Here is a 115,343-nt window from a genome sequence, read left to right on the forward strand (position 1 = left end):
CCAGCGCAATACCGGGGTCATTTACTAGCAGCATAGGTCCTTTTTTATAAACTGTCCATTATTAGGGGCGCAGTTCAGATTGGAAGGACCTTTTTATTTAAATCAGTCTTTATCATTTTCCTTTAATTCCTGCACTTTCGTCGGCTGCCATCCTTTTCCGTCGACCCATTGCAGATACACACGGTAAGGAGTTTGGGTGTCTTTTGCCGTCACGGTCGCCATGGACTTCTGAGGACCGCCATTCCCTTCCATCCACCAGACGGTCATGTTGCCTTCAGGGATGCCTGTAGCGTAAGAAGTAGCCTTGATTTTCTCCTGCCAGTCGACCGATCCTTCATCATAGACAGATACATGTTCACCTGTCTGCTCGGTGCCGATCGGCTTCCAGTCGGGATGCACCATGGTTTTCACTACATTCGGTTCGGTACCTTCCTCGACTTTCATCTTACTTTGGTCTTCCCCATCTAATGCGACAGAATCTTGATCATCATCAGAGGACTCGTCTTTCTTTTGTTCATCCTCTTTTTTCTTATCTTCGTCTTTTTGTTCATCGTCCGCTTTATCCTTGGAATCGTCTTTCTCATCCATGGAAACGGAGTTGTCTTTTTCTTTCCCCTTGTCGCTGTTGTCAGCATCCTTGGTTTCTGAATTTTTCGGAGCGTCTGTTGTTGCCTTTTCGTCTCCGCCCCCTCCCAAAACGATGGTGCCTCCTACCACGACAATTAATAGAAGTACGATTGCAATCATTATGTTTAACAGTTTATTTGTATTCTTTTTAGATCGTTTATCTAATCGAGATTGGTATTTCGCCATTTTATTCCCTCCCTATTATCCTAAACATTTTAACATGATAAGAGGAAAAGAATAAAGCGAAACATTATCCATACCGGGATGATTCAGCTATAAAGGGAAAAAGGTCACAGGACTCATGGGACTTCCCTTCTACTCTTGATCAAGCCGGTAGACAGCATCCACGCTGTCCTTGAAGATCGGGTAAATCCCTCCTTCGCCTATGGTCACGTCCATGTTGACGGCAACGAGGGCGTATTTGGGGTCTTCGAAGGGAAAGTAGCCTGCGAACCATTTATTATATAATTCGTTTTCCTTCACGGTTTCTCCCCGGTAATTCCCTGTCTGTGCCGTTCCAGTCTTTCCGGCGATGGTGTAGGCGGCGTTTTGCAAATATGGAGCCGTACCTTCCGGTGAGTTCACCACACCTCTCAGGTACTGCTGAAGCTTCATGGCCGTGAATGGGGTGATCGTCTCCCCCTCTACCTTCTGTTTAGGAAAGGAAAACATATTGGTCCCATTTTGATACTGCACGGAAGAGACGGCACTCACCTGAAATTTCTCTCCTCCCCTGGCAATCGTGGCCATCATATTGGCGATTCCGAGTGGGGTTACCCGGACTTCCTGTTGTCCGATACCTGTTTGAGAAACAAGTTTAGGCTCGCCCCTGTCCCCATCTGACGCGAAGATCCTTCCTTCACTCACTTGAAGCTGTGGAAAACTTTCGTAATGAAAGACATCGCCCCGCCAGGCAATATCTCCAAGCAGTCCGATCTTCTCGGCATACTCATCCAGGAGGTGATCATCTTTCTCTGTGAGCTCTTTGGCAAGGTCCGCAAACGTTCGGTTACAGCTGACGGCTATGCTCGTCTTTATATTAATGTTCCCGTGAGGCTTTTCGGCGGCCTCGCCACGGATGTCTTCATCACAAGGGAAAAGCCTGCGTTCATCCACGATTCCTTCATCCATGGCTGCAGCTGCGACAACGGTCTTGAATACAGAACCAGGGATCAGCGCTTTCAGCATGTAATTCGTGGCCCCTCCACTGAATGGGTCACGGCTCTTCATGGCTGGTCTTGAAACACTGGCGAGTATTTCACTACTTTCGATATCAAGGAGCAACAGCCCCCCTTTTTGAATGTTATACGTATCTGCCACTTCTTCCAGTGCCTGCTGCATCCTTCTATCGATGGTCGTTTTCACATTCAGCGGGTAAAAGGGGTTGGCCGGGGCCAGATACTTTACATCCACCCCGAATAATGGTCCTCCCCTCGCATCGACATGATAAATCAATTTCGCTTCCTCTTCTGCCACCAGCCATTCATCAAAGCTTTCCTGAAGTCCTGACACCCCGATTTTCTGATTGGCGCCCTTTACTTTGTCAGGGTAGCGTTCGTGGAATATATCTGTATTTTCCCCCGTAACCCCGATCAGCTGGGATGCAGGTAACTCGTCGCTTTTAAACTTTTTCGTAAGGGCAAACACTCCCTGTATTTCAAGAGAATTAATTTCCTTCATCTGTTCTTCTGAAAGCCTTAAGGGCTCTTTCCCTCCGAAAACGATCGGCCCTTGTGCTTCCTCCACTTTCGTTCGGATCGTTTCTTGAGGAACATGAAGGATGTCTGCCACTTTTTCCACCGGCCAATCCAATTGTTTAAGAAACGGAAAAAGGACGAGAACATTTTTTTCTGTAAACGTAAGGGGTTCACCGTTCCGATCGAGAAACTCCCCCCTGCCTTCATCGATCACCAATGCTTGAGTCCTTTGCGCGACGCTTTCTTCTAGAAGATTGATTTTATGTTTGGAATAGGATTCAGTCTGAAATAATTGCAATTGCATCAATCTCCCTGAAAGTCCAGCGAGAGCAAGTAATAAGACGATACTGAACAACCTGATTCGTTTCCGTTTCATTTTGTCACCTCGTCCCCATTGTTGACGAGTTTTATGCGAATTAATCATAAAAAAAGAAGAGGCTCAAATTGGAGCCCCTTCCCGTTTGATCAGCTTACTTCTACAATCTTGACGCTCATTTCCCCACCTGGAGTCTGAACATTCACTTTAGCGCCTACTTTATGTCCAAGAAGGCTTTTCGCAATCGGTGAATCATTTGAAATCTTTCCTTCAAATGGATCCGCTTCTGCACTACCGACGATTGTGTATGTTTCTTTATCTCCGTCCGGCAATTCGACGAACGTCACTTTTTTACCTAATTGAACTGTATCTGAATTCATATCATTTTCTTGAATGATCTTCGCATTGCGAATCATATTCTCTAAAGTGGAAATACGTCCTTCAACGAATGCCTGTTCATCTTTCGCGGCATCGTACTCAGAGTTCTCGGATAAATCCCCGAAGCTGCGGGCGATTTTGATGCGCTCAACGACTTCTTTACGTTTAACCGTTTTCAAATTCTCCAGTTCTTTTTCTAACTTCTCTTTACCTTCTGCTGTCATCGGAAATACTTTATCTGTACTCATGACCCTCTTCACTCCTTTTCTATCTAAGAGCTTCCCCATGCTCCATATGTAAATGTTCTACGTATGTAAAGGGAGGGAATGGAGGTGGAATTTCTTCTCTCTCCATTCCCTGATTCTTTACATTGTGGGAAAATGCTAAATCTCGCCTATATGTCTTTATCTATGCTATCGTATTACAAAAATGACTTTTGTTCAAGAATTGTTTGAATTTTTGTTACCATTAAATCGATTGCCACATGGTTATGACCGCCTTCAGGGATGATGACGTCGGCATATCGCTTCGTCGGTTCGATGAATTGATTATGCATCGGGCGAACGACAGTAATGTATTGATCGATGACGGAATCTATGGAACGTCCTCGCTCTTTAATGTCGCGAAGCATCCTTCTGATGATCCGAAGATCCGCATCTGTATCTACATAAAGCTTGATATCCATTAAGTTACGCAATCTTTCATCTTCTAATACTAAAATTCCCTCTAAAATTATCACATCTTTCGGTTCAACCAGGATCGTATCATCCGAACGGGTGTGCATTTTATAATCATACACCGGCTTATTGACGGGCTGGTGGTCCAATAGACCGTGCAAATGTTGAATTAACAAATCATTATCAAAGGCTAATGGATGATCATAATTGGTTTTCAAACGTTCCTCGAAAGGTAGATTCGATTGATCTTTATAATAATAATCCTGTTGCAGCATTAAAATCGAATGACCTTGGAATTGCTCATAAATGGCTTTGGTGACACTCGTCTTACCTGAGCCGGATCCTCCTGCTACACCAATCACAACGGGTTTCTGCTTCATAAGTATTAGGTGTTCTCCTTTCGCATCATGTTATCAGGATATACTCTCTGATGAACGTTGAATTTCACAATTTGGAGTGGGTGGCGGGCTACTTCAAGTTCATTTCCCCGTTCATCCCACATTTTTTCTATAACCTGCGTAAAATTGGAGATTTCAGGACCGAAAAACTCTACTTCCTGACCGGCCTTAAAATGGTTCCGTTGCTGTAAGGTGACGATTTGCGTTTCTTCGTCGTAGTCCAATACTAGTCCGACAAATTCATAATTTGTATTCTTCTTGTTGTGGACTCCGAACATCTGCTCCTTGAATCCGGGGACCCCTTCAAAAAATGCAGTGGCCGTTTCACGATTCGCGCATTTCTCAAGCTCCTCGAGCCACTCCTTCTGAATCTTGAAGTTATCCGGATCTTTACAGTATTCATCTATCACTTTGCGGTATACACTTACCACCGTTGCCACATAGTGAATGGACTTCATCCGCCCTTCGATTTTCAAACTGTCGATACCCAATTCAATCATTCCAGGAATGGATTCGACAAGCTTCAAATCTTTCGGACTCATGGCAAAAGGAGCATCTTCTTTATCATAAAGAGGATTTTCCCCGTCTTCATTCAGTTCATATAAGTCGTAGTCCCAGCGGCATGACTGACAGCAGCCGCCGCGGTTTGAATCTCTCGCCGTCATATGGTTACTTAATGTACAACGTCCGGAGTAGGCAATGCACATCGCTCCGTGAATGAAAGTCTCAATCTCTATATCCACTTTCTCTTTCATTTCCTGGATTTCCTTGCCGCTTGCTTCACGAGCAAGCACAACCCGGTCCAGTCCTTCTTCTTTCCAGAATTGGACAGCTTTCCAGTTTGAAAGGGACTGCTGTGTACTTAAGTGCACCTCTACATTCGGCGCCACCCTTCTGCATGTTTCAATGATAAGGGGGTCTGCGACAATGATCCCCGCTACTCCGGCTTCATCGAGTCCCCGAAGATAATCTTCAAGCCCATCCATGTTCTCATTATGGGCATAGATATTCGTGGTAACATAGATCTTTGCACCATATTCCCGAGCAAACTCCACGCCTTCTTTCATATCTTCAAAGGTGAAATTACCGGCATTTGATCGCAGTCCATATTCCTGCCCGCCGATATAGACGGCATCTGCACCATAATGGACAGCAATCTTCAATTTTTCCAGATTACCGGCAGGAGCCAGTAATTCAGGTTTCTTCACAATGACACGCTTACCGTCTACCACCTTCGATATCGGCTTTTTCAAAACCGTGGTCATCATAACTCCTCCGTTCTGATCAGTCTATCGTTCTTAATATACGGTTTCTTTAAAGAAGAATCCTGTATCCAAAGGACGATTATCCGGTTGGAGGCTTTTCGCTTCTTCCAGAAATTCGTCTTTCTGATCCTCATACCGCTCTTCGTCTTCTGCACATAGATCAATGGCCTTGCGATACAATTTCGTCACTTCCAGAATGTAAGCCGAAGACTTCATCACTCCATCGATCTTGAAAGAGTCGACACCCGCATCTATCATTTCACCAAGCTCATCGATGATGCACATATCATTCGGGCTCATGATGTGCGTGCCGTTCCCGTCTTCAAAGATAGGATACTTATTATGACGCTCCTCATCGTGAAGAAACATATTGCGCTGTTCTTTTCTGTTTTCGATTTCCATCACTTTGCCTTGATATTCAAAATAATTTCCGAGAAGTGAGCGTTTGGATTGAAACATGCAGGTCATACCATGCACCTGGACCTCGATTTCGACCTCTGCATGTTCTTTCATTTCAACAATGCTATCCATGCTTAATTCGCGGGCGAGTACAGCTCGCTTTGCACCTTTTCTGCCCCAGTAATTACAGGTATACCAATTGGTGGCTGTCGTTTCCGTATTCCAGTGAAGCTTCATCTCATGAGCCACCTCACGTGCAGCCATCAATACGGCGGGGTCACCGAAGACAATGGCATCTGCGCCTCGCTCTTTAAGAAATGCAATATAGTCATCAAGTTCGGCGATTTTATCGTTGTGAAAGAGGGCATTCATCGCCACATATACTTTCTTATTATGTTTGTGGGCCACTTTGACGGCTTCCCCCACATCTTCCCTGGAGAACTCCCCGGCAAGCCTCAGACCGTACCGCTCTTCACCGATCATGAAGGCATCGGCGCCTGCAGATGCCAACGGTTCAATATCGGATACACTGGCAGGGGTTACAAGAAGCTCCGGCTTTTTCATCGTTGTTCACCTCTTTTTTTACTGATGGCGATTCCGTCACCGACAGGTAGAATACTCGTGTCGAACTCTTCGTGATTCATTAGCCAAGCGTTATAATTCTGGAGTTTCTTGACCATGTTCCTAATTCTTTTCTGTTCGACATGTTCCTCTGCAACAAGTCCTTTGAATAAGACATTATCCGAGTAAACGACGCCATTTTCTGCAAGCATCCCGGAGTATAGTTCAAAGAATTTAAGGTACTGCCCTTTGGCAGCATCTATGAAGATGGCATCGTATGGTCCGTGCTTTTCCACTTCTTCGGCAAGCTCCAATGCATCACCGAACAGGGGGACGACCCTTTTGCCATCTTCAGAACGGGAGAGGAACCCCTGTGCTGCTTCGAATCTTTCTTCATCCCGCTCAAGGGTGACGACCGTCGCGTCAGGGAGTGCCCCCGCCATGCGGAGGGCCGAATATCCGATGGCCGTCCCGATTTCAAGGATCACTTTCGGCTGTTGGATCCGTAACATCCCGAGAAGTGCTTCGATTCCGACCAGTTCCATGATGGGAACATTATGAACTTCTGCATATTGCTCCATCTCGGAAATTATGGCCGGACGTTCTTTCACGATTGATTCTATATAGCCAATCACTTGTTCGTTCATATATAAGCCTCACGATCATGATCATAAATGGTATCGGGTAACGCTTCTTTCTAAACATGAAAAGAAGAAAGCCACAATGAGCTTTCTACTTCATACGCCTATCAAGATCACGCCCGTATATAAAAATAACTTGTACTATTTTACCACACAGAGAAGAGGAAAGCGAATATTTCTTTCCTCTTCTCATAGGGCTATTCTTTTTTATCGGTAATATATTTTGCTTTTTTCTCGTTATGTTCATCCAGTGTTTCAGAATAATAAACCGAGCCGTTGGAAGCAGCCAGGAAATAATAATACTCTGTATCCTCTGGCTGCAGGGCAGCTTCAATTGAAGACAAGCCTGCATTCGCAATCGGACCAGGCGGCAATCCCTCGACCTGGTACGTATTATAAGGCGACTTCACTTCAAGATCCTTGTATACGGTTTTATCTTTATGCTTCCCTAATGCATATAAGACCGTCGGATCTGTCTGAAGGGGCATTCCTTCTTCCATACGATTATAGAACACACTTGAAATTTTCCCTCTGTCTGCTTTTTCCGTCGCTTCTTCCTCTATGAGGGAAGAAAGGGTGAGAAGCTCATGAGGCGTATAATCGTTTGCTGCCATGGCTTCCTGGTATTGAGCCAGCACTTCATTTGTTTGCGCGATCATCTTCTTAAGGATTGTGTCTAAAGATGGCATCTTTTCATAGAAAGGGTACGTCGCAGGATAAAGATATCCTTCCAGCGGCCGTTTGATTTCTTTCTTGAAAATTTCATCTGTAATCAATTCCGGATATTCCTCTTTTAATTGCCCGAGCCATTTCTTATCATTTAATTTCTTTTCAATCTCATCTTTTTTATATGGGGACTTATCAGCGATGATTTCTGCGATCTGATCTAATTGAAGTCCCTCTGGAATGGTAATCTTAAATTCCGCTTTTCTCATGACCTTACCCGTCTTCAAGCTATTGACGATTTCATTCAATGTCATGGAAGGAGTCAAATCATAGGAACCTGCCTGGAATCCGGCTTCGTTATTGAATTTTACGTAATACTTAAAGACTGTTGAATTCTTAACGATCCCTTTGTCCTCGAGGATCTTTCCAATACTCGAAACCCCTGAGCCAATAGGTATGTCCACTTTCACAGGTTTCGTATCATCGGGATCAACCGGTTTCAGGGCTGAATTCACATAAAGGTAGCCGCCAATGGCCGTTCCCCCTATGACAATGACAAGACAAAGAATGACAAGTCCTACTATTTTTCTAATGACTTTGGCCTCCTCTTGCCTTTCAAGTAATTTCTTCATAAGTGTCTCTTTAATTTTTTTCTTTTCTACCAACGCTTTCATTTCCCCCTTTCGAGCAAAAAAGCGGGCTATCCGTCATGCGTAATTCGACATCATCTCCACTATTATACAATATTTTGCACAAAGTGAAACAGGGACCTGCAAAAAGGGGGGATTTTTTGTCCCTTTTTGCGGTCCCTGTTTCATATAGTCCTATAACGACTGCTTATTCAGCGTCTTCTTCTTCATCAAGGAAAGTGTTTAACATTTCTTCGATCATGTCCCACTCTTCTTCTGTTTCAATCGGCTTCAATTCGCCTTCCTGACCTTCGTCCCCAGGGCTGAATGCAGATGCATGAATTTCGATTTCTTCTTCGTCGTTCTCATCTGCTCCAAGTGGATAGTAAAGGACATAAGATTTATTGAATTTATCTGATTCAAATGTGAAAAGGACCTCACATAATTGCTCATTTCCTTGTTCGTCAACTACTGTAATTTGTTTTTCTCCGTGTTCCATGAACATTCACCTCATTATTTTTGGCTGTCAAGGTATCCTTGAAGGATCATCATCGCAGCCATTTTATCAATCACTTTCTTACGTTTCTTCCTGCTTACGTCGGCTTCTAAAAGTACTCGTTCAGCAGCCATTGTGCTCAGTCTTTCATCCCAGTATTTAATGGGAAGGGATAACTCCTGTTGAATCAATTCTCCATAAGCTTTAGACGCTTCCCCACGTGGACCGATCGTGTTATTCATGTTTTTAGGCATTCCAACCACAACGGTATCCACCTGGTATTCCTCGGCAAGTTCCTTTAGTCGATCCATCCGGAACACACCTTGATCTTCGTCGATCTTAATCGTTTCAATTCCCTGAGCTGTCCAGCCGAGCTCATCGCTGATTGCGACTCCGACTGTTTTAGAGCCAACGTCTAAACCCATTACACGCATCTATTATCCCTCTTTGTGTTGTTTCAAATACGATTTGACTAATTCTTCGATGATTTCATCACGTTCTAAACGGCGGATGATATTTCTGGCATCTTGATGTCTGGGAATGTAAGCCGGGTCTCCAGATAATAAGTATCCTACGATTTGATTGATCGGGTTGTACCCTTTTTCCTGCAGAGCATCGTGAACCTGTAAGAGCACTTCTTTCACGTCATGTTCGAACGGCTCCTCTGAAAAATCAAACCGCATCGTTTTGTCAAAAGAACTCATTTTTAGCACCTCTCTTTAGGCTTGTCTTTTTGACAACCGAATTGTTAATCGTTACCTACATTGTACACCACTTTCACACGGAGTTAAATGGATTTGACCCATTCTTCTACAAATTGAAGGGCTTCTTCGACTTTTTCCGGGTTTTTACCGCCGGCCTGGGCCATGTCCGGACGGCCGCCGCCTCCTCCACCACAGCGTGAAGCGACTTCTTTCACCAATTTGCCGGCATGATATCCTTTTTCGACTAAGTCATCCGTAACTCCTGCAATAATGGTCACTTTCTCGTCACCAGTTGTTGCCAGTACGATCACCCCGGATGAAAGCTTCTTCTTAAGATCATCCATCATCGTGCGCAGTCCGTTGCTGTCACCGGCTGCCACTTTTGCAGACAGGACATTCACACCATCAATGACCTTCACTCGATCCGTTAAGCTGCCTGCTTCTATGTTAGACAACTTTGCAGATAATGATTCATTTTCCCTTTGAAGCTCTTTCATCTCACCTAATAATGAGTCTACCCGATTGACTACTTCTTTCGGATTCGATTTCAGTTTAGCTGCAACCTCTTTCAGTTGAGATACCTGATCATTCAATACTTTATACGCATTTTCTGCCGTAACGGCTTCGATCCTTCTAGTACCTGCACCGATCCCGCTTTCAGAGAGGATCTTGAATAGGCCGATCTCGGATGTATTGGATACGTGACACCCTCCGCAAAGCTCCAGGCTGTAGTCTCCAATCGATACGACACGTACTTCTGAACCGTATTTCTCACCGAATAACGCCATGGCACCCATCTCTTTAGCCTCGGATAGAGATTTCAGGGCCGTATTCACCGACAGTGCCTTCCAAACTTTCTCATTGACGATGGTTTCGATCCGTTCCATTTCTTCAGGTGACACAGATCCGAAATGGGAGAAATCAAAGCGCAGTCGATCAGGTTCAACAAGGGAACCTGCCTGATTCACATGATCTCCAAGGACATCTTTCAATGCCTGATGAAGTATGTGGGTCGCTGTATGGTTTTTCTCCACTTTTGTCCTGGATTCCCGGGAAACCTTGGCAAGGACCTCGGTACCCTGCTCCAATGTCCCCTCTTCCACTACTGCTGTGTGAAGGTTTTGTCCATTCGGTGCTTTTTTGACTGTTTTGACGAATACTTTCACACCTTCTGCTTCGATATATCCCTTATCCCCGATCTGTCCACCGCTCTCTGCATAGAAAGGGGTCTCGTTTAGGATGAATTGGCATTCCTGACCTGTTCCGACTTTAGGCTGACGTAAATTGTCCACCAATAATTCAAGGACTGTGGCTGTATTTTCAAGTGTGTCATATCCGACAAAGCGGCTTTCCACTGTTATATCACTCAGGATTCCACCTTGCACCTGCATGCTTCCTACATCCTGGCGGGCAGATCTCGCTCTTTCACGCTGACCTTCCATCTCTCTTTCAAAACCTTCATGATCAACCGTCAATCCTTCTTCCTCAGCGTACTCTTCCGTCAGTTCAACAGGGAAGCCATACGTGTCATAAAGACGGAAGACATCTTCACCGGGGATCATGTTACTCCCGGAAGATTTTTGCACCTTGACGATGGAGGAAAGGATAGCCAGGCCATCATTCAATGTCTCATGGAAACGATCCTCTTCATTTTTCACCACTTTTTGGATGAATTCTGCTTTTTGCTTCACTTCCGGATAGAAGTCAACCATGATTTCAGAAACCACAGGAACCAGCTCATACATGAATGGGCGGTTGATTTCGATCTGTTTTGCAAAGCGGACAGCGCGGCGAAGAAGTCTTCTTAAGACATATCCGCGGCCTTCATTGGAAGGGAGGGCCCCGTCACCGATTGCGAAGGAAACCGTTCTGATATGATCGGCGATCACTTTGAATGCGACATCAATATCATCATTCTTGCCGTAGGATTGACCTGAGATCTTTTCCGTTTCCCCGATGATCGGCATAAATAAATCTGTGTCAAAGTTCGTCGGGACTTCCTGAACGACACATGCCATCCGCTCTAGGCCCATACCAGTATCGATGTTCTTCTTAGGAAGCGGTGTATACGTTCCGTCAGGATTGTGATTGAATTGTGAGAACACAAGATTCCATACTTCAAGATAACGATCATTTTCCCCGCCTGGATATAATTCGGGATCTTCCGGATTATCTCCATATTGGGGTCCGCGATCATAGAAGATTTCTGTATTCGGACCACTCGGGCCTTCCCCGATATCCCAGAAGTTCCCTTCGATTCGGATGATCCGTTCAGCAGGGACGCCCACTTTTTGGTTCCAGATGTCAAACGCTTCGTGATCCTCCGGGTGGATCGTGACAGATAGCTTTTCAGGATCGAATCCAACCCATTTGGCATCCGTCAGGAACTCCCAAGCCCATTCTATCGCTTCGACTTTGAAATAATCCCCGATGGAGAAGTTTCCGAGCATTTCGAAAAACGTATGATGACGGGCTGTTTTCCCTACATTCTCGATATCGTTCGTACGAATCGATTTCTGTGCATTCACGATTCTCGGATTTTGAGGGATCACACGTCCATCAAAATATTTCTTTAATGTCGCTACCCCGCTATTGATCCATAATAGGGACGGATCTTCGTGGGGAACCAATGATGCACTCGGCTCTACTCCGTGTCCTTTTTCCTGAAAGAAATCTAAAAACTTCTGACGAATTTCTGCGCCTGTTAATTTGTTCATATCAAGCTTCCTCCTTTATATGTATGGTTAAAAAAGAATACAAAAAAGCCCTCATCCCTAAAACAGGGACGAGAGCTGTTTCTCGCGGTACCACCCTGGTTATGAATAAACGCGATGGCGTCCATTCATCCCTCAATACACCTTAACGCGGCCGGACGGCAGGCTTTACCTGCACTCAGGATTAGCATTCGGTTATCCTTCATCTGAAACCCCTTGCAGCCTGGGGGATTTCTCTCTGGAAGATGGACTATAACGTACTCGGTCCTTCATTGTTTTCATTTTATGCGAATACTTGTATATGTTGGATTATAGAAATATTCATGGTATTTGTCAATGATCATTCCCATTTTTCAGTATTGTCATTCTTCAGCGCATGAAGAAAATGGGTCCTGCCGTGTAATATTGCCACCCTTATGACCGCCAGAAACGGAACCGCCACGATCATTCCGATCACTCCTCCCACCTCACCTCCGAGGATCAAAGCCCCCATGATGAAGAGAGGATGCATATGAAGGCTTTTCCCGACGATGAGGGGTGATAGGATATTCCCTTCCAGGAACTGCAGGACCACGACAAGGATGACCACATAAATCACCATATTCGTGGAAATCGTACTTGCCACGATGACTGCCGGTACAGCCCCGATGATCGGGCCGAAATAAGGGATCACATTTGTGACACCGATGATCAAGCCGAGAATGAGTGGATATTTCATACCCATCATCCAAAGGGTGATGGCTGAAATACCCCCGATGATCAAACAAACCAAGAGCTGCCCCCTGATGTATCCTCCAAGGGATTCATCCACGTCACGTGAAAATGATATCGCACTCTGCCTCCATTTTTTCGGGGTGAGCTGCCACATGAACGCCTTGACTTTTGTCATATCCTTCAATAAATAAAAGGATACGAAGGGAATGATGGCCACGATGAGCAGACTGTTCATGAACTTCATGAGGGTTGCGAGGACCAAAGCCACAAGCCCCGTCACCCATGCCTCAAGCCCGTCGATTCGCTTCTCGAGCTGCGACTGGATCCCGTCTGGCCAAGTTGCAGTTTCACTCTGAACAATCTTAAGCCACCCCTGATACTGCTTTGTGAAAACGGGGGCATTCTCTGACAAATCCCTAAGCTGATGAATGACGGCAGGGGTCCCTTTGTAAATGGCATAGGCCAATCCCCCAAAGAAGAGGAGATAGATGAAGAGGATGGCAATTCCCCTATGAATGCCTGCCTCATGCAGTTTTTCCACTACAGGGTGAAGCAGGTAGGCGATGAATCCGCCTATGACGAAAGGAAGCAGGGAAAAGAATAATACCTCTAGTACGGGATCCCAAACGGGCTTCAATAAATACAGAACATATAGGAATAATGCAAGAATAAGGGCCATTGAAAGCCTGTATATCCACTTGGCATAGGTTCTCTTCTCCATCACGGGCACCTCCTTCTTTTCTTCTCTAGTGTTTGAAAATAGGAGGTGGTTTTATTCATGGGACTCCTTCAAACTTCATTCTTTCATACAAAGAACAAAAAAAGAGACTGACCCACAATGAGCCAGTCCCTTTCAGCTGTTAAAAAAGTTTCTTTACTTGTTTACGGATTCGTTTCATTTGTCTCTGACTCATCATATTGGATCTTTGAGAATAGATGGAAGCAGCGACCCCTGCTCCAAAACCAACGATGGATGCAAATGTTTTATTCAAGAAAGACACCTCTTCCTAGCTTAGTCGGCGTTCTTCCTCATCAAACAAGTCATCTAAGGAGCTTAGTGACCCATCCTCTTCCACTTGGTGAGTATGAATGACTCCCTTAGATAAGGAAAGTTCAATATAGCAGCCCCAACAGTAGTATTGGTTGATGCCGATCTTTCCGATATCTTTGCTCTGACAATTTGGACACTTCATCGGTACGTTCACCTCAGGGCTTCACCAGATAATGGTGATTATTCCCTACCATCATGTCCAATCAGTGCATGTTTTATACTTGTTTAATGAGTTTCAACGCACGAACATTGATGAAACATCAACGTTCTTATATAGTGTGGGATATTTTCCTGAATTCATAAGGAGTAACCTTTTCCATAGCACCCATTGAAATTTTATAGAGTGGTGAAAGACTGCCCGACTTCTTCCTTCACATAATCAATTTCAAACCCGAGATCTTCAAGCATTCTATGGTCCGTTGTCCCGTCCTGTCCTGCGGTCGTCAAGTAATCCCCGACAAAAATCGAGTTTGCAGGATAAAGGCCCAATGGCTGCAGGCTTCTCAGATTCACTTCACGTCCACCGGATATCCTGATCTCTTTCGTCGGATTGATGAAGCGCATCAAGCAAAGGACCTTTAAGCAATATCTCGGGTTCAGTTCATCCGTTCCTTCAAGAGGCGTCCCATCAATGGCATGAAGGAAATTGACCGGTATCGAGTCCGCGTCGAGAATCTTCAGGCTGTTTGCCATATCCACAACATCCTGAAGCGTTTCTTTCATTCCGACGATGATACCCGAGCACGGGGAAATACCTTCTGCCTTTGCCTGTTCCACGGTATTCACCCTATCTTCATATGTATGGGAAGTGGTGATGTTTTCATGGTGGTTAACGGATGTATTGATGTTATGGTTGTAACGGTCAACCCCTGCTTCCTTTAACCGTTTCGCCTGGTCGCCCTTTAATAATCCCAGGCACGCGCATATCTTCAAATGATACTGTTCCTTGATTTCTTTAACCGCCGATACCACATGATCCACTTCCCGATTGCTCGGGCCCCGGCCACTTGCCACGATGCAGTAAGTGCCGACATTCAGTTGATGAGCATTTTCTGCTCCCTTCAGGATTGTTTCTTTATCCACCATACGGTACTTCTCAATCGGTGCATCAGAGACGCTCGACTGGGAACAGTACCCGCAATTCTCAGGACACAGTCCAGATTTAGTATTGATGATCATATTTAATTTGACCTTATTCCCATAATAATGTTTCCGGATCAAGTACGCGCTGTGCAATAATTCCAGAAGTTCATCATCAGGACTTTGCAGGATGGATAACGCTTCTTCATTCGTTAGTTCTCTTCCCTCGATGACCTGTTCGGCTAGTTCTTTCCACGTTTTCATCTGTCATCCTCCCCGTTAAGCTGCCCGCTTCAGATTTCTGAATGTACTTTTTGATAGCACCGACTTCTCTAAACGATGTGCCATGACACCTGCACAGACGGCTAAGATGATGTCTTTCGGCAGCGGTACCACCATCCATGCCCATGCGAGCTTATAAGTGAATCCTTCCGGGGCATGTGCCCAGAACTTGTAGGCAGCGTACATCCAGTTTGTTCCCACTACATAATTGACCACCATCCCCACCAGTGCAGCGAAGATATATACTTTGATTCCACTATGTTTTTCCACGATTTTCCCTGTGATGTACGCAGTGAAAATAAACGAAACGACAAATCCGAAAGTCGGGCTCACAATCGAAGATAGCCCTGCTCCAAATCGTGCAAATACAGGGACACCCACGAGTCCGACCAATGCGTACACTGTCATGGAAATCGCCCCGATCCTGCTTCCCAGGATCGCACCTGCTAAAATGGCGAAGAAGGTTTGTAACGTAATCGGCACACCGCCCACTACCATAAAAGGTACGAATGTCGTGATGTTGGCACCGATTGCCATAAGTGCAACAAACATCCCTGCCAGTGTAAGATCGATCGTCCTTAATTTTCTGTTCATCTGTCTTCCCCCATCTGTCTTATTATCTACAAGATAAGAATATCGTTTTCATTAAATATATGTCAACTCAAATTTATATTAGGTTGACAATAAACCTAAAAAAAGTTGATGAATGAGATCGTCATTCATCAACTTTAGGCCTTCATGAAATCGTAAGGACTGATCCCTTCCATTCCAATCATCGGGTCTTCATTCAGCAAGAATTCTTCAATGGGTAAGTCCCCCTCTGGTGAATTCTCTTCCACACGACTACCATCATGAGCCGGTAAGCCCCTCAGCTTCTCTCTCAGTGTCGTTTTCCTGAGGAAATCATCTTCCCTCTCCACTCCAAGTTTGAAAGCATCGAGCTCCCCGCAGAGAATGAGGAACTGCTTGCTCCTTGTAATGGCTGTGTATAGGAGATTTCTTCGCAACATCCGGTAATAACTCTTCACGACAGGCAGTATGACAATGGGGAACTCGCTTCCCTGGGATTTATGGATCGAGCAGCAATACGCATGGGTGATTTGCATGAGGTCCTGCCGTGTATATGTGACCTCATTGCCTTCATATGAAACGATGATCATGTCTTGTTTTTCGGTGTTTTCCTTTGCATAAAAGATTGAAACGATTTCACCGATATCCCCGTTGAAAACATTGTTTTCAGGTTGATTGACAAGCTGAAGAACCTTATCCCCGATACGGTATTTCACATCCCCGAAGGCGATTTCTTTCCGGGTCCCATCATTACTGTTGAATATCTCTTGAAGAAGTTCATTCAAGCGGTCGATTCCTGCAGGCCCCCTGTACATAGGAGCAAGGACCTGTATATCTTTTGGTGAGTAGCCCTTCTTCTTGGCATTTTCCACCACTTTCTGAACGACCTCGGAAATCTGATTCGTCCTGCAGGGAAAGAACGAACGATCTTTTTGCTGTTTTGTCAAATCTGCGGGAACCTGTCCCCTTTTCATATAGTGAGCGAGTTCGATGATCGAGGAGCCTTCTTCCTGCCTGTAAATATCCGTCAACCTGACAGTCGGCACGGCTTCCGAATTCAATAAATCCTTCAACACCTGACCCGGCCCGACAGACGGTAATTGATCTTCATCCCCGACAAATATCACTTGAATATCCTCAGGCAGAGCCTTAAGCAATTGATGGGCAAGCCAAGTGTCGACCATGGACACTTCGTCCACAATCAACAGCTTGCCCTCGATGGCCCGTTCTTCATCGCTCTGAAATCCTTCCTGACCATTCCATCCGAGGAGTCGGTGGATCGTCATGGCCGGCAGTCCCGTCGATTCAGTCATCCGCTTAGCAGCACGTCCTGTAGGGGCCGTCAGCAATACAGGGAACGGTTCATCTTTGTAATCCTTGGGATCCAGCGAACACCCGTGAAGATCAGCGAACAGTTCGACGATCCCCTGAATGACAGTGGTCTTCCCGGTACCCGGCCCACCCGTCAACAGGAGCATGGGAGACATCAATGCCGTCTCGATGGCTTCCTTTTGAGAAGGCGCATACTGCACCCCAAGCCTGTCCTCCAGGGCCCCGAGAGACAGAAGGAATTCAGACTGGGGGAATTGATCTTCATACTGTGTTTGGGACAGTATCTTTTCAATATTGGTCACAATCCCCTTTTCAGAAAAATAGAGGGAAGGAACATATACCTTCGTCCCTTCACCGATGACCTTACTTTCTTCTTCCAACGAAACCAATTGAGCGGAAATGTCGGTGAATTCGATTCTCTCAGGCTGACTTTTCTCAAGGAGCTCTTTCACAGTTACAATGAGTTCTTCCGCTTCAAGATACACATGACCCTGCTTGACGCACGTTTGTTCCAGGGTATATAAACAGCCGGCTTTGATCCGGTCCGGATGACTGCCTGTCAAACCAATCTTGGACCCCAATTCATCCGCCCGGGTAAAACCGATTCCTTCAATATCTTCCACAAGCTTATAAGGATTCTTTTGAATGATTTCAAGTGCCTGTTCTTTATAAGCCTGATAGACCTTCATGGAAATCTGGGGACCGAATCCCAGCTCATTGAGCATGATCATGACCCGCTCGAGGCCCTGATGCTCCGATAGCGTATCATAGATACTCTTCGCCTTTTCTTTTGGAAGCTTCGGAATTTCATCTAAGAGGTTTGGATTTTCGAGGATTTTGCTTATCGCATTTTCCCCGATATGCTCCACTATCTTCTCAGCTGTTTTTTTCCCGATCCCTTTGAATAGATCACTTGATAAATAATGGACGACGCCCTGTGTGGTTTGGGGAATTTCTTTCTTGAAATGCTTGGCATGAAACTGCATGCCGAATCTCGGATGCTCTTGAAACCTTCCGTAAAATACATACGTCTCATCTTCATGTATCTTGGGGAAATTCCCGGTTACGACCGCTTCTTTATCCTCGTACGAATCATTCGTTTCGTCCACCCGGATTCTCACAACCGAATAGAGATTTTCCTCATTATGAAAAATGGTGACAAGATGCCTTCCTTTTATATAGATTTCTTCCTCACCAAACAGCTTTAAAGAGTCTTGCTGGCTCAAGGCAGTGAACCCCCTAACTACTCACTTTGTTCATTTTGAAGCTTTTCGATCATCTTGATGCCATAACCCGCCAGCATATGATCAGGTTGAACTTCAATCGCTTTGTTGAAATACTTTAGTGCCGTATCCGCATCATCCTTGTGTCCTGCATACGCAACCCCCAGGTTGTAATAGGCATCGGCATGCTCGGGATCTGCTTCCACGACTTGGGATAATTGAGTGATCGCTTCTTCATATGCTTCCACTTTAGCAAGACACAACCCTAATTGGAAACGGGCTTCGATGTCTTCTTCATTCAATTCGACACTTCGCTGAAAGTACGGTAAGGCAAATCTTGGCTGATCCAACTGGAATAGACTCATTCCAAGCATGAAGAATACGTCTGCATTTTCCATTCCTTTGGAGATGGCCTTCTCAAATTGATCTTTTGCTTCGTCAAACTTATTCTCATTGAAGAACAGATTCCCGAGAGAGTAATAAGCTGCTCCTGCGTTTTCATCGACGGAGATCGCCCGTTCAAAAAACTTCTTCGCTTTATCATTGTCACCAACCGACATCAATACGTTTCCAAAATTGATATACCCAACCGGTTCCTTTGGATTTTCTTCGATGGCTTCTGTAAAGAGTTTCACCGCCTCTTCTACTTTTCCTTCTTGCAATAACTCTATTCCTTTTAAATTCTTATCCAATGTAAACACCTCTATATGGTCTATTATTTATGTATGGACTTCCATTTATCGTTACTAGTATAACATAAGGGACATCAGGAAATGGAATCCTTCCTTATGAAAAAAAGGACTGAGAGAAAAGAGATTCCATCTCTCCTTTTCTCAGTCCTTTTTAAAGATTGTCTCATCCGACGTAAGTCAGTTTTTTCTCATCCTTGTAGATGGTATCGATTGTTCCTCCACCAAGACACTCATCTCCGTTGTAGAATACAACAGCCTGTCCCGGCGTCACCGCTCGAATGGGTTCATCAAAGAGGACTTTCACCCTGCCGTCTTCCAAAGGAATGACCGTCACCTTATTATCATCCTGACGGTAACGGAATTTTGCCGTACATGCGAATTCAGACGATTTCTCTTCATTCGATGTCCAATGAACATCCGTCGCTAGGATGGAATCGGAATAAAGGGCAGGGTGCTCAAAGCTTTGACCCACGTAAAGGACGTTTCTTTCCAAGTCCTTCCCGATCGCGAACCAAGGCTCACCTGCACCACCGATGCCAAGGCCATGACGCTGACCGATGGTATAGTACATCAATCCATCATGTTTCCCCATCACTTTGCCATCCAGGGTCTCCATCTTTCCAGGCTGTGCCGGAAGATAGTTGCTCAGGAAATCTTTGAAATTGCGTTCACCGATGAAGCAAATGCCCGTACTGTCTTTCTTGGTTGCAGTAGCAAGACCGGCTTCCTTTGCAATCTCACGCACCTTTTTCTTGTCGATGCCTCCAAGGGGGAACATCACTTTTTCAAGTTGTTCCTGACCCAGCTGATTGAGGAAATACGTTTGATCTTTATTGTTATCGACGCCCCGGAGCATCTTATATTCTCCGTCACGATATTCGACCTGGGCATAATGACCGGTTGCGAGATAATCCGCACCTAATTTCAGTGCATGATCAAGGAACGCCTTGAACTTGATTTCTTTATTGCACATCACATCCGGATTCGGTGTCCTGCCGGCTTTATATTCATCCAGGAAGTACGTAAACACTTTATCCCAGTATTGTTTCTCAAAATTCACAGCGTAGTAAGGAATCCCAATTTGGTTACATACCCGAATGACATCGTTGTAGTCTTCGGTTGCCGTACATACTCCGTTTTCATCGGTATCGTCCCAGTTCTTCATGAAAATCCCGATGACTTCATAGCCTTGTTGTTTCAATAATAATGCAGCTACAGAAGAGTCCACTCCCCCGGACATCCCAACGACCACTCTCGTATCCTTTGGTTCTTTTTTCACTAACGCCACCTCCTTGTTTCCCTTCGATCGCCTGAATTAGACGACCATCTTATGTTGTTAATCTCCTCACGATGTTTGCAACTTCATGGGCAGTCCTCTTAATCTCTTCCTCCGTATTTCCAAGACCGAAGCTGAAACGGATGGAGTTCCTCGACTTCTCAGACTGTTTCCCATACATTGCCACAAGAACATGTGATGGTTCTATAGATCCAGCCGTACAAGCGGAACCGCTTGAAACGGCGATACCTGACATATCCAGATTCACCAGCATGGATTCAACATCCGTGCCGGGAAAGCTTAAGTTTAGCACATGGGGTAATCCATGCTCAAGGGATCCGTTCTCTTCGAATTCTATCCCATCATCGGCTAATGTTTCTCTCAGTAAATCCTTGAGACCTGAGAGCATGGCATGTTTCTCTTCCAGAGAATGCCGTGCGAGTTCCACTGCCTTGGAAAGACCCACGATCGCAGGGACATTCTCTGTGCCAGCACGACGCTTCCGCTCCTGCTCCCCGCCGTATGACCCCGGTTGCAAGTCCACACCTTTATGGGAATAAAGAAAACCGATTCCCTTGGGACCGTTGATCTTGTGCCCTGACACGGAAAGCAAATCGACCCCCAAGTCCCCGACATCGATGGCGGTCAATCCGAAAGCCTGTACAGCATCCGTATGAAAAATGGCCTGATGATCCTGTAATAATTCACCGATTTCTTTAATCGGCTGCAGGGTCCCCACTTCATTATTCCCGAACATGATTGTCACAAGGATGGTTTCATCACGCAGTTCCTTTTCGAGGTCAAGAAGCGATATTCTTCCTGAACGGTCCACAGGCAGGTACGTGACCTCGAAGCCTTTTGATTCGAGAAATTCACATGCATGCAACACTGCATGATGCTCGGTCTGTGTCGTAATGATGTGGTTCCCCTTTTCCTTATTCGCTTCGGCCGTTCCGATGATCGCTAAATTATCCGCCTCTGTTCCACCACTGGTGAAAATGATTTCATTGTAATCGGCATGGATGCTTTCTGCAATGATGGTCCGTGCATGATCCACAAGATGACGTGATGCACGTCCAAATGAATGAATGCTCGATGGATTACCAAATGTCTCCTTCATCACTGCTGTCATTTCATCAATCACTTCAGGATGCATGGGCGACGTTGCAGCATGATCCAAGTACACTCTTTCCATTAATTGTTACCTCCTAGATATAGAACATGTACGCATCTGATTCGCCGTCATCAGAATGACTGGCCAAATCTTCTATTGTAGTATTGTCGAGTACTTCTTTGACTGCATCACGGATCCTGATCCACAGTTCACGCTTTGCAGGTTCCTCGTCCTCGATTCCTTCCACAGGACTGATCGGACCTTCAAGGATCCGGATAATATCCCCCGCTGTAATCTCAGATGGTTCATGGCCCAATACATAACCACCGTACGCCCCCCTGATACTTCTGACAAGACCGCCGTTCCGCAGTGGGGCGACAAGCTGTTCAAGATAATGTTCAGACAGCTCATGCTGCTGTGCGATGGTTTTCAGTGAAGTCGGCCCTTCACCATGGCGTTTTGCAAGTTCTATCATAATAGTTAAACCGTAGCGGCCTTTAGTTGATATCTTCATGTCCAGCACCTCTATTATATTTAATAACGTCACATTTTGAGCTGGGACGTTTTTCTCTTATTGACTTTTGTTATTATAGCATATTCGCACTCTCACTGTGAAAGGGGCGGTTTCATTCTCTCCATGCATCCACAATATTTCCTTAATGCTACCTCCTGTGATAAAGTGAATGGTACTAGAACGTCAGTTTGGAGAGATGTTTCATGTCGATAAAACCACTTGCCTTTAAGATGAGACCAAGGACCATCGAGGAAGTCATCGGGCAGCAGCATTTAGTCGGGGAAGGAAGAATCATCGACAGGATGGTGAAGGCGAAGCAGCTATCATCCATGATCCTGTACGGTCCTCCCGGCATTGGAAAAACGTCCATCGCAAGTGCCATAGCCGGAAGTACAAAGTACCGTTTCAGAACCCTGAACGCCGTGACGAATAATAAAAAAGATATTCAAATCGTAGCGGAAGAAGCGAAAATGTCAGGTAGTGTGATCCTCCTGTTGGATGAGGTCCACCGACTGGATAAAGGAAAGCAGGATTTCCTCCTTCCCTATTTAGAGAACGGGATGATCACATTGATCGGGGCGACAACGAGCAATCCCTATCATGCCATCAATCCCGCCATTCGAAGCAGATGTCAGATTTTCGAATTAAAGCCTCTTTCAAAAGATGAAATGAAAATCGCCCTGACCCGTGCCATTGAAGATGAAGAACGCGGATTGGGTAGATATTCACTCGACGTAACAGACGAAGCGATTGAACATTTTGCAAGCTCCAGTTTCGGGGATGTAAGAAGTTCCCTGAATGCATTGGAATTGGCTGTATTGTCCACTTCTCCTGGTGAGGATGGGATCATTCATATTGATGTCTCCATAGCGGAAGAGTGCCTTCAAAAGAAAAGTTTTTCTCACGATAAAGATGGCGATGCTCATTATGATGTCGTCAGCGCATTTCAGAAATCGATTCGCGGAAGCGATGTGAATGCAGCCCTCCACTATCTTGGAAGACTCGTTGAAGCAGGAGATCTGCCGAGCATTGCACGGAGGCTGCTCGTGATCGCCTATGAAGATATCGGCCTTGCCAATCCCCAGGCGGGACCACGGACACTCGCGGCTGTGGAAACAGCTGAGAAGATCGGGTTCCCAGAAGCCAGGATCCCATTAGCTAACGCAATCATCGAGCTTTGTCTATCGCCTAAATCGAACTCGGCGATCACCGCCATCGACCTTGCCCTTGCAGACATCCGGAAAGGGAAGAGCGGCGAAGTGCCGGATCACCTGAAAGATGCACACTATCAAGGGGCGAAAGAATTGGGCAGAGGTTTGGAATATAAATATCCACACAGCTACGAATCAGGATGGGTGGCGCAAACCTACCTGCCGGATAAACTGAAAAAGGCTCAATACTACACCCCGAAAGCCACAGGCAAATTTGAACAGGCCATTGCTCAGGTGTACGAGAAGATTAATAAGCAGATGAAACCCTAAAGCGGAGGCGGCTCGTTCAGCCCCGACAAGCATAAGATGAATTGGCCGGGAAGGCGTTCTTTGCCTTCTTGGCCAATTTAGCTTATGACCTCGAGGGGCTAGCCGCCGGAGCTGGATGAACCTAAAGCGGAGGCGGCTCGTTCAGCCCCGACAAGCATAAGATGAATTGGCCTAAGAAGGCGTTCTTTGCCTTTTTGGCAGGTTTGACTTATGACCTCGAGCCTCTAGCCGCCGGAGCTGGATGAACCTAAAGCGGAGGCGGCCTGGGTAGCCCCTACAAGCATATGACGAGTCACCGAAAAGGCGTATTTTACCTTTTTGGTGGCTTTTTTGTTATCGAGAGCAGCCCTATGTCTTTGAACCTGGATTTCCGTAAACAAATCATGCGGAATATAGGATTATCGTGCGTGATATGGATTTTTCATGCGAGATTACGAGTTATCATGCGAGATTTTAAATAATCATGCCACTCTGTCGAAATTCCTTTATCCTGGCCGCATCGATTAGCTTAATGGCATTTCCGATAGTCCACTCGAAGATGAACATTTCTCAACTTACCATCGAACCACACTTTTTATTTTGTTTGAATACCATATCGATTCTTTCAATCATACATTAGTAAAAAGGCCTGGAGGTGTATGGATTGATCATCATCGAAAATGAGTCCGCCCCTAAGGATTTACCGAATCTGACCGCTGTTGAAGAAAACATATTTACTACATTAAAAGAAAGTCCTACCGACTATCGATATCGGAATCTTCCAGAGCTCAAATATGAGTTGAAAGTAAGGGAAAGAATCATTAGCAATGCGAAAAAAATGAATGAAAGTGACGCCACTTTTTCAGCCTTCGAACATTCAAAGTTCAACCCGGCATTTTGGATCAAGACCCCTTACGGATACCGGCTGAAGGAATCCAAGCTACCATCTGACGCCATTGATGATATCTTCACCAACAGTTCTGCATACAGCTTCGAATGCGTCACAAGCATTGTCCTGCTTTACTATAAAGCAATCCTTGATACGATTAAAACTTCCTATTTCAATGAACTATATTCACATCTCCTTGTGTGGGGTCACAACTATGATGATGATCTTCCGATGGTCACATACAAAGGGTTGGATTATATCCCAGGGGATGTCTATTACTTCTTTAATCCCGATTTCGAAGATCCGATCTGGATGGGTGAAAACTCGGTCTTTATAAAAGAAGACCAGTACTTCGGCCACGGGGTGGGGCTCATGACACATGACGAAATGATTGAAGCACTGAATACGCTTCGCAAGAAGGATGCAACGAAGTCCGCCTACCTCCTTGAACAAGTTACACGCCTAAAATTTTCTGATTTGTATCGATACACATAAAACATACTTAGATATAACTAAATCCATTTCTTCTAAAGGCGAACAATCATAAATTCAGTTAGGGTTGCTTGCTACACCGCTATTGATTTCCGTGCAAGACTTCGCTTTCCTCGGGCGGAAGGCAAGCCTCCTCGTCGCTTGCGCTCCTGCGGGGTCTTACCTATTCCGCTTTTCCCGCAGGAGTCTTCGTCTTGCCCTCCAATCAATAGCTAGATCCTGATACACTGGTTATGCTTTCGCAATAATAATAAAAGGCCAGGGCACCATGGTTATTGTTATTCATACACATACTACAGTTTTCGAATGTTCTATCATTCGGGATGTGTCGGCGCAGAATGAGTCATTCACTTCAGGATAGAAAGAGAATTTGAATAAGTAACTGTCATCGATCACTACATCTCATAGAAATAGAGTTAGTGAGTTAGTGTATTAAATGAGTGAAGCAATCTCGACATTACAATGTTTCAGTAAAACACTTACGCTTGGGAAGTTGATTGGAGCGGAAGGTGCTCGACTCCTGCGGGAAACGCGGGAAAGTTGAGACCCCGCAGGGCAAAGCCCGAGGAGGCTCAACTCACGCCCCGCGGAAAGCGAGCACCTGTAGCGGAAATCAACCACTACCTTACTACATCTTAAAGCAACGATGTTTACGTAAACATCCAATGAAAAATCCGAACGATTTCGATTTTCAATAAAGAATTTCGAATAATCGTTCGGATTTTCTTTCAACTATATACTTTTGTCCTAACCTCTTTGTTATTTTTTCAATATTTTGTCCAGCAGCGGTGGCTAGACCCTCGAGGCTTTTCTATGCCGCTACGTCCCTTTTGTTGAATACCAGGAAGGTAAGCAGCTGGAAGATGATGAAGTAAATGATCAGCATGGTGATGGAGAAGCCCATGGTCATGCCGTCGACGAGTGGCGGTGTAAAGCCTGTGTACTGAGTCAGGTCGGTGTTGGCGAACAGACTGTATTTTGCCCAGTCGAATTTAAGGGCAAGCAGGCTTGTGGCATTGCCCCCGACGAATAGTAGGAATAAAGAAATTCCGATCGCCAGCGAGCTGCTTCTGAACACAGCTGAAATCATAAAGGCCATGGTAGCCATCATCACGATATTGACGGTTTGTAATAAGTACGTTTTGATCAAGTATCCAACGATATTCTGTTCAACCACTTTCCCATCTACAAATGCCAGATGAGTGGACTGATCTGTCCCTCCGAACAATATAAGTCCAAGAAGGACTGATACGACGAATAATAATAACAACATACTCAAGCCGTACAAAATGACGGTGAAATATTTAGAAAGAAGGATCTTGGTACGTGAAATAGGGCGGATGAGCAATAGCTTGATGGTCCCCCAGCTGAATTCACTTGCGACGATACCTGCTGCCACGATGATGGTAAATAATCCGACAACCAGAACGATATTGGCATTCGTTTCTACGAATGTCCAAGTCGTTTCTTTTACTTTCGGTTCAATATCGTTCTCAATCCGGTATTCATTAATCGCGACTCTTCGTTCAGTGTCTTTTTTAATGAATTTATTTAAATTAGGAGTTTCAGCCAACATTTGCTTATCCGATTCCACCTGGGCTGAAAGTTCCTGTTTCCAATTATTCATTTCTTTCGCTTTCGAATCACTATACTTGGTGAAAGCGCCTGTCACTCCAATAATGAGAATCAACAGCCCAAGCATGACAAACGTTCCCACCCGCTTGAAGATTTTGGTCCATTCATTTCTAATAAGACTAAGCATGCATGACCTCTCCTTTATCATTTGTAATTTCCAGGAACCTGTCTTCCAATGTTTTCGCTACAGGCATGACACTGTATATTTGTACATCGGCTTCTACCAGTGCCCGGATAACATCCGGTACTTGTTCTTTTGTCAGGGCCACCTGGACTTGTGATCCTTGGGATTCAAACTTTATTCCGGGATCGAAACTGTTAAGAACGGCTTTAATTTTTTCCACATCGTTGATTTCGAAGTGATAGACCTGTTCAGATCCTTCTACAAAGTCCCTGACTTGTTGCACATCGACAAGCTTACCGGACTGGATGATCCCGATCCGGTCACACATCATCTCCATTTCAGATAATAGGTGACTCGATACGATGACCGCCATGCCCTCTTCCTCGGCAAGTTTTCTGATATATGCACGGATTTCACGGATTCCCGCCGGATCAAGGCCATTTGTCGGCTCATCGAGAATGAGTAGTTTCGGTTTATGGAGCAGGCACTGGGCAAGTCCCAGACGTTGTCTCATTCCAAGGGAGTACGTTTTCACCTTATCATTGATACGGTCCGTTAAACCGACCAGTTCGATGACTTCTTTCATTCGTTCATCGGTAATTCCTTTTTGCATGCGGGCAAAGTGCTGTAAGTTCTGATATCCCGACATGAACTTATAAAGCTCAGGGTTTTCAACGATGGCCCCCACATCCTTAATGGCGCCTTCAAAGTCTTTCTTGATGCTTTTTCCTGAGATGAGGACATCTCCTTTTGATATATTCATCAATCCAACGATCATTCGGATCGTGGTCGTTTTCCCTGCTCCATTCGGTCCAAGGAAACCGAATACTTCCCCTTCGTACACGTCGAACGTTAAATTATCAATGATGGTTTTTCCTTTGATGACTTTGGAAACACTTTGTAATTGCACAACCGTCTTCATCATTTCATCTTCCCTTCTGATTTTGTTGTCTTCTTCAACCACTGCAGGACAGATAAACCTTCTGATTCTCTCAGCTCTTCCACCTGACAATGGCCTATTATTTCTCCATCCGATATGATATAGGCTTCATCCAGGATCGCTTCAATCTCATCGATTTCATGGGTCGCTATGATCACGGTCTGCTGTCCGAAATCAATATAAGAAAGAAGGCCTTTCACGATCGTGTCCCTCACCATGGGATCCAGCCCCGAGAATGGTTCATCGAGAAGCAGCACTTCCGTGTTGCGGGACAATGCCAATACGAGCTTCAGCCTGCCCCGATTCCCCTTCGATAAGTGCTTGATCTTCTTCCCGCTATCAAGCTCCATGAATTCGACCAGTTCATGCGCTCTCCCTGTATCGAAATCAGGGAATTGAGAGGCGTAAAACCGGATCATTCCCGCAACGGTGAACGCTTCATAAAACATATCCAATTCCGTCAAATAGGCGACTTCACTGGCGCTTTTCCTGGTTACTGTTTTTCCATTCAAGGAGACCGTCCCCGCGTTCGGGAGCACTAGCCCGGCAATCATTTTTAATGTGGTGGATTTCCCGCTGCCGTTCGGACCGAGGAGTCCATATATCTTCCCTTTTTGAAAATGAAAGGATGTCTGGTTCAGTGCTATATCGTTCCCGTACTTCTTGGTGACACCTTCAAATTTCACAACCACCTCTATTCCTCCCCTCTTCGATCCAGATATTTTTCAACACCCTGGATCATTTGATCATTCGAGAGACCCAGTTCCTTCATGTTCCGGATGAAAGACTCGATCACTTCCTTCTGGACCTTTTCATTCAGTTCTGTCAGAACCTCATCCTTTTCCGTCACAAATGTTCCCTGCCCTCTTCTCGTCTCCACGATGTCCATCCTTTCTAATTCACTGTACGTACGCTGAATGGTATTCGGATTCACTCCTGATTGAACGGCCATTTCCCGGACGGAAGGCAGTTTGTCACCAAGTGCTAACTCTTTCCGCACGATCTCACGGATGATTCGATCAGCAATCTGCAGGTAGATGGGCTTGGAAGCTGTATATTCTTCTGTCATAAGCTACACCTCAACCTTGCGATCCAATAACCGGCAGGAAATGATGAAGACGATGATCATGATCATGCCTTCAAACAGGAAAGGCATGACCGGGAATGGGATCATTTCAGCATCGAAGCCTGCATTCGCCTCATTGGCACCCACAGAGAAAAAGAATCCGGAACTCACCTTAACGGTAAAGGTTTCAAAGAAGAGTCTTTCCACCCAGTCAATGCTCATCAGAAAAGCCACTGCACTTTGATAAACAATGATGAATCCCGCTATCACGATCCAGCGGATATTCTTGAGTGACGGATACTTTGAGAGTGAATGGTAGAGCGTCCACAGGAATATCGTCCATCCGGAAAAGTAGAGTCCGACAATCGTTACGCCAAGATTAAAGAGAATGCCTTCTTTGATTGGCCAATAAGAGAAGAGAGAATCCTCTTGAAAAATGACCATGGTCAGAACCCCCAATATATCTACTACTAACAGTGATAGAGTGGAATAAATAAAGGCGATGATAAGTTTGGATAACAGGAGCTTAAATCCGCTATGGGGACTATGAAGCCACAACTGGGTTTTTCCTTCCACCCTCAGCATGGAGCAGACAATCCCCGGAAGAAAGGCGAAATGGAAGACTCCGATCATTATGAGGAAAATTTGTGTCACGCTTGGCTCATGGACATAATGGCCAATCACCAACCCTATGACAAAAATGAGAAAAACAATGGCAATCCATCCATAAAACCAAATACTGGAGGTTTTGAAGTCTTTCCAGAGAAGACCTTTAAACGCATTCATCCTTACCCTCCTCCGAAATGTGTTTTAGTGTTCTAGTTAGATAGTACACTATGACAGAATAAGACGTCAATCTTTTTTTCACCTATTTATTGGAATTTTTTCAGGTGAGTGATGCCCTTTTGAAATAGGAGGGAGAAGGAAGGACAGACAAAAGGACTGAATCCACCTTGGGGATTCAGTCCTTTTGAAGAATTATTATTTGTCTTTTACTCTTTTGATTTCGATATCCTTCAACAACTGGTTCATCACATGACTCGCTGCAATCAGGCCGGCCACGGAAGGAACGAAAGCGTTGGAAGACGGAGGTAGCTGTGCTTTACGGATCTTCGCATCATCCTTCCCGACTTCCTTTCTGATTTCTTCACGGATGACGATCGGGCTCTCATCAGAGAAAACCACCGTCACACCTTTTTTGATTCCTTCTTTTTTCAGGCGGGTACGGATCACCTTGGCGATTGGATCTGTATGCGTCTTGCTGATATCGGCAATTTTGAAGCGGGTCGGATCGGTTTTATTCGCCGCTCCCATGCTCGCGATCAATGAAATATTTCGTTTCAGGCATTCTTTCATTAAATGAATTTTATAGGAAATCGTATCAGAGGCATCAATGACATAATCGATTCCCTGAGCAAAGAATTCCTCGTATGTTTCTTCCGTATAGAACATTTTCAAAGCGATGACTTCACAGTCCGGATTGATGTCCATAATGCGGTCCCTCATCAGATCAACCTTTGGCTGACCCACAGTAGAGAGCAATGCATGGACCTGACGATTTACGTTGGTGATGTCCACATCATCTTTATCCACTAACACTAAACGGCCTACACCGGAACGGGCTAACGCTTCAGCTGCAAAGGATCCCACTCCCCCTATTCCGAGTACGGCCACCGTACTATTTTTAAGGGTTTGAAGACCTTCTTTGCCGATCGCTAGTTCATTTCGAGAAAACTGGTGTAGCAAAATAATCAACTCCATTATAAGTATTCAACTAGGTTTATACTGAATTAGAATAAAGGATAGGGGACCGAAAATCAACATGAAATGTTGTCCTTCTCTTTCGTTTACCCTATTAAGAGAAGATTTAGTCCCGACAAAAAAGCCAGGCTGCTGTGAGCCTGGCTTTTTATTCTATGACATCTTCATTATCATATTGGTTTGGACGAGTCCCAATCGTGCCGCCGCCATCATTTCCTTCGTTTTGAACCCGCTCTCGGCAGGTGGGTGCTTTATCCCACTATTTGTTAGTCCCCGGCACGGGGCATGAACGCCTAGCGGAAACATCAAGCTCCCGAAGTTTGAATTGTTCGGTCAAAACTGTTAGGTAAAAACGTCGTACACATCAGGACTCGTTTGTGATTGTCTAAATAATATCATACCACCAGGATGATTTCAACGAATGACCCCCGGTATTTAATTACATTATTCTACATCGAGTGACAAAGACAGCTCTTTTAATTGAGCTTCACTTACTCCACCCGGTGCGTCTGTCAATACACAGCTTGCACTTGCCGTTTTCGGGAACGCAATCGTATCACGGAGGTTTGTGCGACCTGCAAGGAGCATCACTAAACGGTCCAGTCCAAGGGCAATCCCGCCATGTGGGGGAGTTCCGTATTCGAAGGCTTCCAATAAGAACCCGAATTGCTCTTCCGCTTCTTCTTTCGAGAATCCAAGCACCTTGAACATTTTTTCCTGGATGTCACGCTCGAATATCCGGAGTGATCCGCCTCCAAGTTCATATCCGTTCAAGACAAGGTCGTATGCTTCAGCACGGACAGATGCAGGGTCCGTTTCGAACAGTTCGAGATCCTCTTTCACCGGCATCGTGAATGGATGATGGGCTGCATAGTAACGGTTCTCGCCTTCATCAAACTCAAGGAGCGGCCAGTCTGTCACCCACAGGAAGTTGAATAATGTTTCATCTATCAGCTTCAATTCCTTCCCTAATTTCAAACGAAGGGCCCCAAGTGCATCTGCCACGACTGATTTTTTATCAGCTACAAATAGTAGAAGGTCTCCTGCTTCTGCATTGGCTGAAGTCGTAATCGCCGAAGCATCATCTTCACTCACAAATTTGGAGATCGGCCCTTTTAAGCCTTCTTCTTCTACCTTCAGCCAGGCCAACCCTTTTGCTCCGTATCGGGAAACAAACTCAGTCAATCCATCAATGTCTTTACGTGAATACTGGGATGCCCCGCCTTTGACATTGATCAGCTTCACTTGCCCGCCATTCGCGATTGCGCCGGCAAATACTTTGAAACCTGAATCCTTAACGATTTCGGATACATCGATCAGTTCCATGCCGAAACGTGTGTCCGGTTTGTCAGAACCATAACGGCTCATGGCATCGTCATACGTCATTCTCGGAATAGGTAATGAAACGTTTACGCCTTTCACATCATTCATGAGCTTCTTCATCATATCTTCAACTAGTGAAATGATCTGTTCTTTATCCATGAAGCTCATTTCCATATCGATCTGGGTGAATTCAGGTTGACGGTCTGCACGAAGATCTTCATCACGGAAACAGCGGGCGATTTGATAATAACGGTCGAATCCGGAAACCATCAACAGCTGTTTAAAGATTTGTGGTGACTGTGGCAAAGCATAGAATTCACCTTTATGAACCCGGCTCGGAACGAGATAATCCCGTGCCCCCTCTGGCGTACTCTTCGTTAAGATCGGGGTTTCCACGTCCAGGAATCCGTTATCGTTCAAGAAATTGCGGAATGATGTCGTTACATTATGACGCATCTTGAAGGTTTCAATCATCGCGGGACGACGAAGGTCCACATAGCGATACTTCAAGCGGACATCTTCTGACACTTCCATCTGATCGTCTATCATGAAAGGCGGTGTCTTGGCTTCATTGATGATTTGAACCTCTTCGACGTGAATCTCGACTTTTCCGGTTTTCAGGTTGGGGTTCACCGTTCCTTCTCCCCTGGCGACGACCGTACCTGTCACGCTTAATACATATTCATTACGTATTTTCTCTGCAAGGGCAAGAGCCTCTTCAGATAAATCAGGGTTAAAGACGACCTGCACGATTCCCTCTCTGTCACGAAGGTCGATGAAAATCAATCCTCCCAGGTCCCTTCTCTTTTGCACCCAGCCTTTGATCGTGATTTTCTCACCGATGTATGTTTCCGTTATGTCTCCACAATATGCGGTTCTTTTTGTCATCATGTTCTCCTCCTTATCAAATCAACGCGTCCTATTTGCCAAGCTTCGTCTTCACATTTTCCACAAAATGATCCAGGTTCACTTCTTCCTGTTCACCAGTAGACATATCCTTTAGATTGATTTTATTTTCCTGTAATTCATTATCACCGATAACCGCCACATATTTCGCTTCATACCGGTCGGCCGCTTTGAATTGGCCTTTCACCTTGCGATCAAGATAATCTTTCTCTGAAGAAACCCCTGATGCTCTCAATTTGTGAAGAAGCTTTACAGCATAATCTTTCGCGTCTTCACCCAATGATACGATGAAGCATTCGACCCCTTGATCAATTGGGAGTTCGACCCCTTCTGCTTCCAATGCCGAAAGCAGCCTTTCAATACTGAAGGCAAATCCGATCCCAGGCGTTTCTGGCCCACCGATCATTTCAACCAGACCGTTGTAGCGTCCCCCTCCGCAAAGAGTCGTTATGGCGCCGAAGCCTTCTGCATCACTCATGATTTCAAAGGCCGTGTGGTTATAATAATCAAGGCCGCGGACGAGGGTCGGATCGACGACGAATTCAACATCCATGTCTGAAAGGTGAGTTTGAACTTTTTCAAAATACTGTTTCGATTCGTCATTTAAGTAGTCAAGAATCGATGGTGCAGTTGACATCAATTCATGATCGCGGTCCTTCTTACAATCAAGGATCCGTAATGGATTCTTCTCCAGGCGATTCTGACAATCGCCGCAGAATTCATCGATTCTCGGTTTGAAGTGATTGATCAATGCCTCTCTGTGTGCATTCCTGCTTCCGGCATCACCAAGACTATTAATCACAAGCTTTAGTTGAGTCAATCCTAATTTCTTGTAGATTCCCATTGCAAGCGAGATCACTTCTGCATCAATTGCCGGGTCTTCACTTCCGAGAGCTTCGACGCCAAATTGGACAAATTGACGGTACCTGCCTGCCTGTGGTCTCTCGTAACGGAACATCGGACCCGAGTAGAAGAGCTTCGTCGGCTGATTCGGGTGACCGAACATTTTATTTCCTACAAAGGAGCGGACAACAGAAGCGGTCCCTTCAGGTCTGAGCGCCAGACTTCTGCCTCCCCGGTCTTCGAACATATACATTTCTTTCTGTACGATATCCGTCGTATCCCCCACTCCACGGGTGAACAGTTCACTCGCCTCGAAAATCGGGGTGCGGATTTCTTTATACTGATAGTTGTGACAAAGGGTCTTCGCCACTTCCTCTACATACTGCCATTTTTCCACTTCACCAGGCAGGATGTCCTGTGTACCTCTTGGAATCTGAATGGACAAGATGATTTCCTCCTTTTATCGTGCACATTGATCTTTATGTAAATAAAAAAAGCCCTCAGTCCCTTGTATATCTCATACAAGGGACGAGAGCTGTTATTCCCGTGGTGCCACCCTAATTGAAGTCTATGAAAGACCTCCACTTAGCCAGTTAACGCCTGGTACGTTCATCTCCTACTAACGAATCGTTTTCAGAGAGAAACCTCCTGAGTGTTCATTCACTAAGTCACATTGTAGAAATGCTCTCAGCCAAGGCATTTCCTCTCTTTACACGGGGGGTTAGCTACTATGCTCGATCAACGGTTTTTGTAAATGTTATTTTATTTGTATAATGATACGGTTGCCGCAGGTCCATGTCAAGAGGTTAAAGAAAATTTCGTCAGGATCTCTCCATTTTCTTTTTCAATAATTTCACTTCCCGTAACGATAATCCGAATTCGGAAGCAAGCTCTACATTCAACGCATCTTTTTCACGTTCCAAAAACTGGTGGAAATCCACTCCAAACAACTGGTTATCACCATTTGCGTTCATGAATCCTTTTTCACTCGACCTCAAGTCCACTCATCCTTTCAACAAACATTCCTATCCTTATCATTTCCAATTACCTATTTTTCTTTCGTTTTAAAGGGATTTTATTTTTTTTATCGTATTAAAACCTTAAGGATATCTTAAGGAACTCCCCTTCTTAAAAAAATTTCACAGTGGGGTTCAACACTTGAGCAGGAAAATCCGATATTACTATGGGTGTTTGTATTTCGTACAGGAGGTGACGAAGATTAAGAAAGTAATCACATCAATGTTGATTGTGCTCTTGATGTTCCCGCTGCAGCCCTTCATGAATGAGGCACATGCGGAAACCGGAAAGGTCACAATCAGTGTTTCGAACCTTAATGTCCGCACAGGACCGGGACTGAGCTTCCCCGTTTTGACAAAGGTACAGAGAGGGGAAGAGTACAAAATAGTAGAAACGCAAAAGGATTGGTATAAAGTCGAAACAAGCAGTGGGGACGGCTGGGTGGCCGATTGGCTCGTCACAGTGGAAGAATCCGCTTCCAGTGATTCACCCCCCCGTGAGGGTCAGGTGAACACAGACGGTCTACGTGTCAGAAAAGGACCGAGCACTTCAGACGAGGTCGTGACGGTATTACAAAATGGAGATACGGTGACGGTTACAGAAGAAGATGGGGACTGGCTGCAGATTGAATCAGGAAGCACCACGGGCTGGGTCCACGGTGAATACATAACCGGCAGAGAATCCTCACAAGACAAAAAACGTTTACACAAGCAGGGAATCATCACCGATGATGCTTTGAATGTCCGATCCTCACCCTCTCTGCAAAGTTCCGTCCTTGGGGTACTGAATAAAGGAGATGAGGTGGAGGTGACCGGAAGTGTTTCCGGTTGGTACGAGATCATGTTCGGCGATGAGATCGCCTGGGTCAGTGATGCTTTCATAGAGTTCTCTACCGGTTCTGATCAAGGTGAAACAAGCCGATCAGATGAAGGATCATCCTCCACGGGAGAGATGATCGGGATCATTTCTGTACATGGTCTCAATGTCCGTGATGAAACTTCACTGAACGGTCAAATCGTCGGCAAGGTGGCCAAGGGCGAAAAATACGCCTTATTGAAAGAGAAAAATAACTGGTATCAGATCAAGCTTTCCAATGGAAAAAAAGGATGGATCGCCGGGTGGTATGTCCAAAAAACGGTGACAGCCGCTGCCCACGAACGGATCGGCTCGAATGAAAACGTCACGATTCTATACAACGGCACAAATATTCGCAATGAAGCAAACACCCAGGCAAGTGTCGTCAAACGAGCCGCAAGTGGGGAGACCTATCAAGTAATGAGTAAGGATGGAGACTGGTATGAGGTGGAATTAGCCGATGGCAGTGCTGGTTTTGTAGCCGGCTGGGTCGTTTCGGTCCGTTCTGCAGCAGGTGAAAACACAACGCCCTCCCGCAAAAAAACCGGTGGTCTCGAAGATAAGGTGATCGTGATCGATCCCGGACATGGCGGAAGGGACAGTGGTACTACGGGAGCAAGTGGTACACTGGAGAAGCTTCTTACCATGAAAACCGGAGAACTCCTTGCGGAAAAATTGAAAAGCGCTGGGGCAAAGGTCAAATTAACAAGAAAAACCGATGAATATTTATCGTTACCATCAAGGGTATCATTATCTCATTATAATCAGGCAGACGCCTTTATCAGCATTCACTTTGACAGCATTATGGATTCTTCCATAGCAGGTCATACGACTTACTACTATCAAAACCAGCAGAAAGAGCTGGCAGAGGAGATCCACGGCAGCCTCTCGGATCGATTACCCACCTCAGACCGTGGTGTCCGAATCGGGGATTATCATGTCATCCGTGAAAACAACCGGCCAGCCGTCCTTTTGGAATTAGGATTCCTCAGCAATCCGTCAGAAGAAGCCAATGTCAATACTCAGTATTTTCAAGATTTGGCTGCAACGGCCATCTATCATGGTTTAAGTGACTACTTCTCAGAGTGATGTCCATTCAAATAAAGAAGGCTGATTCCCTTAGTGGAATCAGCCTTCTTTATTAGGTTTTACTCTCAATCAAGAGTGTAACAGGACCATCATTCGTCAGATTGACATCCATCATCGCACCGAATACACCTGTTGCCAGCCTCACTCCTTTTCCCTCGAGAATCTCATTGAAGTAATCATAGATCACTTCGGCATGATCGGGTTTGGCTGCATTCATGAAATTCGGCCTTCTTCCCTTTCGGACATCTCCATACAGGGTGAATTGGGAAATGGAAAGAATCTCCCCTCCCACATCAAGGAGGGAGTGATTCATCTTTCCTTCATCATCTTCAAAAATGCGAAGGTTCACAACCTTTTCTGCCACATAACGGGCATCTTCTTCTGTATCTTCATGGGTGATCCCCACAAGCAGTACAGCGCCTGACTGGATTTCTCCCGTCACTTCTCCATCAACGGTGACGGAGGCTTCTTTACTTCTCTGCAGTACAACCCTCATAAAGAAATCTCCTTTAGTTCATGATTCGTCTTACAGCATATACATCTGGTATCTGTTTGATTCTCTCTACCACTTTGTGCAAATGGGAAATGTTTTGAATCGATATGGACATATTGATGGTGGCCACTTTGTTCCGGTCCGATTTTCCACTCACAGCCGATATATTCGTCTTCGTTTCATTCACCGCCTGAAGGACTTCATTCAGGAGTCCTCTGCGATCATAACCAGAGATTTCAATATCGACATTATATTCTTTCCGGTCATTCCCGTCGCTTTCCCATGATACGGGAATGAGGCGCTGTTCCACTTCGTCCGCCATGACATTCGTACAATCCGCACGATGGACCGAAACGCCTCGCCCCTTTGTAATGAAGCCGACGATTTCATCTCCCGGAACCGGACTGCAGCAGCGTGAAAGCCGGATAAGGAGATTATCGATCCCCTCTACCTGTACACCTGCATCTTTTTTCCGCTTGACGGGTTGAGCATTCAATTCCTTCATCGTTTCTTCCAGATTGTCTTCCTGTTCCCGCTTCTTTCGGTGTTTTTCCGTTAAACGGTTGGCGATTTGAGCGGCTGTGATCCCGTTATACCCGACGGCTGCATACATATCATCCTCGTTGGAGAAATTGAATTTCTCAGACACTCGCTTGATGTTTTCGGGATGGAGGATTTCCTTCACATCGAAATCCTGATTCTTGATTTCTTTTTCGACCAGCTCACGGCCTTTTTCAATATTTTCTTCCCTGCGCTGTTTCTTGAAGAACTGCTTGATTTTATTCTTTGCCTGGGAAGTCTGGGCAAGCTTCAGCCAATCCTGACTGGGACCATACGAATGTTTGGACGTAAGGATCTCGATGATATCCCCCGTTTTCAACTTGTAATCAAGAGTGACCATTTTCCCGTTGACCTTTGCACCGATCGTTTTGTTGCCGATTTCCGAGTGGATCCTATAGGAAAAGTCGATGGGAACGGAGCCTGATGGCAATTCCAATACGTCTCCTTTAGGCGTGAATACAAAGACCATATCGGAAAACAGGTCGATTTTAAGAGATTCCATGAATTCTTCAGCATTGGCCGATTCATTCTGGAACTCGAGTATCTCCCTGAACCAGGAAAGCTTCTTCTCGAATGAAACAGGTTCATTCGCTTCTTTCCCTTCTTTATACGCCCAGTGTGCCGCTACCCCGTATTCAGCGATTTGGTGCATTTCAAGGGTCCTGATCTGCACTTCCAGTGGGTCGCCTTTAGGACCGATCACCGTCGTATGAAGGGATTGGTACATATTCGGTTTCGGCATGGCGATGTAATCTTTGAACCTTCCGGGCATCGGTTTCCAGCATGTATGAACGATTCCGAGTACAGCATAGCAATCCTTGATGCTGTCTACTACAACACGCACGGCAAGCAAGTCGTAAATTTCATTGAATTGTTTGTTTTGCAGTGCCATCTTACGGTAAATGCTGTAAATATGCTTAGGTCGTCCGGAAATTTCAGCCACGATTTTCACATCGCCAAGCTTATCTTTCACTTCATTGACGACTTCCTCTAAGTATTGTTCACGCTCGGCACGCTTCTTCTTCATCAAATTGACAATACGATAATACTGTTGAGGATTTAAATATCGGAGCGACGTATCTTCCAATTCCCACTTGATCTTTGAAATCCCTAACCGATGGGCCAAAGGAGCGAAGATTTCAAGTGTCTCATTTGCTATTCTCCGCTGCTTCTCCTGTGGTAAATGTTTCAGTGTTCTCATATTATGGAGGCGATCTGCCAATTTAATGAGGATGACCCTGATATCCTGAGCCATCGCCACAAACATTTTCCGGTGATTTTCAGCCTGCTGCTCTTCATGGGATTTGTATTTAATCTTCCCTAGCTTCGTGACCCCATCAACGAGCATGGCCACTTCGGCATTGAACGCTTCTTCAATTTCACCGAGGGAAATGCCCGTATCCTCCACGACATCATGAAGAAACCCTGCAGCAACGGTTGCCGGATCCATCTCCAGGTCCGCCAGTATCCCTGCCACCTGGATGGGATGGATGATGTATGGTTCACCAGACTTTCGGTATTGCTCAGTGTGGGCATCCCTAGCATACTCGTATGCCTTCTGGACCATTTCAACATGCTCATCGTTTAAGTATGCTCTTGTTTTATCTATAACCTGTTCCGGGGTTAGTACTTGATCTTTAGCCATGATCAAAATCACCTTTGTATTTTAATATAGTTCACGATTGTTTGATTTTAATGATTGTTACTATTATCAAAAAAAAAAGAGCTTCTGTAAAGGGTTTAGTGGAAAATTCTCAGAATCCATCTGATTTTGTCGATAAATGTCGATTCTGTTATTCTTGAAATTAAAAAAATAAGGGCTGACACTCTAACCAGTTGTCAGTCCCTTATTTCAGTATATCACAAAGTCAGTTTTAATAATCGAATTTAGTATTGCATTAATGTCATGATATCATAGTTCTCAAGTTTGTCGCGGCCGTCAAGGTACGTAAGTTCAATTAAGAACGCCGTTCCTGCAACGATTCCACCAAGTTCTTCCACAAGCTTGATCGTTGCTTCGATTGTTCCACCTGTAGCAAGTAAGTCATCCGTGATCAGTACACGCTGGCCGGGCTTGATTGCATCTTTATGGATCGTCAATGCATCTTTACCATACTCAAGGCCGTATTCCTTCTGGATCGTTTCACGAGGTAATTTACCAGGTTTACGAACCGGCGCAAAGCCTACACCAAGTGCATAAGCAACTGGACATCCGATGATGAATCCACGGGCTTCCGGTCCTACAACAAGGTCGATTTGCTTTTCTTTTGCATATTCGACGATTTGATCTGTCGCGTATCTATATGCATCACCATTATCCATTAAGGTCGTGATGTCTTTAAATTTAATTCCTTCTTTAGGCCAGTCCTCAACGATTGTAACATATTGTTTTAAGTCCATGCTTTTGCTTCCTCCTCAATTGTAACAGACTCTTCCATCCTTTCATTAAACCAAGTCTTCAACTCTTGATAGGAAGAATATAACAATTCGTTTTCAAGCTCGTATTGTTGTTGTTTCTTCTGATATGTTCGAGATTCTGAAAGATCTTTCTTGGTTTTCTCAGGATTGAGAGAAATAAATCCATTCACTATTGTAACAAACTTCAAATCAAAAAACACCTGTGACATGAAATCGATTGTTTCTTTTGACCAGCCTTTATATTTGGCCAGGTCATCTCCATGCTTATTGACATCGAACGATCCCCGTTTGGTTAAAAATCCATAGTACCATTTGAAATGGTCCCGGGTCGGCATCGTGCTGAAGAAATGATCTTCTTCCTGGAAGAAATGAGCATAGATGCGATGAGGACGTCCCTTCTTCAAAAGCTCTTCAAGTAAAGGCTTGGAATTCGGGAGATCCAGAAGTACAAGGCTCGCTTTCTCCGTTGATAATCCATCTAGCGTAGAGCTTTCCTCCAAGAGGATGACTTCATCTTTCGACAGGTTCAGTTTGTCCAAGGTGGATGGATGGAAACAAACCATTTTCTTATTTTCTTCAGGGATGAGTCCGTTCCATTTATGGACCTGCTTGATCCCCCGCACATCAAATAATTGCCAATGATCGATTCTCACATCATGTAAAAACACCTGTGGCTTTTTTCGATTGTTCCACTCATTTATGGATAATTCACCAATTACTGACGCATTTGAAAAAGGTGTCATGTGGTCAGCCAGTTCCCCGAGCCCAAATCCTACTCCGTCAAGTTGGACTCCTTTGTCTTCCAAAACGAGCTTCAGGTGATTCTGTGCAGATCCGATTTTTTTATAGTGCTCGATGCTCACATTATCGATGATCCACTTTGGCTTCGGATTCTTCATCCCAAAAGGTGCCAAAAGCTGGAGCTTTTCAATCGACTCCACAGAGATTTCGTCCACTGTCACGGGAGCATCGAGTTGTGTGACAGGGATGAAGTCCTCTGGTGTCAACTCCGTCCCGGCCAGTTCATTCAACCGGTTTCTCAAACTAGCTACATCGTCTAATTCAAGCGTCATGCCCGCAGCCATTGGATGGCCACCGAAGTGGGGAAGGATATCCCGGCAGGTTGAAAGGTTTTTGAATAAATCAAATCCTACGATGCTTCTTGCTGAACCTTTCGCAGTTCCTTTCTCGGAGTCATAGCTGAGCACGATGGTCGGACGGTAAAACTTATCGACCAGACGGGAAGCCACAATGCCGACCACTCCGGGATTCCAGCCTTCCTTTCCGATGACAAGTACATGGTTATCCTTCAACGGGAAGTCTCTCTCCACCATCTCGACGGCTTCCTCGGTCATTTGAGCGACAATCGCCTGTCTCTCTTTATTCAAGCCGTCAATTTCTTCCGCCAGTGCCTTCGCCTCTTCCTCATCCACCGTAAGCATGAGATCCACGGCAGGATCGGCATCACCTAAGCGGCCGACAGCATTAATCCGTGGGGCGATCATGAAGCCGACCGTCTCTTCCGTTATTTCATGCTGCTTCGCGTTGGCGATTTTGCATAAAGCTTTAATCCCCAATCGGTTTGAAGCCCGGAGCTCAGCTAGACCCCGCTTAGCCATAAGACGGTTTTCCCCTCTCAATGGGACGAGATCCGCAATCGTTCCAATCGCTGCAAGATCGAGTAAATGACTTGGCAGCTCACCATAAAGAGCATGGGCCAATTTAAAGGCCACCCCAACTCCTGCAAGCTCTCCAAATGGATACGCCACTTTTCCTACCTTAGGATGTAAGAGCGCATAAGTTTCCGGTAATTCGGGTCCAGGTTCATGGTGGTCTGTAATGATCAGGTCGATCCCGAGATCTTTCGCGAGTCTGGCTTCGTTCACGGCAGAGATTCCAGTATCAACCGTGATGATGAGCGAGAATTCCTCATCCTTAGCCCAGCGGAACGCCTCTTCATTCGGGCCGTATCCCTCACTGAAGCGATTCGGGATATAGAATTCCACCATCGCACCAAGATCTCTCAGTACCGTCATCATGACCGACGTACTGCTGACTCCATCTGCATCATAATCACCATAAACGAGAATTCTTTCCCCGTTTTCAATGGCTTTATGGATTCGTTCCGTTGCTTTTTTCATATCTTCGAATAGGAATGGATCGTGGAATGAGTCGCCTGAATCAAATAAAAAATTCCTGGCTTCTTCTACATTATCCAGATCCCTGTTTATCAATAATTTCGCTACAAGCGAAGGTACCTTTAGTTCATTCGCCAATTCTGCTATTTTATGTTCATCTGATTCTGTCAATATCCAACGTGTTTTTGAGTTTAACATACGTTCACCCCTCAGCCTTACTCATTATACAAAAGTGAGGGGGTTGTTTCAATCTTAATAAAAGGCGGGAAGGTGGGGGAATGAACTTGAATGTGGTTTGGGATACAATAAAAAACCTGGTGACAAAAGCCACCAGGTCTGTTTTACTCCCCTGCTTCCCCCACTGAATCCGGGGCACGTTTTTTCAACGGGATGTCTTCAGTCTTTTCCTTGTGCATCCCTTCTGCCTGTTCTCTCAGCAGCAGGTTTTCTTTTTCCAGGGATTTAACCCTGCGCTGGACGACGAATAATCGGAACAGCCCTACGGAACCGATGATGATACCACCCATCAAGACAGATCCGAGTATAACTAATATAAGAGGCCAGTCGGATTCCCCGAACAGATAATTGACGGTGACCGGATCGACGTTGATGACTGCGAAAATGGATACGACCAACGCAAAGAAAATACCTAATAATAAAGTCCATTGAAACTTCATGAGACTTCCCTCCCTTTAAGTTAAGTCTATTTGATCATCACTTTCTTCAGAAGCAGGATTGAATGGATTTATATGAATGAACACATCATTCACATTCGATTCTTCCAAGAGCTTCTCTTTGACTCTCTTCCCGACACGGTGACCTTCCTCTACCGTCATGTAAGGATCGACACTGATCTTCAAATCAATGATGACATAGTGACCATGTTCCCTTGCATGAAGCTCGTTGATTTCCTTCACGTCAGGGACGGACTCCACGATTTTTCGAAAAGGCAGGACATCTTCCTCATGCATCACGTGATCAAGGGTCGTATGTATGGATTCCGCCCCCAGATGCCAAGCCATCCTGAGGACAAGCAGGGAAACGAATATCCCAGCAACAGGATCCGCATAAACGAGCCAGCCGATATCGAACTTCCCTCCCAGGATGGAAGCGGAGATCCCCACCAGTGCCGCGATGGAAGAGAACACATCCGAACGATGCTCGTACGCATTCACGATTAATGCATCACTCTTTAACCTTTTACCCAACCGATATTTGTATTGAAACATTGCTTCTTTCACGATGATGGAGAAAATCACGGCATAAATCGCAATCGCTGTTGGTGGGGTGAGAGGGTGAAAAAAAGATTCAATCGATGATTTCCCGATTTCGATCCCTACTAAAAATAACAGGACGGCAACGATGATTGCCGCAATGGATTCCGCCTTTCCGTGCCCATAAGGATGATCCTGATCAGGGGGCTGCTTGGCCGCCCGTAAACCTATAAAAACGGCAAGGGATCCTGCTACATCCGATGCAGAGTGAACCGCATCTGCAATAAGCGCCCGGCTATTCCCCATGATGCCGGCCGCCCACTTTATTACCGCCAGCACAATATTGCCCACCACACCGATCATGGCAGCAAATTCCGCTTTTTTAAAACGATCCTCATGATTCATTTCGCGTCGCCTCCCTTGTAACTTCTATTAGTGTAACCCAATGCCGTAAAAAAATAAAAAAGACAGGTCCGGGAAGAAATACTTCCCGGACCTCTTGATATTCATTATACTTGCGGTTCATCCGACCACGTTTTCTTTTCTTTTACGGTCTTGATCGTTCCTTTTTTCTTCAGTTCTTTCTTCTTCATCACGAGCCATACTTGGGAAGCGATGAATACGGAAGAATACGTACCTGAGATTAACCCGACCAATAAAGCGATGGAGAAGTTACGGATGGACTCACTACCGAAGATCATGAGTGCAAGGACCGTGAACACGACTGTCAATACTGTATTGACCGAACGGCCCATCGTTTGTCTGATACTTTGGTTCACTACCTCTTCAATGTCTTTATCCGTCTTTAAACGGCGTTTTTTATGAAGATTTTCACGCAGCCTGTCGAAGGTGACGATCGTATCATTGATCGAATAACCGACAATCGTAAGGACGGCTGCAATGAACGTGATATCCACTTCGAGCCTTGTCAGACTGAAGAATGCGATGATAAAGAATGCATCATGCATAAGGGCAAGGATTGCTCCCAAAGCCATTCTCCATTCGAATCGGAGTGTTACGTATATAATGATCCCGATGGAGGCAATCACCAAAGCAATCATAGCGTTCTGCGCAAGCTCTTTCCCGATTACAGGTGAAACGGTACTGATACTTGGCTCGGCACCATAAAGCTTGTTGAAGTGATCTTTCAATTTCGCGATTTCGTCCTTATTCAGGTCATCCGTATAGCGCACGACGGCAACATTATTTTTATCGCCTGAAATGACGACATCTTCTGAAGGCAATTTAATCTCCTTCAGTTCGTCCTGAACCTGTTCCGTCTTCAAGCTTTGATCAGCGAGGATTTCCATCCGTGAACCACTGACAAAGTCGATTCCGAGATTTAATCTGAAAATGGCCAGTATGATAATCCCTGCTGTGATGAGTACTGCTGACAGGGTAAAGAATTTCTTTCGCTGTGCTGCAAAATCAAAGCGGTCAAATCGGGTAGGGAGATCCAGCGTATCGTAATTCTCCGCCAAGTCCTTGATATCGGATTTTTTGACACCGAACCAGCCCGGCTTTTTATTAAAGATACGGCTGTTCACCCAAAGGCCGAGTAATAGTCGCGAACCCCATACTGCCGTAATGAAGCTTGTCAGGATACTGACAATCAGCATCGTTGCGAACCCTTTGACCGAGCTCGTCCCATAGAAGAAGAGAACGGCCGCTGCCAGGATTGTCGTTACGTTGGCATCGAGAATCGTAAGGAAAGAAGATTTATTCCCTGCCTGGAAGGCCGAGCGTATCGGCTTCCCGACACGCATCTCCTCTTTGATCCGTTCATACGTGATGATATTGGCATCGACGGCCATACCCACACCCAGGATAAGGGCTGCGATTCCCGGCAGGGTAAGGACCCCGTTCATCATATCGAAAATTAACAGTATCAAGTAAATATAAACAGAAAGGGTGATCGTGGCGATCAATCCAGGGAAACGGTAGTACGCAATCATGAATAAGAAAATGATGGCAATCCCGATGATTCCCGCAGTCACTGTCTTATCCAGTGCCTGCTGACCGAACTTTGCTCCCACGGATGTTGAATATTTCTCATCCAGTTTGACCGGAAGTGCCCCGGCATTTAAGAGGGACGCAAGATTCTGGGCACGCTCAACCGTGAAATTCCCTTCGATGATGACTTCATCCGAGTTGATTGGCTTTCTTACCGCCGGGTCGGAGATGAATTTCGGGTCTTCCTTCCCTACTTCAGCTTGGTAAGAATCTTTTCCTTCCTCGAAATCCAGCCAAATCACAAGCTGGTTCTGTGGAGCCATAGCAGAAATGTCTTTCGTTAATTCATAGAATTTCGAACGATCTTTCAATTTTAATGAAACGATTGGATTATTTTTATCATCAAACGTTTGTTTCGCAGATCCCGACTCAAGATCCGATCCGTCCAGACGGACTTTATCGTTCACGTCGCGGAACGTCAAATTGGCTTGAGTGGAGAGGATTTCCCTTGCTTCGTTCTGGTCCTCGACACCAGCTAATTGAACACGGATGCGGTTCCCGTCTTCGATTTGGATATTCGGTTCACTGACACCCAATACGTTAATACGCCTGTCCAGTGCATCGGCTGTATTGGCGACGGTTTCTTTCGTGATTTCCTGGCCTTTTTTGATCGGCTGAACTTCATAAAGAACTTCAAATCCGCCCTGCAGGTCCAATCCCAGTTTAATATTATCTACAATACTCTTCGCTGTTCCTCCCATAGTACCTGCAAGCAATACTACAAGTATAAAGAAGGCAATGATTCGGCCACGCTTTACCATTATGTATAGATCCTCCTTGCCGTTTTAAAAAACCATTCGAACTATGTGTTTCAAAAAGTAATATAATTCCTAAATTCTTCGGGCATTCTCATTATCTATGAGAAAGAAATGACTGTCAATTTCTTTTCGGGCTATTTTCCATTCTTATTCGGGCGAAGAAGCTCGTTCAACTCGTCTTCATTCACTTCTTCAAACCAATTGGGAGATCTGTACGCTTCAATTGTTTCAAAGCTCATATACTCTCCGGGTTTGACCGTCAACACATCACTCACTAACTGAAAGAACTTTACATCCACTTCAGGTTTCTTCCATTTCTTCTTCGTTAAATAGGACCATAGGCTGTCAGCGTCTGCCTTACCATATCCAAGAATTTCAAATTCTTCTACTTTGCTTACAAGCGCTGGTACTAATGATTCATAATAACGATCGTAAGGATGCTGATTTTTCTTCATTCCCCGTCCACCCCATTTGGGCTATATTCAGCCCGAATTGTTCACTACTTGTCATGCTTTGTCCACCCTGATGCATATACATCATTGTAAACGATAATACCAATTTTGAGAAGGCAGGGAATTTTATGTCAAAATTTCTGAAAGGCACCATGATCTTAATGATGGCGGCCTTTATAACTAGAATATTAGGGTTCGTGAACCGCATCGTCGTCGCCAGATTCATCGGAGAAGAAGGCGTCGGCCTGTTTATGATGGCTTTCCCTACCCTCATACTCGTCATCACCATCACTCAACTGGGGCTCCCTGTCGCAATCTCTAAAAATGTTGCCGAAGCAGAGTCAAAGGGGGATATCCGGAAGGTGAAAAAAATACTGGTGGTCTCCCTTTCCATCACCATGGGGCTATCCCTCATCTTCACCCCGGCTCTCATCCTTCTCGCCCCCTATTTAACAGACGTCTTATTTACGGATGATCGGATTTACTATCCATTGGTGGCCATCGCCCCGATCATTCCGATCGTTGCGATTTCTTCAGTGATCCGCGGCTATTTCCAGGGAAGGCAGAACATGAAGCCTTCCGCTTATTCACAGGTCATCGAACAGGTTGTACGGATTACCCTGATTGCCGTATTGACCAAAACCTTCCTTCCTTACGGGATTGAATACGCAGCAGCCGCTGCCATGGTGGCGTCTGTTCTCGGGGAACTCGCTTCCCTCCTTTATTTATTCGCAAGCTTTAAAGTAAAGAAGAAGTTCAAGATCAGGCGCAACTTCTTCAGCTCGATCAGGAATGGACGGGAAACCTTTAATGAGCTCATGAGTGTGGCCCTGCCGGCGACAGGCAGCAGGATGATCGGATCAATCGCATGGTTTTTTGAACCGATCGTGGTGGCAAACAGCCTTGCCCTCGCCGGAGTGGCAGCTGGTATGGCAACGAAACAGTATGGTTCCTTGACAGGATACGCCCTTCCCCTCCTGTTCCTGCCATCATTCGTGACCCTGTCATTATCACAATCTCTTGTCCCGGCCATCAGCGAAGCCAACTCTCAAAAAAATTTCGGTTTGATTGAACACCGGCTTCAACAGGCCCTGAGGTTCTGTTTGATCACCGGGGGGATTTCCGTTGTCATCCTCTACGTTTACGCAAAGCCGCTCATGCAGGTCATGTATGGGAATGAAAACGGGGCAGGCTTCTTGATGATCATGGCACCATTCTTTTTGTTTTATTACTATCAGGGGCCATTGCAGGCCGTGCTCCAGGCGTTGAATCTGGCAAGGGCCGCCATGATCAACAGTCTGATAGGTGCTGTGGTGAAGACCGGGGTCATCCTTGTCCTCGCTTCACAGCCGGCTTTTGGCATCAATGGTGCTGCTCTCGGGATCGTCACCGGGTTCCTGCTCGTGACCCTGCTTCATTTCATGACCATCCTGAAATATATTCCGATGACGATCTATGCCAGGGATTACGTAAAGACGGTCTTAGTCCTGTTGATGACCGGCGTATGGGGACACTTTTCTTATCTTTATTTATTCGAAGGTCAGTCCACCGTATTCCGATTGCTATTCGGGGTCATGACTTCAACGGCTCTCTACACCGTGCTCTCCATCTCCCTCAAGCTCATCGTGAAAACCGACCTTGCCAGGATCCCACTCATCCGGCGATTCATCACTCGATAGTCTTCCCAATAAAAAATACTCCTTAACATTTTGTTGAGGAGTATTTTTATTGGAGTCCTTTTCGTTATCGGTATTGCTTTATTTTCCAGAAGTAAGCAACAAGTCGGTTTCCGCTCCAGGATGCTCGCTTCTCGCGGGGCTGGCGGTGAGCCCCTCGAGGTCATAAGCTAAATGGTCCAATAAGGTAAAAAGCGCCTTCTTAGCCCATTTAGCTTATGCTTGTCGGGGCTGATCATGCCGCTTCCGCTTTTCGGACTGTCCAGCAATTCCCGCAGGAGTCGAGCATCCTTCCGCTCCAATCAACTTACTGAGCATGTATCCTTTCATAGAAATTTAAAAGGACAAAAAGGTTAGCAAACAACCTCATAAAATTCAAAAAGATTTTTTCAAATTACTAAAAAATAAAATATCGTTAAAAGCTTCTCTTTTGTAGAGCTGAAAACTCAAATAAGATCCTATAAGGAATGACGCTTGTAATAGCATAGAGTGGATTGTAGCGGAAGGCACTTGACTCCTGCGGGAAATAGAGGAAAGGTTGAGACCCCGCAGGGCAAAGCCCGAAGAGGCTCAACTTCCTCCCCGGGGGAATCTTGTGCCTGGAGCGGAAAGGAACGGTCCATTTATTAGGATGACTTCCCAAGATTATTGGTTTTTTTCATCAATATAAAATTGCCCGTTTTGGAAGCTGCAGAAGGAGATTTCCTGTACGTTTTTGAATCCGCGTTCTCTCAGTTCTTTCCGTAACCAGAAGGATGTTTTTCCGATCATATCGAGATGGGTGGTTTGGACCTGGCCATCGAGGATCAGCGGCAGTGTCAGGGAATGCGGAGTCTTTTTATCTTTCTGCAGGACAGATAGTTTCCCGGATGGCTCTAAAATCGCAAATTCAACATCTGCCACATTGAAGATATCTTTTTCTCGTAATTGAAGAAGTAAATCATCATAATTATAACGCTGTTTCTTCATGGCTTTGTCATCGATTTTCCCATTATGGATAATGACGGTGGGTTTTCCGTCCAATAATTCCCGGAAAGACTTAGACCTGAGGGAAAACCATGCAAACAGGATCTGGACGAGTACGATGATCCCCATTGGCAGCACTGTATGAATGATGGGATCTTCCGGTTCTTCGATGGCCATGACCGCCATCTCGGCAATCATCATGAATACGACCAGATCCAGGATGCTCAGTTCCCCGATTTCCCTTTTACCCATGATTCTAAAAATGAAAATGATCATAACATAAAGAAAAAGTGTGCGTAAAATGATGATGAAATATTCCTCCACTACTTTTCCCTCCCATACATATGTCATTATGTAGTATCGACAGAAGGAGAAAATAAATCGGAGGAATTTTTATCCACCCATAAACGGCCGGATGTATTTTAAATATACGTATATGGTGGAAACAGCTAGGGAGATAACGGTGATTGGAACACCAATCAGTAAGTACTGATGAAATTTGATCTGTACATTTTCCTTCGACGCAAGTCCGGCAATCACCAGATTGGAAGAAGAGCCGAGAAGTGTACCATTCCCACCAAGGCATGCACCCAGGGCCAATGACCACCATAAGGGATCCATATTGACCATCCCGAATTCACCGAATTCCTGAATAACGGGGATCATGGCGGCCACAAACGGAATATTATCGACTACAGCTGACAATAAGCCTGTTCCCCACAGTATCACAAAGGCCGTTTTCTTCATATCCCCATCCGTCGCCCGCAAAATTTCACGTGCGATTTCATCTATGAATCCTGCCTCTTCAATCCCTCCGACCAGGAGGAATAAGCCCATAAAGAAAAAGAGCGTCCCCCATTCCACTTCTCTCAAAATCTTTTCCGGTGGATAAATCTTCTCGAGGAGCAGCATAAGGAGAACCGCACCGGCAAGGGATACCGTCGTCACATCAAGATGGAACACCGGATATACGGAAAAGCCGACCAATACGAGGGCAAGGACAAACAGAGACTGAAAGAGTCCATTGTCCCTCTTTAAATATTCATCGGGCTTGATCCCTTTCAGAAGCAGTTTCCTGTCTTCTTTCACGTGCAGGACTTCCTTATAAATCACACACATGATCAACAACGTCACTACGTAAACCACCAGCACGACAGGTAACAGATTTTCAATGAAGGCATTGAATGTAAAGTGCTTTACTGCCTGGCCGATCATCATGTTAGGAGGGTCACCTATGAGGGTTGCCGTCCCGCCGATGTTACAAGCCAGGATCGTCATGATTAAGTAGGGGATGGGCGGAAGTTCAAGGAGCCTGGTCAATTTGAACAAAATCGGAACTAACAACATAGCGATCGTCACGTTCGCTAAAAACGCGGAACCCACCGCCGCCAGGGAGGAAAATAGGACCAGGAGCGAAAGCCCGTTCCCGTTCACCGATTGAGCGATCCGAATGGCAATGTACTCAAATATCCCCGTTTTGCTTGTAATGGTGACAATCAGCATCATGGAAAACAGAAGCGTGATGGTTTTCCAGTCAATATACGTAAATAGCGCCTTCTCGATTGGGAAAGCCCCGATCAGGAGCATGGCAACCCCACCGGCCATGGCAGCAAGGACACGATTCCATTTCTCAGTCATCAATAGGATGTAAACCGAAACGAACACAATCAATACCATCATCGGAGACATGATCACTGGCCCTCCTTCTCCAGGAAGTTTCATACTAGTCTATGAGGCTTGACCACAGAAAATTTCTAGTCTTTTTTACTATTGATATGAATATGCTTGTACTAATACGGAATAAAATTATCGATTTAGAAGGGAGAGGACCGTCATCGAAGCGAAAAAAATGGGTGGTGCCGTCCTTTACGGGACGACCACCATATTTGTCATAGCGATTGCCGCAAGCCTATTATTTTCATTGTTGCTCCGGTTTACCGAACTTACTGAAAGCTCCATCACAATGTTTGTCACGATCATTTCATTTCTATCTTTGTTTGTTGGTGGATTTATGTCTGGTGGTAAAGGAAAGACAAAAGGCTGGGTGCTTGGAGGGTCGACAGGACTCATTTACACCCTCGTCATTTTCTTGTTTCAATACCTCGGGTTCGATAGTCTGTTTTCAATGGAACAGCTGATCTATCACGGCTGCTATATCCTGACGGCCATGATGGGGGGAATCCTTGGAGTAAACATGAGTGGCGGTCCCAGGGAGAGCTAGTCCATCACATAATAAAAAAGGGTCCCTCTTCCACGTGCCTTGGCACATGGAGAGAAACCCTTTTTTATTATACCTGCTCTGTTTTGATGACTTCCCTGATCGCATTACGATCATATGTAAGACGGCTGCCGTCACCACAAAGGATGACTACTTTACCTTCTTCGATGGCATCGATCGATCCGTGTAAACCGCCAATCGTGATGATTCTATCACCTTTCGCAAGCTCATTTTGCATTTTAGAGACTGCTTTTTGACGCTTTTGCTGAGGACGGATCAGTAAAAAGTAAAACAGAACGAACATTAATATCAAAGGTAGTATTGTTCCTAAACTTCCTCCCATTCTTTTTCCCCTCCTTTCAATACATTATTTATTTTATGCTTTTTAGAAGTTCTTCGCATCAGGACGGTTGAAGCCGTACTGCTCGAAAAATTCTTCCCTAAAGTCTCCTAGACGATCTTCACGAATCGCTTGTCTGACTTGCTCCATCAATTTTAACAGAAAATGAAGGTTATGATAAGTCGTAAGGCGAATTCCGAACGTTTCGTCACATTTGATCAAGTGACGGATATAGGCACGGCTATAATTTTTACACGTATAGCAGTCGCAATTCTCATCGATCGGACGGAAATCCCTTGCAAACTTAGCGTTTTTCACGACCAGACGGCCTTCACTTGTCATAAGCGTTCCGTTACGGGCGATACGGGTTGGAAGGACACAATCAAACATGTCGATTCCGCGCATCGAACCATCGATCAGTGAATCCGGCGATCCGACACCCATCAAGTAACGAGGCTTATCGGACGGAAGATGCGGCGTCGTGAAATCAAGAACGCGATTCATCACGTCCTTAGGCTCCCCTACAGAAAGTCCACCGACGGCATATCCAGGGAAATCCATGGATACCAGGTCACGGGCACTTTGCTTACGAAGCTCTTCGTATTCTCCTCCCTGGACGATACCGAATAATCCTTGATCCTGTGGGCGCTCGTGGGCTTTCAGACACCGTTCTGCCCATCGCGTGGTACGTTCTACAGAACTCTTCATATATTCATATTCGGCAGGATACGGTGGACATTCATCAAATGCCATCATGATATCAGAACCAAGGGCATTCTGGATCTCCATCGCTTTCTCAGGGCTGAGGAAAAGTTTATCCCCGTTCAAGTGATGACGGAAATGGACACCTTCCTCCTCAATCTGGCGCAGCTTACTCAAGCTGAACACCTGGAAGCCGCCTGAATCTGTCAGGATGGCGCGATCCCAGTTCATGAATTTATGAAGGCCGCCAGCTTCCCTTATAATCTCATGGCCGGGACGCAACCATAAATGATACGTATTACTGAGGATGATGCCGGATCCCATGGATTTCAGATCCTCCGGAGACATCGTCTTTACAGTAGCCATGGTGCCTACCGGCATGAAGGCAGGGGTTTCGAATGAACCGTGTGGCGTATGGACGCGGCCGAGTCTTGCACCGGTTTGTTTACATGTTTTAATCAATTCGTATGTTATTGCAGTCAACTTGGGAATTCTCCTTCCAATTTCCATTGGGTTTTACAATCATTTATCATTTAATCAACATCGCATCTCCAAAGCTGAAGAAGCGGTACTTCTCTTTAACGGCGGTTTCATAGGCATGCATCACATTGTCCTGCCCCGCAAAGGCGCTGACCAGCATGATCAGGGTCGACTTCGGTAAGTGGAAATTGGTGATCAACCCATCAATCCCTTTAAACTCATAGCCTGGATAAATGAAAATATTCGTCCATCCATTCTCTTCAACAAACGTCCCATGCTTGGATGCAATGGATTCAAGTGTGCGGGTGGAGGTTGTTCCGACCGTTATGATCTTGCCGCCATTTGCCCTCACCTCATTTAAGAGGCGGGCGGTCCCTTCAGATACCTGATAGAACTCGGCATGCATGTCGTGATCCTCAATCGTCTCGACGGAAACCGGCCTGAACGTCCCGAGTCCCACATGAAGGGTGATGAAAGCGATGTGTACTCCTTTTTCCTTCAACTCATCCAACAGTTCTTCCGTAAAGTGGAGTCCTGCAGTCGGAGCAGCCGCTGAGCCCCTTTCCCTGGCAAACACCGTCTGGTAGCGGTCCTGTTCGTCCAATCGTTCACGAATGTACGGCGGCAGCGGCATTTCACCCAATTCATCCAATACTTCGTAAAAAATCCCTTCATATCTGAATTCAAGGATCCTCCCACCGTGATCCTTCAAGTCGACACAGGTTGCCCTTAATTTGCCGTCACCGAAAACGATTTCCGTTCCGACACGGATCCGTTTTGCCGGCTTCACAAGCGTCTCCCACTTGTCTCCGTCTTCCTGTTTCAGAAGGAGCACTTCAATATTGGCACCTGTATCTTCTTTTTGTCCATAAAGACGTGCCGGCAGTACTCTTGTATCATTCAGCACGAGACAATCCCCTTCTTGTAGGTACTCCGTGATCTGTTTGAAACGGATATGATCCATGGAACCATCTTCTTTATCCAATACCATCAGCCTGCTCCCGGAACGATTCTCAAGAGGAGTCTGGGCAATCAGTTCTTCCGGTAAATGAAAATCAAAATCTTCTACTTTCACAGTTCGTCACCTGGCTTATGTAAATCTCACTCATGAATCCTATTTAAATCTCCCGATGAAATAAAAGACAACGGAAAGTATAACACTTATCAGAATAGAAGTCATAAGTGGAAAATAAAATGTCGCATTTTCTTTTTTGATGATGATGTCACCCGGCAGCTTCCCTATTTTGATGAATTGCATAAGGAAACCGATCACAAGGATGATCGCGCCGATGATCATGACTAATTTAGGCAGCCCTGTCAATGGTCAGGCACCTCCAGTTGGAAATGGTCATACACAAGATGGGTGACGATCCTCCCTCTCGGCGTCCGCTGGATGAATCCAATCTGCAAAAGGTATGGCTCGTACACATCTTCAATCGTATGGGACTCCTCGCCGATGCTCGCGGCAATCGTATCGAGTCCCACTGGTCCACCCCTGAAGCGCTCGATGATCCCTTTAAGGAGCTTATGGTCGATATGATCGAGACCGAGTTTATCGACCTGAAGAAGCTCAAGGGCTTCCCGTGAAAGGGTTGTGGTAATATCCCCATTCCCCTTCACCTGGGCAAAATCCCTTACCCTCCTGAGTAGCCGATTGGCTATACGAGGGGTCCCTCTTGATCTCCGCGCCAATTCTTCAGAAGCCGTCGCTTCGATTTTCGTGTTCAAAATCGCAGCGGTCCGCTGCACGATTTCATTCAACTGTTCTTCATTATAATATTCCAATCGGCATAAAACACCAAATCGATCCCGCAGAGGAGCCGATAATGCACCGGCACGGGTCGTCGCCCCCACCAGAGTGAAAGGCGGAAGATCCAAACGGACAGACCGGGCACTGGGACCATTGCCGATGACAATATCCAAACAGAAATCTTCCATTGCCGGATAAAGAACCTCTTCAATCGCCCGGGGCAGCCGGTGGATTTCATCGATGAACAATACGTCACCCGGCTCGAGTGCCGTAAGGACGGCGGCCAGATCTCCCGGTCTCTCGATCGCCGGTCCTGAGGTCGTGCGCATGTTCACACCCATCTCATTGGCAATGACGGCGGCCAGGGTCGTTTTCCCTAATCCCGGCGGCCCGTAAAGGAGGACATGATCCAGGGTCTCCTGTCTCATCTTTGCCGCTTCGATGAAAACCTCAAGATTATGCTTTACCTTATCTTGCCCAATATATTGTTTTATTGTCTGTGGTCGCAAGGAATATTCAAAGGAATCTTCATTTAATTCTGATTCACCTGATACGATTCTGTCTTCCATTTAGACTTCCTCCTTTCATAGCAGTCCTTATTTCAAGAGAAGTTGAAGGGCTTTCCTGATGATTTCATCTGACGTATGCCCTTCCCCTTTCAGTTTAGGGGTGATTTTCTTAATTTCACGTTCAGAATAGCCAAGGGCTTTAAGGGCAAGGATGGCTTCATCAAATGCCTCATCCTTTCCATGGGATACTTCCGCCTCCTCATGATCCGAGAACAGGCTAGGGAAATAATCAGGCACAACATCCTGGAGCTTCCCTTTTAAATCCAAGATCATCTGACGGGCCGTCTTCTTCCCGACACCCGGGAATTTCGTCAGGAAACTTTCATTCTCTTCTTCAATGGCAGTGATCACCTGCTGCGGGGCGCCTGATGCCAGTATCGCCAAGGCTCCCTTCGGCCCGATCCCCGAAACATTTAATAGTTTCATAAAGAGCAGCTTCTCTTCGATGGCAAGAAACCCGTAAAGGGCAATAAGATCTTCCCTTACATGCTGATATGTAAAAATCTGAATCTCCTGATTTTGATATTTTGAATACACAAATGGATTCGCCGTATATAACTGATACCCGATTCCATTATTCTCCACCACAACATACTCGGGACCCACTTGACTGACTGTCCCCTTTATATATTCATACATTCCATTCTCTCCCCATATATACCACTACTTGGTCTTTCATCTTTCATCCATATTCAAAAGACTATTTTGGCAAAGATTGTTGTTTTTGATTATAAGATCTGCCTGTGCTCTGTCAATTAGAGTGCGCTGGATGGTGAGGGGAACCGCTTCGCTTTCCGGCGGACGAACGGCAGAGCCTCCTCAGCTTAGCCGAACGGGGTCTCGGCACGCCCGTTTTTCCGCAGGACTCTTCGCAGTTCCCCTCACCATCTTTCAAGAGATTTTTCGTGACAGAGCTAAAAAGTCTTTTTCAAATGAAAATATCCTCTTCCCACCCTAAAAGAGTTTTTTCTAAATTCTTTTGGGAATTCCTTCTTTAAAGAACATATGCTTAGACAGTTGATTGGAGCGGAAATCAACTACTACTTGCTCCTCTAGATATCAATAAACCTTACGAAAAGAACTTATTCAAAAAAACATATAAAATCTATTGTATCATATCACTATTTGATGGGATGGGAAAGGAAGACCAAAGAGAAACACCTGTTCTAATTTTATCAAAGAATGTGGGTATTGGGCAGAGGATTCTATAAATAAAAAAACCAGTGGCATATGCACTGGTTTTTCGCTGTTATTTAGGTACGGAATAGGGTTTATATTGTTCAAGTACCTCTTCGTACTCCTGCTTCGACTTAATGGGGATGCCTTTGACGAGATCATCGTGACGCTTACTCTCAAGCTTCCCTACATCAATCTGGAAGAAGGATTGAATGATTTCCGCCTGTCCGGGTCTGCCGTTAAAGATGGACAGGACACCCTTATCCGATATGCCGAAATAGCCATTGGTCTTGAGGAGTGGGGAAATATCATCCATCCTCTTCTGGAACACGACTTGTTCTTCCGTCATATCCATCAGCTGCCAGTCTTCATACGCAGCCCAGAAGTCTTCCATGCTCCAAATCGTTTCCTGCACGATTTCCTCACTCACTTCCCCGTCCAGATACACGCGTTCCAATATGACCGTGACCGTATGGGCGGACGCAACCTCAGCAGGGGTTTCGTTCAGCATCTCCAGGGAACTGCCGTCTGCAGCCTGTTTCTCCTCTGTATAAAAAAACGTGAAATAAAACGCACCGATTAACAACATCACCATAAACACGATTCGAACCTTCATCGTCATCGTGATCACCTCGAACTTGATTTATGTAACACTCTATCCACTAGTCTTACCAAAGCCTGTTGAGAATATCCAACCTGCCCCAAATTTTTCAGGGACGGACCTCCCCCACAAAAAAAGACTACCCAAGAGCGTTCACTCTTTAAGTAGTCCATCCTTGTTATCGGTTGATGCGGTCCTTCACTGACCGGAACATATCGTGCATGTCGAAATTGATGGCGTCCCTTGGACCGCCGTCACGTAAATCATTATCAATGTTTCTCACCCGGCTGAATGTTCCCTCATCTGTCACCACAGAAACCGTTCTTCCATGGAGATAGGGCTGTACTGCTTCTTTCACACGGGTTTTTGTTTCCTCGGCTTTACTATGGTCATCCACTTCTATAGCGATGAGGACATCTGAACCATAGGCGACGGCACGCACATCACTGACATTCTTGACATTGCCTGTCACGTCCCCTATCTTCTCAGCAAGATCTCCTTCATATGCTGTATAATACGATCTTCTTGCATCACGGGTATTATCATCAAGATGACCATGATAATTGGCATCTCCGTGGCTTGCTCGGCCATCCCTTGCTAAGAAATTCTCATCATAATTGGCAAGCGGACGTGAAGGATTCTTTGGATTTCCGTTCTCATCCCTCACTTGGAGGAACTGGCGCTTCTTCTGACGGATATCCTGACCCTCTTTACCAACAGAATGATCATACATTTCAGTGAGAGGTCCATCCCTCTCGTCACGGTTGTCTCCCCCGTGTCCATCGTTGGAGTAGAAGCCGAGTGGTTCGTAGGAGTCTGAATAGCGGTCTTGAGCTTTTTCTTCTCCGCTATTACATGCAGCAAGACCCAGGGTCATGACGGCTGTTAATGGTACCATGAATAATCGTTTATTCAAGTTACGTTTCCCCCTTCAACCCGATACTTGAGCATTTTTTCTGCTCACCATTAGGTTGTGAAAGGACATTCTCTTTCATTCGGGTCAATGTTTGGAGACATCCCCTACAATTGGGTATTGATCCTTTTCACTTCTCCATGCAGTTCCTGATTAAATTGCATCCGCCGGGAGAATTGCTGAATCGTCAAGTTCGTTAAATATCCCCATACCCGCTGTTTATACGATTGGTCTTCCCTGATGAAGCGATTCCACTCCCTGAATACATCGGATGGATACATCAATCCGATGTGAAAGATGAGATGATCACGATAAGTATGGAATGGTTCCATTTCTTTGATATCACTGAGGGACCAATTTAAATAGGGCAGAATCCGATTGCAGTACTGCAGATCGTCCGTTATTTCCGTAGAGAGTGACATGAGATCGAAGTCAATCAAATATACAATCCCATTCTTTCCCCTTAAGAAATTATGATGCGCCACATCCCCATGTGTGATGCAGTCTCCATATTCCTGGATGCCGACCGATTTTAATTCTTTTAATGCCCATTTCCCCCACTCTAAATACGTATACAAATAATAGGGCTGGATGAATGCCTGCAAATAGGGGAGATTATATTGAAACTGCATCAGCCGTTTTTTCCATTTTTTCAGCCAATGATAGTGAGGGACCTCTTCTGTCCATGAACCATGGATCGTTTTTGATACGCCATGAAACTTTTTCAATACGTGCAATGCATCTTCTCTGTCATCCGCCTGGTCGTAATGAATTGCCCTCGAAGTTTCCAGCCACATCGTAATACCGATAGGGGATCCTTCAAATAATAAAAGTTCCCTTTCATGAATGGGGTGAAATGGCAGGACATGATAAAACTTTTCACTTAATAGGGTTGAAATCAACCGTTCCTGAAGCAGGAACTTCAACTGATTGGGAAATCGTTTGACGAACCATTTCCTCCCAAGGCTTTTCAGCACCCATTTCCCTTCTTTAATCAATTTCAGGGATGCTCCGGGATCATTTAATTTATATCGCAAAAAAGAAAGGAGACGATGTGAATAATCGTCCCCTCGTACATGCATCTTATCCCTCAAAATCATCGTCATTGAAATTCGGCATGCTAAATGCTCTTGGACCAAACATTCCCGGTGATCCCATTTGCATTCCCTGGCCTTGAGGTCCCATCGGCATCCCCTGAGGGCCCATCGGCATTCCCATTCCCTGACCTTGAGGTCCCATCGGCATACCTTGACCAGGCATTCCTTGACCAGGCATTCCCTGGCCCATCATTCCCGGAGCGAAGCCGTATGGCTGTTGCATTCCTTGAGGCATTTGCTGCGGCATCATCGGTTGATGCATCATTTGACCTGATTTCGGTCCACCACATCCGCAATCCCCCTGATCACTTGCTCCCATCACATTTGATGGCTGACCCATAGGCGTTTGATACTGTGCTCCCATCACATTGGACGGTTGCCCCATCGGCATTTGATGTCCACCCATGGAAGGCGACTCTTCCCACATCGCTCCCTGAACCTGGCCTCCTGGTCCCATCGGATACCCGCCAGGCATTCCGCCGCCTTGGAATCCCGGTCCAGGCATGACTGGGGAGACCGGATAGCAGTTCTGTGGATACGGCATGTAAGGAGCCTGTTGCTGAGGCATTTGAGCCGTTGGGAAGTTCTCTTCAGATGCACCCATCACTCCTGACGGCTGACCCATCGGCTGTTGCATCGGCATTTGCATCGGTTGCTGCATATGCATCGGCATCTGCATTGGCTGCTGCATCGGCATTTGTCCTTGAGGCATATACGGCATAACAGAAGACGACTCTTCGTCATACCCCATATGTGGCATCATCGGCATGTTCTGCATTCCAGGCATCGATTGAGCACCTTGAACCTGACTGCCAGGTCCCATAGGCATTCCTTGCCCCATCGGCATTCCTTGCCACATCGGCATCCCTTGCCCCATCGGCATCCCATAGCCTGCTCCTTGATGCATTCCTCCGTGTGGCGGACAGAAACCTGATCCTGGCATGACCGGTGATACAGGTACGCAATTATTCGGGTTATAATACATAGGCTGGGTGTTCCCTCCTTGTGGTTGTGATGGCATTTGTAAGCTTTCTTCTTCTTGAACACCTTTTACGGCTTCCTGCTTTGGTTTTGGCATTTGCTTTGGCTGTTCTTTTGCTTTAGGGAGTACGTTGGTAGGTTTAGGCGGTGATTTTGGTTTTGGCATTGGTTTAGCCTGTTGCTTTGGCTGCTGCACTTGCATGTTTGCCATATTCATCATGTAATAGTTGTTAATATCAATTTCAGGTACAACTGGTTTCGGCATTTTTGGTGCAAAAGGCTTTTGTACTTCTTTCGGCATTTCTTTCTTTGCTTCTTCGACCGGCATGGCCATAGGCTTCTGCTCTTTGAATGGATGCTCTGCTTTAGGCATCTCCTTCATAGGCATCTCTTTGGATCCGTATTTTATTTGTGTCTCTTTCTTTACGGTTCCGCCTGTAGTCGGCACTTTTATTTTCATGCCGGGCATGATCATATCGGGATTTGAAAGCTGGGCATTCATCTGTTTTAATTCTTCGAAATTCACGCCATACTTCTTGGCGATCTTCCAAAGAGTATCCCCTTTTTGTACGATATGGATTTTCACTCTTTTTCCCTCCTCAGGCATAAGTCTATATATCCTATGACAAGATAGGCAAATTGCTAATCATCTACATAAAAACTTATGAGATATGCAAAAAAAATATACCGTTCCAAGGATGGGGACGGTATATTTCAGCTTGTTCATTTTTTTATTTGAATCATCAAGCACGTGCCAGCATGCGTTCTAAAGCGAAGACTGCATTCTTCGAGACATCTCGATCCACCTTGATGATATTTTCCGGATTTCCACCCATTATTTTTTCCAATGACCAAAGGAGATGTGGTAAATCGATCCGGTTCATCGTCAAACAAGGACACATATATGGATTCAGGGAAACGATCTGTTTATCCGGATGCTCTTTGATCAGCCTTTTCACGAGATTCATCTCCGTACCGATGGCAAAGGCAGATCCGGGAGGTGATCCTTCAATCGTTTCAATAATGTATTTTGTGCTGCCATTCAAATCAGACTTCTCGACTACTTCCCGGCGGCATTCAGGATGAACGATGATTTTCATATCAGGATGACTTTCACGGATATCCCCGATATTTTTCACAGTGAAATTTTCATGCACCGAGCAATGACCTTTCCATAGAATCACTTTCACTTCTTCCATGTCGCCATCATAGACCAATTCGTTTTGTATAGGATCCCAAACGGCCATCTCACTTAAGGAAACACCAAGATCAGCCGCCGTATTACGTCCTAAATGCTGATCAGGCAAGAAAAGGATACGCTGTTTCTCTCCCAATGCCCATTCCACCATTTTGTGGGCATTTGAAGATGTAACCGTGGCTCCGCCATTCTTTCCGACAAAGCTTTTGATGGCTGCCGTCGAATTCACATAGGTAAGGGGAATGATACTGTCACCGAACATTTCCATAAGCTTCCCCCACGCCTTTTCCGTCTGATAAATATCTGCCATATCCGCCATGGAACATCCGGCCCTCATATCCGGCAAGATGACCACCTGATGATCCTCCGTCAGTATGTCTGCCGTCTCAGCCATGAAATGAACACCGCAAAACACAATGAACTCCGCCTCTTTATTCTCAGCGGACAGTTGGGCCAGCTGGAGGGAATCACCAACAGCATCGGCAAATTGAATCACTTCGTCTTTTTGATAATGATGCCCGGGAATGAAAAGCTTCTTTCCTAATTGCAGCTTGATTTCCCTCACTCTGTTTTCCATCTCGACTGTCGAGAGGCTGGTGAATGATTCAGGCAGGACGTTCGTTTCTTTCGTTAATTCATCGAGTAACCCCATGTTCATACCCCTTCCCCATTCCTACTCTTGCACTGATATCAAGTGATTTCACAGAATGCGTCAAATACCCGAGGGAGATATAATGAACACCTGTCTCCGCATAAGCATGAAGACCCTCCCTGGTGATCCCGCCCGATGCTTCCGTCACGATATGAGACGGTACAAGAGGAACCCACTCCTTAATCGTCGACGGAGTACAGTTATCGAACATGATGACATCTGCCCCTGCATCAATCGCTTCCAATAATTGTTCTTTCGTTTCAATTTCCACTTCCACTTTCACCATATGACCAACTTGCTCTTTCACCTGTTTCACAGCCCTGGTGATCGACCCGGCGAAAGAAATGTGATTATCCTTTAGCATGACGGCATCATATAGACCGTTTCTGTGGTTGAACCCGCCACCTGTCCTTACAGCGTACTTCTCAACCATACGGAGTCCCGGCGTCGTTTTCCGTGTATCACATAGCCGTACCCCTGTGCCTCTCACCTGTTCCACCGCCCGGTACGTTTCCGTTGCAATACCGCTCATACGCTGGATCAGATTGAGGACTACCCGCTCCCCTTGGAGGAGATCCCCCATGGGACCATGGATTTCAGCAATGAATCGTCCCGCTTCCACCCATTCACCATCTTCTACGAACACCTGGGCGTCGACCGTTGGACCAAAAAGGGAGAAGCCGATCTCAATCACATCCCTCCCACAAAAAACGCCTTGTTCTTTCATGAATAGGGAAAAGGATCCTTGATCGCTTTTTCTGAACAGGATATCAGACGACAAATCCCCGTCACCAAGATCTTCCCGGTAAAATGTTTCAAGCATAGATTTTAGTTTCATTTTGTTCATGATCGTCCACCCTCAATCGCCCTTCATTTTTTTGTAATACCATTTTCCGTTTCAACCATCCTGCATTATCTTCCTTCGGGAAATCTGCCCGGATGTGACCTCCCCTGCTTTCTGTCCTAAATAACGCAGACTCTGTAACAAGAAGGCTTACAATCCACATGAAATACAAGTGAATTTCTTCACGTGAATTAAAATCAATATGCTCCTGAAAGGTAAGAGGCTGTTCTTTTAACCACTTCAAATGAGCGGATAAGCCTTCTTCCTTCCGTATGATTCCGACGTGCTTCATCATTCCTTCTTTTAATTCGTCTGCATGAAAAGGGATCGATAAGGGCTCACCCTCGACGATCCGGTCGAATGGGGAATGGATAAGCACAGTGGAACGGACTCCACTCTCGATCAAATATTCACCCAGACGCTCCCCGTATACCAAGCCTTCCAACAAGGAATTGCTGGCGAGGCGATTCGCACCGTGGATGCCACTGCATGCAACTTCCCCGATGGCATACAGTCCGGGAATATTGGTCCTTCCCACACGATCGGTCACAATCCCTCCCATCATAAAATGACATCCCGGAGAAACAGGGATCCTCCCTGCCTCAATGGAAATATGATGTTTTGAGCAAAGGGCGGAAATAGAAGGGAATTTCCCTTGAAAGTCTTCTATGCTATTAATATCCAGATACACATTTCTTCCTTTCCGTCGTTCCTTGTATATACACTCCGCCACAATATGCCGGGGTGCAAGTTCCATGAGGGGATCAATGCCCTCCATGATCCTTTTTCCCTCATCATTGAGAAGTATGGCTCCCTCTCCTCTCACCGCTTCTGAAATCAGACCGCATGTTTTCCCCTCCGACCAAAGGAGCGTCGGATGAAACTGAATGAACTCCATATCCGAAAGCTTTGCTCCTGCAAGAAAGGCAAGAGCCATCCCATCTCCCGTTACGGACGGATGATTGGAGGTAGACGGATATAACCCACCGATTCCTCCAGTTGCGAGAACAATATGAGGAGCATAGTAAAAGCGGATGGCGTCATCTTTATCCTTGGTCTTCACCCCGCAGCAGTGCCCCTTGTCATTTTTGACAAGTTCGTACACCATTTCCCGTTCCACGAATTGAACCTTTTCCTTTGAAAGGGATTTCAATAAATGGTTCATTAAAAATTTCCCCGTCTGATCCCCACCGCTATGAAGGATGCGATGTTCACTATGTGCCCCCTCCATTCCGAGAGAAAGGCTTCCATCCTCTTTTCGATCGAAAGGTGCCCCTTCATTCACCAGGGATTCCACGATCCTTTTTCCATCTTCTATGAGTTCTTTCACACGGTCTTCAAGCTGGTGATAGCACCCTGCTTCAAGTGTATCCTTCATATGGGCATGGACGGAATCCTTCAATCCTATAGGTGCCGCGATCCCGCCTTGAGCGAGATACGAGTTACCACTTTCAATTTCATCCTTTGTGATAATCATCACATAAAATTGATCTTGAAGTCTGTGTGCCAATTGCAAAGCAGCAATGCCACTTCCTACGATGATAATATCGGTTTTTTCCATCAAAAAACCCTCCTGATTATTTACAGGTGTCTTGACACATATATTTACACATTATTAAACTAATGACAAGAGTTTTTTACAAGACTCATATATTCAGACAATTCCCATAAAAGGCAGGTTATATAATGAACTATTTTGATTATGCTGCTACCACCCCTGTAGATGCTGAGAGTTTACACGTGTTCCGGACCGTAAGTGAAGAATTCTGGGGCAATCCGAGCAGCCTTCACGATATCGGGGGGAAAGCAGGGCATCTCCTTACAAAATGCAGAGAAAAATTGGCTTCGCTGCTCGGTGTCCCTTCTATAGGGATCCACTTTACTTCCGGTGGGACGGAAGGGAACCATATAGCCCTTGTCACACTGGCATTAAGCAGGCAAAAAAAAGGAAAACACATCATTATCGGAGGAGCAGAGCATTCTTCCATTCACTCCTCAGCTGCTTTTCTCCAAGGGCTGGGCTTTACAGTCACGAAGATCCCTTTGACTTCAGATGGCCTGATCGATCCTCAAAAGGTCAAAGAATCTCTTTCGGAACATACGACTGTCGTGAGCATTGGACACGTCAATGGGGAAATTGGAACGATCCAGCCACTCCATGCCATTCATGATCTACTGAGACATCGTGATATCCTGCTTCACAGCGATATGGTTCAATCATTCGGGAAAATGGATGTCACCGAATTCACTACCAAGGTCGACAGCTTCACCCTTTCATCCCATAAGATTTACGGTCCAAAAGGAGTCGGCGCATTTTACATCAATCCAGCCCTGGACATCACTCCCATGATACCTGGACAGACACATGAAGACGGATTCAGGGGGGGAACGGTGAATCTTCCGGGGATAGCAGGATTTGTGACTGCCGCTGATCTGTGTCACCATTCCTTTGCAACACCCCATTACATGAGGATGAGAACACATTTTTTAAAGGGACTGGAAGAACTGCTGCCCGGCCGGTACACTCTTTATGAAGGACCGGCACATGCTCAGCTGCCACATGTCATCGGTCTTGGCATCCACGGCCTTGAGGGACAGTGGCTCATGCTTGAATGCAATAGGCGCGGAATGGGGATTTCCACCGGCAGTGCATGCGGTGCCGGTTCTCAGGACTTACCCAAGACACTTAAGAGTATGGGCGTCAGTCAAAGAGCTGGAAAAGAATTCATCCGGATATCATTCGGAAGGGATACAAGGAAGGAACAAATAGCAGAATTGGTCGATGCATTGTCAGACATACATGCGTCTCTAAGATCTCCCTTAACTTGAAGAGCCGGTTGTGATATGATTTCCTATATCGATTGGGACGGAGGAGATAATGGTGGCAGGAAAAAAAATCCTGGGAGAAGAAAGAAGACAGTGGATCCTCGATAAACTAATGACAAAACTCTCCCCGATAACAGGGGGAGAGCTCGCGAAGCAGACCAATGTCAGCCGACAGGTAATCGTAAGTGACATTACCCTATTGAAAGCAAAAGGCGAACCCATCATCGCGACAAGCCAAGGCTACTTGTTTATGCCTGCCTCGAATCAGGATACGATGGTTGAACGGACGGTTGCTTGCAAGCATCTGCCTCACCGGTCGGAAGAAGAACTCTTTTTACTTGTCGATCACGGGGTCACAGTCAAGGATGTCAAGATCGAACACGGTGTGTATGGTGATCTGACCGCTTCAATCATGGTGTCAAACCGCAAAGAAGTCGAGCAATTCATGAAGAAAATTGATGAAACGGGTGCATCCTTTTTATCAGAATTGACCGACGGTGTCCATTTACATACATTAATGGCCCAAACGGAACAAACCCTGGATAAAGCAGAAAATGCGCTCCATGAAGCAGGCTTTTTAATTCAGAGTGATCTATAGGGCTGATGGCGGCACGCCCAAAAAAAGGCAGAATCCACAAGGGATCTGCCTTTTTTCTTTAGTTATCCAATAAATAGGAAGAATACGTCCCGATCATTTTCACTCTGCATCCGAGGGCTTCCATTTCACTGATCGCTCCCGGAAGGAGGACATCATCCATTTCATGAGCCACATCAATTAAGAAGAAATAATCACCGAGTCCCGTTTTCAGCGGTCTTGATTCAATTTTACTTAAGTTCAGCTGTCTCCAGGCAAATGTGGACAATACCTGATGAAGGGCTCCCGATCGATCCTTCGGAAGAGTCACCATCAAGGTTGTCTTTTCCATGCTCTTTTCCTGGGGCAGGGTCAGTGGATCGGGTGTTTTATGTAAGACGATGAACCTGGTATGATTATAGGCAAAATCATGAATGTTCTCATGCAGGATGTTCAATCCGTATTTTTCTGCTGACAGCTCGTTCCCGATTGCGCCAAGAAATGAATCAGGATTCTCGCTAACGAATTTAGCAGCGGCAGCCGTACTCGTCGTCTGTTCCAGGGGTACCCCTCGAAACTGCTTATGTAAAAATTTATGACACTGTGCCAAGGCGTGGGAATGGGAAAGGATTTTCCCGATCTGTTCTTCACTGTCACTCCATGCCGGATGTATCATTAAGTGCTGTTGAATGGCGGACGTCAATTCAGCGACAATCGCTAAGTTCGCTTCATGAAACAAATAATCCACCGTAATATGTACTGAGCCTTCCAGGGCATTTTCTAATGGAACAACCGCGTAATCCACTTCATTCTCGATCACCGCCTCAATGCAATCCGGTATCGTCACATACGAAACCGTTTCTTCATCGGGAAATGCCCTCTTGACGGCTAAATCTGTAAAGGAAGCCTGTGGTCCTAAATATGCAATCTTCACTCTGATCTTCCTCTCGCTCACTTGAAATTTATTGAACATTCTAACACGTATATGAACAAAGGGGAAGGTTTTCTATAAAAAAAAGAAGTGTCAGGCTCCGGAACCCAACACTTCCACTTTCTCGACAAATTCCAAACGACGGAGCTTTGAGAGTAAGTCTTCCAATCCGATCGTGAGGTCCGTTACGTTCAAGGAGAGTGTGACATTCGCTCTTCCTTGCAACGGAATCGTCTGATGGATCGTCAATATATTGCAACCATGCTTGGCTGTTTCACTTAATAGATGAGACAACGTCCCTGACCGGTCCTCCAAATGAAAGAACAGTGTGATGATCCGTTCCTTCACGATGGTGTGGAAAGGAAATACCGTATCCCGGTATTTGTAAAAGGCACTCCGGCTCAAATCAACCCGGTGGACCGCTTCCCATACCGAATCCGCCTTGCCTCTTTCAATCAATTCTTTTGCATCCAGGGTCTTCTTCATCGCTTCCGGCAGCACGTCTTCACGCACTAAATAAAACTTGCCTTCTTGAAATTTTTTCCCCAATGACTATTCCTCCAATTGTGTAGCAGTAGAGGTTCGAGGCAGCAAGCCCCTTTAAATACCGCTTTCGCTTTCTATTGTAAAGCAGGTAGCGGCAACCGCCACCTGCTCCTCTGTCTGAAATAGATGAAGGATGAAACTTAATCTACAAATTCGAACTCGTATTTTATCAAGCGGATCGTATCGCCATTTTTGGCACCACGTTCACGAAGGGCATCATCTACACCATATGAACGAAGCTGTCTCGCGAAACGTCTTGCCGAATCTTCACGGGAGAAGTCCGTCATTTTGAACAAACGTTCAATTTTCGCACCGCCGACGACGAATGTACCATCAGGATCACGCGTGATTTCGAATTCTCTTTCTTCCTCTTCATGCTTGTAAAGAACACGGTGAATACCCGTTTCTTCTTCTTCATGGATCGGGAATTCAGCTGTTGTTTCCACTTTATCCGCAACGGCATACAACAGTTCGGAAAGCCCCTGTCTCGTAACCGCAGAGATAGGGAATACAGGGTAATCTTCCTGCATCTTTTCTTTGAAAATTTCAAGATTCTCAGCAGAATCCGGCATGTCCATTTTATTGGCAACGATGATTTGTGGTCTTTCCGTTAAACGAAGATTGTACTGCTTAAGCTCTTCATTGATCGTCAGATAATCCTCGTATGGATCTCTTCCTTCCATTCCACTCATATCAATGACATGCACAATGACGCGCGTACGTTCAATATGACGAAGGAACTGATGACCGAGTCCGACGCCTTCATGGGCACCTTCGATCAATCCAGGCAGATCGGCCATGACAAAGCTTCTTCCGTCTCCCGTTTCAACCATCCCTAAATTCGGAACGATCGTTGTGAAATGGTACGAAGCGATCTTAGGCTTCGCTGCTGAAACAACGGAAAGCAGTGTTGATTTCCCGACGCTCGGGAATCCTACCAATCCAACATCAGCGAGAAGCTTTAATTCCATCACGATATAACGCTCTTGACCCGGCTCACCCTTCTCAGAAAGCTCAGGTGCAGGATTTGCAGGCGTTGCAAAGCGGGAATTCCCTCTTCCCCCGCGTCCGCCTTTCGTGATCACTGCACGTTGACCATGCTGCACAAGGTCTGCAATTGTTTCACCTGTATCATCGTCCTTCACGACTGTCCCGGGTGGAACCTTGACAACCATATCCTCGGCATTGCGACCATGCTGATTCTTACTCATCCCGTGCTCTCCACGAGGTGCCTTGAAGTGACGTTGATAGCGGAAATCCATTAACGTTCTTAAGCCTTCATCCACTTCGAAAATGACGTCTGCACCGTGACCGCCATCTCCCCCTGCGGGACCACCTTTAGGTACATATTTCTCACGACGGAAGGCAACCATACCGTTTCCTCCGTCACCGCCCTTTGTATAAACCTTGACCTGATCTATAAACATACTTTCACTCCTAACTTATCACTGCAATCGCTTCAATCATTCAGCGATTACATGAACGACAAGAACCTCTTCTTGTAGTTGTTCTATTTCTATATTTTCTCCGTTTGATCGTTGATTGTTGATCCAGTCTTCCACTAAGCTTGTACTCTTTAGTATACCTGTGAAATCAAATATAAAACGGGATTGTTCTTTTGTAATGTCCAGTAAGATGGATAATTGATTTTCTGCATTGTTCATTACATTTGATTCAAGGAATTCCAGGAACTCCTTGCACCAGTTGTAAAGTCTTTTATCTTCAAGCCGGTGGGGCTCGAGTCGAAGGACTTCAAAATCCAGCTTAATCAAATGTCTTGACCAATTATAGGTTAAAATCCATTCTGCCAACAATGGAAGCTTTACATTCGAAAGCTTAGATTCATTTTGTGCAACAAGGACCATTTCCTCGATGACCTGTTTCGCCCGCTCCACACGGCCAAGGTCCAGGTTCCCTTTAATTAATTGCAAATCATTCATCCAGTCGTGGCGGGCATGCCTCAACGCCTCGACTACACCCCAATTTTCGCTCATAATCTAACTCCTATACTTAAGTGCTACCTGTAAGTATATCAAAGTTGGGCGTGGTGCGTATATTGTTTCTGTGAAATTGGTGTATTGTAAGGAAATCGGATTTTTGAAAATCAATCCCGGGAACCTGAGAAAATACCCCTGATAAAAATAAAACTCTAACCGAAAGTCGGTTAGAGTTTTCGTTAAAGATATGCGATTAAGCTTCATTCGCAACTGGGTATACGCTCACTTTTTTCTTGTCACGACCCATGCGTTCGAAACGAACAACACCGTCGGTTTTAGCGAAAAGTGTATCGTCGCCGCCACGGCCGACGTTTAGGCCTGGATAAATTTTCGTACCGCGTTGACGGTAAAGAATTGATCCACCAGAAACCATTTGACCGTCTGCACGCTTAGCACCAAGGCGCTTTGAGATAGAGTCACGACCATTCTTAGTCGAACCTACTCCTTTTTTGGACGCAAAAAACTGAAGGTCTAATCTTAACATCTGTTCCACCTCCTACTTTTTGAAGGTTATTTTAATAAAATCACTATAGTCTCTTTCAATCGTCTGGAGGCTGATAAGCATGCCGTCGAGCAGCAGCTGAATCTTGCTCTCCGTTTCTTCCGGAAGATCATCAGGGATGACGCAGCGAAGGAATCCACCATCAGAGGATTGCTCGATGGACGGTTCTACACCGGTTAACGCCATAATGGCATTAATACTGCCGAATGAAACAGCAGAAGCACCTGCACAGACAATGTCTTGCCCATTTTCGGCAAAATCAGCATGTCCATCCATGGAGAAAGAACGGATCCTTTTCCCGGGTGAACGCTCTACGTAAACGTTAATCATGTAACCACGCCTTACGCGTTGATTTCGTCAATGACAACTTTAGTGTAAGGTTGACGGTGACCTTGCTTACGACGGTAGTTCTTTTTCGCTTTGTATTTGAATACTACAAGCTTTTTCGCGCGGCCTTGTTTTTCAACTTTCGCTGTTACAGTAGCTCCATCCACTAAAGGACTTCCTACTTTCACATCGTCACCACCAACGAATAGAACTTTGTCAAAAGTTACCGTATCGCCTTGTTCTCCGTTAAGCTTTTCGATGTAGATTGCTTGACCAGCTTCTACACGGATTTGCTTACCACCTGTTTCGATAATTGCGTACATAATCGCACCTCCTTATAAACTCAGACTCGCCAATGACAGGTGTTGGATTGCTCCAAGCTTTTGTACCTGTAATGAGCGGTTGTAGCACGGGTGCTACAATCAATAACATTAGAATCCTATCACATAAATCGATATACTGTCAATAACATTCAAGAAATTCATACGATCTTCGTTATTCTGAAATAAGGATGATCGTGAGTGATTTCCTTTATGTTGATCTTTTTATTCAATGCTTTCTGGAGTCTCTCGATGTGGATGCCCTGTTTCCCAGCAAAACTATCCGCTACTTCCCGGGTCGCTTCCACTTCAACTCGTGAGCCGTCCATCCCTTCACATTCCCACAGTTCCCGCTCAAGCTGGAAGGCCATCGTCTCGGGACTCATTTCCCTCCCGGTACCATGACATACCGAGCACGGCCGGGTCAAGGCACCGGCAAGGGGCTGACGGGTCCTCTTCCGGGTCAATTCAAGGATCCCGAGTTTTGTGAACCCTACAATCGTTGTACGCTGCCGATCTGAAATGAGGGATTCTGAAAGAGCATCGATCACTTCCTGGCGGTGGCTGTCCTTTTTCATATCAATGAAATCAATCAGGATCATCCCGCTTAAATTGCGGATCGTAAGCTGTTTCGCCATTTCTGCTGCCGCGAGTTTATTCGTCTCCAGTATGGTTTGCTCCAAGTTGTCTTTCCCGGTGAATTTTCCGGAATTGACATCCACAACCGTCATGGCTTCCGTTGCTTCGATGACAAGAGTGGCCCCGTTCGGAAGCCACACTATTTTTTTCAGGGCATTCTCCCATGCCGAGTAAACGTCATAATGTTTAAAAATATTCTCGTGACCCTGATAAACCTCGAACGTCCATTTTTCTTTGATTCCCGCCCCGCTCATTTCCTCGACCTGAAGAAGGCTGTCATACTCATCGAAGACGATCTTCCCACCATCTCCTTTTTTCAAGTACTCGTGGAGATCCTCATAGAAGGTATCCTGCCGGGAGAGGAGGGACGGACACTTCGCCCTATTGGATACCCTCTCCAGCCTTTCATAGCGTGCGCGCAGGGAGTTCACCTCTTCTTGTAACACTGCCTCTTTCACCCCTGAGGCGTTGGTGCGCATCACAATGCCTTCTCCCCCTCGTTTCCACTCATTCGCTAATCGCCTCAACACCTTACGATTTTCCTCATCCACTTTTTTGGATACCGCCACATAATACCCCTTGGGCATATACACGAGATGTTCACCCTTCAGTTCAATGACCGCGGTCAACCTGGCACCCTTCGTCCCCATCTCATCCTTTAACACCTGAACGATGATTTTTTCCCCTTCATGGACACAATTTCCGATCGGGGCCGGATCACTTCCCTCATGATACGCTTTCACATTTTGCGGAAAGTCCTTTTCATGGAGGTAACCATTCTTTCCTTGCCCGAAATCGATAAACGCCGCACCGAGTCCCTTTTGGACCTTGATGACCCGTCCCAAGTAAATATTGCCCGTCAAGCTTTCTTCTCCAGGCGGATATGTATATAGACCGATAATTTCATTATGTGAACGGTGTACCCACCGTTTTTCCCTGCCCTTACTGTGTACAATCATTTCTTCCATACCTAAACCCCTTTTCCACAGAAAAACTCATAAGAAAAAAGGGTTGAGTCCAACCCTTTTACCAGTATGCCCTTACTTTATACAGTTCGTGTCCATTCGTCAATAAAGGTAGAGAAGATCCTTCGTCTTCGCTGATGTCATCTTTTCCGCAAAGAAGGCGTGGAGCAGCTCGTTCTCATCGAGTTTCCCCACTTCAACCCCCTTTTCAAATACAACCAGTGGATGCTTCACACCCCGCTGAAACCGTTCCACCACCGTCATGATGGATTCATCACTTTCAATGGGCAACGGCCGCAGTTGCACAAATTGATGGCTCTTCCCGTAATACCTCTCTAATAAAAACTTCATAAACGCATATCTCCTCTGCTTCCAGTCGACCCAAAGGGAGAAGTACAGGAAGGACAGGACGATCCACAAATTCAGGTGCAGGGGAGCGGTGACGAGTACAATCAGATGAAACAGCAGTAATAACCCAAATGAAAAGAGGAGCGTGTATTCATATGCCCTCAAATAATTCAACTTTGTCGCAAGGAGCAGGGAAACCAGCTTCCCCCCGTCCAATGGCCAAATGGGCAGGAGGTTAAACAGCAACACCATCATATTCAGCTGAAAAAAAAGCGAAAAGGTATCCTGACTGATCACTCCAAACTCCAACAGTAAAAAGCCAAAAGCAATAAGCCAGACGTGCTGCAGGGGGCCAGCCGCCACCACCCAGAACTCTTCCATTAAGGAACGGTTCCCGTGCTCATCCATCTCAGCGACACCCCCAAAGGGTAGCAGGGCTATTCTTTTCACTCTCCAGGAAAAGGATTGAGCCATGATCCCATGGCCCAGTTCATGGATCGTTATGATGACGAGGAGCATGATCAGTTCAAAGAAGTGGGCCGTCATTATGGCAATCCCGATTACAAGCCACAGTAAGGGATGGACGTAAAACTTCTTCAGGAGTGAAATGAAATTAGTCAAATGACATCACCTGGATCGGGTCGATGAATTCATCACCCATTTTAATGGCGAAATAAAACTCACCCGTTGATTCGTCTTGACTGCTGGATGAAACCTTGCCTACTAGAGAGCCCTTCTTGATTGATTCATACTGCTTCACATCAATCGATTCCAAATTGCCGTACCACGATTCTGATTTGTCCGCATGTTGAATGACCACCGTATTCCCCAACTCCTCCTTTTTCCCTGCAAATAGAACCAAACCTCCCTTCATAGCCGTTACATCCTCACCAAGGACCGTCTGCAGCATGATTCCCTGCCCATTGGTCTTGAAATTTTCTACGACCTTCCCAGAAGCAGGTCTTGCATATTCAGCACTTTGTTCGGATGCGGATTCTTTGCCGGAATCACTTGCAGGCAACAACGCAAGTGGTTTTCCAAATTGATCTTCATACCAGGTGGAAATAGCGGCGAATTGGAACTCCGTATCCATTGTCTTCATGACAACGGTTCTTGCGTCAGTGAATGCCGGGGAAGGGCTTTTGAACATGATGGCCGTCACCAACACCATGATCCCGGCCCCGAGTATTTTCAGCATGAAGGTTTCTTTCTTAAAAAGAGGATGGACTCCTGCCGGGGGAGGACCGCCTTCAAAGCTTGTCTGACGCTCCATTCCATAGCGTTCCTCATCCGTTGGCAGAAAGTAAGACGGATTATCGCCGGAGCCTGCCCCTCCCATTTTTTTTCGTTTTGCTATCCTCTTCCGTATTTCATCCGCTCGATTCCCCATGTACACCATTCCTTTTTATAAGGTATTGTTTCATAACCAGTGATTGGCTTGGTCCATTCCTGTTGATGGGCAAACGGGTGTCAGATCCATACCAAGATTCCATTACACATGTTTTGCTACAATGTATGACTTGTCCTGAGAGAATATTCATCGTGAACATAAAAAAGTCCCGGCAGGACGCATCATGCGACCTGCCGGGACCGTGTTTATCTTTAGGCTTTTACACCAAATAACTTTTTAATTTTCATAAAGACGCCTGTTCTTTCTTCTTCCAGGGATTGCAGCGGGACCGATTCACCTAGAATCCGCCTCGCAATATTCCGGTAAGAAATCGACGCTTTACTGGTTGAATCAAGTGCGATCGGTTCCCCTTTATTCGACGATTTAATGACATTGTCATCATCGGCGACGATTCCGAGAAGATCGATGGAAAGATGCGTTGTGATTTCATCCACATCCAGCATTTCACCGTTTTTCATCATATGATTCCGGATACGATTGATCACCAATTTCGGAGGCTCGATGTTCTCCTTCTCCAAAAGGCCGATGATCCGGTCAGCATCCCGGACTGCCGAAATTTCGGGAGTGGTCACGACGATCGCGCGATCTGCTCCTGCAACGGCGTTCTTATACCCCTGCTCAATTCCTGCAGGGCAGTCGATAATGATATAATCATAGTCTTGCTTTAAGTCCAGTACCAGCTTTTTCATCTGTTCAGGATTGACAGCGGATTTATCACTCGTCTGAGCAGCAGGCAGTAAGAATAATTTGTCTTCGAAGCGTTTGTCTTTCACAAGGGCTTGATGGACTTTACATCTGCCCTCCACTACGTCAACTAAATCATAAATGATCCGGTTTTCAAGGCCCATTACAACGTCCAGATTCCTGAGGCCGATATCCGTATCAATCAGACAAACCTTTTTGCCTTGTAGAGCTAATGCTGTACCAACATTGGCAGAAGTAGTCGTCTTTCCCACTCCACCTTTACCTGAAGTAACAACTATGGCTTCACCCACATTAGCTTCCTCCTTTAAAACTAGTAATATTTGGTCTAAGATGTTTCAAAACTTGTAATCGATCGACAACGATCTGCCCACTTTCATCCACATACGCACATTCCATTTCGCGGTCATCCTCTTCCTCCACCCGATCAGGTGCACGGTTCAGGGAATCTGCGATCCGAAGCTGGGATGGGACCATTTTCGAAGCCACGATGACCGACTCATCATTTCCATTGCAGCCTGCATGGGCAATCCCTTTTAATGAACCTAGTATGTAAATATTCCCCCCGGCGAGGACCTTCCCCCCCGGATTGACATCTCCTACTACGAGAATATCGCCGGACACTTCCACGACCTGTCCTGAACGGATGACCCCGGTGAGGGTTTCGATATTTCGTTCATCTATGAGTTTCTCTGCATCATTTTTCGTTATGACATTACTCCATACTTCGTTTACAACTAAATTGCGTTTTTGTCTTACGATATCCTTCAACTCTTCCACTTGATCTTCTTCCAGGTAACGATTGCCTGTTTGAATATTGACCGTCAGGAGAGGGGTTCCTTCTGTTTCCCTGTATTGGGCAGACAGCTTATCGTCCAGTTCCTTTTTTAATTCCTGAAACGAGCATTGATCGTTGAGATGAAGAGTCAGTCCTTCTTTTGTTCCTTTTATCATCACATTTGGCTTCTTATTCATGTCGCAATTTTTCACCTCAGTCGTCTATAAATTCGACATAAGCAGTGTCATTTCCTCTTTATATGAAAAAATTACTAATTGAATTTATTCATCCAACCACTCTTTCCGTTTCTTTAGAAGGTAGTTTCTAAATGGAAATGCCAGAATGATATAAAACAGGACATTCAGGACCAAAGTCGGCCATAAACGCCAGTCCACAAACTGCATGAACGTCAAATCTGTCCTCTTGATAATATGGTTGATCTCGTAAACCAAAAACTCTAAAACAGAAATATCCACAAGGGTTATGATCCCTAAAACAAAGAGGTTATTATGTAACACCTTCATCATCTGATGTGACAGAAAAATGACAAATGGGAATAGCACCAGGTAAATCCCGTTGATTTCAGTGTAATAAATATCAAATAGGAAGCCAAAGATGAACCCATAAAGGAGTGCGGTCCGATATTGGTAAAATGCACAAATAAAGAACAGCACAATAATCAGGAAATGCGGAACGATCAATTTCTGATCGAACCACTCTTCACTTGGAAAAAGATGGACAAATAGACTTTCACTGTAGAAGAAAAGCAAAGTCATGAACGGAAGGAGGAGCCGGCTGATCATTGCTCTTCCTCCTCAACCGCGTCCTTTTCCGTCACACCTTGAATTTCCCGATCGATGACCATGACATGCTCTAAATGATAGAAATCAGCAGCAGGCTTCACATATGCCGTTTGCGTCAACCCATACTGATCCGGCTTGACTTCCTTCACTTCCCCGATGACCAATCCTTTAGGGAACACCCCGCCAAGGCCTGAGGTCATCACTTTCGACCCTTTTTCAACCTTCATATCGTTGGAAATCCGCTTCACTAAGATTTCTTCTTTCTTACTGTCGTATCCTTCAATCCATCCGTTTATATCCTGGTCTTTACTTTGGATGACAGTGGAAATCCGGTTTTTTGTATTATTTGTCGAAATCAATTCGACTGTAGATGAAAATTCATTGACGCTTTTAATCTTTCCGATCAATCCGGCTGAAGAGATGACGGCCATATCCGATTGGATCCCGTTCACTTCACCTTTATCGATGGTGATGAGTTCCTGCCATTGATCCGGATTTCTTGCAATGACGGTTGCCTGAACCGTTTTATAAGCGCGAAGATTCTCCTTCTTATCAAGGACCGCCCGTAATTCATCGTTATCCTGTTTCAGGTCCTTCACTTTTGTTTCAAGTTTGATCAGCTCATCCAAACGCGTTTTCAGTTTTTCGTTTTCTGTATATGTATTTTGAAGATCTTGAACGTTATCAACAACTCCGGCTACATAATTGACAGGTTTTGAAACCAATGACTGTCCGAATCCTACCATGTCTTTCACAAACTGCTCAGGCCAGCTGATGCTATCCCGGTCCCGCAAAGAAAATCCGATTAATCCCACCAGGACAATGACACTGACGAGCAGAATGATCAAACGTTTATTCAGGAAGAATTGTGGCATGATGTACACCTCAACCTTTTCTCATTCTAGTAAATACTATATCAAAAATCGTTTATATTTGATATCATTCGTCAAAATATTCATGGTTCTTCGAAAAAAGATGGGGCCGGCCTTAAGGCTGCCCTTGCATCCTTAAGGAAACGTCCCCCATTACGATCAATTATTATTTTCCTCTTGTTTTGAATAAGTGAATATGGTCAAGGGCTTTCCCTGTCCCGATTGCCACGCAATCCAGTGGTTCTTCGGCAATAAGTACCGGCATCTTCGTTTCATCGCTGATCACCTTGTCCAAGTTGCGAAGAAGAGCTCCGCCTCCAGTAAGTACAATCCCTCTGTCCATGATGTCTGCAGCAAGTTCCGGCGGTGTTTTTTCAAGCGTACTCTTTACGGCGTCCACAATCGTGTAGACGGTATCATGAAGGGCGGATGCAATTTCCACAGCCGTTACTTCAATCGTTTTCGGCAATCCTGTCAAAAGGTCACGCCCGCGGATTTCCATCGCTTCGATGCCTTCAGAATCTCCTGCAGAGCCCACTTCCATCTTGATGGTTTCCGCTGTTCGGTCCCCGATCATCAGGTTATATGTCTTACGGATATAATTGATGATCGCGTCATCCATTTCATCCCCGGCAACACGGATCGACTGACTTGTCACGATTCCACCTAAAGAGATGATCGCCACTTCCGTCGTTCCTCCACCGATATCCACGACCATGCTTCCTGTCGGTTCCCATACAGGTAGATTTGCTCCGATCGCCGCTGCGAAAGGCTCTTCAATCGTGTAGGCATCCCGTGCCCCTGCTTGTCTTGTTGCATCGATGACCGCTCTTTCCTCCACCCCTGTAATGCCTGAAGGTACACAAATCATGACATAAGGCTTTCGTGAAAAAGCCCCCTTATTGCGTGTCGCCTGCTTTATGTAATACTTCATCATCGTGGCGGTCGTTTCATAGTCAGCGATGACTCCATCCTTCATCGGGCGGAGTGCAACGACATTCCCCGGTGTACGGCCGATCATGTTCTTTGCGTCATTACCCACAGCAACGATCTGCTTATTATCTGTTTGAAGTGCCACGACAGAAGGTTCGCGAACGACAATCCCCTTGCCTTTCACGTACACCAATGTGTTAGCAGTTCCTAAATCAATCCCTAAATCTTTCGTTCCAAACATGAATGGTATCTCCCTTTCTAATACAAATTGGCTGGTTTTTATTAAGGTTTATGTGTTTTCATAGGAGAGTTGTCCAATCACTCTCTACCTCTTAATTTTCGTCACAATAATGTTTCGTTCATGCATAACGAAAAGACTCATCCCCTTGTAGAATGACTCTCTTATTTCAGTAAGCCCGCGTTATATTGAATCACGATATTGTTTGTAAAAATCATAAGCTTTATTATATCGTAACCAGGAAAAAAATCATAGTGTCATAAATACCCTTTTTCCTTTAAACTAATAAACTTCTTCTCCCCTATTATAAGATGATCGAGTACATCAATACCAATGATCCGACCGCATTCCACCAATCTTTTTGTCACTTCTATGTCTTCCCTGCTCGGAGTCGGATCTCCCGATGGATGGTTATGGATGCAAATGATGGATGCGGCGGAGCGGCGAAAGGCTTCTTTAAAGACTTCCCTAGGGTGTACTATGGAAGCGTTGAGGCTTCCGATAAAGATGGTTTGCTTGTGGAGAACTTGATTCTTAGTGTTGAGGTATAAGCAGACAAAATGCTCCTGGGCCAAAAATCTCATATCATTCATGACATAGTTGGCCCCGTCTTCAGGGGAACGGATCGAGTATCTGTCATCAAAGGCGAGATTGCTGATGCGCCGGCCGAATTCCACGGCAGCCATGATCTGGACCGCCTTGGCTAGACCGATGCCTTTTGTCTTTGTGATCTCTTCCAGGGACGCATCCTTTAATAGATTCAATCCGTCGAATTGGTTTAGGAGTCTGTTGGATAATTGAAGAACGGACTCGGATTTTGTTCCCGTCCGGAGTAAAATGGCAAGCAGCTCCTGATTGGACAGGCTTGCTGCTCCGCTTTGGATCATTCTTTCCCTCGGTCTCTCATCCTGGGGAAAATCCCTGATCATCAACCGGTTCTCTTCCTGCTTTTGCATTGTTTTTACCATGGGTTCCTCCTATTCTTACGTGAAGGAGTCATTCTGATTGAAGATAGCCCATTTCGAGTAAAACACGATTCACCCGGGAGATCGGGAGGCCAACGACCGAGAAATAATCGCCCTTGATTTCCTTGACGAATTTCGCGCCAATTCCCTGGATCCCATATGACCCGGCTTTATCAAAAGGTTCTTCTGTTGCGATATAGTCATCGATCTCTTTAGAGGTTAACTCCCAAAACGTAACATCTGTTTTTTCATAAAAGAGTTTCTCCTCCTCACCATGGAGGATCGCAACACCTGTGTAAACTGCGTGAGAAGAACCGGAAAGCATTCTGAGCACTTCTTTCGCTTCTTCATCGGATCCCGGCTTTCCAAGGATCTTCCCATCCTTGGTCACGACGGTGTCTGAACCGATCACATAATGAGTAGGGTGTTGATTCGATATTACCAATGCTTTTTTCCTTGCGAGATACATGACCACTTCATGGGGCAATAAATCAGAAGAAAAGGATTCATCAACACTGGAGCCCATAATGGAAAAAGAGAGTTGGATTTGTTGGAGAAGTTCTTTTCGTCGGGGAGATTGTGAAGCGAGTATGAGGTTGGACACACCATACCATTCCTTTCAGGGTAATAGAGAGATACAAGAATATACTACCAAAATCCTCTATTCTAAACAAGTGAAAAGAGGATTGGACATAACTAAATAAACCCATCTAAAGAAGAACTATCTGTACTCATGACCTTTTGGGGATCCCTTGTTACACCGTTGATTTCCGTGCAAGACTTCGCTTTCCTCGGGCGTTCGGCTAGCCTCCTCGTCGCTGACGCTCCTGCGGGGTCTCACCTACTCCGCTTTTCCCGCAGGAGTCTTCGTCTTGCACTCCAATCAACAGCTAGAACCTGCAAAATACATAATATTCGGTTAAAAAATAAGAAAAAAATCCGAACGAATTAGATTTTCATCTAATCACTCGTTCGAATTTTTCTTTGGCTGAAACCCTTTTTGTCCAAGTTTCTTTGAACGATTATTTCCTAGAAAATAGTCTAAACCAGTCGAAATCATAACCCGCCGTATAGCTGAAGATAAGATAATAATTCTCCTTGAATTTTTTGAGCATCCTCCGGCGTTTTCATCGCTCCTGCCAGATTGCCTGCCTCGACTAGGGATTTCTTCATGGATGCGATGGACTCCTGTCCGACCTTGATTCCTTCCAGTTCCTTCACCCCTGATTGAATCGTTTTGATCGTGGATTCATCCGCAGTCCCCCCGGCCATTCCACTGCTGCTTACCTTGGCTATGTCGCTGAAGAGAGCATTCCCTTTTTCCAGGAACGTTCTTTCTTCTTTTGAAGCATTGATACCCTTCGATCCAATCACAAAATCCTTCGCGTACACGTCCACCCCTTGATCTTTCAGTGTTCCCCCAAGGGCCTTGGCCGTTTCCAGATCCCCGGAAACCCCCAGGAATAAATAGAATTGACCGTCTTTCTCTACGCTTGCACTAGAAAGGCCTTTCGCTTCCAAATCATCCTTCATGGCTTTTAATGGTTCCTCGGTCGAATAGACGCCACCCTGAACGATGGAGGTGGAGAAGTCCTTTAATTCCACGGCGGAAACGGCCTGTTGACCGTCCGTCTTTGCCGCAGTGTTATCCTCAAGCGTAGCGGCAGGTGCAGCCGGTCCATCTGTCGTCGTGATCACCTTCAGGGTCCCAAAGCCAAGGACCGCCCCCACAACAATCGCCCCAATCAAAGACATGACCAGGTTGACCGAATTCTGAAACGGGTTAGTAAACGATTTTTTCTTTTTCTTACTTCCAGACACGTAATGGATCTTTTTATATTCCTGTGGAGGCTCGGCTTCATCATCGGGAAGGATCCAATCAAAACCATCATCCTTCGCCTCTTCCCCGGCAGCTGTTTCCGATTCCCCCAACTTCCAATCGTACACAAGAAGATCTTCATCGAACTTCGTTTTTTCCCCATTGATTTTAATAGAAATCTTTTTGTCGTTTTTCCCACGATCGCCCATCATCGCCACCCTCCTTCATCTATTTTTTTCCATGCTATCACATCCCATAAAAAAAAGAACAAGACTTTTGTCGTCTTGTCCTAATAGGTTTTCGTCAAATTTTTCAGTTTTTCTTCAGGGATTGGATCGAGAGGGTGGAAAACGGGATTTCTTCCCTCTCTCCACTATCATTTGTACAAAGATTGTATTCGTCCCCCATTAAACAAATGGATAAGACATTTTCACCATCTGCCAAAACGTAGGAGTCATCACCCGGTGTCATGACCGTTTTGGAGTGGGGATCGAGGATCGGTTCGATCAGGTTGGCTTCTACCAATTCTTTATAGGTTACCTTATTGACTTGCCGCTCCTGAAGCATGGCGTCTTTTGCATAGTACTCAGCTGAACTTTTCATGGTAAGGGCGTTTGCCACAAAAGCCTGCTGCTTGGATTTTTCAATGATCGTATTGATCGCCAAGACAGCGATGACGGCGATGATTCCGAGTATGACAATCACGGCCAATAGTTCGACAAGGGTGTATCCTCTTTCATTTTCAGTCATCATTCATCAGACCTTACATTCGTATCTTGTGCTGCTGATTTTTGTTCAGGGAACTGCTGAAAAGGATTCTTTTTGTTTGACGGAAGAGGAGCATCGAGCTTTGGCAGTTCCTTCTCAAGTTCTATTAAACCAGGTAAATAGAAAGCGGATACCACAATATTCAATTGGATATTCTCGACTTCATCTTGGTATTGCTGTATTTCCGGTGGTCCGCTGAAAGAAATCTGTTCAACCTCTACGATGCGGTGCAGTTCTTCCAGTTTCTTGATGAACTCTTCTATTTCAAAATAACTCTTAGCTTCCACAGACATGGTGGCTGTCAACTTTTGCAGGCCTTGCGGAAGGGCATTTACTGGTGGTTCGGAACTGTTTGTCGGTTCACCGGCATTGGTTTCAACCGGTTCTTCAATGGACGTCCCGGTTGTTTCACCGGTTACAGGCAGCGCCACCGCTCCTTCAGTAAATTCGATGCTTGTAATGAAGCTGTCCGAGACGATTTCCGCCTTCTGGAGGTCAATAAGCAGCTGCTGCGTCAGGGGTTTCACCGGAACTTTTTGTTGAAGGGAACTCGAGTTTTCAAATGAATCCTGTTTGATGGAGCCGATTTTGGAGTCCAACGCTTTAATCAACTGGCGTTCCGTTTGGATTTCACTTTGTAAATTTTCTTTTTGATTCTTCACCGGTAAGTAGAAGTACCAGATACCACCAAAGGTAAGAAATAATACTACAAGGGTGGATGTTCCAATCAGAAACCATTCTTTTTTATCGAATTGAACATTCATTCCGAATCGCCCCCCTGCTCATCGGATTCTGCTTCAATTTTTTTGATGCTATCTCTATTTAATATGACTTCATATTGGCCGATGTACCTTGGCAAAACAGGTTCTGCGTTAACAGCAGATTGGACACCCTCTATAACGGCTTCAGTAGCAAGGGATGATAATTTTGCATCCTGGATGTACTTGGAATCTTTCAAATGAGTTAAATAATAGGCTGCTTCACTGCTTGTATCGAATTGAATCGAGAGTTGGATACTCCCATCTTCTGCATAAGTGAACTCCTTTAAGAATCCGCGTTCCGGAAGCAGTTCCACCAGGTGATCCAGAACCGGTACAGTATCAATGGGATAGCTTTCCACCCAACTCACTGCCCCTTCCAATTGAACCCAAGCATCAGAAGATTCAAAATCAGAGATGCTCTGTTCTTTTTCAGCCCTCAGCTGTTTTGTACGCTGAAGTTCCGCCGTCAGAGCATCAACATCCTTTCCGATATTCCCGGCAAGGATAAATAGTATGATAAGCGCAATGATCCCGACAGACAGAACACCGATCACCACATACAGCCACTGGCGGCTCCGTTTTTCATTTTGAGGTAATAAATTGATGTCGACGAGCACTTATATCACCTCTTTTAATCCTAAACCAACGGCGAGTAAAAACTCATTCGATAGTTCTTCATTGGTGTAGGCGTCCCGTGCTACAGAAGGTACCTTGATGATGTCAATCTCAAACCGGTCTGCCAATAGGTTGTGGATTTCCCCAACCATGGGGTGGTCACCAGCTACGTATACCTTATTGATCATAGCTTCATCGTTTGTCAGTGTGTATCGATAAAAGCTGATCACTTTGTCTATTTCTTTCATCACGTCTTCGAATTGAAGGGAATGAAACTCACCGTAATCACTGCTCTCATCCTTTACTTCCCGTTCCTCGCCTAAACTGATCGGCCTGAAAAAGACGGGCTGGTGATCATGAAAGATGGATACGGTCACATTGGACGGATTAAAATAGAGGAGCATTTCATGGTTTTCACTTTGTGTCAGATCCAATGAATGGATGTAGCGGTAAAAGGCAAGGGGACTGATATCCGCTACAACAGGCTTTAAGTGGGCATCTGACAGCATCTTTTGATATTCGATGACAATGTCTTCCGGCGCTGCCACAAGGATGATTTCTTTCTTGTCCCCTTTATTTCCAACCACCACTACATCAAAGACCGGGTTCTCAAAAGGGAGATGGATACTCGTCCCGATTTCAAGGAACAAGTGACTCTTCACCTCATCGTCCTCGATATCAGAGGAAATCGTCATCTTTCTGATGATCATCTGAGTATTCGGAACGATGAATTGCACTTCCCGCTTTTTTAGATTCCAGTCCAGGACACACTCCTCCAGAAAGGCTTGAAACGCTTCTTTTTCGATGATTTTCCCATCGGAGATCATCCCGTCTGCTATACGCTTCTCTCCAAAATGATGAATATGTAAAGGAGAAACAGATTTCAATTCGACAAACCGAATCCATTGATCACTAATGACGATATTGATTTTATTTTTATTCTTATTAAAGAGACGTGATAACATCGTGAATGACCCCTTTTAGCTATATAAAGAAAAATACCAATCCAGGATTGGCTGATGATAGAAGTATGCCGCGAGTGTTCCCAGTACGATATACGGACCGAACGCGATGGGCTGTCCTTTTTTGAAAACACCGAGAATCAGGCCGGTGATACCTGCCACCGCCCCAAAAAGCGTGGCAAGGAAAAAGGAAAACAACATCACCTTGACTCCCACGACAAAGCCGATGACAGCAAACAACTTGATATCGCCGCCTCCCATTCCCCCCTTGCTGATGATGGCAATCAGGAGGAGCAAGCAAAAGCCTGTGAGTGCGCCCGCTATGCTATCCCACCAAGGGTTTAACGGGATGAAGATGCGTTCGATGATAAACAGCACCGAAAAAAACAACAGCACTTTATTGGGGATGACCATATATTTCAGGTCACTGACCGTAATGATCATGAACAGAGAAACAAGTGTCAGAGCGACAATCAGCTCCGGTTGTAAGCCTAATATTGTATAAGAAAGTAAGAATAATAGTCCGGTGAATAATTCCATTAACGGATAAAGAGGAGAAATGCGCCCCCTACACTGAGCGCATTTTCCCCCTTGAATTATATAAGAGACTACCGGGATCAGTTCCTTCGCCGTCAGCGTGTGCTGGCAGTACGGGCAGGCTGACCTCGGTTTGACGATTGATTTTTTGAGCGGTATCCGGAGGCCGACTACATTGTAAAAAGAGCCTAGGAGGAGACCGTAGGAAAGAACTATTATTTCAATAATTTGATGCACCAAATCCCCCCTAAACTCTTAAGTCCCACTACCTTCTTGGGAAGCAGTTGCTACACCATCAAGCTTTACATCATCTCTTTCTAAACTTGCAGGATCTTCAGTAGGGAAGTACTTTTTATCACCAGTACCACCAATTAATGTTACTTTATAATCGTATCCATCCTTAGCATTTTTGGTAACAGAAACTTTACTTAGAGTTTGATTGTATTCCCCATCAGATGGATTATCAATCTCTTCAATATAGCCATTATCAATAAGAGTTTTTAAAGTGAAGTCTTTTCCACCTGTTCCAATTTCTGTTGAAGTAACCGCTAACCTCGCAGCACTCACCATCTGCTGAGCATTCGCAATATGAGCATCCTTCTTCGAGTTATTAATCAACCCGCCAATACTAGGAATCGCAATCGCCGCAATAATCCCTAAAATAACAACAACTGCAAGTAACTCGATAAGCGTCAATCCGCGCTCATTTTTCAATCTTTGACCGATTTTCTTTAACATGGTAATTCCTCCTGTTTATTTATCTTTTACTAAAAACTAGTAATCTAGTACTAGTATACAACATTAATCCGACAAAAAAATCAAATTTTTTGTAAAATACTAGGTATTTTCTAATAGTTCTGAACACTGTTGAAGATTTCGAACATCGGGACGAGGATAGACGTCACGATGGTCCCGACTAAACCTGCCAGCATGACGATCATGAGTGGCTCGATTAATGACTTCAGACGGTCCGTGGCGCTTTCCACTTCCTTTTCATAGAAGTCGGCAACCTTTGCAAGCATCGAATCCAGGGAACCCGTCTCCTCCCCGATGGCGATCATCTGCGTCACCAGTGGAGGGAAAGCCCAATGCTGCTTCATCGGGTCCGTCAAGGATGTCCCTTTCTCCAAAGATCTCCTTGATTCGCCGATCACCCGTGCCACCACTTCATTCTCCACCACTTTTTCTACGATGGCCAATGCCTGCAAGATGGGAACAGAGCTTGAAAACAAGGAACTTAATGTTCTCGTCATTCTCGCTAGCACCGCTTTTTGCAGCATTTTTCCGAAAATTGGAATTCTAAGGATGGCGTAGTCCAAATAATACTTCGAACGTTTGTCTTTTCTTAACATGGACAAGATGATTGCAATGAATACAAAAAACAAAATGATGATATACCAAAATTTCTGCATAAACTCACTTGATGCAATGACAAACTGGGTGATGGCAGGAAGTTCGCCACCGAAATCATTCAACATGTTCACGAATGTCGGCACAACGGCCGCCAGTAAGAAGATGACTACCCCAATGGCGATGACCCCGACAACCATCGGATACGCCAGGGCAGAAACGATTTTCTGTCTGGTGGTATGCTGCTTTTCATAATGGGTGGCGAGTCCTTCCAGTGTCTCATCCAGGCTCCCTGAGGCTTCCCCTGCCTTCATCATATTGATCAGAAGCGGTTCAAAGATTTTCTTATGCCGGGAAAAGGCTTCAGATAAAGGATTTCCGTCCCTGAGTTCATCCTCGATTTCCTTTAAGGCTTTGCCGAGTGCCTTGCTCTCTGTCTGTTCAGACAGAATATGAGTGGCATCAACAACCGTGACGCCAGCTTGAAGAAGGGTGGCAAACTGCCTCAAGAAGATGACAAGATGCTGTAATTTCACAGGATTACCTATCGAGATGTCTTTCGTCATGAGCGTTTCGGGCATCTCCAGGATGTCTATGACCCGTACTTCCTGCTTTTTCAATTGAATGAGTGCATCCTTTTTCGATGATGCCGTGATGATTCCTGTTTTTTTCCCTTTTTGGTCCCTGCCTGTGTACTTATAACGTCCCATCTATTGAGGAATCTCCTCTCTGCTGTAAGGAAACGCCATTTCCTTTGATATGATGCCACCTTCATACAGCTTCATCACACTGTCGCTCATGATGTGCATGCCTGAACTTTTAGACGTCTGCATGACATTTTGAATTTGATGGATTTTTTCTGAACGAATCAAATTGGCGATCGCCGCATTATTCATCAGGAGCTCTGTCGCGGCCCTTCTCCCTTTTTTATCCACCGTGGCAAACAGTCTTTGGGAAAGAATTCCGACAAGGACCGATGCCAACTGAACACGGATTTGCGACTGCTGCTCAGGTGGGAAGACGTCTACGATCCGCTCGATGGTGGCAGGAGCACTCGATGTATGAAGGGTGGCGAGTACCAGGTGACCGGTTTCCGCGGCCGTGATGGCCGTATGGATGGTCTCCAGGTCCCTCATCTCACCTACAAGAATGATATCCGGATCCTGCCTCAATGCACTCCTCAGCCCTTTTGAAAATGATCTGGTATCAAAGCCTACTTCCCGCTGATCAATGATGGACGCTCCATGTTTGTGCAGGTACTCGATTGGATCTTCCAGGGTGATGATATGCTTCCTCATTTTCCGGTTCATATAATCGACGATGGATGCGAGTGTGGTCGACTTTCCGCTCCCAGTGGGTCCTGTTACGAGGAACAGTCCCTGTGGTTTTTCCGCAATGGTCTTCAATGCATGTGGAAGGAACAAGTCTTCCATTGTTGGGATGGAAGTCGGGATGACACGTATAGCCAAAGATACACATGACCGCTGTTTAAATGCATTTACCCTGAACCTTGATACACCGGATATACCATAGGAAAAGTCCAGTTCACCCACTTCTTCAAATGAAGGATACATCTGCTCGGAAATGATGGCCTTCGCCATTAGTTCCGTATGGTCTGGCAGCAGATTCTCTTTACCGTATCTTTTCAAATCCCCATGAATGCGGAAGATGGGGGGCGAACCAACGGTCAGGTGGATATCGGACGCTCCCAGCTCGTAAGCGGACTTTAGAAGATAATCAACTTTTTCTTTCAATTCATTCACCTACTCTGATATCGCTACTCGTAATACTTCTTCGGTCGTGGTCAATCCCTGTTTTACTTTCAGCAAACCGTCATCCACGAGGAAGATGGTTTTATTTCGGACTGCATGCTCCCTCAGCTTCGAAAAAGGTTCATTGTTCAGGATGACCTTCTTCATTTCATCATTCATGACGAGGACTTCATGAATGGCAATCCGCCCTTTGTATCCAGTCATATTGCAGGAAGAGCAGCCTCTCCCCCTCGTGATCGTTTCGATCTTCATCCCTCTTTTGGCGAATATCTCCACTTCCCGCTTTGTAGCGGGCATTTCCTGCTTACAGTCACGGCACACCTTCCTGATCAAGCGTTGAGCCACGACTCCACTCAGTGAAGACGCCACTAAAAACGGCTCGACTCCCATATCCAGGAGTCTCGTCACTGTACTGATGGAGTCATTTGTATGGATGGTGCTCAGGACGAGGTGTCCGGTCAAGGAAGCCCGGATGGACACTTCGACCGTTTCCCTATCCCGGATTTCCCCGACCATGATGATGTTTGGATCTTGACGTAAAATCGCCCGGAGCCCCTTCGCAAAGGTCAATCCTACATTTTGATTCACACCGATCTGGTTGATCCCTTCCAGCTGATACTCAACGGGATCTTCGATCGTGATGATGTTCACTTCTTCACTATTGAGGTGATTCAAAGCTGCATACAAAGTGGAAGACTTCCCTGAACCGGTTGGTCCTGTTATGAGGACAATCCCTGTCGGCTGCTGGATCATTTTCATGAACCTCTGCTGATTCACCTTGTTGAACCCCATTATTGCGAGGTCATTCAGGCTGGAACCTAAATCAAGGATCCTCAGGACAATTTTTTCTCCGTACACTGTCGGTAAAGTCGACACACGCAGATCGATCGGATGAAAATCGATATTCACCTTGATCCGTCCATCCTGAGGCACCCTGAATTCGGTGATGTCGAGGTTTGCCATGATTTTAAGGCGTGCAATCAACATGCTTTGCATATGCTTCGGAAGATTTCTTTCGGTTCTTAAGATACCATCCACCCTGTAACGGATGGCCACTTTCGTTTCCTGGGGGTCGATATGTATGTCACTTGCTTTTTGTGTAACAGCATTCGATAGAATCCCGTTCACTAAGCGAACGATGGGTGAATCGGAATCCACCACCGTTTCTTCATCCACATTATTTTGATTCCGATTCTCTTGAAAGAGATCTTCAAATCCATCTTCCAGGTCATAGAATTTATTAATGACCTTCAGGATATCATCCTTCGTCGCAATCGCTGTTTCGATTTGGAAGCCAGTCGCTAAACGGAGATCTTCGATGGCATAAAAATCCAAAGGATCACTCATTGCGACAAATAGCCTATCCCCTTCTTTTTTAAGGGGGATCATCAAGTTCCTTTTTGCGGACTCTTTAGGGATGAGATGGAATAAATTCGTTTCAAAGGGATACCGATATAAGCTGACATGAGGGATCCCCAATTGAAATTCCAACACTTCTATCAATTGCTGTTCCGTGATATATCCTCTTTGAAGCAGTGCATCCCCTAACTTCTGTCCCTTGGTCTTATCTTTCAGGGTATCCTGCAACTGGGATTCGGATATGATCCCTGCATCTACCAGCAGGTCTCCGAGCCTTTTTCTAATGGTGGTCACCTTATCACCCGCTTTTAAGCCTTATTTAAAATCCTTTTTCCTTTGTTTTGCTTTTTCGTCAGACGATGGGTTTGAAGAATCTTGTTTGGAAGGGTCCCCACTTTCCTGCTCAGTAGAAGTGTTCGACTCATCTTCTTCACTCTGGGAGGACGGGTCCTCCACTTCAACATCATTCGAATCATCCTGTGTAGTTACTTCCTCGTCCGCCCCATTGGTTACATTGTCAAATGTTTCACCCGGTGCTTCCTGTACTTCCTGCAGCGGATATACAGCAATTTTATTCTGAGGGGCATAAAAGTCTTCATTGATCAGTTCTTCTGAAAGGATTTCTCCTGAAGTGCTCAGTTTTTGTTTGTAGACCCGGATCAAGATCCCGTCTTTCCCTGCTTGCTTAACATCGACGCTTCCTTTTTCAACAAAAGGGCTAAATTGCTTTATCACCCGGGGAGGGAATGTTTCCTTTTCAGACAATCTGACATTATAAGAGTTTGGAAAGGGAATTCCCTGGAGTTGAGCTTTGATTCTATTGTCATGAATGGCAAGCTTCAGCTCATAACCCGTTGAATTCGGATTCGTGATGACAAAGTCCTGATTATTCATCGGATTGAAATTCGCTTCAAAGCCCAGGGTCACATAATCCGGAAGCTCTTTACTTATATTTCGTTCAATGATGGAAAAGTTGGAATGCAAAGTGATCTGGTAGAGTAATGATGCAACCGGACTTAAGTCAGCCTGTGATTCAACTACAAATCCTTCCGTTTCCAGGAAGTCCGAAAAAGAAAACTGAGAATTGGGTGCAATGAGAATGGAGGGAAAGTTTTCTATGAAACTCTTGATCGTCGGTGTAACTTTTAATTCATTGGATACAGCTTCGAATAGTATCTGTGTCGATGCATTTTTATCGATATAATCGTATACGTCAATGGTCTCACCTTCGTTGAGATTTCCTGCTAAAGAAAGGACATACTCCTTTAAAGAAGCCAGGTTTATGTCACCAGAGCTGTAGTCAGGGAAATGATCCGATAGGAATGAAGCCAACGCTTGATCATCCAAGGAAACCACTAGACTCGTATTTTCATTTTCATCGAGTTGTTCTATACTTTCTTCCAAGTGGAATTGAAAGAGTGCTGAATCGACCCTTGCACTCTCCCCATTGAATTCAAGCATGATGTTTTGATTACCTTTCCACTCTACTATTTTCCCATCCAGTATCTTCACGGCTTCTTCTTTGTTTGCTCCACCCAGATTAACAGATGCAACAGCTGCATGTTTCGATAGACTGAGTGACTGAACAAAGAACGATTCATAAGCATAAACGCCTAAATGAGAAAACCCATACAGAAAAAACGTAGAAAAGAATAAAACTGCCATTAACTTTACAAGCAGACCTTTTTTCACATCAGGCGCTCCTTCCTGCTAATTCCTACTTAATATTCATCGTTAAATCAACAAATACAGAAGGACCCGCTTCTTGAGCGGCTTTAATGTCAGATTCCGATAGAGAAGAACCTTTGGCAATCAACAACTCGCCTTCTAAATTATAAATATCTTCCATCACACTCTTACCAGCCAATAATTCTGTCTGTTTCGATTTGATTGTTTCCAGACCAAGCTGCTCCGGTAAGGCTTCGACCTCTTCTTCAAACACAGGTTCAGGATCGCTGAGTTGATCGAATGAATCTTTAAAATATTCCACAGCATCTTCATTCACGATGAGGATATCTTTCCCGAAAGTGAGTACATGTTCTGTTGCAAGGAAATAAGTATTGTCCTTCGACTGTAACTCCAATGAAACGATTGCCCCTGTTTCATCATCCACATAGAATTCCTGGATATTACCGATCATCTGTCCTTTACGGGTCATGACACGGGTATCATTGATCTTAATCTTCTTGTTCACCAGCTGATTTGCGATAGGAATTTCATTCAAGTCAATGACTGCATTCTCGTTTTCCACGGTCACAGCATATTCCCCGATCCCGACTACCTTTTTAAAAGGGATCGCTTTCACACTCACCTGCCAATCTTCATGCTCAATGGTCAAAAAGTCGACTGAGCCTTTCTCCGGATTTATAACAAGGGATTTCACTCTCCCTATTTCACTTCCATCGTAAATACTGATAATCGGTAAAGCTTTCATTTCTGAACTTTTCTTCATGTCATCTCACCTATTCCATCAATTTAGTTTCGTGTCATTTCCCACGCATATTTCTTTGTTTGATCCAAGTCCATTGTGATATAAGGGTACTCCCTGAATCTCTCTTCGATCCCTTTAATGAAAATATCCAAATCTTCATATTGTTCTGTTGAAATGTAATGATCCATTAATATTCTTGCAAATGTATAGTAATCTTGATCGTGTAGACTTGGATGTAAATAATGCTTGATCATATTTTCCATCTGGTCAGTAGTTAACAGGCTCCGGGAAAGTGTAATCTGTTCAATCATGGTCTTCATTACTTCCCTCATGATTCTGGTGCTCTTTGGAAGTTCGTCTATAATGGCGTCATCTACTGCCGGCTGACTCTCCATTGACTCTTCTTCCTCATCTATTGAACCCACAAGATCAGCCTCTTCCCCTGCAATTACAGGTTCCTCTAGTTCTTCAGCAACTGTTCCATTACTTTCATCAATTATTTCAGCTAGATCTTCCATGTACATCCCTGTCTCTTCCGTTTCCTCTAATACTGTTTCATCCGGTTCATTGATCAAACTTTCGATTTCACTCAAATCACCCTCAAACAACTCTATGTCTTCTTCAGTTGCACCCGGTACTTCATTAAATTCGTTTGCATTTTCGATAAACCATTCACTCTCGTCTTCATGAACCTGTGTTGATGCTATTTCTGTATCAACATGTCCGAGCGATATCTCATCTTGTTCCTGTAAAGGCTCAATGTCTTCCACGATTGCCGTTGCTTCACCGCCGTGCGCCGTATCCTCTTCTTTAGGATCCTTTGATTCGATTTCTTCCACAAGTTCTTCAACCGAAACAATTTCTTCAACATCTTTCACTTTAGAAACTTCATTCGAGACATCTTCGTCATTATGTAAGTCAGACTTAAATTCCTCTTGTTCATGAATCTCATGCCATTGTGCCTCATTCACATCCGGATCAGGTCCTGCAGACACTGCCAACAGACCGCTGTAACGCTGTTCCATCATAAAGGAAAGGATAGTCAGCAAAGCCAGTAACATCAGACCAATTGCCCACATCGGGTATAGGGTTGATGCGGCTAATCCCAAAAGCGTCAGACCAAACGATACACCAGCAATCAATAGTTTCCCCTTGTTGGAGATCCCGATGGGAATGAAATATAAAATAGGTAATAGCAGAATAAGTGCCAGTAATGAAAATAGGTAAATCATCTTACATTCAGCTCCTTCCTATGATATATTTCTTATAAATTAGACTTTTTTTAACAAGTTTCGACTACTAGATATTGTATAATAAAGTTAGGTAGATTGAAAGCAGGTGTTGGGTTGAAATACATAAAAATAGTAAAAAATGATAGAGGCTTCACGTTAATAGAATTATTGGTTTCCATCACCATACTCGGAATCGTCTTACTAAGCTTCATGAACTTTTTTCTCCAATCCAGTACATATACGAATGCTAATCAAAAAAAGACGGTAGGAGTCAATGTAGCGAGGAATGTTCTCATGTTCATGGAGAAACAGAACTTCCTCGAGATCAGAAACTATTTTCATGATGTAAACACCGGAGACAAGTCTTCAGAAGCTGATTTCCTCACATTACTCATCTGTGATGAGAAATATAAATTATTCTCTGATTCCTCTACTGAATCTGAAATAAATAATACCTGCCCCAAAAAGAAAAATATTACGATTAATGGATTAGAATATGAAGCTGCCATCTTTTCCGAGGAAGTATCGACCCCTGGAGAAATGGATTACTATATTCCCATTACGGTCAAAGTGAGGTGGAATATAAATGATAGAGAATATAGCACGACGGTCGATGGAAAAATTAAAAGTGAAGATATTCGATAATAAAGGAATCACCTTGATTGAATTATTGGTCACTCTTACTATATCGGCCATTCTTTTGCCAGTTACATACGGTGCCTTGATAACCGGATATAAAGTCTATGAAAAAGTATCGATTGATGCTCAACTTCGGGAAGATGCGGATTATGTATCATCGATGGTGATGAAACATTTATATTCCTACCCTTTTGACAGCATTGAAGAATGCACCCCTGATCACTCAGGCTGCATTAAATTCGTTAATGACACTGAAAAAAATGTATCTTCCTACTCGGGAAAATCTTTTTATGAGGTGAAAAATGAAGACGTCTTACATGATGAACAGAAGTTGGAACTGGTAAACATTGACGGAAAAGAGCAATGGAGCTTTAACGGTGAGATACTTGATACTTCATCCGACTTTTCAGGATCCACGATTTCGACAAGTTGTTCGACCAACCCGTGCAAGGATGCGATGATTCAAATGACATATAAGGTGAGTCATCCAAAATTCAGTAAAACACTTCAATTAGAGAGCCGCTTCGGCTTCTAGAAGGGAGGGAATCATTTGTTAACAAATCAACGAGGAAATGCGTTGCTGACTGTTTTAATTACCTCTCTTGTCATGGTGACGATCGGCATGGCCATCATGAGTTCAACGATAGGGGGAGCCAAACGGACAGAAGTCAGGGAAACAGATATCGATATTACTTATGAAGGCTTAAAAGCAGTTGAAGAAATCTCTGCTAAACTGGTATTCCAATTGCAACCAACCAAGCAGTTGGAGATCAGTCAATTAACCCCTGTAAATATTAACTCAAAAGTGAGGGACTTCATCCAGACAGAGATCATCCCAGCCTACCAATCTTCTGATACGATCAAATGTATGACGATCGTCGATGTCAGCGGAAATCAAGCCTCCAACCTGTTGGGGGCTCATTGTGGGAAAGCCAATACCCTTCGATATCACACATTCGGCCTCGATTTTCTCGACACGAACCTTACAAGGGTATATGAGATTATCGTCCATACGAAAAATCCTGATTCCGAAGAAGGAAAAGTTGAGAAAATCGTCCGGAAGAGAATCATTTTGTCACCAATCCCGAGCTTCCTGAAATATACATTAGGCTCTCGTGAACAGCTACAGTTGAACGGTTCACCCCATCTGGTCGGAAATGTATATGCTCATTCACTCGGCATCAGTGAAGATGCCAGATATCAGCTCTCCAGTCTCGAGGATAAGGAAGTAGGAGCGCCATTTCCCTCCATCATCGGTGATTTGTATACCAGCTATGACAAAGTCAATTATGCCCATATGAAATCCCTGCTGGACACCAAGCAATTTTACCCGCATATCCCATTACCGGACATAAAGCAGGACAGTCAATTTACCGATATCTCCTTTGAACAAACCTACGAGGAGGAAGTTGGAAAAGTATTAGACTCTCTAAATCTTTCACTTGACCAGGCTTTGACTAAAGCAAATATCAGAAATACGATTACTACCAACTATCTATCCAACGGTCCCCTTTTCTTCCCTCTGGTAAAGGGTATACTAAATGAAAATGTACAGGGGACTGTAAAAGCAGATCAAAGTATTACCGTAAAAGGGCTGCGACATCCCGGCGTGGATCTGATTGTCCAAGGAGATGTGAATATCCTTGCAAATTCTACAATGGAGATAGGGAATATCATCTCGACCGGAAATGTAACCATTTCGAACGCAACAGGGGAGATGTCAATCGGAAATATTGTCGCGGCTGGAAAGGTATCGATCGAGGCAAATGCACCAGTACTATTGAAAGAGAATATTGTCAGTTTTGACGATGTGTTGTTCCAGTCCCAAAACTCTACGTCCTCCATTGAAGGAAACATCTTTTCCGGCCGTAATCTAACGGTACAAGGGGATGCCAATGATCCGAATGGGGAGAATGATGAAATTGAATTTGACTCGGTCATTTATGCAAAAGGCAAGACAAGTGTCTCCAATCTGAATATCACCGGTAAAAATAGTCCTGGTGATTCCAATCAACAGGGTCAATTGATTTTACTTTCAAAAGGAGAACTGTTGGTCACAAGGATGAATGAATTTCAATATTACACGGATGAAAAAGAAAAGAGAGAGGCTGACCTTTTGCCTGATGCATCAGAAAACATTAAACCTCTTCAGGCTTTCTTATACACCGATAGCAACGCAACTTTATATGGCGTCGGCTCCCTCTTTTATGTGAATGGCGGCGTCTTTTCGAAAGGAAATCTGACTGTAAATGCCGTCCGTGGGAATGTCGACAGCATGGAACATATACAAACGGATTTATTTTCTAACCAGGAAAAGAAATTATCACGCTTCATCGTTCATTATAATAAAGATGTACTCCTCTCCAAATTGGATGCTCTTCCCCGGGTGGACGCCCTTTCGCTCATTAGTGATGAAATAATAGTCGAGTAAAAAAGCGATGCTATGATTCCTCATAGCATCGCTTTTCACTTTACCACCTGCCATCTATACTTCCCTCTTCTGAGCCAGGACCTCCATCTTCTTCGGAAACCACCTCAAAAATGGCCATGGCTTTTATGTCGGGGTTTTCTTCGGATGTTACAGTGATGGTCGTCACACCTTTACTCTTCGGAATTAGCTTCCACACATCATTTTCCCTTGTAATCTCGACTATCCCATTCCCTGTATCAGTGACAGCCTTAATATTTTTGTTGGTCGCATCCGCAGGATTAAAGATCAAGTTAGAATAAATGTCGAAATCGTTCCCCTCTAGAAGCAGTGTATATTTCGATTTGGTGAATTCCATGCTTTCAAGGTCAACGAACCTGGACTTCACGATAACACGGATATTCTTTTTGAACTTTCCATTTTTCGTTTCTACTTCAACAATATCCTCACCAGGGGATAAACCGGTCATTCTATTGTCCTTGGTAGAATTGACTCTGGTATATTCAGAGTTGATCACCCCGTCATCACCTTGGATTACCTTAACATTGTAATTATTATTTGGCTTTCCAAAAGGAAAGACATCAATATCGAATGACTTCGTTTCACCGACATATAATTCGATGATGGAAGGAACACGTATTAGGTCGTCCCCTTCGATCGAAATGGTTTTCCCGATAATATAATTCTCGAGGGCAAATCCTCCGCTTGCTCTCACCTGGACTTCATTTTCCCCGAACATGTCGAGGGTTTTCATTTCCTGGAGTTCGATGGCAGCCCATCCTTCTATCGGTTCATCCTCATTCAAAATTCGATATTGATAATTCACATCGTCTCCCGGAACACCGGTAGGTAGATAAAATTCAGCCTGATTCGATATGACAGCCCCGTCTTCCAATACTTGCTGGGTTACCGCATCCTTTACCGTCAGAGCAGGAACAAATGATAGTACTGAAATTGATCCATCTTTATACGTGATCGTTAGTTGAGTGGAATCAGCCGTTAATTCCTTTACGGCTTTATTCGGGTAGCCGTTGTTCACTCCCGGCTCGAGAACAGCTACAGTCGTTTCACCCTGCCCTGAGACTCTTACTTTTTTTATCGTCCCGTTAGAATAGCCATCATAAGCGTATTCTTTTTGATCATAATACTGCCGCGTTCTTACTTTTGCACTCAGTTCACTTTGATCAGGATTCAAATTACTGACCACTTTCGTACCATACCTCGAATCAACGTAAGAAACCTTCGGCTGAGGCATCTTTACATTATTGATGGCCCATATGGCCTTCATCTTCATATTGGCCGAAAGTGCGGGCTTGGAAAATGCTCCATTCTCAAAATTCACCCTTTGGGTCAATCTTATGACAGCCGTTCGTTGACCATCCACATTTTCAACTGAAATCCCATTGCCTGCTTCCACTTCCACTCCTTCAGGCAAAGGCTGATAGATGGTGATATCACTCAAATTCCCCTTGGCATTTGGATTTACCAGGCCACCGAACTCCAGCTGATACTTACCCGTAAATGAGCTTGTATCTTTTCCCTGCTCAATAATTAAATTGAACAATTCCTGATTGATTTTATTCAGTTCAAGCTTTCCTGTAACGGAAGCAGGTGCATCGTCTTTTACCTGGATGGTTACCGATTTATTAACAGTATATCTCCAGGCGGATTCTTCTGCTGTTTTGTATCGTATTTTTAAATTATTAAATGTGTACGTGCCTTTCGCCATAAATTCCACAGGTAAAGATAGAGTAATAGGCGACGGTGCTCCCTGGCCCGCTTCATAAACAGTGGAAAGCGGTAAATATACCGTATTATTGACCACTTTATACTGATTGCGGTCCACTGTTACATTTGCCGGCAATGGTACTATTACTTCTCCATCCAATTTAACGGAATTTATTTTATTCGCAAGCTTTTCAAATGCACCCGAGACACTCCCCTCACCTGCTTTGATGAAGCTGCCGGAAGTTTGTGCGGCCAGCATTTGAAGGTATCGGTCGTCAAGGTCGCCTTCCCCGTATCCGAGGGTGTGCATGGTGATTTTGGAGTTGTATAATTCTTTGGATACTTCAAGCCCTTTTTGCTTGATCAGTGCCTGCATCTGCTGACTGTTTGCTTCCAATTCCGCTGGGTTGTACCACCCCGTCTTAAATGAAATGCCATCCATTGAAAATGCGGATGGAATGTATAGAGATTTCAACTTACTATTATCCGGTGAAAATATTTTATGAAGCCATCTGTTGTAATTATATCTGTTTTGGAAATCGTATATCACTTGTTGATCACTCTCGACAATATCTGTTTCACCACAAAAAAACCAAAATGGCCTGGTACATTCTTCTTTTTTTACTTTTTCAACGGCCGTTGCAATCATCGGCTGTCCGTCTGTCAGGAAGATAATGTACTTCTCATTGTTGGAATCTCTCAGCATGTTTTTCGCAGCACGCAGAGGATCTGTATAATTTGTGCCTCCATAAGCAGTGGTATGTAACATAGACGTTTTAATAGAATCGAGGTCATTGCTTAGCGGAAGGATGGTTTCAATCTCCGAAGAAAAGGTAATGAGAGAAAAGCGGTCGTTTGGTTGTTTGTTTTTCTCAAAGAATTGGACGGCACTGGTCAGTCCGTCTTTTGCATTTTGCAATTTATCCCTTGTACTGCTCATCGAGCCTGATTTATCAAAGATAAAAACGACATCGATTGGAGGACGCTTTGCCTCCTTCACTTCCCCTGCAGGAATAATAGTGAAGTCTATAGATGCTTTTGCATTCCCATCGGTCGGCTTCACGATCACCTCTTGTGACGGTGTGGCATTAAAATCCACATGCAAATCTGAATTTTCTTCAGCGTATGTTATGGTCGAATTCACTAGCAGTGTAAGAAACAGGATGAACAGTAATGGAATTTTTGGCTGTATTCTCATAATATCCCTCTTTTGGTTATCCTATAATGCATTCATTATATCAATCTTCAAACTATTTTAATAGGACTTAATACTCACTAAATGATATTTTCAATAAAAAAGGATGTCCACGATTACTTTAGACATCCTTTTCCTATTTCACATACTGCGCCACCCGGTTCCTCCCTGCCTGCTTTGCTCCTGTATACAGGGCACGGTCGGCATGACGGATCAACGCCAATGTATCGTCTGCGTCTTCCGGTGCAGTCGAGACCCCGATGCTCGCCGTGACCCTGACCATCATCTGTTTGTTTGATTCGTCCAGGCTGTCATGGAGCGTGAACGGCTGATTGGCAATCGTGCCCCTGACATATTCTGCGATGCTGAGTGCCTCTTTCCGTTCCGTGTCGGGAAGGAGGATCACAAATTCCTCCCCACCGTATCTTGCCACGGTTCCTTTCGTGGATATCAATGCACGTAAGCGTTCGGCCAGCTGTATGAGGATTTCGTTACCGCTCTGGTGACCATAGTTATCATTGATCACTTTGAAGTGGTCAAGATCCAGCATGATGAGGGAGAGGTTCTTTCTTTTACCTGCCTCAAGATTGTTATATTCCATGGAAAGTAGATCCTCGAAGTAGCGGTAATTGTAGAGACCTGTGAGAGCACATCGTTCACTGTTCTGTTTCGTCCGTTCATGGTGCCTTGCATTGGCAATGGCAATCCCGAAATAGGAGCATAGGATATCGACGATCATCAATTGGAATTTCTCATACGCTTTCTTTTTGGATGAAGCGAGAAGAAGGATCCCTCTCACCTTCTGGCTTCTGACGATGGGCACGCATAACACGCTTTCAACATCCTCCGGCATATAGCCCTCGGCGATGTCGGTCCATTCCGACCGGGACGTATAAAGGACGGACTTCCCCGTTTCCCAAACCACGCCGCTGATTCCCTGATTTTTCTTGAGGGGTCGGAGATTATTCGTTTTCATTTCCCCATTTTCAAAACGTCTGAGCAGTACCAACCCCTCCTCATGGCAATCGAGGATATAGGCATATTCGACAGGGAGGGTCTCGATGATCTTCTCGATGAAGATATCCAGGACTTCTTTGACCTTGAGGCTCTCTGTTAGCTGATGCCCGATTTCCCCTGCTTTTTGGAGGTATTCATTGATTTTCTCGGATGAATTATAGAGCTTTAAGATGATGGAGAGACTGACGAACGGGACTCCAATCAGTAACGAGGCAAACGCCCCGAGTTCAAATGTCAAATAATAGAGTGAGAGAGAAAGAGGGAACATGATCATATTGGCGGTAAAATCCCACACAAAATCCTTACTGTAAAAACGCACGTCATTGTTAGCGACATAATGATGATAGAGAAGGAGGAGGATCTGATTGATCATAATGGATACGATCTGGTAACAAAGGATCGGTAAAATCAGCTGACCGATTTCCCTTTCGGCTATTTCCCCACCGACCATAAAATAGATCAATCCGCTGATACATGAGACCAAAAAGAACATCAATGAATTCAATGGGATCCTGTGCCAGTCGTTCTTCGTCACCCGGAGCCTTATGAGTAAGGGGATGATAGAGAACTGCATCAGTACGATCTCAATAAACAGACCATACTTGATGAACCCGACGAGTGTCACCCACTGGATGAAGAAGATGGTCGCACCGTTGATCACAATGGGCATGAGGGGGATAAACGTGGCAAATGCCACTAATGTAATAAACTCAAGCTCATAACCTGCAATATTTTCAGGGGGATAGTATTGATATGTGAAATACAAACCGGCCGGTACAACCGCAAGCCATGCCAGCAATATGTACAGCTTTTTCTTCAATGGTAACGTCATATCTATCCCCCATAGGTACAATGAATTTAATATAGTCTGATCATACTATACTAGTTAAATAGTCACAAGTTTAAGAATATTTTATCAAAGCACCAGAATAAAGTCACTTACTTTTTTCTGTAATTTTCCAATAAAGGAAGTAAATATGGTTTTACTTCTGATAAAAAGTAGAGGGATCCGGTTATGAGAAGGACATCGTCTTCTTGCATGACCTCGATTTTCTCTTCAAGATACGTCTTCCAATCATGGACTTCCACCTTATTTGGGTGTGTGGAAGCTTCATAAAGTTCTTCCACCGATGCTACCCTCGGGAAATCAAAGGTCGTAAATCCGATATCATCCACTGCTTCTTCCAATTGAGAGATCATCGGCCTTAACTCTTTATCGTGAAGTGCCGAGAAAAGGACGGTCACTTTTTTATAATGGAAGCGCTCCTTGATTGTCTTCACAAGGGCTGCCACTCCTTCTGGATTATGGGCACCATCAATGTAAATCTCACGTGTATCGGATAAAGCCTCCATTCTCCCTGGCCATGATGCCTTTTTTAATCCACTCTTGATGTGTTCAGGTTCTATTTTCATCTCCTGATTTTTCATAAGGAGCTCGGCGACTTTGATGGCAAGTGCTGCATTATGGATTTGATGGGTTCCGAGCATGGAAAGGTCGAACACTTTGTGTTGCAGAGGGGATCTGTATTCGAATCTTTCCCCCTTTTCCAATAAGGCGAGACGTTCGGCAGTAAAATCCTGACCAAGTTGGAATACATCACATTCCCTTTCAAGGGCTGTTTCTTCGATTACATTCCTTGCTTTAGGTTGGAGAACCCCTGAAATGACAGGTACATTGGGTTTGATGATACCCGCTTTCTCAAACGCGATATCTTCCAATCTGCTCCCAAGAAACTGCATATGATCCATTCCGATGCTCGTGATCACGGAAACCATTGGGGTGATGACATTCGTCGAATCCAATCTTCCCCCGAGCCCAACCTCATAGAGGACCAGGTCGACGGGTTTCAATTCGGCAAAATAATAAAAGCTCATGGCCGTAATCACTTCAAATTCAGAGGGAGCACCCCATTCCGATTGTTCCATCATTTCCGCAATAGGCTTAACCTTTTCGACAAGCTGCGTCAAATCCTCATCGCTGATGGGATCTCCATTCATGCTGATCCGTTCATTGAACCGTTCAAAGTAAGGGGAAGTAAAGGTTCCAATGGTGTATCCTGCTTCCTGTAACACATTCCTCAGGTAGGTAACGGTGGACCCTTTCCCATTCGTTCCACCGATATGGACGGTTTTCAGCTTTTGATGGGGGTTCCCGAGTTCCTCCAACAGGTGATTCATCCGCATCAATCCCGGTTTGATTCCAAGTCTGAGTCTTGAGTGTATCCACGTGACCGCTTGATCATAATTCAACAATTTTCCCACTCCCACATAGGCTTCATTAGAAAAAGGGCCACAATCTGGCCTGAATGATGAGGGATACCCCTTATCAAACAGACCCGATTTTATAGCCCTCTCCCTTACCTTTTATTGATTCAGTCACATTAAACCGATTTAAGCTCTTCGATTCTCGCTTTCACAGTCGCTTGTTTCTCTAAATAATCTTTTTCTTTCTCTTTTTCCTCGTCCACTACTTTCTGAGGGGCTTTGCTTACAAACTTTTCATTATTAAGCTTGCCTTGGACACGGGATACTTCCTTTGTCCATTTTTCCAGTTCTTTTTGAAGACGGGCAATTTCTTCTTCGATATTGATCAGGCCTTCTAATGGAAGATACAGGTCCACACCTGTCACGACTGCCGTCATCGCTTTTTCCGGTGCTTCTAATTCTGTGCCCATCTCAAGTCTCTCTGGGTTACAGAATTTCTCGATATACGATTGATTCTTTTCGATGATCGTCAAGGTATGTGCATCTTTGGCTTTCAGCATCAGGTTGATTTGCTTGCTCATCGGTGTGTTCACCTCGGCACGAACATTCCGTACAGAACGGATGATATCAACCAGAAGCTTCATCTCTTCTGCTGCCGCTTGATATGTCAGCTTATCGTCAACCGTCGGCCACGCTGCTAAAGTGATCGATTCGCCTTGATGCGGCAAGTTCTGCCATATTTCCTCGGTAATAAACGGCATGAACGGGTGCAGTAGTCTCATGGTGTTGTCGAGAACATAAGCAAGGATCGAACGGGTCGTCTTCTTCGCAACTTCGTCTTCACCGTATAGAGGCAGTTTCGCCATTTCAATGTACCAATCGCAGAAATCGTCCCATATGAAGTTGTATAGTAAGCGTCCAACTTCACCGAATTCATAACGGTCTGCAAGGCGCGTCACCGTTTCAATCGTTTCATTTAATCGGGTGAGGATCCATTTATCCGCTACGGATTTTTCACCTGATAAATCGATTTCATCATATGTCATGTCATCCATGTTCATCAGTGCGAAACGGGATGCGTTCCAGATCTTGTTCGCAAAATTCCAAACCGACTCAACCTTTTCAAATGAGAAGCGAAGATCCTGCCCTGGTGAGCTTCCCGTTGTCAGGAAGTAACGAAGGGAATCGGAACCGTATTTTTCGATGACATCCATCGGGTCTATACCATTCCCAAGAGACTTACTCATTTTTCTTCCTTCAGCGTCACGAACCAATCCGTGAATCAATACATCTTTGAAAGGACGCTCTCCAGTAAACTCCAGCCCTTGGAAAATCATCCGGGAAACCCAGAAAGGAATGATATCGTAGCCTGTTACAAGGGTACTTGTCGGATAATAACGTTTGAAATCTTCTGCGTTTGTATCCGGCCAGCCTAAGGTAGAGAATGGCCATAGTGCTGAACTGAACCATGTATCAAGTACATCATCTTCCTGTGTCCAGTTTTCCAAATCTTCAGGAGCTTCTTCTCCTACATGTATTTCCCCTGTCTCATTATGGTACCAGGCAGGAATTCTGTGTCCCCACCAAAGCTGACGAGAGATACACCAGTCACGTGTATTTTCCATCCAGCGAAGATATGTGTTTTCAAACCGGTCCGGAACAAAGTTTACTTTATTTTCTTCTTTTTGAAGTTGGATTGATTTTTCCGCCAGGTTATCCATTTTTACAAACCATTGTTTTGAAAGATAAGGCTCCACAATTGCTCCGCTTCGCTCCGAATGCCCAACCGAATGCATATGCTCTTCAATCTTGAACAATACATCGGAGTCCTGAAGGTCCTTCACGATTTGCTTACGGCAGTCAAAACGGTCCATACCGTTATATTTATCAGCCATTTCGTTCATCGTACCATCTTCATTCATCACCAGGATGCGTTCAAGATTATGACGATTACCGATTTCAAAGTCATTCGGGTCATGGGCAGGTGTGATTTTCACCGCGCCGGAACCGAATTCCATATCCACATAATCGTCACCGACGATCGGGATTTCCCGTCCTACGATTGGAAGGATGACTTTTTTACCGATCAGGTACTTGTAGCGGTCATCTTCAGGGTGTACAGCAACCGCAGTGTCCCCAAGCATCGTTTCTGGACGGGTTGTCGCGATTTCAATGTGACCGCTTCCGTCTGCCAACGGGTATCTCATATGATAAAATGCACCCTGGACATCTTTATGGATAACCTCGATATCGGATAGGGCCGTTTTCGTCGCAGGATCCCAGTTGATGATATATTCCCCGCGGTAGATTAAGCCTTTATTGTAAAGATCGATGAATACCTTCTGAACGGCATCGGACAGGCCTTCGTCAAGGGTGAAGCGTTCGCGGCTGTAATCCAGGCCCAGCCCTACTTTCGCCCATTGCTGACGGATGTGCTCGGCATATTCTTCTTTCCACTTCCATGTTTCTTCCACGAATTTCTCACGACCGAGGTCATAGCGTGAAATTCCCTGGCTGCGGAGTTTTTCGTCTACTTTCGCCTGAGTGGCGATTCCGGCATGGTCCATTCCAGGCAGCCATAGTACGTCGTACCCTTGCATGCGTTTCATTCTTGTCAGGATGTCCTGCAGCGCTGTGTCCCAGGCATGGCCAAGATGAAGTTTCCCCGTTACGTTCGGCGGCGGGATGACGATGGTGTACGGTTCCTTCTCCTTATCGTTTGTCGCTTCGAAGAATTTCCCTTCAAGCCACCATTTGTACCGGCCCTGTTCAATGGCATTCGGATCATATTTTGTCGGCATTGATAATTGTTGATCTTGAGTTTCCATGTGATTTCCTCCTATATCGTTCTAAAAAAAAATAAAAAAATCCCCCGTCCTGTGAAAAGGACGAAGGATTCCATTCGCGGTACCACCTTTTTTCTCAGGAGTAAGAAACCTCCTGAACTCTCGACGATTATAACGGCTTTTAACCGGCTTCTACTACTGACATTCATAGAAACAGCTCTTCAGGCGACCTTCCATTGTCTTAACGTAGAAAATCTCTCAGCAAACGATTTTCCTCTCTGAAAGTAAGGACCAATGTACTCTTCCTGTTCATTGCTTTTCATGATTATTTATTTACTCATTATAGTATAGGATAAGATAAACTTTCGTCAATCATTATTGGCATTTTCATTGAAAAATATTCATTTTGCCCATTCATAGGCACCATTTATCAAACGATTCATAAGATAAAGTAGTGAATATACCCAGGAAAGTGAGTGGATGATGATGAAAAAAATCAACCAGTACACCCTACAGAAATGGATGGGCAACGCCCGATTAATATGTAAGCAATTCATCATACCTTTTACCATCTTTCAAGGCATCCGCACGATTCTCTTACCAACCACTTTTGATGTCCTTCTGTTAACCCTGTTTATCGGTATCGGCCTCGCCATTTACTTCGATTGGATTTAAGGAACTGACGAAAGGTGGATTCGTCAGTCCTTTTTTTATTCAGCCTGCTCGGCCTGCTCTTTCTTCTGCTTTTCCATTTCATCCAGACGCATGACCACATATTCGGTATTTTTCAGTAACCAGTAGTGACGCTGCAGCTTCTTTAGTGACTTCCGTTCATTCCGCTTATCCTTCGGGGTATGGAAGTATTTTTCCACAACGGCAATGACGGAGCTCGGATAAGCAAGGTAGCTCATGAACAGGAGCCGCTCTTCATTCCGGACGGTAAAATGCTGAAAGTAGGTGGTCAGCCATTCAATACATTCCTCATAGTATTTAGGATAGGTCTTCAATGTTCTCGACAAAAACGGGAGGAGATCATGAAACGGGGAAGCCATCTTTGAGTTCTCAAAGTTATGAAAATACCCCAGCCCCCTTTCATCGAATAAAAAATGCTCCGTCGAAACCTTTCCATGGGTGATCACGGTCCTTACCTTTTCAAGCTCCTTCGTGTCCTCATACCATTCATCCAGCATTTTACGGGAAAACTTCAATGCTTGTGAAGCATCCTTGTAATACATGCAATAATGAAATTGAAAAGGGGACATGTAGGTGGTCTTTTCACATGCTTCAACGTATTCATCCAGAAACGCCTGCTCTTTATCCCATCTCGATGTCAGCTGCTCATAATGGGATTCTCTCTCTTCCTTATCGATCTTCACTTCATGTGAAGAAAGAGTGTGAAGCCTCGCCAATTCCCTGAACATCTTTTGGTGCTTTTCAAATTGATCTTCTCTTTCCTGGTTCATCAGCCAGGGCATCACATAATATAGATCCCCCTGATTCCACACAGCATAGCGGCCATCCAGGGTGGGATAAATCGGTACGATCCGATTATAGCCCCGCTGAAACAGCATTTGTACATTCCGGACGAAGTCCACTCCATTATGGGCTGGAAGCTGTTTGACGGCCAGAGTGCCTTTATTTGAAAATACTTTCGAAATCCTTCCGTAACTTTCAACAAAATGAGGATCGACCCCATAAGGTTGCAAGACAGGCTTTAATCCCTCCAGCGTTTGCGCCATTCCTCTCACCTTCTAAGATTACTTTTCTAAAGAAAAACGGACCAACTCCAAAGAATTTGGTGTCAGCCCCGTCGTTTCATCTATAATACATTGAGTCTCTTTCTTGGTCCTCTGATGGGAGTGACCTTGCTATTTTCCTTTATCCCTTGAAAACGAACTCACTGTGCGGGATATAAAGAACCTGCCCGGCATATACGTCCTGGTTCGCTTCGAGTTGATTCACCCTTAATAGCTGTGGAATGGTCAAATCATATTTTTCAGCTATATAATCCAGGTTTTCTCCCTCCTGGACGATGCATACCCGAAGAGTCGCTCCCCTTTCCTCTTCTTTCCGGGCAAAGAAATCAGTTAATGAAATGGATTCATACTTCTTTTTGCCCTTGGTCTTTTTCTTTTCTTCCTGTTCTTCCTCCATCTCTGCTTCTACGGCTGATGAGGAAGAAGACTCTTCTTCTTCTATCTCAAGCTCCTTGTATTTCGGTCCAGGAGGCGGTGTATAAGCGGCATTCGGTTCAGCATGCTGCTCCTCGGACGACTCACTCAGCTCATGCTGGGGAAGCTCGAAAACATTTTCTTTCCGGTAGTGGACTTCCTCATAGGAAGGAGCCGGTTGTGTATCATATTGAATCTGAACAGGAATTTCATCTTCCTGTTCACCCGGTGGAGTCCTTCCCTCCAGATTAAACGGTTGATACTCGTCATCCCGGTCCTCTTCTTCCTCGTCTTCTTCAACATAACCCGTGATTTCTTCTTCATCATAGTTCTCGTATTCGTACACATCTTCTCTTTCTTCCTCTTCTTCGGTTTCCACCTCTTCTTCCACATCTTCAGCTACGGCACTTGAACGATAAAGGGGCTCGAATTCTTCTTCTCTCTCATGTTCTGCTTCAAGAGGAGTGTGAGCTTGCTGTTCACCGTAGATGCCGGTGATGGTCAAATCCGCGTTCAGCTTTAAACAGGCATTTTCAGGTACGATGTAGTCAAAGGACTCAACATACACATCGATATCGCCTAAATTCGCGATTCGATTTTTAGGGATTGTGACATCCACCGGGAATCGATGGACAAATTCATATTCACCCCTCTCCCTCTTTTCCACTGTCTGCACGAACTTCCCACCTGCTTCGAACTCATCTTCCTCTTCTTCTCTAAATGATGTCGGTAAATACTCACCAGTCAAATCAAGGCTTCCCCTGATAAGTACATACTGCTCTTGTTCTTGTATCGTTATATGAGGATCTAAGGAGATAGATAGCAATTCTTCAACTTCCTGTCCTTTTTTGAACCAAATTGATTCTTCCAAAGAAAATCGTAAACACGATTGATGTTCTTGTGACAAAGAAAATTCCTCCTTTCAGGTTCCAAACAAAGAAATAGTAAACAATGCCATTATCACTTTATGAAACGGAAAGGAGGAATATGATAGGAAAACGAATATAAATAGCCGATCCTTAAAAAGGATCGGCTATCATTATTACTTTTTGCTGATTTTCTCAAACGCCTTTTCAGCTGCCTGAAGGGTCTTTTCGATATCATCATCCGTAAGGGCTGTCGATAAGAAAAGTCCTTCAAATTGAGAAGGTGGCAGGAATACCCCTTCATGGGCCATTTCCCGGTAGTAATCGGCAAACATCTCCAGATCCGAAGACTTGGCACCTTCGTAGTTCGATACTTCTTCATTTGTAAAGAAGATTCCGATCATGGAGCCTGCACGGTTGATTCTGTGAGGGATGTTATATTTTTCCGCGGCTTTCTTTAAGCCTTCCTCCAGTAGATCCGCTTTGCGGGCAAACTCGATATATGTTTCTGGGGTGAGCTGGCTGAGTGTTTCGTATCCAGCCGTCATGGCTAACGGGTTCCCTGAAAGGGTCCCGGCTTGATAGATCGGTCCGCTTGGCGCGATCCTTTCCATGATTTCCGCTTTCCCGCCGTATGCTCCGACAGGAAGTCCCCCGCCGATGACTTTCCCTAAGCAGGTTAAATCAGGCGTCACATTGTAGAAGCCTTGGGCACAGCCATAGCCGACACGGAAGCCTGTCATGACTTCATCGAAGATCAGTAGGGCACCATGGTTTTCCGTTACTTCACGCAAACCTTCCAGGAAGCCGGGTTTCGGAGGCACAACACCCATATTTCCGGCAACAGGTTCGACGATCACACCGGCGATGTCATCACCATATTGTTCGAAGGCATAGCGGATGCTTTCCAGATCATTGTAAGGCACCGTGATCGTATTCTTTGCAACCCCTTCAGGAACACCGGGACTGTCCGGTAAACCGAGGGTCGCAACACCGGATCCCGCTTTAATTAATAAAGAGTCTCCATGTCCGTGGTAACAGCCTTCGAACTTGATGATCTTATTGCGGCCTGTGTATCCACGGGCCAAACGCAGGGCACTCATCGTCGCTTCTGTACCCGAAGACACCATGCGGACGATCTCAATGCTTGGCACCCGGTCAATCACCAGTTGGGCCAGTTTGTTTTCAATTTCTGTGGGAGCACCGAAGCTCGTCCCGTTTTCGGCCACTTTTTTAATGGATTCCACTACCCGGTCATTGCTGTGACCAAGAATGAGCGGACCCCAGGACAGGACATAGTCGATGTACTCATTCCCATCGATATCATAGATTTTCGATCCTTTTCCTCTTTCCATGAAAATCGGATCCATGTTGACGGATTTGAACGCACGGACGGGACTGTTCACTCCGCCGGGCATCAGGTTTACTGCTTCCTTGAATGCTTGTTTCGATTTCTCATATGAACGCAATATCGGTTCCTCCTTTAGTGATCTTTCAGTCATCCTGACAGGAATTCTCCACCAATTAGGATAACCAGTTCGCGACGTCTTTTGCAAAATACGTAATGATGAGGTCTGCCCCGGCACGTTTCATGCTGGTCAGTTTCTCCATGACGATTTCCTGTTCGTTTACCCAGCCGTTTTGAGCCGCTGCTTTCACCATGCTGTACTCTCCACTTACGTTATAAGCGACAACCGGTGCATTGAAACGGTCTTTCACTTCACGCATGATATCAAGATACGAAAGGGCCGGTTTCACGATAAGGAAGTCGGCACCCTCTTCCATATCCGACTGGGCTTCCCTTAAGGCTTCCAAGCGATTCGCAGGATCCATTTGATACGTTCTGCGATCTCCGAATTGAGGTGTTGAGTGAGCCGCATCACGGAAAGGACCATAGAAGCTTGATGAATATTTCACAGCGTATGACATGATCGGCACATCATGGTAGCCTGCTTCGTCCAGACCGTGACGGATTGCTGCCACGAATCCATCCATCATGTTGGAAGGGGCGATGATGTCGGCTCCCGCTTCAGCCTGGCTGACCGCTGTTCTGGCCAACAGATCAAGTGTCTCGTCATTCAGGACTTTCCCATCTCTGACGATTCCACAGTGACCGTGACTTGTATACTGACAAAGACAAGTATCTGCGATGACAACAAGATCAGGATAACGTTCCTTCACAAAACGCGTTGCCTCCTGGACGATCCCGTGGTCATGATATGCCTGTTTCCCCAACTCGTCTTTTTCTGCTGGAACACCGAAAAGAATGATGGACTTGATCCCGAGTGATACCACTTCATCCATTTCAGCTTGTAAATTATCCAGTGAAATATGATAAACACCCGGCATGGACGGAACGACATTCTTGATATTTTCCCCTTCCACAACAAATAAAGGATAAATCAGATCTTCTTTTCTTAGATGTGTCTCCCGCACGAGCGCACGCATCGTTTCCGATTGACGTAAGCGGCGGTGACGATTGAATTGCAGGTCTTTCATAATAAAAGCCTCCTAATGTTTGATAGCTAACAGGCAGAGATGAATTCTTTCATCTCATTCACCATTTCATTTACAGTATAAACGCTTGGACAGATATTTACATGTAATCCGTATTGTTCTGCCGTGTTTTTTGTGATCGGTCCGATGCACGCAATGGGGATGTCCCTAATGTGATCATACAGAGAATAGTGACGGATGACCTTCATAAAATGATGCACCGTGGATGAACTCGTGAATGTAATGATATCCACTTGTTCTTTTTCAATGATTGTTTTCAACTGCACGAAACTTTCCTCTGGAAGGACCGTTTCATAGACGACCCATTCCTGACAGGTGACTCCTGCGGAGGTTAATTCCGTTGCAATCACATTCCTTGCCAGATTCCCTTTTGGAATCAGGACGTGACCATCAGGCTTCACATTAGATATGAACTCCTCGGCGAAGTCATCGCCTGTGAAATTTTCCGGAACAAAAGAAATCGGTATTCCGTATTTATGACAATACTGCTCCGTCTTGGTCCCGACGGCAGCAAATTTGCCGGTATAAGAGGGTAAAGGGATCCCCAGTCTTTCTAATGCTTCCAGGAAGAACCTCACCCCATTTTTACTGGTGAAAATGATCCATTCGTATGTATGCAGGGTAGTATGAAGCGAAACCTCCAACGGATCTATATGGGGGTGAAAATGAAGGAGCGGTACCAAAATGGGTACCCCTCCCTCGTTTTCAATGAGGGACCCGGTTTCACTGGATCCCTCATTGCCACGAGTAATCAAAACCTTTACTTGTTCTAAAGGCCGCTTACCCTTCATTATTGATCCAGCTCCTCTTTCACCTGATCAATCAAGGCTTTTGCACCTTGCTTTGTTAAGCTTGCAGCCACTCTTTCTCCAACTTCTTTCGGATCCTGACCCGTCATGTATTCTTTGTAGATCGTCTGTCCGTCCGGAGAAGCGACAAGTCCGGTCAATGCAACATCACCGTTGTCTTTTAGCTCCGCAAATCCTGCAATCGGCACCTGACAGCCACCTTCCATTTTATGCAGGAAAGCTCGTTCAGCCGTCACGGTACTCGTCGTTTCTTCACACGCGAATTTCTCAAGCAATTCGAGAACTTCATCGTCGTCATTTCTGCACTCGATGGAAAGGGCCCCTTGACCGACTGCCGGCAAGCAAAGATCCGGATCAAGGAATTCCGTAACGACATCCGACGTCCATCCCATGCGTGACAGTCCCGCCGCTGCCAGGATGATGGCATCATAATCTTCATTTTGAAGTTTCGAGAGGCGTGTATCGATGTTGCCGCGGATCCATTTGATTTCAAGATCGGGTCTGACAGACAGAATTTGAGCCCCTCTCCTGAGACTGCTCGTTCCCACGATCGCTCCACCTGGGAGGTCTTTGAGGGCAACATGATTCTTACTGATAAACGCGTCACGGTGATCCTCACGAACCGGAATGCTTCCGATGGTCAGTCCTTCCGGTAAAACCGCCGGCATGTCTTTCATACTGTGAACGGCCATGTCGATTTCTTTATCCAGCATCGCCTGCTCGATTTCTTTTACGAATAAGCCTTTACCGCCAACTTTGGATAAGGTGACATCCAGGATCTGATCCCCTTTCGTCACAATCTCCTTCACTTCGAAATCGTAAGAAGGGTCGAGTGCCTTCAACTGATCGATCACCCAATTGGTTTGGGTAAGGGCTAATTTACTTCGTCTTGAACCAACAATGATTTTTCTCATAATGACCTCCTGAAAACTTATGAATACCAGAAATGAAATGAAGACAACCGACTAGCTAAGAAAAAGTTGATTAATATAATCAAGAAGGCTGCTACATTAAGAAACGCTAATGATTTACCAAAGACATTCTTTTTAATGCGAAGGTATAAATAACTGCTGTATAAAATCAATAGAATGAATGATCCTACTATCTTTGGATCATACCATAGAAATTCCGGAAGCTTGATGTATGCCCATTGCAGCCCTAAGATCAGGCTCAACAGAAGCATCGCTACCCCGATGGAATTAGAGATATAGGATATCTTCTCAAGCTTGGACAAATCACTGATCCTCCATAACCTCTGCCCCCATTTTTTCTCCTTCAATAATTTAAATTGGAGGAGATAGAGAAGGGAAAACACAAAGGAAAGACTGAAGGCCCCGTATGAGAGGATGGCCATCGTAATGTGAATCAGTAACAGTTCGGATACCATCTGCTCCGCCATCGCCTGGGACTCCACCTGTACCGGTGCGAAAGTATGGATCGCCATGATGATGAATCCGAGTACATTTGTAAAGAAGACAGTGAAATCCACCCTCAGCAATCGGTTGATGATCAGGGACAGGGTGATGAGCACCCAGGCATAAAAATAAAGTCCCTCAAAGATGGTCAGGACCGGAAACCTGCCTGTATTCATCATGTATAGAAATAAAAAGATTGTTTGAAGGACCCAAACAATCGCAAGTAACCAGAAGGCAAACAGGTTCGCCTTCCGGTTTTTGTTTAAGAAATCTATAAAATAAAAGAGAATACTAATAGCATACAGAACAATCATAAGTTCGTGCAGCCTGGTCATCGTTTGTTCAAACATCGACATTAACCTCACTTATGCTTGAAAAGAGGGTTGTGGTGTAAAGCTATGATCGCTCTCAGTCTTTTCGTTGGCTGCTTTCACTTGTTTCTGCTCTAACACTTGTTGTTCAATGTTAAAAATGTTGATGAATAGATCCAATTTATCTTCTGCATCCGGAAGACCCGCAAATTCCTTCGCCTGGAGGATCGGATCTTTCAATAGCTGATTGATGATGCTCTTCGTGTGTTTATTCAGTACCTTGCGTTCCCTGTCTGAAAGGTCAGGCATTTTCCGTTCGATGCTTTCCATCGTATCCGCCTGTATGGCAAGTGCTTTCTGTCTGAGAGCGGAGATGACAGGTACCACACCGAGCATGTTCAACCACTCTTTAAACGCAACGATTTCTGCTTCGATCATGATTTCGATTTGTTCAGCCGCTTTTTTGCGTTCGGCCAGATTCGCCTGGACGATGCCTTCCAAATCATCTATATCATAAAGGAATACACTTTCGAGCTGCCCGATCGCAGGATCTAAATCCCTCGGTACTGCAATGTCCACCATGAACAGGGGACGCCCCTTCCTCATGCCTTCCACGTGGGACATCATTTCTTTCGTGATGACAAAGTCCTTTGCTCCCGTGGAACTGATCATGATATCCGCTTCCACAAGGGCACATTGAAGCTCCTGCATCGTTTTCGCATTACCACTGAAACGCTCTGCAAGAGTTTGGGCTTTCTCATATGTGCGATTGATCACAGTCACCTTGGTGGCTCCGCTGCCATGGAGATTCTTGATGGCAAGCTCCCCCATTTTCCCGGCCCCAAGTATGAGGACATGCTTACCCTCCAGGCTGCCGAAAACCTTTTTAGCCAATTCAACGGCCGCATAGCTGACTGATACCGCATTGGAACCAATCTCTGTTTCCGAGTGACCCTTTTTGGCAACGGTCACGGCCTGCTTAAACAGGTGATTAAATACGGTACCCGTTGCACCCGATTCCTGGGCATTCAGGAAGCTTGAACGGATTTGACCAAGGATCTGGGTTTCCCCGAGTACCATGGAGTTCAATCCACAGGCAACCTTAAACAGGTGTTCGACCGCTCCTTCTTGTTCATAAATGAACAGATAGGGCGTGAACTCCTCTTTATCTATATCAAACCATTGAGATAAAAAATCTTTAATATAATAACGACCTGTATGAAGCTGATCCACTACCGCATAGACTTCCGTTCTATTACATGTAGAAACAATCACATTTTCAAGGATGCTTTTCTTTTCCTTTAATGTTTTCATTGCTGAAGGAAGATCAGTTTCGTTGAAAGATAAACGTTCACGAATCTCTACAGGGGCCGTTTTGTAATTTAAACCAACGACTATTGTATACATGCTATGCACTACACCCCCAAGTAAAATCATTACTGTTATTATAACATGTCCAAATAAGTCCTCAGGCCCCGAAATGTGAACAGAAATTGAAACCTATGCTACATTTAAGGGGTAGAACCTAATGCTTCTTCCGGGACTTGCTAAACATTCATTTCATCATTACATTTAAGAAGAAGAGGAAATAAGCTTGAAAGCATTTTCAATTCTTTGTAAATCTTTTAAATTTCGACATTTCCCTACTAATGTAGGGTACCAAAACAAGCCTAAAGAATCAAGTAATCGAAAGGTTTCTCACTATTCAACGGTACATAGGGATTTATTTTTAATAGTATGTGTTAGTTTCCCTTAAAAGATAGGATGTAAAACCGTAATTTTACTAATTTTCAGGAGGAAGAGGATGAAACAGCAGCGGATATTCCCCGGAATCATTTTAATTGGCTTTGGCGCTTACTTTTATTTACAGCAGGCAAACATCGTATTATTTCAGGAATTTTTCACGTGGCCCACTTTGCTTCTCATTGTCGGACTTGCTTTTCTCGGGCAGGGATACGGGGGAAGGGATTATGAAGCCATCCTCCCCGGGACGATACTTGTCGGATTCGGCCTGCATTTTCACGTGGTCAATAAACTTGATATTTGGCCGGATCATATGGGAACTTTCATTCTCATCATTGCACTCGGTTTCCTGCTCAGATACCAGAAGACACGTGCCGGCTTATTTCAAGGGGTTCTCTTTCTGACACTCTCTATCATCCTGCTTTTCTCTGATAAAGTGGTTGGATGGTTCGGGTTCATTGAAGGAAGCGTTGGAACCGCTTGGGAATTCTGGCCCATCGTCATTATCGGGATCGGTGTCTATTTATTATTTGTAAGAAAAAAGTAATCCAACGCAAAAAAGCCCGGAATGGCATCCGGGCTTTTTCATGTTTATTAGAGAACC

Annotated in this window: 109 protein-coding genes, 1 other RNA gene and 4 other annotated features (1 of these 114 running past the window's edge); of the genes, 12 read left to right on the plus strand and 98 right to left on the minus strand. The window is 45.0% G+C overall.

Annotated elements, in window-relative coordinates; translation table 11 throughout:
• Nucleotides 1–102: 102 nt before the first annotated feature.
• The 22 genes from NQ095_RS16710 to cymR form a co-directional block, all read right to left on the minus strand.
• Nucleotides 103–813, minus strand: a complete 711-nt coding sequence (locus tag NQ095_RS16710; RefSeq protein WP_258264586.1) for a YrrS family protein — start codon at nucleotides 811–813, stop codon at nucleotides 103–105.
• A gap of 129 nt (nucleotides 814–942) precedes the next feature.
• The gene (locus tag NQ095_RS16715) at nucleotides 943–2,700 is read right to left on the minus strand and encodes a peptidoglycan D,D-transpeptidase FtsI family protein (RefSeq protein WP_258264587.1); all 1,758 of its coding nucleotides are present in this window, start codon (nucleotides 2,698–2,700) and stop codon (nucleotides 943–945) included.
• Between the two features lie 89 nt (nucleotides 2,701–2,789).
• A complete protein-coding gene (gene greA / locus NQ095_RS16720) occupies nucleotides 2,790–3,266 on the minus strand; it encodes a transcription elongation factor GreA (protein WP_258264694.1) in 477 nt (158 codons plus the stop codon).
• A gap of 173 nt (nucleotides 3,267–3,439) precedes the next feature.
• Nucleotides 3,440–4,075 (minus strand): uridine kinase, encoded by a 636-nt coding sequence (udk, locus tag NQ095_RS16725; protein ID WP_060670737.1) that lies wholly within the window; start codon nucleotides 4,073–4,075, stop codon nucleotides 3,440–3,442.
• A gap of 5 nt (nucleotides 4,076–4,080) precedes the next feature.
• On the minus strand, nucleotides 4,081–5,358 hold the full coding sequence (locus tag NQ095_RS16730) for a peptidase U32 family protein (protein ID WP_258264695.1): 1,278 nt from the start codon (nucleotides 5,356–5,358) through the stop codon (nucleotides 4,081–4,083).
• A 33-nt stretch (nucleotides 5,359–5,391) separates the two neighbouring features.
• Nucleotides 5,392–6,321, minus strand: coding sequence for a peptidase U32 family protein (locus tag NQ095_RS16735; protein WP_258264588.1), 930 nt, complete (start codon nucleotides 6,319–6,321; stop codon nucleotides 5,392–5,394).
• Nucleotides 6,318–6,965, minus strand: coding sequence for an O-methyltransferase (locus NQ095_RS16740; protein ID WP_258264589.1), 648 nt, complete (start codon nucleotides 6,963–6,965; stop codon nucleotides 6,318–6,320). Before NQ095_RS16740 ends, NQ095_RS16735 begins: the two co-directional genes overlap by 4 nt.
• A 191-nt stretch (nucleotides 6,966–7,156) precedes the next feature.
• A complete protein-coding gene (gene mltG, locus NQ095_RS16745) occupies nucleotides 7,157–8,299 on the minus strand; it encodes an endolytic transglycosylase MltG (protein WP_258264591.1) in 1,143 nt (380 codons plus the stop codon).
• Nucleotides 8,300–8,462: 163 nt separating this feature from the next.
• Nucleotides 8,463–8,753, minus strand: a complete 291-nt coding sequence (locus NQ095_RS16750) for a DUF1292 domain-containing protein (protein ID WP_060670747.1) — start codon at nucleotides 8,751–8,753, stop codon at nucleotides 8,463–8,465.
• A gap of 14 nt (nucleotides 8,754–8,767) precedes the next feature.
• Nucleotides 8,768–9,184 (minus strand): Holliday junction resolvase RuvX, encoded by a 417-nt coding sequence (ruvX, locus tag NQ095_RS16755; protein WP_258264592.1) that lies wholly within the window; start codon nucleotides 9,182–9,184, stop codon nucleotides 8,768–8,770.
• Between the two features lie 3 nt (nucleotides 9,185–9,187).
• Entirely contained in the window at nucleotides 9,188–9,454 is a 267-nt protein-coding gene (locus tag NQ095_RS16760) for an IreB family regulatory phosphoprotein (protein WP_034757362.1), read from the minus strand.
• A gap of 83 nt (nucleotides 9,455–9,537) precedes the next feature.
• Complete coding sequence (gene alaS, locus NQ095_RS16765; protein WP_258264593.1) at nucleotides 9,538–12,171, minus strand: alanine--tRNA ligase; 2,634 nt, start codon at nucleotides 12,169–12,171, stop codon at nucleotides 9,538–9,540.
• 61 nt (nucleotides 12,172–12,232) lie between these two features.
• Nucleotides 12,233–12,450, minus strand: a binding site (T-box leader).
• 58 nt (nucleotides 12,451–12,508) lie between these two features.
• Nucleotides 12,509–13,603 (minus strand): AI-2E family transporter, encoded by a 1,095-nt coding sequence (locus tag NQ095_RS16770; RefSeq protein WP_258264594.1) that lies wholly within the window; start codon nucleotides 13,601–13,603, stop codon nucleotides 12,509–12,511.
• 139 nt (nucleotides 13,604–13,742) lie between these two features.
• The gene (locus NQ095_RS16775) at nucleotides 13,743–13,874 is read right to left on the minus strand and encodes a YrzQ family protein (protein ID WP_079531766.1); all 132 of its coding nucleotides are present in this window, start codon (nucleotides 13,872–13,874) and stop codon (nucleotides 13,743–13,745) included.
• 15 nt (nucleotides 13,875–13,889) lie between these two features.
• Nucleotides 13,890–14,075, minus strand: a complete 186-nt coding sequence (locus NQ095_RS16780; protein WP_034757353.1) for a hypothetical protein — start codon at nucleotides 14,073–14,075, stop codon at nucleotides 13,890–13,892.
• A 194-nt stretch (nucleotides 14,076–14,269) separates the two neighbouring features.
• Nucleotides 14,270–15,277, minus strand: coding sequence for a biotin synthase BioB (gene bioB / locus NQ095_RS16785; RefSeq protein ID WP_258264595.1), 1,008 nt, complete (start codon nucleotides 15,275–15,277; stop codon nucleotides 14,270–14,272).
• A 15-nt stretch (nucleotides 15,278–15,292) separates the two neighbouring features.
• Complete coding sequence (locus NQ095_RS16790; protein ID WP_258264596.1) at nucleotides 15,293–15,889, minus strand: biotin transporter BioY; 597 nt, start codon at nucleotides 15,887–15,889, stop codon at nucleotides 15,293–15,295.
• A 134-nt stretch (nucleotides 15,890–16,023) separates the two neighbouring features.
• On the minus strand, nucleotides 16,024–18,423 hold the full coding sequence (recD2, locus tag NQ095_RS16795) for an SF1B family DNA helicase RecD2 (protein WP_258264597.1): 2,400 nt from the start codon (nucleotides 18,421–18,423) through the stop codon (nucleotides 16,024–16,026).
• Nucleotides 18,424–18,440: 17 nt separating this feature from the next.
• Complete coding sequence (locus NQ095_RS16800) at nucleotides 18,441–19,112, minus strand: tetratricopeptide repeat protein (RefSeq protein ID WP_258264599.1); 672 nt, start codon at nucleotides 19,110–19,112, stop codon at nucleotides 18,441–18,443.
• Between the two features lie 163 nt (nucleotides 19,113–19,275).
• Nucleotides 19,276–20,391 (minus strand): tRNA 2-thiouridine(34) synthase MnmA, encoded by a 1,116-nt coding sequence (gene mnmA / locus NQ095_RS16805; RefSeq protein ID WP_258264600.1) that lies wholly within the window; start codon nucleotides 20,389–20,391, stop codon nucleotides 19,276–19,278.
• 49 nt (nucleotides 20,392–20,440) lie between these two features.
• Nucleotides 20,441–21,583 carry a cysteine desulfurase family protein gene (locus NQ095_RS16810; protein WP_258264601.1) on the minus strand — a complete coding sequence of 381 codons (1,143 nt, stop codon included), beginning with the start codon at nucleotides 21,581–21,583 and terminating at the stop codon, nucleotides 20,441–20,443.
• Nucleotides 21,584–21,596: 13 nt separating this feature from the next.
• Complete coding sequence (cymR, locus tag NQ095_RS16815) at nucleotides 21,597–22,016, minus strand: cysteine metabolism transcriptional regulator CymR (protein ID WP_044339554.1); 420 nt, start codon at nucleotides 22,014–22,016, stop codon at nucleotides 21,597–21,599.
• A gap of 203 nt (nucleotides 22,017–22,219) precedes the next feature.
• On the opposite strand from cymR, the gene NQ095_RS16820 reads away from it, so the two are divergent.
• Nucleotides 22,220–23,497: a replication-associated recombination protein A gene (locus tag NQ095_RS16820; protein WP_258264602.1), complete on the plus strand. Its 1,278-nt coding sequence runs from the start codon at nucleotides 22,220–22,222 to the stop codon at nucleotides 23,495–23,497.
• Between the two features lie 643 nt (nucleotides 23,498–24,140).
• Nucleotides 24,141–24,860 (plus strand): protein-glutamine gamma-glutamyltransferase, encoded by a 720-nt coding sequence (locus NQ095_RS16825; RefSeq protein WP_258264603.1) that lies wholly within the window; start codon nucleotides 24,141–24,143, stop codon nucleotides 24,858–24,860.
• Nucleotides 24,861–25,668: 808 nt separating this feature from the next.
• Here NQ095_RS16825 and NQ095_RS16830 read toward each other — a convergent pair.
• The 10 genes from NQ095_RS16830 to NQ095_RS16875 all read right to left on the minus strand — a co-directional run bounded on the left by NQ095_RS16830 (nucleotide 25,669) and on the right by NQ095_RS16875 (nucleotide 34,453).
• Nucleotides 25,669–26,619: an ABC transporter permease gene (locus NQ095_RS16830; protein WP_258264604.1), complete on the minus strand. Its 951-nt coding sequence runs from the start codon at nucleotides 26,617–26,619 to the stop codon at nucleotides 25,669–25,671.
• Entirely contained in the window at nucleotides 26,612–27,538 is a 927-nt protein-coding gene (locus NQ095_RS16835; RefSeq protein ID WP_258264696.1) for an ABC transporter ATP-binding protein, read from the minus strand. The genes NQ095_RS16830 and NQ095_RS16835 overlap by 8 nt, the downstream gene beginning before the upstream one ends.
• A complete protein-coding gene (locus tag NQ095_RS16840) occupies nucleotides 27,538–28,248 on the minus strand; it encodes an ABC transporter ATP-binding protein (protein ID WP_258264605.1) in 711 nt (236 codons plus the stop codon). Before NQ095_RS16840 ends, NQ095_RS16835 begins: the two co-directional genes overlap by 1 nt.
• Nucleotides 28,249–28,250: 2 nt before the next feature.
• Nucleotides 28,251–28,625 carry a GntR family transcriptional regulator gene (locus NQ095_RS16845; protein WP_258264606.1) on the minus strand — a complete coding sequence of 125 codons (375 nt, stop codon included), beginning with the start codon at nucleotides 28,623–28,625 and terminating at the stop codon, nucleotides 28,251–28,253.
• 3 nt (nucleotides 28,626–28,628) lie between these two features.
• Nucleotides 28,629–29,408 carry a hypothetical protein gene (locus tag NQ095_RS16850; protein WP_258264607.1) on the minus strand — a complete coding sequence of 260 codons (780 nt, stop codon included), beginning with the start codon at nucleotides 29,406–29,408 and terminating at the stop codon, nucleotides 28,629–28,631.
• A gap of 195 nt (nucleotides 29,409–29,603) precedes the next feature.
• Nucleotides 29,604–30,368 (minus strand): tRNA threonylcarbamoyladenosine dehydratase, encoded by a 765-nt coding sequence (locus NQ095_RS16855; RefSeq protein ID WP_258264697.1) that lies wholly within the window; start codon nucleotides 30,366–30,368, stop codon nucleotides 29,604–29,606.
• 199 nt (nucleotides 30,369–30,567) lie between these two features.
• Nucleotides 30,568–30,757, minus strand: a non-coding RNA gene (gene ssrS, locus NQ095_RS16860) — 6S RNA.
• Nucleotides 30,758–30,827: 70 nt separating this feature from the next.
• Nucleotides 30,828–32,594, minus strand: coding sequence for an aspartate--tRNA ligase (gene aspS, locus NQ095_RS16865; protein WP_258264698.1), 1,767 nt, complete (start codon nucleotides 32,592–32,594; stop codon nucleotides 30,828–30,830).
• Between the two features lie 31 nt (nucleotides 32,595–32,625).
• The gene (gene hisS, locus NQ095_RS16870) at nucleotides 32,626–33,900 is read right to left on the minus strand and encodes a histidine--tRNA ligase (RefSeq protein WP_258264608.1); all 1,275 of its coding nucleotides are present in this window, start codon (nucleotides 33,898–33,900) and stop codon (nucleotides 32,626–32,628) included.
• A gap of 76 nt (nucleotides 33,901–33,976) precedes the next feature.
• Nucleotides 33,977–34,206 (minus strand) — a binding site (T-box leader).
• A gap of 70 nt (nucleotides 34,207–34,276) precedes the next feature.
• The gene (locus NQ095_RS16875; protein ID WP_098353229.1) at nucleotides 34,277–34,453 is read right to left on the minus strand and encodes an RNA polymerase subunit sigma-70; all 177 of its coding nucleotides are present in this window, start codon (nucleotides 34,451–34,453) and stop codon (nucleotides 34,277–34,279) included.
• Between the two features lie 160 nt (nucleotides 34,454–34,613).
• On the opposite strand from NQ095_RS16875, the gene NQ095_RS16880 reads away from it, so the two are divergent.
• Nucleotides 34,614–36,416 (plus strand): N-acetylmuramoyl-L-alanine amidase family protein, encoded by a 1,803-nt coding sequence (locus NQ095_RS16880; RefSeq protein ID WP_258264609.1) that lies wholly within the window; start codon nucleotides 34,614–34,616, stop codon nucleotides 36,414–36,416.
• Between the two features lie 52 nt (nucleotides 36,417–36,468).
• On the opposite strand, the gene dtd is transcribed toward NQ095_RS16880, so the two are convergent.
• The 8 genes from dtd to NQ095_RS16920 form a co-directional block, all read right to left on the minus strand.
• Nucleotides 36,469–36,912 (minus strand): D-aminoacyl-tRNA deacylase, encoded by a 444-nt coding sequence (gene dtd / locus NQ095_RS16885; RefSeq protein WP_258264610.1) that lies wholly within the window; start codon nucleotides 36,910–36,912, stop codon nucleotides 36,469–36,471.
• A gap of 13 nt (nucleotides 36,913–36,925) precedes the next feature.
• A complete protein-coding gene (locus NQ095_RS16890; RefSeq protein WP_258264611.1) occupies nucleotides 36,926–39,115 on the minus strand; it encodes a RelA/SpoT family protein in 2,190 nt (729 codons plus the stop codon).
• A gap of 242 nt (nucleotides 39,116–39,357) precedes the next feature.
• Nucleotides 39,358–39,870: an adenine phosphoribosyltransferase gene (locus tag NQ095_RS16895; protein ID WP_258264612.1), complete on the minus strand. Its 513-nt coding sequence runs from the start codon at nucleotides 39,868–39,870 to the stop codon at nucleotides 39,358–39,360.
• Nucleotides 39,861–42,224 (minus strand): single-stranded-DNA-specific exonuclease RecJ, encoded by a 2,364-nt coding sequence (gene recJ, locus NQ095_RS16900; protein ID WP_258264613.1) that lies wholly within the window; start codon nucleotides 42,222–42,224, stop codon nucleotides 39,861–39,863. Before recJ ends, NQ095_RS16895 begins: the two co-directional genes overlap by 10 nt.
• A 143-nt stretch (nucleotides 42,225–42,367) precedes the next feature.
• On the minus strand, nucleotides 42,368–42,703 hold the full coding sequence (locus tag NQ095_RS16905; RefSeq protein ID WP_060670796.1) for a LapA family protein: 336 nt from the start codon (nucleotides 42,701–42,703) through the stop codon (nucleotides 42,368–42,370).
• A gap of 15 nt (nucleotides 42,704–42,718) precedes the next feature.
• A complete protein-coding gene (locus NQ095_RS16910; RefSeq protein ID WP_258264614.1) occupies nucleotides 42,719–43,645 on the minus strand; it encodes a cation diffusion facilitator family transporter in 927 nt (308 codons plus the stop codon).
• Between the two features lie 104 nt (nucleotides 43,646–43,749).
• Nucleotides 43,750–46,014 (minus strand): protein translocase subunit SecDF, encoded by a 2,265-nt coding sequence (secDF, locus tag NQ095_RS16915; RefSeq protein WP_258264615.1) that lies wholly within the window; start codon nucleotides 46,012–46,014, stop codon nucleotides 43,750–43,752.
• 131 nt (nucleotides 46,015–46,145) lie between these two features.
• Nucleotides 46,146–46,466, minus strand: a complete 321-nt coding sequence (locus NQ095_RS16920; protein WP_258264616.1) for a post-transcriptional regulator — start codon at nucleotides 46,464–46,466, stop codon at nucleotides 46,146–46,148.
• Nucleotides 46,467–46,591: 125 nt separating this feature from the next.
• Between NQ095_RS16920 and spoVB the strand changes: the two genes are divergently transcribed.
• On the plus strand, nucleotides 46,592–48,142 hold the full coding sequence (spoVB, locus tag NQ095_RS16925) for a stage V sporulation protein B (RefSeq protein WP_258264617.1): 1,551 nt from the start codon (nucleotides 46,592–46,594) through the stop codon (nucleotides 48,140–48,142).
• 642 nt (nucleotides 48,143–48,784) lie between these two features.
• On the opposite strand, the gene NQ095_RS16930 is transcribed toward spoVB, so the two are convergent.
• Together NQ095_RS16930 and NQ095_RS16935 are read right to left on the minus strand one after the other, a co-directional pair.
• A complete protein-coding gene (locus NQ095_RS16930; protein WP_258264618.1) occupies nucleotides 48,785–49,456 on the minus strand; it encodes a DUF421 domain-containing protein in 672 nt (223 codons plus the stop codon).
• Nucleotides 49,457–49,498: 42 nt separating this feature from the next.
• Complete coding sequence (locus NQ095_RS16935; RefSeq protein ID WP_258264619.1) at nucleotides 49,499–50,794, minus strand: ArsB/NhaD family transporter; 1,296 nt, start codon at nucleotides 50,792–50,794, stop codon at nucleotides 49,499–49,501.
• 160 nt (nucleotides 50,795–50,954) lie between these two features.
• Here NQ095_RS16935 and NQ095_RS16940 point away from each other — a divergent pair, with 160 nt between their 5' ends.
• Complete coding sequence (locus tag NQ095_RS16940; protein WP_258264620.1) at nucleotides 50,955–51,326, plus strand: TIGR04086 family membrane protein; 372 nt, start codon at nucleotides 50,955–50,957, stop codon at nucleotides 51,324–51,326.
• 67 nt (nucleotides 51,327–51,393) lie between these two features.
• Here the strand turns inward: NQ095_RS16940 and yajC are convergent, their stop codons facing one another.
• From yajC to nadB, 13 genes are all read right to left on the minus strand, one after another.
• Nucleotides 51,394–51,666 (minus strand): preprotein translocase subunit YajC, encoded by a 273-nt coding sequence (gene yajC / locus NQ095_RS16945; protein WP_258264621.1) that lies wholly within the window; start codon nucleotides 51,664–51,666, stop codon nucleotides 51,394–51,396.
• Nucleotides 51,667–51,708: 42 nt separating this feature from the next.
• Complete coding sequence (tgt, locus tag NQ095_RS16950) at nucleotides 51,709–52,848, minus strand: tRNA guanosine(34) transglycosylase Tgt (RefSeq protein ID WP_258264622.1); 1,140 nt, start codon at nucleotides 52,846–52,848, stop codon at nucleotides 51,709–51,711.
• A gap of 46 nt (nucleotides 52,849–52,894) precedes the next feature.
• Complete coding sequence (queA, locus tag NQ095_RS16955) at nucleotides 52,895–53,920, minus strand: tRNA preQ1(34) S-adenosylmethionine ribosyltransferase-isomerase QueA (protein ID WP_258264623.1); 1,026 nt, start codon at nucleotides 53,918–53,920, stop codon at nucleotides 52,895–52,897.
• A 39-nt stretch (nucleotides 53,921–53,959) separates the two neighbouring features.
• The gene (locus tag NQ095_RS16960; protein WP_079531786.1) at nucleotides 53,960–54,166 is read right to left on the minus strand and encodes a DUF2905 domain-containing protein; all 207 of its coding nucleotides are present in this window, start codon (nucleotides 54,164–54,166) and stop codon (nucleotides 53,960–53,962) included.
• Complete coding sequence (ruvB, locus tag NQ095_RS16965; RefSeq protein WP_258264625.1) at nucleotides 54,163–55,164, minus strand: Holliday junction branch migration DNA helicase RuvB; 1,002 nt, start codon at nucleotides 55,162–55,164, stop codon at nucleotides 54,163–54,165. The genes NQ095_RS16960 and ruvB overlap by 4 nt, the downstream gene beginning before the upstream one ends.
• Nucleotides 55,165–55,191: 27 nt before the next feature.
• Entirely contained in the window at nucleotides 55,192–55,803 is a 612-nt protein-coding gene (gene ruvA / locus NQ095_RS16970; protein ID WP_258264626.1) for a Holliday junction branch migration protein RuvA, read from the minus strand.
• A 610-nt stretch (nucleotides 55,804–56,413) separates the two neighbouring features.
• On the minus strand, nucleotides 56,414–56,962 hold the full coding sequence (locus NQ095_RS16975; protein WP_258264627.1) for a BofC C-terminal domain-containing protein: 549 nt from the start codon (nucleotides 56,960–56,962) through the stop codon (nucleotides 56,414–56,416).
• 157 nt (nucleotides 56,963–57,119) lie between these two features.
• Nucleotides 57,120–57,857, minus strand: coding sequence for a YhcN/YlaJ family sporulation lipoprotein (locus NQ095_RS16980; RefSeq protein WP_258264628.1), 738 nt, complete (start codon nucleotides 57,855–57,857; stop codon nucleotides 57,120–57,122).
• 104 nt (nucleotides 57,858–57,961) lie between these two features.
• Nucleotides 57,962–58,891: an aminoglycoside phosphotransferase family protein gene (locus NQ095_RS16985; RefSeq protein ID WP_258264629.1), complete on the minus strand. Its 930-nt coding sequence runs from the start codon at nucleotides 58,889–58,891 to the stop codon at nucleotides 57,962–57,964.
• A 46-nt stretch (nucleotides 58,892–58,937) separates the two neighbouring features.
• Nucleotides 58,938–60,518 (minus strand): SafA/ExsA family spore coat assembly protein, encoded by a 1,581-nt coding sequence (safA, locus tag NQ095_RS16990; RefSeq protein ID WP_258264630.1) that lies wholly within the window; start codon nucleotides 60,516–60,518, stop codon nucleotides 58,938–58,940.
• A gap of 157 nt (nucleotides 60,519–60,675) precedes the next feature.
• On the minus strand, nucleotides 60,676–61,782 hold the full coding sequence (gene nadA / locus NQ095_RS16995; RefSeq protein ID WP_258264631.1) for a quinolinate synthase NadA: 1,107 nt from the start codon (nucleotides 61,780–61,782) through the stop codon (nucleotides 60,676–60,678).
• Nucleotides 61,766–62,629 (minus strand): carboxylating nicotinate-nucleotide diphosphorylase, encoded by an 864-nt coding sequence (gene nadC / locus NQ095_RS17000; protein ID WP_258264632.1) that lies wholly within the window; start codon nucleotides 62,627–62,629, stop codon nucleotides 61,766–61,768. Before nadC ends, nadA begins: the two co-directional genes overlap by 17 nt.
• A complete protein-coding gene (gene nadB, locus NQ095_RS17005) occupies nucleotides 62,598–64,187 on the minus strand; it encodes an L-aspartate oxidase (protein WP_258264633.1) in 1,590 nt (529 codons plus the stop codon). The genes nadC and nadB overlap by 32 nt, the downstream gene beginning before the upstream one ends.
• A 125-nt stretch (nucleotides 64,188–64,312) precedes the next feature.
• Between nadB and NQ095_RS17010 the strand changes: the two genes are divergently transcribed.
• Both NQ095_RS17010 and NQ095_RS17015 read left to right on the plus strand, forming a co-directional pair.
• Nucleotides 64,313–65,455: an IscS subfamily cysteine desulfurase gene (locus NQ095_RS17010; RefSeq protein ID WP_258264634.1), complete on the plus strand. Its 1,143-nt coding sequence runs from the start codon at nucleotides 64,313–64,315 to the stop codon at nucleotides 65,453–65,455.
• 49 nt (nucleotides 65,456–65,504) lie between these two features.
• A complete protein-coding gene (locus NQ095_RS17015) occupies nucleotides 65,505–66,050 on the plus strand; it encodes a transcription repressor NadR (protein WP_258264635.1) in 546 nt (181 codons plus the stop codon).
• 58 nt (nucleotides 66,051–66,108) lie between these two features.
• On the opposite strand, the gene pheA is transcribed toward NQ095_RS17015, so the two are convergent.
• From pheA to NQ095_RS17165, 30 genes are all read right to left on the minus strand, one after another.
• The gene (gene pheA, locus NQ095_RS17020; RefSeq protein ID WP_258264637.1) at nucleotides 66,109–66,999 is read right to left on the minus strand and encodes a prephenate dehydratase; all 891 of its coding nucleotides are present in this window, start codon (nucleotides 66,997–66,999) and stop codon (nucleotides 66,109–66,111) included.
• A gap of 51 nt (nucleotides 67,000–67,050) precedes the next feature.
• Nucleotides 67,051–67,506: an ACT domain-containing protein gene (locus NQ095_RS17025; protein WP_034757235.1), complete on the minus strand. Its 456-nt coding sequence runs from the start codon at nucleotides 67,504–67,506 to the stop codon at nucleotides 67,051–67,053.
• Nucleotides 67,507–67,643: 137 nt separating this feature from the next.
• Nucleotides 67,644–68,930: a GTPase ObgE gene (gene obgE / locus NQ095_RS17030; RefSeq protein WP_258264638.1), complete on the minus strand. Its 1,287-nt coding sequence runs from the start codon at nucleotides 68,928–68,930 to the stop codon at nucleotides 67,644–67,646.
• 36 nt (nucleotides 68,931–68,966) lie between these two features.
• Nucleotides 68,967–69,497, minus strand: a complete 531-nt coding sequence (locus NQ095_RS17035) for a sporulation initiation phosphotransferase B (protein ID WP_258264639.1) — start codon at nucleotides 69,495–69,497, stop codon at nucleotides 68,967–68,969.
• A gap of 196 nt (nucleotides 69,498–69,693) precedes the next feature.
• Nucleotides 69,694–69,984, minus strand: coding sequence for a 50S ribosomal protein L27 (gene rpmA / locus NQ095_RS17040; protein ID WP_034757227.1), 291 nt, complete (start codon nucleotides 69,982–69,984; stop codon nucleotides 69,694–69,696).
• Nucleotides 69,985–69,996: 12 nt separating this feature from the next.
• Entirely contained in the window at nucleotides 69,997–70,332 is a 336-nt protein-coding gene (locus NQ095_RS17045) for a ribosomal-processing cysteine protease Prp (protein ID WP_258264641.1), read from the minus strand.
• Nucleotides 70,333–70,343: 11 nt separating this feature from the next.
• Entirely contained in the window at nucleotides 70,344–70,652 is a 309-nt protein-coding gene (rplU, locus tag NQ095_RS17050; protein WP_060670849.1) for a 50S ribosomal protein L21, read from the minus strand.
• Between the two features lie 12 nt (nucleotides 70,653–70,664).
• Nucleotides 70,665–70,743, minus strand: a sequence feature (ribosomal protein L21 leader region).
• Between the two features lie 67 nt (nucleotides 70,744–70,810).
• The gene (locus NQ095_RS17055) at nucleotides 70,811–72,256 is read right to left on the minus strand and encodes an Rne/Rng family ribonuclease (RefSeq protein ID WP_258264643.1); all 1,446 of its coding nucleotides are present in this window, start codon (nucleotides 72,254–72,256) and stop codon (nucleotides 70,811–70,813) included.
• A 99-nt stretch (nucleotides 72,257–72,355) separates the two neighbouring features.
• The gene (locus NQ095_RS17060) at nucleotides 72,356–73,222 is read right to left on the minus strand and encodes a M50 family metallopeptidase (RefSeq protein WP_258264644.1); all 867 of its coding nucleotides are present in this window, start codon (nucleotides 73,220–73,222) and stop codon (nucleotides 72,356–72,358) included.
• Complete coding sequence (locus tag NQ095_RS17065) at nucleotides 73,215–73,991, minus strand: M23 family metallopeptidase (protein ID WP_258264645.1); 777 nt, start codon at nucleotides 73,989–73,991, stop codon at nucleotides 73,215–73,217. The genes NQ095_RS17060 and NQ095_RS17065 overlap by 8 nt, the downstream gene beginning before the upstream one ends.
• Before the next feature lie 212 nt (nucleotides 73,992–74,203).
• Entirely contained in the window at nucleotides 74,204–75,007 is an 804-nt protein-coding gene (gene minD, locus NQ095_RS17070; protein WP_258264646.1) for a septum site-determining protein MinD, read from the minus strand.
• Between the two features lies 1 nt (nucleotide 75,008).
• Nucleotides 75,009–75,689, minus strand: coding sequence for a septum site-determining protein MinC (minC, locus tag NQ095_RS17075; RefSeq protein WP_224519429.1), 681 nt, complete (start codon nucleotides 75,687–75,689; stop codon nucleotides 75,009–75,011).
• A gap of 84 nt (nucleotides 75,690–75,773) precedes the next feature.
• The gene (mreD, locus tag NQ095_RS17080; protein WP_258264648.1) at nucleotides 75,774–76,295 is read right to left on the minus strand and encodes a rod shape-determining protein MreD; all 522 of its coding nucleotides are present in this window, start codon (nucleotides 76,293–76,295) and stop codon (nucleotides 75,774–75,776) included.
• Complete coding sequence (mreC, locus tag NQ095_RS17085) at nucleotides 76,292–77,170, minus strand: rod shape-determining protein MreC (protein ID WP_258264649.1); 879 nt, start codon at nucleotides 77,168–77,170, stop codon at nucleotides 76,292–76,294. The genes mreD and mreC overlap by 4 nt, the downstream gene beginning before the upstream one ends.
• Nucleotides 77,171–77,333: 163 nt before the next feature.
• Complete coding sequence (locus NQ095_RS17090; RefSeq protein WP_060670864.1) at nucleotides 77,334–78,341, minus strand: rod shape-determining protein; 1,008 nt, start codon at nucleotides 78,339–78,341, stop codon at nucleotides 77,334–77,336.
• Nucleotides 78,342–78,595: 254 nt separating this feature from the next.
• Nucleotides 78,596–79,306 carry a RadC family protein gene (gene radC, locus NQ095_RS17095; RefSeq protein ID WP_309137658.1) on the minus strand — a complete coding sequence of 237 codons (711 nt, stop codon included), beginning with the start codon at nucleotides 79,304–79,306 and terminating at the stop codon, nucleotides 78,596–78,598.
• A gap of 28 nt (nucleotides 79,307–79,334) precedes the next feature.
• Entirely contained in the window at nucleotides 79,335–79,907 is a 573-nt protein-coding gene (locus tag NQ095_RS17100; RefSeq protein ID WP_258264650.1) for a Maf family protein, read from the minus strand.
• A 452-nt stretch (nucleotides 79,908–80,359) separates the two neighbouring features.
• Complete coding sequence (locus tag NQ095_RS17105) at nucleotides 80,360–81,334, minus strand: SPOR domain-containing protein (RefSeq protein ID WP_258264651.1); 975 nt, start codon at nucleotides 81,332–81,334, stop codon at nucleotides 80,360–80,362.
• 100 nt (nucleotides 81,335–81,434) lie between these two features.
• Complete coding sequence (locus tag NQ095_RS17110; RefSeq protein ID WP_258264652.1) at nucleotides 81,435–81,875, minus strand: type II secretion system protein; 441 nt, start codon at nucleotides 81,873–81,875, stop codon at nucleotides 81,435–81,437.
• Nucleotides 81,872–82,654 (minus strand): pilus assembly protein PilO, encoded by a 783-nt coding sequence (locus NQ095_RS17115; RefSeq protein ID WP_258264653.1) that lies wholly within the window; start codon nucleotides 82,652–82,654, stop codon nucleotides 81,872–81,874. Before NQ095_RS17115 ends, NQ095_RS17110 begins: the two co-directional genes overlap by 4 nt.
• Nucleotides 82,651–83,268, minus strand: coding sequence for a hypothetical protein (locus NQ095_RS17120; RefSeq protein WP_258264654.1), 618 nt, complete (start codon nucleotides 83,266–83,268; stop codon nucleotides 82,651–82,653). Before NQ095_RS17120 ends, NQ095_RS17115 begins: the two co-directional genes overlap by 4 nt.
• Nucleotides 83,269–84,231 carry a type IV pilus biogenesis protein PilM gene (gene pilM / locus NQ095_RS17125; protein WP_258264655.1) on the minus strand — a complete coding sequence of 321 codons (963 nt, stop codon included), beginning with the start codon at nucleotides 84,229–84,231 and terminating at the stop codon, nucleotides 83,269–83,271.
• 15 nt (nucleotides 84,232–84,246) lie between these two features.
• A complete protein-coding gene (locus NQ095_RS17130; RefSeq protein WP_375162855.1) occupies nucleotides 84,247–84,993 on the minus strand; it encodes a prepilin peptidase in 747 nt (248 codons plus the stop codon).
• A gap of 27 nt (nucleotides 84,994–85,020) precedes the next feature.
• Complete coding sequence (locus NQ095_RS17135; RefSeq protein ID WP_258264656.1) at nucleotides 85,021–85,503, minus strand: type II secretion system GspH family protein; 483 nt, start codon at nucleotides 85,501–85,503, stop codon at nucleotides 85,021–85,023.
• A gap of 110 nt (nucleotides 85,504–85,613) precedes the next feature.
• A complete protein-coding gene (locus tag NQ095_RS17140) occupies nucleotides 85,614–86,825 on the minus strand; it encodes a type II secretion system F family protein (protein WP_258264657.1) in 1,212 nt (403 codons plus the stop codon).
• The gene (locus tag NQ095_RS17145) at nucleotides 86,826–87,869 is read right to left on the minus strand and encodes a type IV pilus twitching motility protein PilT (RefSeq protein ID WP_258264658.1); all 1,044 of its coding nucleotides are present in this window, start codon (nucleotides 87,867–87,869) and stop codon (nucleotides 86,826–86,828) included.
• Nucleotides 87,870–87,878: 9 nt separating this feature from the next.
• Nucleotides 87,879–89,540 (minus strand): GspE/PulE family protein, encoded by a 1,662-nt coding sequence (locus tag NQ095_RS17150; RefSeq protein WP_258264659.1) that lies wholly within the window; start codon nucleotides 89,538–89,540, stop codon nucleotides 87,879–87,881.
• 21 nt (nucleotides 89,541–89,561) lie between these two features.
• On the minus strand, nucleotides 89,562–90,938 hold the full coding sequence (locus NQ095_RS17155) for a G5 domain-containing protein (protein ID WP_258264660.1): 1,377 nt from the start codon (nucleotides 90,936–90,938) through the stop codon (nucleotides 89,562–89,564).
• Between the two features lie 25 nt (nucleotides 90,939–90,963).
• On the minus strand, nucleotides 90,964–91,698 hold the full coding sequence (locus NQ095_RS17160) for a PRC-barrel domain-containing protein (RefSeq protein ID WP_258264661.1): 735 nt from the start codon (nucleotides 91,696–91,698) through the stop codon (nucleotides 90,964–90,966).
• A gap of 23 nt (nucleotides 91,699–91,721) precedes the next feature.
• The gene (locus NQ095_RS17165; protein ID WP_258264662.1) at nucleotides 91,722–92,909 is read right to left on the minus strand and encodes a hypothetical protein; all 1,188 of its coding nucleotides are present in this window, start codon (nucleotides 92,907–92,909) and stop codon (nucleotides 91,722–91,724) included.
• A 114-nt stretch (nucleotides 92,910–93,023) separates the two neighbouring features.
• On the opposite strand from NQ095_RS17165, the gene NQ095_RS17170 reads away from it, so the two are divergent.
• The 3 genes from NQ095_RS17170 to NQ095_RS17180 are packed head-to-tail and all read left to right on the plus strand — an operon-like array spanning nucleotide 93,024 to nucleotide 95,979.
• On the plus strand, nucleotides 93,024–93,554 hold the full coding sequence (locus NQ095_RS17170; RefSeq protein ID WP_258264663.1) for a type II secretion system GspH family protein: 531 nt from the start codon (nucleotides 93,024–93,026) through the stop codon (nucleotides 93,552–93,554).
• Nucleotides 93,496–94,083 (plus strand): PilW family protein, encoded by a 588-nt coding sequence (locus tag NQ095_RS17175; protein ID WP_258264664.1) that lies wholly within the window; start codon nucleotides 93,496–93,498, stop codon nucleotides 94,081–94,083. The genes NQ095_RS17170 and NQ095_RS17175 overlap by 59 nt, the downstream gene beginning before the upstream one ends.
• A 15-nt stretch (nucleotides 94,084–94,098) precedes the next feature.
• Nucleotides 94,099–95,979 carry a hypothetical protein gene (locus NQ095_RS17180; RefSeq protein ID WP_258264665.1) on the plus strand — a complete coding sequence of 627 codons (1,881 nt, stop codon included), beginning with the start codon at nucleotides 94,099–94,101 and terminating at the stop codon, nucleotides 95,977–95,979.
• 40 nt (nucleotides 95,980–96,019) lie between these two features.
• On the opposite strand, the gene NQ095_RS17185 is transcribed toward NQ095_RS17180, so the two are convergent.
• From NQ095_RS17185 to NQ095_RS17200, 4 genes are all read right to left on the minus strand, one after another.
• A complete protein-coding gene (locus NQ095_RS17185) occupies nucleotides 96,020–98,902 on the minus strand; it encodes a vWA domain-containing protein (protein ID WP_258264666.1) in 2,883 nt (960 codons plus the stop codon).
• Nucleotides 98,903–99,035: 133 nt separating this feature from the next.
• Entirely contained in the window at nucleotides 99,036–100,748 is a 1,713-nt protein-coding gene (locus NQ095_RS17190; RefSeq protein WP_258264667.1) for a sensor domain-containing diguanylate cyclase, read from the minus strand.
• A gap of 107 nt (nucleotides 100,749–100,855) precedes the next feature.
• On the minus strand, nucleotides 100,856–102,166 hold the full coding sequence (locus NQ095_RS17195; protein ID WP_258264668.1) for a bifunctional folylpolyglutamate synthase/dihydrofolate synthase: 1,311 nt from the start codon (nucleotides 102,164–102,166) through the stop codon (nucleotides 100,856–100,858).
• Between the two features lie 131 nt (nucleotides 102,167–102,297).
• Complete coding sequence (locus NQ095_RS17200; RefSeq protein WP_258264669.1) at nucleotides 102,298–104,949, minus strand: valine--tRNA ligase; 2,652 nt, start codon at nucleotides 104,947–104,949, stop codon at nucleotides 102,298–102,300.
• Between the two features lie 53 nt (nucleotides 104,950–105,002).
• Nucleotides 105,003–105,229, minus strand: a binding site (T-box leader).
• 164 nt (nucleotides 105,230–105,393) lie between these two features.
• On the opposite strand from NQ095_RS17200, the gene NQ095_RS17205 reads away from it, so the two are divergent.
• Nucleotides 105,394–105,582, plus strand: a complete 189-nt coding sequence (locus NQ095_RS17205) for a hypothetical protein (protein ID WP_034760497.1) — start codon at nucleotides 105,394–105,396, stop codon at nucleotides 105,580–105,582.
• Between the two features lie 35 nt (nucleotides 105,583–105,617).
• Here NQ095_RS17205 and ysxE read toward each other — a convergent pair whose 3' ends face one another.
• The 8 genes from ysxE to hemA form a co-directional block, all read right to left on the minus strand.
• A complete protein-coding gene (gene ysxE / locus NQ095_RS17210; protein WP_258264670.1) occupies nucleotides 105,618–106,646 on the minus strand; it encodes a spore coat protein YsxE in 1,029 nt (342 codons plus the stop codon).
• A gap of 139 nt (nucleotides 106,647–106,785) precedes the next feature.
• Entirely contained in the window at nucleotides 106,786–107,985 is a 1,200-nt protein-coding gene (spoVID, locus tag NQ095_RS17215) for a stage VI sporulation protein D (RefSeq protein WP_258264671.1), read from the minus strand.
• A gap of 135 nt (nucleotides 107,986–108,120) precedes the next feature.
• Complete coding sequence (gene hemL / locus NQ095_RS17220) at nucleotides 108,121–109,413, minus strand: glutamate-1-semialdehyde 2,1-aminomutase (protein WP_258264672.1); 1,293 nt, start codon at nucleotides 109,411–109,413, stop codon at nucleotides 108,121–108,123.
• Nucleotides 109,414–109,468: 55 nt separating this feature from the next.
• On the minus strand, nucleotides 109,469–110,443 hold the full coding sequence (gene hemB, locus NQ095_RS17225) for a porphobilinogen synthase (protein ID WP_258264673.1): 975 nt from the start codon (nucleotides 110,441–110,443) through the stop codon (nucleotides 109,469–109,471).
• 26 nt (nucleotides 110,444–110,469) lie between these two features.
• Nucleotides 110,470–111,252 (minus strand): uroporphyrinogen-III synthase, encoded by a 783-nt coding sequence (locus tag NQ095_RS17230; protein ID WP_258264674.1) that lies wholly within the window; start codon nucleotides 111,250–111,252, stop codon nucleotides 110,470–110,472.
• Complete coding sequence (hemC, locus tag NQ095_RS17235; RefSeq protein ID WP_258264675.1) at nucleotides 111,252–112,184, minus strand: hydroxymethylbilane synthase; 933 nt, start codon at nucleotides 112,182–112,184, stop codon at nucleotides 111,252–111,254. The genes NQ095_RS17230 and hemC overlap by 1 nt, the downstream gene beginning before the upstream one ends.
• A 17-nt stretch (nucleotides 112,185–112,201) precedes the next feature.
• On the minus strand, nucleotides 112,202–113,035 hold the full coding sequence (ccsA, locus tag NQ095_RS17240) for a cytochrome c biogenesis protein (protein ID WP_258264701.1): 834 nt from the start codon (nucleotides 113,033–113,035) through the stop codon (nucleotides 112,202–112,204).
• Between the two features lie 15 nt (nucleotides 113,036–113,050).
• On the minus strand, nucleotides 113,051–114,403 hold the full coding sequence (gene hemA, locus NQ095_RS17245) for a glutamyl-tRNA reductase (protein ID WP_060670927.1): 1,353 nt from the start codon (nucleotides 114,401–114,403) through the stop codon (nucleotides 113,051–113,053).
• Nucleotides 114,404–114,800: 397 nt separating this feature from the next.
• Between hemA and NQ095_RS17250 the strand changes: the two genes are divergently transcribed.
• The gene (locus tag NQ095_RS17250) at nucleotides 114,801–115,286 is read left to right on the plus strand and encodes a LiaI-LiaF-like domain-containing protein (RefSeq protein WP_258264676.1); all 486 of its coding nucleotides are present in this window, start codon (nucleotides 114,801–114,803) and stop codon (nucleotides 115,284–115,286) included.
• Between the two features lie 47 nt (nucleotides 115,287–115,333).
• Here NQ095_RS17250 and NQ095_RS17255 read toward each other — a convergent pair whose 3' ends face one another.
• A protein-coding gene (locus tag NQ095_RS17255; protein ID WP_258264702.1) for an amino acid ABC transporter ATP-binding protein crosses the window boundary here: on the minus strand, nucleotides 115,334–115,343 show its end. Its footprint extends 713 nt past the window's final position; only the last 10 of its 723 coding nucleotides appear in the window; the start codon falls outside the window, past its right edge — the gene reads right to left on this strand; the stop codon is at nucleotides 115,334–115,336.

The organism is Rossellomorea sp. SC111, from assembly GCF_024733565.1.
GTDB lineage: Bacteria > Bacillota > Bacilli > Bacillales > Bacillaceae_B > Rossellomorea.

Bases quoted from the DNA above. Each gene is read 5' to 3' on its own strand.
- ysxE (WP_258264670.1), bottom strand. From the start codon at position 106,646: ATGGCGCAAACGCTGGAGGGATTAAAGCCTGTCTTGCAACCTTATGGG.
- nadA (WP_258264631.1), bottom strand. From the start codon at position 61,782: ATGGGGTTACTCGATGAATTAACGAAAGAAACGAACGTCCTGCCTGAA.
- NQ095_RS17165 (WP_258264662.1), bottom strand. From the start codon at position 92,909: ATGATTTACCTATTTTCATTACTGGCACTTATTCTGCTATTACCTATT.
- NQ095_RS16750 (WP_060670747.1), bottom strand. From the start codon at position 8,753: ATGGAACACGGAGAAAAACAAATTACAGTAGTTGACGAACAAGGAAAT.
- yajC (WP_258264621.1), bottom strand. From the start codon at position 51,666: ATGGGAGGAAGTTTAGGAACAATACTACCTTTGATATTAATGTTCGTT.
- NQ095_RS16710 (WP_258264586.1), bottom strand. From the start codon at position 813: ATGGCGAAATACCAATCTCGATTAGATAAACGATCTAAAAAGAATACA.
- NQ095_RS17140 (WP_258264657.1), bottom strand. From the start codon at position 86,825: ATGGGACGTTATAAGTACACAGGCAGGGACCAAAAAGGGAAAAAAACA.
- NQ095_RS17015 (WP_258264635.1), top strand. From the start codon at position 65,505: ATGGTGGCAGGAAAAAAAATCCTGGGAGAAGAAAGAAGACAGTGGATC.
- pheA (WP_258264637.1), bottom strand. From the start codon at position 66,999: ATGTTCAATAAATTTCAAGTGAGCGAGAGGAAGATCAGAGTGAAGATT.
- nadC (WP_258264632.1), bottom strand. From the start codon at position 62,629: ATGAACAAAATGAAACTAAAATCTATGCTTGAAACATTTTACCGGGAA.
- NQ095_RS16845 (WP_258264606.1), bottom strand. From the start codon at position 28,625: ATGACAGAAGAATATACAGCTTCCAAGCCCATCTACCTGCAGATTGCT.
- NQ095_RS17205 (WP_034760497.1), top strand. From the start codon at position 105,394: ATGAAAAAAATCAACCAGTACACCCTACAGAAATGGATGGGCAACGCC.
- ruvX (WP_258264592.1), bottom strand. From the start codon at position 9,184: ATGCGTGTAATGGGTTTAGACGTTGGCTCTAAAACAGTCGGAGTCGCA.
- NQ095_RS17135 (WP_258264656.1), bottom strand. From the start codon at position 85,503: ATGTTAAAGAAAATCGGTCAAAGATTGAAAAATGAGCGCGGATTGACG.
- NQ095_RS17055 (WP_258264643.1), bottom strand. From the start codon at position 72,256: ATGGAAGAAATGATTGTACACAGTAAGGGCAGGGAAAAACGGTGGGTA.
- NQ095_RS16910 (WP_258264614.1), bottom strand. From the start codon at position 43,645: ATGAATCATGAGGATCGTTTTAAAAAAGCGGAATTTGCTGCCATGATC.
- NQ095_RS16975 (WP_258264627.1), bottom strand. From the start codon at position 56,962: ATGACGATGAAGGTTCGAATCGTGTTTATGGTGATGTTGTTAATCGGT.
- NQ095_RS17105 (WP_258264651.1), bottom strand. From the start codon at position 81,334: ATGATGGGCGATCGTGGGAAAAACGACAAAAAGATTTCTATTAAAATC.
- hemC (WP_258264675.1), bottom strand. From the start codon at position 112,184: ATGAGAAAAATCATTGTTGGTTCAAGACGAAGTAAATTAGCCCTTACC.
- NQ095_RS16935 (WP_258264619.1), bottom strand. From the start codon at position 50,794: ATGTCTCCGATGATGGTATTGATTGTGTTCGTTTCGGTTTACATCCTA.
- NQ095_RS16835 (WP_258264696.1), bottom strand. From the start codon at position 27,538: ATGAAGACGGTTGTGCAATTACAAAGTGTTTCCAAAGTCATCAAAGGA.
- NQ095_RS16760 (WP_034757362.1), bottom strand. From the start codon at position 9,454: ATGAGTTCTTTTGACAAAACGATGCGGTTTGATTTTTCAGAGGAGCCG.
- NQ095_RS17230 (WP_258264674.1), bottom strand. From the start codon at position 111,252: ATGAAGGGTAAGCGGCCTTTAGAACAAGTAAAGGTTTTGATTACTCGT.
- NQ095_RS17045 (WP_258264641.1), bottom strand. From the start codon at position 70,332: ATGATTAACGTTTACGTAGAGCGTTCACCCGGGAAAAGGATCCGTTCT.
- mreD (WP_258264648.1), bottom strand. From the start codon at position 76,295: ATGATCAGCCGGCTCCTCCTTCCGTTCATGACTTTGCTTTTCTTCTAC.
- NQ095_RS16735 (WP_258264588.1), bottom strand. From the start codon at position 6,321: ATGAAAAAGCCGGAGCTTCTTGTAACCCCTGCCAGTGTATCCGATATT.
- NQ095_RS17250 (WP_258264676.1), top strand. From the start codon at position 114,801: ATGAAACAGCAGCGGATATTCCCCGGAATCATTTTAATTGGCTTTGGC.
- NQ095_RS16920 (WP_258264616.1), bottom strand. From the start codon at position 46,466: ATGAAGAAAAATCAGCATCCTTACGATCGTTATTATGAATCATTAGTA.
- udk (WP_060670737.1), bottom strand. From the start codon at position 4,075: ATGAAGCAGAAACCCGTTGTGATTGGTGTAGCAGGAGGATCCGGCTCA.
- secDF (WP_258264615.1), bottom strand. From the start codon at position 46,014: ATGGTAAAGCGTGGCCGAATCATTGCCTTCTTTATACTTGTAGTATTG.
- NQ095_RS16740 (WP_258264589.1), bottom strand. From the start codon at position 6,965: ATGAACGAACAAGTGATTGGCTATATAGAATCAATCGTGAAAGAACGT.
- recJ (WP_258264613.1), bottom strand. From the start codon at position 42,224: ATGTTAAACTCAAAAACACGTTGGATATTGACAGAATCAGATGAACAT.
- NQ095_RS17010 (WP_258264634.1), top strand. From the start codon at position 64,313: ATGAACTATTTTGATTATGCTGCTACCACCCCTGTAGATGCTGAGAGT.
- NQ095_RS16890 (WP_258264611.1), bottom strand. From the start codon at position 39,115: ATGGCTAAAGATCAAGTACTAACCCCGGAACAGGTTATAGATAAAACA.
- NQ095_RS16820 (WP_258264602.1), top strand. From the start codon at position 22,220: ATGTCGATAAAACCACTTGCCTTTAAGATGAGACCAAGGACCATCGAG.
- radC (WP_309137658.1), bottom strand. From the start codon at position 79,306: ATGGTAAAAACAATGCAAAAGCAGGAAGAGAACCGGTTGATGATCAGG.
- NQ095_RS16895 (WP_258264612.1), bottom strand. From the start codon at position 39,870: ATGGACTTAAAACAATATGTTACAATCGTTGAGGACTGGCCTAAAGAA.
- ruvA (WP_258264626.1), bottom strand. From the start codon at position 55,803: ATGTATGAATATATAAAGGGGACAGTCAGTCAAGTGGGTCCCGAGTAT.
- nadB (WP_258264633.1), bottom strand. From the start codon at position 64,187: ATGGAAAAAACCGATATTATCATCGTAGGAAGTGGCATTGCTGCTTTG.
- mltG (WP_258264591.1), bottom strand. From the start codon at position 8,299: ATGAAAGCGTTGGTAGAAAAGAAAAAAATTAAAGAGACACTTATGAAG.
- rpmA (WP_034757227.1), bottom strand. From the start codon at position 69,984: ATGTTAAGATTAGACCTTCAGTTTTTTGCGTCCAAAAAAGGAGTAGGT.
- NQ095_RS17115 (WP_258264653.1), bottom strand. From the start codon at position 82,654: ATGAATGTTCAATTCGATAAAAAAGAATGGTTTCTGATTGGAACATCC.
- NQ095_RS17090 (WP_060670864.1), bottom strand. From the start codon at position 78,341: ATGTTTGGAACGAAAGATTTAGGGATTGATTTAGGAACTGCTAACACA.
- NQ095_RS17200 (WP_258264669.1), bottom strand. From the start codon at position 104,949: ATGGAAACTCAAGATCAACAATTATCAATGCCGACAAAATATGATCCG.
- NQ095_RS17110 (WP_258264652.1), bottom strand. From the start codon at position 81,875: ATGATGACTGAAAATGAAAGAGGATACACCCTTGTCGAACTATTGGCC.
- NQ095_RS16780 (WP_034757353.1), bottom strand. From the start codon at position 14,075: ATGAAGTGTCCAAATTGTCAGAGCAAAGATATCGGAAAGATCGGCATC.
- NQ095_RS17175 (WP_258264664.1), top strand. From the start codon at position 93,496: ATGATAGAGAATATAGCACGACGGTCGATGGAAAAATTAAAAGTGAAG.
- minC (WP_224519429.1), bottom strand. From the start codon at position 75,689: ATGAATAAGAAGCCAAATGTGATGATAAAAGGAACAAAAGAAGGACTG.
- NQ095_RS16790 (WP_258264596.1), bottom strand. From the start codon at position 15,889: ATGAACAGAAAATTAAGGACGATCGATCTTACACTGGCAGGGATGTTT.
- NQ095_RS16770 (WP_258264594.1), bottom strand. From the start codon at position 13,603: ATGGAGAAGAGAACCTATGCCAAGTGGATATACAGGCTTTCAATGGCC.
- NQ095_RS16850 (WP_258264607.1), bottom strand. From the start codon at position 29,408: ATGAATGCGTTTAAAGGTCTTCTCTGGAAAGACTTCAAAACCTCCAGT.
- greA (WP_258264694.1), bottom strand. From the start codon at position 3,266: ATGAGTACAGATAAAGTATTTCCGATGACAGCAGAAGGTAAAGAGAAG.
- ccsA (WP_258264701.1), bottom strand. From the start codon at position 113,035: ATGTTTGAACAAACGATGACCAGGCTGCACGAACTTATGATTGTTCTG.
- NQ095_RS16810 (WP_258264601.1), bottom strand. From the start codon at position 21,583: ATGGAAAGAGTGTACTTGGATCATGCTGCAACGTCGCCCATGCATCCT.
- pilM (WP_258264655.1), bottom strand. From the start codon at position 84,231: ATGTTATCACGTCTCTTTAATAAGAATAAAAATAAAATCAATATCGTC.
- ruvB (WP_258264625.1), bottom strand. From the start codon at position 55,164: ATGGAAGACAGAATCGTATCAGGTGAATCAGAATTAAATGAAGATTCC.
- NQ095_RS16905 (WP_060670796.1), bottom strand. From the start codon at position 42,703: ATGAAGTTTCAATGGACTTTATTATTAGGTATTTTCTTTGCGTTGGTC.
- NQ095_RS17185 (WP_258264666.1), bottom strand. From the start codon at position 98,902: ATGAGAATACAGCCAAAAATTCCATTACTGTTCATCCTGTTTCTTACA.
- cymR (WP_044339554.1), bottom strand. From the start codon at position 22,016: ATGAAGATATCAACTAAAGGCCGCTACGGTTTAACTATTATGATAGAA.
- hemB (WP_258264673.1), bottom strand. From the start codon at position 110,443: ATGAAAGACCTGCAATTCAATCGTCACCGCCGCTTACGTCAATCGGAA.
- aspS (WP_258264698.1), bottom strand. From the start codon at position 32,594: ATGACAAAAAGAACCGCATATTGTGGAGACATAACGGAAACATACATC.
- NQ095_RS16940 (WP_258264620.1), top strand. From the start codon at position 50,955: ATGGGTGGTGCCGTCCTTTACGGGACGACCACCATATTTGTCATAGCG.
- NQ095_RS17160 (WP_258264661.1), bottom strand. From the start codon at position 91,698: ATGAAGAAAAGTTCAGAAATGAAAGCTTTACCGATTATCAGTATTTAC.
- mreC (WP_258264649.1), bottom strand. From the start codon at position 77,170: ATGCCACAATTCTTCCTGAATAAACGTTTGATCATTCTGCTCGTCAGT.
- alaS (WP_258264593.1), bottom strand. From the start codon at position 12,171: ATGAACAAATTAACAGGCGCAGAAATTCGTCAGAAGTTTTTAGATTTC.
- hemA (WP_060670927.1), bottom strand. From the start codon at position 114,403: ATGTATACAATAGTCGTTGGTTTAAATTACAAAACGGCCCCTGTAGAG.
- NQ095_RS16730 (WP_258264695.1), bottom strand. From the start codon at position 5,358: ATGACCACGGTTTTGAAAAAGCCGATATCGAAGGTGGTAGACGGTAAG.
- NQ095_RS17190 (WP_258264667.1), bottom strand. From the start codon at position 100,748: ATGACGTTACCATTGAAGAAAAAGCTGTACATATTGCTGGCATGGCTT.
- NQ095_RS16715 (WP_258264587.1), bottom strand. From the start codon at position 2,700: ATGAAACGGAAACGAATCAGGTTGTTCAGTATCGTCTTATTACTTGCT.
- dtd (WP_258264610.1), bottom strand. From the start codon at position 36,912: ATGAGGGTTGTACTGCAGAGAAGTAAAGAAGCCTCCGTCACCGTTGAT.
- NQ095_RS16930 (WP_258264618.1), bottom strand. From the start codon at position 49,456: ATGACATATGTATGGGAGGGAAAAGTAGTGGAGGAATATTTCATCATC.
- NQ095_RS16830 (WP_258264604.1), bottom strand. From the start codon at position 26,619: ATGCTTAGTCTTATTAGAAATGAATGGACCAAAATCTTCAAGCGGGTG.
- bioB (WP_258264595.1), bottom strand. From the start codon at position 15,277: ATGAAAACGTGGAAAGAACTAGCCGAACAGGTCATCGAGGGAAGAGAA.
- obgE (WP_258264638.1), bottom strand. From the start codon at position 68,930: ATGTTTATAGATCAGGTCAAGGTTTATACAAAGGGCGGTGACGGAGGA.
- NQ095_RS17065 (WP_258264645.1), bottom strand. From the start codon at position 73,991: ATGGGGAATCGAGCGGATGAAATACGGAAGAGGATAGCAAAACGAAAA.
- rplU (WP_060670849.1), bottom strand. From the start codon at position 70,652: ATGTACGCAATTATCGAAACAGGTGGTAAGCAAATCCGTGTAGAAGCT.
- spoVB (WP_258264617.1), top strand. From the start codon at position 46,592: ATGTCAAAATTTCTGAAAGGCACCATGATCTTAATGATGGCGGCCTTT.
- NQ095_RS17035 (WP_258264639.1), bottom strand. From the start codon at position 69,497: ATGAGCGAAAATTGGGGTGTAGTCGAGGCGTTGAGGCATGCCCGCCAC.